This window comes from Nocardia sp. NPDC006982 (assembly GCF_042869435.1).
Classification (GTDB): Bacteria; Actinomycetota; Actinomycetes; order Mycobacteriales; family Mycobacteriaceae; genus Nocardia.
The window spans coordinates 1,777,196-1,891,357 of record NZ_JBIAFV010000001.1; the positions used below are offsets into that span (position 1 = coordinate 1,777,196).

A 114,162-nucleotide genomic window follows, 5' to 3' on the forward strand; every position below is an offset into this window, starting at 1 on the left:
CGCCGGGTCGGCCGCCCCGCCGATATCGCCGCCGCCTGCTCGTTCCTGATCTCCGAGGACGCCGGCTACATCACCGGACAGATCCTCGGCGTCAACGGCGGCCGTAATACCTGAACCCGTCCGTGCCCCGGCACGGACTGTGCAGCCCAGAAGAAGTAGGACCGAAAGGAAGAGCCGTGGGACGTGTGCAGGGCAAGGTCGCCTTCGTCACCGGAGCCGCGCGAGGCCAGGGCCGCAGTCATGCGGTGAAGCTTGCGGAGGAGGGTGCCGACATCATCGCGGTGGATATCTGCCGTGATATCGCGACCATCCAATACTCGCTATCGCGACCGGAGGATCTGGAGGAGACGACCCGTCTCGTCGAGAAGACCGGACGGCGCATCATCGCCGAACAGGCCGACGTGCGCGACCGAGCGCAACTCGCCGCGGTCATCGAGCGCGGCATAGCCGAATTCGGCCACCTCGACATCGTGGTGGCGCAGGCCGGCATCGCCGGCATGAAGGGCGAGCCGCAGTGGCAAGCCTGGACCGATGTCATCGATACCAACCTGATCGGGGTCATCAATGCCGTCCAGGCGGCGCTGCCGCATCTCGGCGCCGGCGCATCGATCATCGCGACCGGTTCGACCGCGGCGCTGATGGATCTGGCGAAGGTCGATCAGCCGGGCAAGGATCCGGGCGGTGTCGCCTATATGGTCGCCAAACGCCTTCTGTCGCAATACATCCACGAGATCGCCACCCACTTGGCCGCCAGCAGTATTCGGGCCAATGTCGTACATCCGACCAATTGCAACACCCCCATGCTGCAGAGCGAACCGATGTACCGCTCGTTCCGCCCGGATCTCGAACATCCCACCCGCACGGACGCCGAACCCGCCTTCTTCGTGCAGCAGGCCATGCCGGTCCCGTATATCGAGCCGGAGGAGATCAGCAACGCGGTGTTGTTCCTGGCCTCCGACGAGTCCCGTTTCATCACCGGTACCCAGCTGCGGGTCGATGCAGGCGGCTATCTGAAGTGGTACGACTACCGCGTCTGAAGGGAAGAAATACCGTGAAGGTTCGAGTCGATGACGAACGCTGCCAGGGGCACACGCTGTGCGCGATGATCGCCCCGAAAGTGTTCGAACTCAGTGAAATCGACGGGCATTCGTCACCGGTCGGCGAAGACGTTCCAGCCGATCAGCAGGACAACGTGCGCGAGGCCGTCCGGTCCTGCCCTGAGCGGGCGATCTCCAGCACCGAATAGAGGAACCGCCGATGACCGATATCGCATCCGATGCCGAGCGCAGACAGCCGATATTTCATTTCGATCGACACACACCGCAATATCGCGGACAGTTCGTCGACATCACCCAGCAGATGCAGAGCGAGTGCCCGGTCGCCTGGACCGAAACCTACGGCGGGCACTGGGTGGCCGCGGGTAACCGCGAAGTGTTCGAGCTGGCCCGCTGCCCACACATCTCCAACGACAACGACCCAAATGGTGAACGTCGTGGCTACAAGGGGATTTCCATTCCGACGCCGGAACGCGGCCAGGGCATTCGCGCGGGCATCCTGGAAATGGACCCGCCCGAACAGCGGGAACTGCGCTCGGCGCTGAATCCGTACCTGTCCCCCGCGGCGGTGCAGCGCTGGATTCCGTTCGTCGACGAAATCGTGCGCGCCAGCATCGACGAGCAGATCGAAAGCGGCAGTATCGATTTCGTCGACGAGTTGGCCAATATCGTGCCCGCGGTGCTCACCCTCGCGATGCTGGGCATCCCACTGGACAAGTGGACCATCTACAACGAACCGGCGCACGCCTCGGTGTACACCCCACCGGATTCGCCGGACACCCCGCGCATCGCCGAAATGCACCGCACCATGGGCCTTGACCTGCTGACGAACTATCTGGAGGTCAAACAGAATCCGCGGCCGGGCATGCTGCACGCCGTCGCGGAGTCCACCCTGAACGGCGAGCCGATCTCCGATATGGACGCGCTCGGCATGCTCAGCCTCATTATCGGCGGCGGCTTCGACACCACCACCGCGCTCACCGCACACGCACTGGAATGGCTGTCGGAGAATCCGGATCAGCGCGAATTGCTCAGCCGCGAACGCGATCTCATCCTGGATTCCGCGACCGAGGAGTTCCTGCGCTACTTCACCCCCGCACCGGGTGACGGCCGCACCTTCGCCCAGGATTGCGAGGTCGCGGGCAAGCAGTTCGCCGAGGGTGAGCGGCTGTGGCTGTCGTGGGCGATGGCCAACCGGGATCCCGAGGTGTTCGACAACCCCAATGAGATCGATATGGAACGCCGGGGCAACCGGCACTACAGTTTCGGTCTCGGCGTGCACCGCTGCATCGGCTCCAATATGGCGCGCATGGTGTTCAAGCGAATGCTGCTCGCGGTGTTCGACCGGATGCCGGACTATCGCTGCGCTCCCGAGGACGCCGTACATTACGAGACCATCGGCGTCATCCAGGGCATGCGGCATCTGCCTGCCACCTTCACCCCCGGTCCCCGGCTGGGCGCCGGACTCGATGAAACCCTGGCGAAACTGCAGCGCGTCTGCGATGAGCAGCGGCTGGCCGAACCGGTCACCGTGCGCAAGGGCGACGCCCAGATCTGACGAAAGAGCGAGGAGGCGAGATGGGCGAAGCATCGGGACGTCCACTGCCATTGCTCACCCTCGAGAACGAGTTCTTCTGGACCTCGGGGAGCGATGGCACGCTGCGCATACAGGAATGTGAATCCTGTGCGGCACTGATCCATCCACCGCAGCCGGTGTGCCGGTACTGCCGTGGACACGAGATGGGAGTGCGTGCCGTCTCGGGCTTCGCCACACTCGCCGGCTTCACCGTCAACCATCGTTTCGGTGTGCCGGGACTGCCCGCGCCCTATGTCGTGGCGCAGGTCGCGCTCGAGGAGGATCCGCGAGTTCGGCTGACCACCAATGTGATCGACTGCGATCCGGATGCCCTGGTCCTCGGCATGCGGGTCGAGGTGGTCTTCCAACAGGACGACGACGTGTGGCTGCCGCTGTTCCGGCCCGTCGAAACACAGCCGGAACCGGTCCCGCTGCCCGTGGACGATATTGCGCCACAGGAGTTCTGGCGGCACGTGCGGCCCATGGTGCGGTCGGAGAAATTCGAGGACCGGGTCGCGCTCACCGGTATCGGTATGTCGCCGATCGGGCGGCGGCTGCAGGTTCCGCCGCTGCGGCTGACCATCCAGGCCTGCGAACGCGCGGTCGCCGACGCCGGATTGACGCTCGACGATATCGACGGCCTGTCGACCTATCCCGGCGGCGGCAATATGGGCGGATTCAGCGAGGGCGGTGTCACTGCCCTGGAATCCGCCCTCGGTATCCGGCCGACCTGGTACAACGGCGGCATCGAGACCTTCGGCCCCGGTGGGGCGGTTATCGCGGCCATGCTCGCGGTCGCGGGTGGGCTGGCCAGGCATGTGTTGTGTTTCCGCACCCTGTGGGAAGCAACCTTCAATGATCTGATGCGCACGGGAAAGATCAAGCCATCGGGTGGGCGCACAGCCGGCTGGATGGCCCCCTTCGGCGCCACCTCGGCGGCACATACCTTGGCGCAGAACGCACAACGGCACTTCCATCGCTATGGCACCACTCGCGAAACCCTCGGCTGGATCGCACTGAATCAGCGCGCGAATGCCGAACTGGAGCCGACCGCGATCTATCGAGATCCGATGACCATGCAGGACTATCTCGAGGCGCGCACGATCACCACGCCGTTCGGGCTCTACGACTGCGATGTGCCTTGTGACGGTGCGATCGCGGTCATCGTCTCGAGCGTGGACGCGGCGCGTGATCTGGCCAAACCACCGGTTCTGGTGGAGGCGGTCGGCACCCAGATCATCGAGCGCATCGAATGGGATCAGAGCACCCTCACCCACGAACCACAGGTCCTCGGCCCGGCCGCGCACCTGTGGACTCGAACCACGTTGCGCCCCACCGACGTCGACATCGCCGAGCTGTACGACGGCTTCACCTTCAACTGCCTGTCCTGGCTGGAGGCCCTCGGTTTCTGCGGTATCGGCGAGGCCAAGGACTTCCTCGACGGCGGTAAGAACATCGCCCGCGACGGCTTGCTGCCGCTCAATACCCACGGTGGCCAGCTCTCGCACGGCCGCACCCACGGCATGGGCCTGCTGCACGAGGCGATCTTGCAGCTGCGCGGTGAAGCCGGTGCGCGCCAGGTCCCCGATGCCCGCATCGGTGTGGTGTCCAGCGGCGGGCTCACCCCCGGTGGGGCGATGCTGCTGCGGAGTGATTCATGACGATTACCGAATCCGATTTCTCGCTACTGACCGGAGACGAACCGATTCCAGTCGTCACCGAAGTCGACGGCATTCCGATGTCGGGGCTGTTGGCCGAGGCGCAGACACCACGGGCTGTGCTACTCGCCCTGCACGGCGGAGCCACCACCTCAGCGTATTTCGACTGCCCGGACCATCCGCGATTGTCACTGCTGCGGCTGGCCGCCGCGGCCGGATACACCGTGCTGGCCCTGGACCGGCCCGGATACGGCAGCTCGCGCACGCATGCCGACGAACTCGCCGACCCACAGCGCCGTGTGGATCTGATGTATGCGGCCGCCGAGCAGCATCTCGGGTCGCGACCGCGCGGCGCGGGCACCTTCTTGCTCGCCCATTCCGCGGGCAGTGAATTGGCGTTGCGGATGGCGGCCGACGAGCGCGGCCGCGAATTGCTCGGCCTCGAATTGGCCGGGACCGGGCTGGAACATCAGCAGGAGGCCTACGACATCCTGTGGGGAGCGGATCCGCACGGGAAACGGCGCATGCGTCGCGACGGCGTGCCGGGCGGGGTCACCGAACTGCTGTGGTATCCGGCCCGGTTGTATCCGCCCGAGTTGGTCGGCGGTGCGCGGATCGGGTCCTATGGCCCACGCTACGAAGGGAATTCGGTCGAGGACTGGCCGACGGTCACCTTCCCCACACTTGCCGCCGATGTGCGGATTCCGGTGCGGTTCACCGTCGGCGACCACGAACGGGTGTGGCGCAACGATCCGGAGGCACTCGCCGAAGTCGCCGCCCGGTTCACCGCCGCGCCCAGGGTCGTGCTCAATATCCAGCCCAACAGCGGCCACAACCTCAGCGTGGGACATACCGCCGCCGCCTACCATCTCGGTCTGCTGGCCTTCGCCGAAGAAGCCGCCGTCGCCCGGAGTCTCGGCGAATTCTTCGGCCCGGCAATACAATTCAACGGCGCAACCCAGGAGGTCAACTGATGGACGTCGTCGACGTTGCCATCGCACTCGTGCGACTCGTCGTGGGGGCTACCATGATCGCCCACGGGGTCAATCACTGGGTGGGCGGTGGCAAGATCGCGGGCACCGCGCGCTGGTTCAGCGGCCTCGGACTGCGCGGCGGCATTCTGCACGCTTGGCTGAGCGTCGTCACCGAAATCGGTGCGGGGGTGTTGTTGGTCGTCGGGCTGCTCACTCCACTGGCGTGTGCGGCGGTCATCTCGGTGATGGCGGTCGCGGGTCTGCTCGCCCACCGCACCAACGGATTCTTCGTATTCAAAGAGGGTTATGAGTATGTGCTCGTGCTCGCGGTCGTTTCGCTGGCGCTGGGGCTGCTCGGTCCCGGGTGGCTGTCCATCGATCACGCCGCCGATATCGAGATAACGGGTTGGGCCGGTGGCGGCATCGCCCTCGGGGTCGGCCTGGTCGCCACCGCGGGCCTGCTCGCCGTGTTCTGGCGGCCCGAAGCGAAAGGCGAAGTGTGATGCGGGTCGGATTCATCGGACTCGGCAGCCAAGGTGGGCCGATGGCGCGCCGGATCGTCGATTCCGGATATGAGACGACGCTGTGGGCGCGGCGGCCCGCCTCGCTGGAGCCGTATGCCGATACAGCGGCGAAGGTCGCCGCATCGCCCGCGGAACTCGCCGCCGCGAGCGATCTCGTCTGTCTCTGTGTGGTCGGCGACGCCGATGTCCGCGAGGTCGTGACCGGGGCCGACGGCGTACTGGCCGGCATGGCCGCGGGCACGATCCTCGCCGTGCACAGCACGGTGCATCCGGACACCTGCCGCGATCTCGCCGACATCGCTGTGGCACAGGGGGTTTCGATCGTCGACGCACCGGTCAGCGGTGGCGGCGCGGCGGCCGCCGACGGCCGGTTGCTGGTGATGGTCGGCGGCTCGACCGATATCGTCGAACGCGCTCGCCCGGTATTCGAGACCTACGCCGAGCCCGTCGTCCATCTGGGCCCGCTCGGCGCCGGACAGACCGCCAAGCTCCTCAACAACCTGCTGTTCACCGCGAATCTCGCCACGGCGGCAAGCACTCTCGCACTCGGTACGTCGATCGGTATCGATCCGGCCCGCCTCGGCGAGGTGATCTCGCACGGCACCGCCGACAGCTTCGCGCTCGGCCGTGTCGTCTCCGCGGGCGGCACGCTGGACCGGATCGCCGCGCACGCCGGGCCGCTGCTGCGCAAGGATGTCGGCCTGATCGCGGAACTGGCCGCCGCCGCGAGCGCCGAACCCGGCATCGTGCTCGACGCCGCCGATGCGACCCTCGCGATGATCGATCACCCGCGCTGATGCGCGTCGGATTCCTCGGCGCCGGGCGAATGGGGCGTCCCATGGTGGAGCGGCTGGTCCGGGCCGGGCACGAGGTGTGCGCGCTCGGCCGGTCGCAGGAAGCACGGCGGGCCCTCACCGAGATCGGCGCGCAGGCGGTATCGGCCCCCGCGGCCGTCGGGACCAATGCCGATCTGGTCATAGTGTGCGTCTTCACCGATGAACAGGTTCGAGCGGTATGTCTCGGCACACCATTGCTGGCCGCCATGCCGTCCGGTTCGACTCTCGTCCTGCACACGACCGGCGGTCCGCACACGACGGCGGCCATTGCCGCCGAAGCCGTTGCCTCACATGGCATCCAGGTGCTCGATGCGCCCGTGAGCGGCGGCCCGCCCGATATCGCCGCCGGGCGCCTCACCCTCTTCGTCGGCGGCCCGGCTGAAACCGTAGACCGAGTCCGGCCCGTGCTGGCCGCCTATGGCGACCCGATTCTGCACGTCGGTCCGCTCGGCGCGGGCCAACGCGTCAAGTTGGTCAACAATGCCGTATTCGCCGCACAGCTCGGAATACTCACCGCGGCAGTGGATCTCGGGAAACAGCTGGGCCTTGCCGAGACCACCCTGTTGGCCGCGCTGCCCCACGGCAGCGCGGCAAGTCGCGCGCTGACCGCTGTCGCGGGCCGGGGGTCGGTGGCCGAATTCAGCGCATCGGTCGGCGAATTCGTCGGCAAGGATGTCGCGGCGGTCCGGTCGATCGCCGCCGAACTCGGCACCGATCTCGGCCTGCTCGACGACGCGATCGACAATCGGCACTGACATATAACAAGGCGGCGCCCCGAACCTGCTGCCAGTGCAGGTTCGGGGCGCGGTTCCCACCGCGCCACGCTGCGCGGATGAGCAATCAGACCCGGGCAGGGACTTCCGCTTCGGTCTGCTCGGCCGGCCGGGCGGCAATCGCACGCCGGACCGGAATGGCCATCGCAACCAATGCCGCGAGAACCGATACGCCACAGCCGATCAAGAACGCGACGCGGAAACCGTCCTCGGTAGGGATGCTGTGACCGCCGACCGTGATGGTCAGCTGTGCCAGCACCGCGCCGACCACGGCCGCGGAGATCGAAGTGCCGATCGAGCGCATGAGGGTGTTGAAGCCATTGGCGGCAGCGGTTTCCGACTGCGGTACCGCGCCCATGATCAGCGCGGGCATGGCGCCGTAAGCGAAACCGACACCCGAGCTGCAGATGATGTTCACGATCAGCAGGCCCCAGGTGCTGCCCATCAGGACCTGCGCGGCGCCGTAGCCGATGGCCATGACGACGGCACCGACGACAAGGGTGAACTTCGGACCGCGCATTGCCGACAGCTTCGCGCCGACCGGGGAGATGAGCATCATCATGATGCCGGCGGGGGCCATCCACAGACCCATCGCCATCATCGACTGGCCGAGACCGTAACCGAGTGAACGCGGCAGCTGCATCAACTGCGGGACGCTCAGCTGCAACGCGTACATGCCGACGCCGATGGCGACCGTCGCGAGATTGGTGACGAGCACCTGCGGCCGGGCGGTGACCCGCAGGTCGACCAGCGGCTCGACGGTCCGCAGCTCCCACCAACCCCACACCAGCAGCACCACTACGGCCGCGACGAACAGGCCGAGAATGCTGCCGCTCGTCCAACCCCACGTCGCGCCCTTGGACACCGCGAGCAGCAGCGACACCAGGCCGGCGCCGAGCAGTACCGCACCGAGTCCGTCGAAACGACCCGAAGGTCCTTCGGCAATACCCTCCGGGACGATCAGCGTGATCAGCGCGGTGGCGACCGCGACCAGCGCCGCCGCCGCCCAGAACAGCACCCGCCAGTTGCTGTACTCGGTGACCGCCGCCGCCAACGGCAGCCCGAGCGCGCCACCGATACCGAGCGAGGAGCTGATCAGCGCGATGGTCGAGCCGAGTCGCTCGGGCGGCAGCACATCGCGCAGCAGCGCGACGGCCAGCGGGATGGTGCCGAAGCCGAGACCCTGCAGGCCACGGCCGATGATCATCGGCAGCAATGAACCCGCCATGGCACAGACCACCGAGCCGATGATGAGCGGCACGGTCGAGGCGATCACCATCCGACGCTTGCCGAACATATCGCCGAGGCGTCCGGCGACCGGGGTGGCGACCGCACCCACGAGCAGAGTGACCGTGACGACCCAGGATGTATTGGCCGCCGAGGAATTCAGAATTTGCGGCAACTCGCCGAGCAATGGCACTACGAGCGTCTGCATCAGCGACGCGACGATGCCGGTATAGGCCAGCACCGCCAGGATGGCGCCTGGCCGGACAGCGGAATCAGGCTTGTCCACCTAAATCTCCCTCGGACTCACAACAATCAGCGTGTATCGTACACTACATGTGTATCATGCATTCCACGTGAACAATACACGCACTATGTGTGATGCACATCTCTGAGGAAGGAAGGCATGGACAAGCGCATACAACTGATCGAGTTCGAGACCTTGCTACTCGGCCACTACCGACTGAGCCCGCAGCATCGGCGCACCGACGACCCGCTCGAGCGCAGCTCGTATCTGCTACTGAGCCGACTGCGGATCCAGGGCCCGATGTCGCTGCGACAGCTCAGCGACGCACTGGGATTGGATGTATCGACGCTGCATCGGCAGACCGCCACACTGCTGCGCACCGGACTCGTCGAACGCATTCCCGATCCGGAGGGCGGTATCGCGCGCAAGTTCCGCGTCACCGCTGCGGGTGGTCAGCGCCTCGATCAGGAGCGCGCTGTCATCATCGAGGTCCTGGCAGCGGTGACGCAGGATTGGACCGCCGAGGAGCGCGCCGAATTCGCCCGCTATCTGGAGCGATTCAACAGCGATATCGAGCGGCTGTACGGACGGACCTGGCCGCGCCCGGAGCCGACGCCCGCCCGGTAGGCCACTCAGCTGACCAGTGTGTCGTGGCCTTCCCAATATTGGGCGCGAAGCCGGCGTTTGTAGAGCTTGCCACTGGGATCACGGGGCAATTCGGTGACGAAGTCGACCGTGCGCGGGCATTTGTAGGCGGCTAGTTCCGCGCGGCAGCAGGCGATCAGCTCGGCCGCGAGCTCGGCACCGGCGGCGGCCGGATCGACCAGTTGGACAACGGCTTTCACCGCCTCACCCATTTCCTCGTCCGGCACACCGAGCACGGCGACGTCGGCGACCGCGGCATGTGCCGCGAGGACATTCTCGGCCTCCTGCGGGTAGATATTCACCCCGCCGGAGATGATCATGTGGGCTTGCCGATCGGTCAGATACAGATAGCCGTCGGCATCGAGATATCCCATATCGCCGAGTGTGCGCCACCCCTTCTCGTGGGTCACCGAAGCGGTCTTCGCAGCATCGTGGTGGTATTCGAACGGCCGCCCCCCACCGAAGTACACCACTCCGACCTGGCCGAGCGGCAACTCCTCGCCATCCGCGCCGACAATGTGACACTCCTGCGCCGGTCTGCCCACCGAACCCGGATGCGCCAGCCACTCCTCGGCACTGATGTAGGTGTTCCCGACATCCTCGGTCCCGGAGTAGTACTCGCTGACGATCGGTCCCCACCAATGCAGCATCTGCCGTTTCACCGGCACCGGGCACGGCGCCGCCGAGTGGACCACATTCACCAGACTCGAGATGTCATACCGTTCGCGTTCGGCCTTCGGCAATCGCAGCAGGCGCACGAACATGGTCGGCACCAGCTGCGCGTGCGTGACCCGATGACGCTCGATCAGCTCGAGGCATTGCCGAGGGTCGAAGCGTTCCATCACGATCACGGTCGCGCCGATTCGATGCCACGACATCGAGAACACCAGCGGCGCACCGTGATACAGCGGTGCGGGCGACAAGTAGACCGCATCCGCACTGGCGCCGCTCACCAGCAGACCCCGCGCGATCTGCACCGGCGCCGAATCCGGATCGCCGAGCGGAGCGGCGGGCAGCGGTTTGCGAACCCCCTTGGGCTGCCCGGTCGTTCCCGACGAGTACAGCATCTCCCGGCCCTCGCATTCGTCGGAGCCGAGCGGATGCGGTGATGTCGCCGTCAGCACATCCTCGTACTGCTCGAAACCGACCAGCTCCCCCACCGCCACGATCCGGACCGGGAGGGCGGAGAGGTCGAGCTCGGCCACCACCTCGGCCATGGACTCGCTGGTCACCAGCGCGGTGGCGCCGCAGTCGTCCAGGATGTATTGCACCTCACCGGCTTTCAGGTGCCGGTTGATCGCGGTGTAGTACAGACCGCAGCGCTGCGCCGCCCACGCGATCTCGAGAAACGGGCGATTGTTCTCCATGAGAATCGCGATGTGGTCGCCGACCGCGAGCCCGCGCGAGCGCATGGCCCTGGCGAACCGGATCGACCGCTGCTCCAATTGGGCATAGGTCACCACCTCACCACTGGACGCCAGCACGATCGCCGGGCGATCCGGCGCCCGATCGGCGTGCCAGCCGGGCGTCATCGGCGCCGCGGTGGTCCGCACAACGTCGTCGCCCGCCACTGGATCACCGTGTCCGGCAATGTGATTCGCGGCCATCGGTCAACTCGCGGTGATGGCATGCTCCGGGCAGGCCGACACCGCCACCAGGACGGCACCGGCGAAATCGGCCGGAACCTCGGGAGTCCGCACTTCGGCGTAGCCGTCGTCGTTGAGGGCGAAAACCTCCGGGCACAACGCCACGCACACTCCGTGTCCGCGACAGTGGTCGGAATCGACCGAGACCTTCATCGGGCACCACCTTCCGCGATATCGAATTCCAGATGCAGCGCGGTCAGGCCGCGCAGGACGAAGGTCGGCACATACTCGTACTCGCGTGCGTCGGCGGCGCCGTGCACCGTTTCGTCGATGCGGATATCGGTCGTGCGGTCCAGCAGCCGCTCGATCGCCACCCGGGCCTCGGCCCGGGCCAGCGGCGAACCCGGACAGGTGTGGATGCCACGGCCGAAGGCGATGTGGGTGCGGGCATTCGAGCGCTCGGGATCGAAGGTCGTCGGGTCGTCGAAGTGGCGCGGATCCCGGTTGGCGCCACTGTTCACCACCATCAGGGTGGTACCGGCAGGCAGGTCGACCCCGCCGACGCTGACCGGCACCTTCGACAAACGGAAGTCGCCCTTGACCGGGCTCTCCATGCGCAGCACCTCCTCGATGAAATTCGGTATGCGCGAACGGTCCTCGCGCAGCCACCGCTGCAGGTCGGGTTGTTCGGCGAGCAGTTTCAGCGCGGAGCTGAGCAGCCGAACGGTCGTCTCCTGACCGGCCGAAAACAGGTTCGCGGCCACCCGGACGACATCGAGCACCGTGGGTTCGGAACCGTCCGGGAACATCGTGGTCGCCATGCTGCCGAGCACGTCGCCGCGCGGTTCGCGGCGCCGGTCCTCGATGTAGTCGGCGAACCTGCCGTAGAGGAATTCGATCGGGTTGTGGTGCATGGATTCACCTTCGGTACTGCCGAGGGTGGAGCCCTCCCGGTGCGGGTCGCGCTGCAATGCCTGCAGGAATTCCTCCTGGTCGGCCGGGGGCACACCGAGCAGGTCGGCGATGACGTACAGCGTGAACGGTCCGGCGAAGTCGCGGATGAAGTCGCCGCGACCGGGTGCGAGGTAGCTGTCGAGCATCCGGTCCGCCAGCGTCCACATCGCGTCCTCGTTCTCCTTGAGACGCTTCGGGGTGATCAGCCGCATCAGCAGCCCGCGATGCTGGGTGTGCACCGGCGGGTCCAGGGTGGGCAGCTGGTCGCTGAACGGCAGTTTGTCGCGGTGCTCGGCGATCAGCGCATCGATATCGCCCTCCAGCGGCACCGGGAAACCGGGGAACGGACCGGTCACCGAGGTGCAGGAGGAGAAGTGCTCGGTGTCGTTCAGCACCTCGAGCGCCTCGTCGTAGCCGGTCACCATGTACACGCCGTGGTGGTTCTCGCGCGCCACCGGGCACTGCGCGCGCATGGCGTCGAAGTACGGATATGGATCCGCTATGAGCTCCCGCCCGAGAAAGAAATCCATCTCCTCGAAGTCGTTCACCACTGATGGCTCCCTTCGGCACCGCGCGCTCGCCACGGATCTACCGACCGGCGCGCGAGAATGATACTCTCAATAACTGTTGAATCCGATTCTCACATCGGTATGGGAGACCGTCAAATAGGAGACGGCGGCGCGCGGTTCCCGACCAGCGCGTCTCAGCCCGGTGAGCAGGTGCTCAGCGGTTGATTCGGAGGACCGAAAATCATGAGTGTCGAGCCGACCGGCGATCAGCGGTTGTTCCAGACGACGACGCGCGAGTTCCTCGACCGGACCGTCCCGATCGAGACGGTGCGCGAACTAGCCGATGCCGCATCGGGTTTCGATGACCTGTGGTGGCGGCGCGGAGCGGAGCTGGGCTGGACGGCGATGCTGGTGCCCGAAAGCCTCGGGGGCGGCTCGATCTCCGGCCAGCCGGTGACCGAACTCGCGCTGGTGGCCGCGGAGTTCGGTCGCACCTGCGCGCCCGGCCCGTTGATCCCCACCAGCGCGGTGCTGGCCGGACTGGCAGCCGCGGGTGATCGATTCGCCGATGTGATCGCCGAGATCGTCAGTGGGGACGTCATCGCCGCGTGGGCGCTCTACGAGCCGGGCCGCGGTCTGGATCTCACCGCCCCGGACACCCGGGCCGAACCCGACGGCACCGGCTACCGGCTAACCGGACTCAAGGACCGCGTCGAAGCCGGTGACCGCGCCGACCTGTTCCTGGTCACCGCACATGGCCCGGACGGCCCGATCCAGCTCCTGGTGCGCGCCGATACCCCGGGCGTGACGGTAACCCCGACCTGGACGCTCGACCTCGTTCGCCGTACCGCCAGGGTCGAGTTCGCGAATGTCTTCGTGGGCGCCGAGGCCCTGGTCCAGCAGGGCGAAACCGCCACCGCGGCAACGCAATCGCAACTGCATATCGCAGCGGCACTCAGCGCCGCGGAATCGGTCGGCGCCGCCCAGCGTGCGTTCGACGCCACCGTGACCTGGATGTTCGACCGCTACACCTTCGGCCGCCCGCTGGCCTCCTATCAGGCCCTCAAACACCGCATGGCCGATAACAAGACCTGGCTGGAGGCCTGCCGCGCGACCGCCTACGCCGCGGCCGCGGCCATCGACGAAAACCCGTCCACGGCGGCCGAATTCGTCAGCGTCGCCAAGGCCTATGTCGGCACGAAGGCCCCGGTGATCGTTCAGGACTGCGTCCAGATCCACGGCGGTATCGGCGTCACCTGGGAACACGACCTGCATCTGTTTCTGCGGCGCGTCACCTACGGTCGGGCCCTGTACGGCACCCCGGAGGAACATCACCGCCGCATTACCGATCTACTCGTCCGGAGCGCCGCATGACAACCGATCTCGAACCCGTCGACAGCTTCCGCGACCGCGCCCGGCGCTGGCTGAAGGAAAACCTCCCGCCCACCGCGCAGACCTACACCGGCGCGGACCACGACGAAGTGTGGGATCGCGCGCGCGAACTGCAGCGCATCCTCGCCGACGGCGGGTTCGCCGGTATCTGCTTCCCGAAAGCCTATGGCGGCCAAGGGCTCACGCCCGCCCACCAGCAGGCCTTCACCGAGGAGTCGCTCGGCTACGAGATGCCGCTGGTACTGAATGTGCCGACCCTGGCGATCTGCGCGGCCACCCTGCTCGAGCTGGGCACCGAGGAGCAGAAGCGCACGCATCTGACGGCGGTGCTGCGCGGCGAGGAGATCCTGGCCCAGTTCCTGTCCGAGCCGCGCGGTGGCTCGGATCTGGCCGGCCTGACCACCCGCGCCGACCGCGACGGTGCGGAGTGGATTCTCAACGGCTCCAAGATCTGGAGTTCGGGCGCCTATGCCGCCGACTACGGACTGTGCCTGGCCCGCACCGACTGGGACGTGCCGAAGCACAACGGGCTCACCCTTTTCCTCGTCCCGGTCGCCGCGCCGGGCGTGACCATTCAGCGGATCAAACAGGTCACCGGATCAACCGAGTTCTGCCAGGAGTTCTTCGACGATGTCCGGCTACCCGCCGACGCCGTGATCGGCGAGGTCGGCGGCGGTTGGGCGGCGGCCTCGCGGCTGCTGAATCACGAACGGGCCGCTATGGGCGGCACCTCGCCCTACACCAGCGGCCAGCGCCCGCATCTCGGCGCGGAGGCCACCACGCTGGTCGACCTGGCGCGCGCGACCGGCGGACTCGACGATCCGCGGGTGCGCGAGGATATCGGGGCGGCCAGGGCCATGATCGTGGTCCGCAACCAGCTCATCGCGCACGTCTCGCACGCCATCGGGACCGGCGAACTGCCGCCCGCGGCCGGATCCATCGTGCGCCTGTTCAGTGCCGAAAATGCCTTGCTGCAAACCGATTCCGCGGTCACGATCGCGGGCGCGGCGGCGGTGACCGGCGATCCGGACGGTCCGGGCGTCGGTCAACTCGGCATCGACTATCTGTTCCGCAACGCCTGGAGCCTCGCCGGCGGCAGCACCGAAATGGCCCGCAACATCATCAGCGAACGCGTACTCGGCATGCCCCGCGAACACGCCGCCGACCGCGACGTGCCGTTCAACAAGGTCGAGCGAGGTCGTTGAATGACAGGTTGGTTCGAACAGCGCAGCGGCCTCGACGGCACCGTGGCCGTGATCACCGGCGGCGCAGGCGGTCTCGGGCAGGCGATCGTGCACGATCTGGTCGCCAACGGTGTCCGGCCCGCGGTCCTCGACCTCGATGCCGAAGCAGCCGAGGCCCTGCGACACACGATGACCGACCGCGACGCCCTGGTGCAGGTCGGTGACGCCCGCGATCCCGATGCGCTGGCGGCACTGTTCGCCGCCGTCGACGAGCGCTGGGGTCGACTCGACACCCTCGTCAATGTCGTCGGCGGCACCTTCCGCGCACCGTTCACCGACACCACACCGAAGGGCTGGGACGCGCTGCTGCGCACCAATCTGATGCACGTATTCCACGCCTGCGCACTGGCGGCGCCGCGGATGCGGGCCGGTGGACGCGGCGGCAGCATCGTCAATATCACCACCATCGAAGCGCACCGTGCCGCACCGGGTTTCGCCGTCTACGCCGCCGCGAAGGCGGCCGTCGAACAGTTCGGCCGCACCCTCGCCGTCGAACTCGCACCGGACCGGATCCGGGTCAACAATGTGGCCCCGGACTTCGTGCCGACCCCCAACCTCGCCAGGTTCTCGCACGGTGACGGCGCCATGTCCGATCCGGCCGGTGCCCGGGTCGCCATCCCCCTCGGCCGCCCGGGGCAGGTCACCGATGTCTCGAACTGCGTGGTCTTCCTCGCCTCGGCCCTTTCGGCCTACCTCACCGGTACCACCCTGCACCCCGACGGCGGCACCTCGGCATCGGCGGGCTGGTTCAATTGGCCGGATACCGGTTGGGCCAATTACGCTCCGCTGCGCTATCTCCAGAGTTGATCGGGGTGATCGCGCGCAGGCAGAACGCGGTCGTGCGATCGATATCGGCCGCGGTCGGCTCGACCCGGCGCCAGAGGAAATCGGTCAGACTGCCGACGGTCGCGTGCGCGACGAGCCCCGCATCGAATGCCGGGTCCTGGCTGCCCAATTCGGTGAACGCGCCGTGCAGCAGTGTGGCGAGCCGATCGCTCGGCGTCGGCGACCCGCCATCGAGATCCGGTGCCGACCCGCCCGCGTTCCACAGCACCGCCCTGGTCAATGTCGCCGTGGCCTCGGCCGCCTGGGACAGCACCGCCTCGACCCACCGGCGCACCTGGTCCTCCGATGTCTCCGCCGTGCTCATTCGGCGGGCGGCAAAACGCACCAGGCGCTCGGCTCCATCCTCGATGAGCGCGGAGATGAGTGCGTCCTTCGACGGAAAGTGCCGGTAGAAGGCGTCATTGGATAGACCGGCGGCCGCGACGATATCGGCGACACGCGGTCGCGACGCGGTTCCGCTGGCGCGGATGACGGCCAGCGCGGCATCCAGCAGGCGGCGCACCTCGTCGGCGTAGGTCGCCTCCCGTTTGGCGAGAGCCCGCGCTGCAATGCGGCCCACCACGTCAACCTCTGGACCTGCAAGACTATTCTCGCTCACAAGAAGAGTATTCTCAGAATTAGGAGTCGGCGCAAATGCCCGAGCGTGTCCTAACCCTGCACGGTGCGACGAACTTCCGCGATCTCGGTGGCTATCCGACCGTCGACGGCGGATACACCCGCTGGGGCATGGTCTATCGCTCCGACGCTCCGCACCGGCTCAGCATCGACGACCTCGCCATCATCGAACGCCTGGGGCTGCTCGTCGCCTACGACCTGCGCACCGACGAGGAACGCGACCGCTCCCCCTCGGCCCTGCCCGCCACCGTGCGCCGCATATCGCTCACCATCGGCGGCACCGCCGCCCACACCCGGGCCAATGCCGAGATGATCCGGACCCGGCCCGCCGACATTCCCGACGACTTCCTCGCCGAAATGTATCGCCGGATGGCCGATTTCGACGCCGGGATATTCGGGCGGATCCTCACCGAGCTAGCCGATGCGGACGGTACACCGGCGCTGATCCATTGCACCGCGGGCAAGGACCGCACCGGCGTCGCCGCCGCATTACTGCTGGCGGCACTCGGGGTCGACGAGACGACGATTCTCGACGACTACGAACTCAGCGCCATTCACTTCACCGACCGGCGCCTGCCTCGCCTACTCGCCCGCCTTCCCGAGGATGTCGACCCCGCACGCTACCGCGCGGTGTTCGGCGCGCCGCGGCTGGCGATGGCCACCCTGCTCACCTCGCTTCGGGAACAACACGGGAGTGTCGAGGGCTACCTGTGTACCAGGGCCGGGCTATCGCCCTCGACTCTCACCGCGCTGCGCGACCGGCTGGTCCAGTCAGCCGTTTCGTGACTGCGCCTGGTACCCGGCAACGAAGTCGGTGGCCTGCTTGTGCAGATGCCGCAACAGGATCTCCTGGTCGTTGAGCGGAAACTCGGTGATCGCCCGTGATTCGAGCATGGTCTGGGTGGCCTCGAGGGTGTTGCAGTCCTGCAGGCCGAATTCCTTGAAGGTGAGCGCGGCCAGTTCCTGACGCAACCGGTCGGCGGCGTTGCGGGCGGGGGCGAAATAGCAGGTGCCCTCGAAGATGTGCTTGTTGTAGGCGGTCGGCCAGTAGTGATACGTCAAGTACCAGCCCGGCGCCCACACGACGATCATGAAATTCGGGAAGAAGACGTAGGAGTCCAGGCCCCATGCCCGGTGCCGGGCGGGGTTCAGGCCGGGCGGCAGATTGTCCAGCGCGGGGATGTCCGGGCGATCCCAGGCGCCGAAATTGCCGCTGCGCAATACCCTTTCGATCGGCTTGACCATATTCAGGTCCTTCGGCGGGGCCATGCCTCCCCAGGAGGACACCATGCCGTGCGGCCCATCCAGCTCGTAGTGCAGCGCCTCGAAGCCGAAGTTCGACAGCTTCGACGACTCACCGGACACGTACTGCTTCGCGTGCAGGATGGGCGCGTGGTAGAACTCGGCGAAGGCGTCGATGTAGAGCTTCCAATTGCTGCCGACCTCGGCCCGGTACTTGTACACCTCGGTCATCTCCCCGAACGGGTAGCCCGCCAGGCCCTCGGCGAACTTGCCGAGATAGTCGGTCAGCGGCGCGGCATCCTCATCGAGATTGATGAATATGAAGCCTTCCCACACTTCGCAACGCACCGACTTCAGGCCGAATCGATCCTTGTCGAAGTCGAAGAACTCCTGCTCCTGCTGCACGAAAGTGGCCTCGCCTTCGAGGCTGTAGCGCCATGCGTGGTACTTGCAGGTGAACTGTCGGCAGGTACCGGCGGTCTCCTGGCCCGGATAGTCGTCCCAGACCAGCTTGTTGCCGCGATGGCGGCAGACATTGTGGAAAGCACGGATTTGCTGATCGTTGTCCTTGACGATGATCAGCGACGTGTTCGCCACCGCGAGCTCTTTGGTGAAGTAGCTGCCCTTGCGTGGAAGCTGTTCCACCCGACCGACATTCAGCCAAGTACGCGCGAAGATCGCTTTACGCTCGAGCTCATAGTGCTCCGGCGAGATCGAATCCTCGAACGACACCAGGCCGGTGCCCAGCTCTGGATAGCGCTCCGTCCACGACCCCTCCGCGGGCTTCGCGAAATGCGGCATCTGTAGCTCCCGTCATATCGGATACCACGGCCAACGGGCCGCCGACACCAGGAAATGCTAGTCGTTCGTAAAGTAGATTACTGGCCGTTCGTAAAGTAAATGCCTTGCCGATCGTCAAGTACAGTCTTAGCCATCACGATGAGCTCAGCGGAAGGAACGCCATGACTAGGGCAGATGTTGTCGCGCGTGAAGCCGACAGTCGGCAGCGCCTGATCGACGTCGCGGTAACACTTTTCATCCGGCACAGCTTTGCCGGGACCTCGCTGCAGATGATCGCCGATGAGCTCGGCTTCACCAAGGCCGCGATCTATTACCACTTCCGCACCCGGGAACAATTACTCCTCGCGGTGCTGCAACCACTGCTGCAACAACTCCGGTCGGTGATCGAGACCGCCGAACAGCAGCGCACCCCGCGCGCCCGCGCGGAGTCGATGCTGATCGGTTACGCCGAACTCGCCGCCGCGAGCCGATCGATCGCCGCCGTCGTTACCACCGATCCCAGCGTCATTCGGGTGGTGCGTCAGCAACCGGACTGGCGCGAGGTTATCGATCGGCCTGTCGCACTACTGGCCGAGCTCACCCCGGGACCCGATGGTGTCATCGCGGCCACCGCGGTGCTGACGGGTCTAGCCGGTGCTGCGTCCGGCGCGCCGAGCGATGTCGATCAGGAGACGCTGAACCGCCAGCTACTCGACATCGGCCGCCGCATACTCGGACTGCGCAGACCGCGAGTCACCTGACGCCGCACCATATTTCGGGCCACCGGCGGGCCACCGGAGTCCGCTTGTCGGCTATCGAACCTGCTCGGCCACTGCGGTCGGCGCCTCGAAACCGCCGATCTCCTGTTCGAGCAGTTCGGCCAGCCGCAGCGGGGTGCGGTCCTCGAACATCGGACCGATGAGCTGCACTCCCACCGGCAGGCCCTCGGGGGACCTGCCCGCCGGTATGGCGGTGGACGGGAGACCGGGCATGGTGGCCAGACCGGCCCAGACGAGCTGGTCAGCGCCCGGGTAGGCCACGCCGTCGATGTCGATCCGCCGCTCTCCCAGATTGGGGTTGTGATCGTGCGGGAACGCGGGAGTCGGCGTGACCGGACAGACCACGGCATCGAACTCGGCGAAGAGTTGCCGCCAGCCTTGGCGATGGCGCTCACGAAGGATGTTGGCCTCGATCCAGTCGCGGTGGCTGAACACCGCGCCGCGCAACCGCGCCGCGTGGAGACTCTGGTCGTCCGCGTTCAGTCCGGCGGCGTGGGTCCGAATCTGCTCGTACCGCTCCACGGGATACATTGCGGCGAGGTTCGCCAGCAGCAACTGGGTGTAGAGCGTCGCGGCCTCGGTCAGATCGGGCAGCAACGTACTTTGCCGTTCGACTCGGGCGCCGCCGCCGACGAGCGCGTCGGCGACTCGGTTCACCGCGGCCCGCACAGCGGAGCTGGTCGCAATGAGCGGATGATCGTCGATGACCAGGACACGGAATTCGGAGAGCCGCTCGTGGCGCGCGGCCGGAAGAGCCAGGTCGTATGCGACGCCGAGCGTCAGCGGGTCCGGTCCGGCCATCACGTCCAGCAGCAGCGTGAGGTCGCGGGCGGTGCGCGCCATCGGCCCGACGACGGCGAGGTCGCGCTCGGACGGCAGTGCCGGCGCGGGCGGCGGGACATGACCGCGGCTCGCCACCAACCCGTATGACGTCTTATGCGCGTAGACGCCACAGAAATGCGCCGGGGTGCGCAGCGAACCACCGATATCGGAGCCGATGGACAGCGCGCCGAACCCACACGCGAGGGCCGCCGCCGATCCGCCGGAGGATCCGCCCGGCGTGCGGCCGAGATCCCACGGGTTGTTGGTGGTGCCGTAGATCTCGTTGAAGCTCTGCAGATCTCCCAGCATGAACGGCACATTGGTCTTGCCGAGCACCACCGCGCCGGCGGCCTTCAGTCGCGCCACCGCTACCGCGTCCTCGGCAGGCACATAGTTCCGCTGCTGCGGTATGCCCCAGGTCGTGGGCAGCCCGGCCATGTTGTAGGACTCTTTGACCGTCACCGGAATACCGAGCAGCGACCGGCCCTCGCCGCGGGCGCGCGCCTGGTCGGCACTGCGCGCGGCGGCCCGCGCACGGTCGAAGTCCGGCACACAGATCGCGTTGATCGCCTTGTCGTCGCGCTCGATACGGGCGATCGCCTCGTCGGTCAGTTCCACCGAGGTCACCTCACCGGCACGCAACGCAGCTGCGAGCTCTTCGGCCGACCGCAAACTCCACTCCATCAGACCGACCCTACCGGCCGGTGTTCGCCGTGCATGCCAGGCTGCCGTCTTGGTCGTCAAATCTCTTGTGCTGCAACGGATCTGAGCTTCTGTTCGTGAGTCGCCTGGATCCGGAATTATTCCCCGGAGTCGCTCGCTCGACCAGCGGGTGCGGTTCCCGCATCGGGTGGAAGTCGATTGTTGCCGGGAGCGGAGATCGGCTCCGGGCGATTTCCGAACAAATAGTCTCGGAATGCCCGAAGATACTCGTCCAGTTCCCGTTGATCGCAAAACCAAGATTTGGTCGGGTCGAACCATTCGCTCGGCGTCGGGCGCCGCGCGATCATGTAGTCGAGAGCTTCGCACATCATGTCCCCATAGACCGGATTCGTGGCGACGTTTTCACGCTCTACCGGGGCAAAACGCCACATCAGGTCACCCAAGTCTGCGTAGTGCAGGTATACGAGCGGCCACAGCAGACGATTGATGTGCGGGATTTCGTCCTACCATCTGGTCTTCGCGCGCAAAGTCTCACTGGCCCTCGGGTGGGGGCGTGAATTTGCGACAGGCGCCGGGTCGGAGGAGGGGTTGAACGCTCGGTCGACGCCGCGGGGGCGCCACGTCGGCCCGGTTCGAAGGTTCATGGGTGGGTACCACACGCCTCGCCAAACCGGGACTCCGAGAGTGGGAGGGTTCACCGGGAGTTTCTCGGCCAGTGAGACGTCGACCGTCATGCGGCGCACCGGGGGCAACTCCGTGTCGTCGGGGAGCAGATCCGCCACCATCGCCAAGCAGTCCTGCTCATCGAATCCGGTCACACCGACGCCCTGGCCCAGCTCAACCCTGAAATCTGGTTCGTGCTCCAGATCGAATTCGATCCAGAACCGCCGCACCGTGGGCATACGCGCCCTCCTCCCATGGACACCGGCCCCACGATACCAACGTCCGATCACGGTCTACCGCTCGATAATCGGCATGAGCAAGCGTTCCAGCGAGATCGCCTGCCGCTCGATGGTTATGGGATTTGCACGGACGTTTCCACGCGGGCGCGGCGGGCCGACCCGAAGCTACAGCGAGTTCGACTGTCACCCAAGTGCGTTGGCCGGTTCATAAGGTTGTGTTCAGCATTCTCCAGGTCGAGTCCGCGATATTACTTCCGGCACAACGGAATCGGCGAATGGGATTTCATCGTGACAGGTGACTTCGGATACCAGGATCGAGCGGATCGAGACATCGACGGATATACGTACTCCCGTCCAACGGAGGATTCGACTCTGGAACGGGCACCCGGTCGCCCGGACCAGGTGGTGTCGGCGAGGGGTACATCCGACGGCCGACTGTCGAGGGATGGTTCGCCACTGCAGGACGGTGCGGCGCCGGCTGCCCTGGCCTCTGTGCCGACGGAGCGGGTGGTTGCCACCGTGTGCGCGGTGGTCGTGGTGCTGGGTTCGCTCATCGCCGGGTTCCTCAGCGGGGACGACCAACACGATCTGGATCGGCGGTTGCAGTATCAGGAGTGCATCACCCAGGAGCAGGCGCGCATCGCCCGCGAGGGCAGCCTCCTCCAACCCGAAGACCTCTGCAATATCTACCCAGGCCGCTAGCCGAGATCGGCATGAGCGGGATGTCCTGAGCCGCAGCGCATCTAGGTCGGTGATCGCCCGCCCAGCGGCATTGTGACGCGGTCGTTCGAACGTGCCCGGTCGCCGGTTTCGGATCGTGGGCTGCGCGGCATTTCGGGGTTGCCGGTCATGATGATTCGGGCGAAGCAAGAGCGGTTGTCATGGCCGGATCGGGGTTGCCGGACGCTCCAGCGGATCCACGCCGGTGAGGGCGGCACTGGCGGCCCAGAGTCCGGCGGCGGTGTCGAGGTCGGTCATGTGCGCGTGGGGTGTTTCCCGGCGTGGTTGTCCGCGGAGACCGAAAACTCTTGGCCCCCACAGTTGCCCGCTGGTGATCTCGGTGTCCAGGACAGCTCGGACGATACTTTCGGCCCCCTCGTGTTTGCCGTGCAGCACCACGCCTGCGGGCAGCGCGCGCAGGCGCTGGGCAGTGGTGCGCCCGTACAACGGCGGCCGCGACGGGGTCAGCGCGTCCAGGGCGCCGCCGGGATGGACGACGATGCTGGCGGTATCGGCGCCACGTGCCTGCAGGCGGCGATCCAGTTCGAAACCGAACAGCATCTGGGCCAGTTTCGATCGCCCGTAGCTGCGCTTGGGCCGATAGTCGCGCTCTGACTGCAGATCGGCAAGATCCAGCCGTTCGGACCGCGCTGCGAAGCTGCCCACGGTGACCACCCGGCTGTTCGCAGCGGCCGTCAACATCGGCGACAGGTGAGCGACCAGTGCGAAGTGCCCGAGATGGTTTGTCGCGAACATCAATTCGTGCCCCCGAGCGTTCACGCGGCGTTCGGGGCCCGACAGCAGCACCCCGGCATTGAGTACTACCGCGTCCAGGCAATCGACGCCGAGTGCGTCGACTGTCGCAGGCAGCGAGGACAGATCCGCCAGGTCCAAGCGCACCGGCCGCAGTCGAGCGCCCGGAACCTGTGCTCGGATCGCGTGTATCGCGCGGTCGGCCTTGTCGGTGTCACGACAGCCAGCACCACTGTGGCACCGTTGGCCGCGAGTAGTTCTGCGACGAAATACCCGATGCCCGCGCTGGCACCGGTAACCAGAACTGTCTTCCCCTCGGCCCGATTGCCGCCACGCCACGTCATACCGGCAACCCTGACACCGCCCTCTTGCACCGCCCTCACATCCCACTGGCATGCAGGCGCACACCAATCGCAACACCCACTCGGTCCGCCGGAAGCGGACGACGAATATCCGGAATTCGGCAGTGTGGTGCGCACCTTTCATGCCGAAGCCCGCGTTGCTGACCACCAATCCGATATCGAGAACCTCACCCACAATCATCGAAGAGGCCGCACGAGCACATGATCGGTCGCGGATGGGACGGCTCATCGTCCCTGCCAACGCGGGGAACGCTTTTCGGCGAATGCGCGTGGCCCCTCCTGCGCATCTTCGCTGCGGTAGCAGTGTTCGGCCGCGTGCCGTGCGGCGTGTAGGGCGGCCGTACGACCCATCTCGGTGGCGAGCATTACCGTTTCCCGGGCCGCCCGCACCGACAGCGGAGCACCCGCGAGAACTTCGGTGGCCAACTCGAGCGCGGTCGCCAGCAATTCCTCCGGTTCGGCGAGGCGATTGACCAGGCCGATCTCGTGGGCGCGTTGGGCGGTGATCGGTTTGCCGGTGAGCAGGATTTCCATCATGACCCGCTGCGGGATCATATGAATCAGCGGTGCCGCCCACGGCGCGCTCCGACCCACCTTGACCTCGGTGATCGCGAAGCGTGCGGTGGTGCTCGCGACACACAGATCGCAGGCCTGGGCGATCATCCAACCGCCCGCGTAGGCAACGCCGTTGACCGCCGCGATGGTGGGTTTGGAGAGCTCGACGGTGTCGTACGGGAGCGCGAACATATCGCGCGGCGGCACCCGCATACCGGTTTCCACCATCTCCTTCAGATCGCCGCCCGCACAGAAGGCCTTCTCACCGGCGCCGGTGAGAATCGCGATGCGCAGGAACGGATCTCGCTCGAACCGGTCCCAGGCCGCGGCCAGTCCCGCGCGCACGTCGGCGGCCAGGCAGTTACGTGTCTCCGGTCGGTTCAGCGTGATCACGGCAATGCCATCGTCGCGGGCGTCGAACAGGACGGCGTCGCTCATCAGAATCCCCTCTCGGCGATGGTGTGGGCGGCACGCGCCAGGTCTTCCCGAAAGTCGGGATGGGCGATGGCGATCAGGCGACGAGCGCGCTCGGCCAGGGTCCGGCCGCGCAGTTCGGCCGCGCCGAACTCCGTGACGATCACATCCACATCGCTGCGAGCGGTGGTGACCGGGCCCGACAGGCCGACCGTGATCCGGCTGATGGTGCCGCCTTTGGCCGTGGCGGGCAGCACGATGATGGAATGCCCACCCGGCGAGCGTGCCCCGGCGCGCACGAAGTCCACCTGACCACCGGTACCACCGAGGTAGTCCGAACCACTCTGCTCCGCGTTCACCTGGCCGGTGAGGTCGACCTCCAGCGCCGAATTGATCGTCACCAACTTGTCCAGTCGGGCAAGCACGTCCGGATTATGGGTATACGAGGTGGGGCACATGCGGATGCAGAGGTTGCGGTGGGCGAATTCGTACAGTCGCTCGGTGCCGATCAGGGCGCCGGTGATCGAGACACCCCGGTCGATGCGCTTGCGCGCATTGGTGACGACTCCGGCCTCGACCAGATCGACCAGTCCGTCACCGATCATGCCCGAATGCACACCGAGATCGCGACGGTCGTGCAGCAGGTGCAGGATGGCGTCCGGCACCGCTCCGATTCCGGTCTGTACGACCGAGCCATCCTCGATGAACGCGGCAGCGCGTTCGGCAATGGCCGTGTCGGTCGCGCCGATCCGCGCGGGCGGCACCCGCACCGGTGGCCGCGAAACCGTTACGGCGTAGTCGATTTCAGCTGAGGACAGCAGTTCGCCGTGGGTCCATGGCACCTGCTCGTTGACCTCCGCGACCACGACCCGGGCCCGGGCCACGGCCGCGCGCACATAATCGCTGATCAGGCCGAAGCTGTGGTTGCCGCGCGCATCCGCAGGACCGACCTGAACAAAGGCCACGTCGCAGCCGATGATCCCGTCCTCGATGAGCGCGGCGACCTGGCTGACATGGCATGGGATCACGCTGAGCCGGTGCGCGTCGGCTAGTGCGCGCAGCGCACCGATCGCACCCATGCTCGACAGCGAAAAGCTTTGCGTCGCTTGATCGGTGAACAGACCGGAGAAGCTGGTCGCGATGAAGGCCGACAGCCCGCCGATATCGCCGCCGCCCGCGATCAGCGCCTCGATCAGCGTGGTCGGCTCGCCGCAGGCCTGACCGATGACGATGCGATCACCGGGGCGCAGGAACTCGCGCACATCCAGGTCGGTGTCGGAGATGATCTTCATGCGCGTGCCTCCCCCACCACGCCGAGCTCGCCGACGATCTCGGCGGTGTGCTCACCGAGCCGGGGCGCCGGACCCGCGACCCGACCGGGTGTCCGCGAGAACCAGGTCGGGGGGCCGGGGAAACGCACTGTGCCATAAGGAGATTCGACTGTTTCGAAGAAGTTCGCCGCCTGCAGGTGCGGATTGTCGAACAGTTCGTCGAGGGTGCGCACGGGTGCGGCGGGAATGTCGAGGGACCGCAGCAATTCCAGCCAATCCCGCGTCGACCGTTCCAGGAAGGTCTCACCCAGTAGCGCATAGACGGTATCGATCCGGCGGGCCCGCTGTTCGAGAGTGGCGAATTCCGCACTCGCCCACGGTGGTTGCACGGCTTCGATGAAGGCGGACCACTGCTTGTCGTTGTACACTAGCGCGGAGATATAGCCGTCCCGGGTGCGATACGGCTTCCGATTCGGCGCCACCGCTCGGGGATACACCGCGGCACCCAAGGGCGGATCGAACAGTGCGCCGTTGGCGTGCTCGACCAAGAGGAACGCCGCCATGGTCTCGAACATGGCGACCTCCACCTCTTGCCCCGTACCGGTCCGTTCGCGGTGGAAGAGCGCCATGGTTGTGGCGTACAGCGCCGTCAGGCCGGCCACCTTGTCGGCCATGATGGTGCCGACATAGCCGGGCGCACCGGTCAATTGCTCCTGCACATACGGCAGGCCGCATTCAGCCTGGATGGTGTCGTCGTAGGCGGTGAGATTCGCATCCGGTCCGCGGCGGCCGTAACCGTAGCAGTTGGTGTAGACGATCGACGGATTCAGCGCGGCGACAGCTTCGTAGTCGAAGCCGAGGTCGGCGATCGCCTTGGCGCGCATCGAATGGATGAAAACATCTGCGGTGCGGATCAATTCACGCAGTGCGTTCTTTCCGTCCGCGGAGCGCAAGTCCAGCACCGCACTGCGCTTACCGCGGTTCACGTTGACGAACACCCCGCCCATACCCGATTCGGGTCCGACCGAGATGTAGCGAGTGTTGTCCCCGGCCGGGGGTTCGACCTTGATCACGTCCGCCCCCATATCGGCCATGATCTGAGTGCAGTAGGGCCCCATCACCATTGCCGTGAGATCCACGACCCGCACCCCGGACAACGGACCCGAACGTTGCATCTGCCTCAGCCTCCACGATTCGGCGCGGTCCCCAGAGCACCGCCGACGTCGACAGACTATAAGATTAATCCTTGCAAGGATAGCAACGATGCTGATATCAAGAGGGCGTGGAAAGTAGCATCGCGCGGGTCCTCGACACCGCGCTTGCCACCCGTCCGGACGCCCCCGCGATCGAGGCGGCCTCGGGTATCTGGTCGTATGCGGAACTCGACGACCAGGCGCGACGGGCGGCAGGCGCACTGTGGTCTCTTGGCGTGCGCCCCGGCGATCGGGTGGCCGCCTGCCTGCCCAACGATCTGACGATCGTCGCGGCTTTCCATGGCGCACAACGGATCGGTGCGGTGTGGGCAGGCATCGGTGAGGTACTGTCCGAGAGCGAACAACAGGATCTCTACGAACTTTGCGAACCGACGGTCGTACTCGCGGGCCCGCGCTGCCGGTTGATTGCGCCGGAGTGCGTCGACACCCGACGCTGGGCACAGCTCATCGCTCGCGCCGAGGCGGCTCCAGCGATCGACCCCGATATCGACACACCAGCCGCGATCGCTTTCACCAGTGGTACGTCCGGGCGACCGAAGGCCGTCGTGCACAGCCAGCGCAATCTGCTGCTGCCCGGCGCCGCGCTGGTCGGGACCCGCGGCTGGGGATCCGACCTGCGCAAGGGCGACAGCTTCCCGCTTACGATCCTCAACCTGATGGTGTTGTCCACCCTGCTCACCGCACAAGCCGGTGGTTGCGCGGTGATCATGGATCGCCGCGATGTCGACGGGGTGGCGGAGTGGATCGCCACGCGCCGGGTGACGGTCTGGAACGGTGCTCCCGCACAGCTTTTCGATCTGGCCGGGCGTCCGGAGTTGGACCTGAGCTCGCTACGGGAGGTGTGGAGCGGCGGCAGCGACACTCCGGACCAGTTGCGGGTTGCCTTCGCCGCCGCGCACGGCGTCGTGCCGCGAGCCACCTATGGCCTCACCGAGGCGCCGACGGTGGTGTCGATCGACCCGGCCGATGGCGATTGGCGGCCGGGCTCGAGCGGCCAGGTGCTGCCGCAATACGACGTCGCGGCCTACGACGAGGGCCGACGCTTACCCGCGGGCGAACTCGGCGAACTGGGATTGTGTGCAACCTCGGCCGGGCCGTGGGCGCATCGGTGGCGACCGTTGCTCGGGTACTGGGAATCCGGCGGTCTCCGATCATTCGAATCCGGCCCGATCGCCACCGGTGATATCGGGACCGTCGACGACGAGGGGTGGCTGACGGTGCTGGATCGTAAGAAGTTGGTGATCATCCGAGGCGGGGCCAATGTCTACCCGCTGGAAGTGGAGCGAGTCATCGGGACCCATCCGAATGTCGACAAGGTCGCGGTGTGCCCGATACCCGACGACAGACTCGGGCAGCGCGTAGCCGCATTGGTCGAATCAGCCAGTGATGCAGTCGATTTCGGTGCTCTCGCCGACCTGTGCCGAACGGCGCTCGCCGGTTACAAAGTGCCGGAGATCTGGTGTCGGGTCGATACCCTGCCGACCAATGCCATGGGCAAGGTCGACCGCACCCGCCTCGTCGAACTCGTCGAGCGGCACCAGAGAACCTGGGAGACCAGGTGACCGGCATGTTCGATCTCGACGGCCGGGTCGCGATCGTCACCGGCGCCTCGTCCGGCCTCGGCGCGGCGGCGGCGCAAGCGCTGGCATCGTTGGGTGCGCGGGTAGCAGTCGTCGCCCGCAGGCACGACCGGCTGGCCGAACTCGCGAAGCGCACCGACGGCATCGCCGTCGCGGGCGATCTGTCCGATCTCGAGCGCATCGGCGGCGTGGTGTCGTCCGTGGTCGAGCAATTGGGCCCACCGGAGATCCTGGTCAATGCCGCCGGAAACCGGTTCACCACCGAGCGCGCCGAATCCGAGGCGCTCGATGATGTGCGCGACACCGTGGATCTCAATCTACTTGCCCCATTTGTGCTGGCGCAGCAGGTATTTCCACATATGCGCGCCGTCGGCCGCGGCGCGATCGTCAACGTCTCGTCGATCAGCGGCCGCGTCGGCGTCCCCGGCATCCCGCAGGCGTCCTACGCGGCGGCCAAGGCGGGCCTGTCGGGCCTGACCGCCGAACTGGCGGTGCAGTGGGCCCAGTATTCGATCCGGGTGAACACCGTCGCGCCCGGCTTTTTCCGCAGCGAGATCACCGACTCGCTCTACGACAGCGAGCGCGGCGCCGAATATCTGCGCCGCAACACCCCACTACCCCAGCAAGCGACCGCCGACGACATCGTCGGCGCCATCGTCTGGCTCGTCGGCGATGCCGCGAGCTACGTCACCGGTCAGACCATCGTCGTCGACGGCGGCTGGACCGCGAGATGACGGACTCCAGAAAGGACTTCCGCCAATGTTTTCCGCACTGCTGATCGAGAAAGGTGAAGCCGGGCAATCGGTTTCATCCAGCAACCTGGACGAAGGTCGCCTGCCCGACGGAAACGTCACCGTCGAGGTGGCTTACTCCACGCTCAATTACAAGGACGCCCTGGCCATTACCGGCACATCGCCGGTGGTCCGCAAGTTCCCGATGGTGCCCGGCATCGATTTCGCGGGTGTCGTCACGGCGAGCACTGACCGTGCGTGGGCGGTCGGCGACAACGTCGTGCTCAACGGCTGGGGTGTCGGCGAAACCCATTGGGGTGGTTTGGCGCAGCGCGCCCGAGTCGACGGGGATTGGCTGGTGCCGCTGCCCGCCGAATTCACCGCCCGGCAAGCGATGGCCATCGGCACGGCCGGCTATACCGCGAGCCTGTGCGTGGACGGGCTATGGGACCACGGCGTGCGGCCGGACCAGGGTGAAATCCTGGTGACCGGCGCGACGGGCGGTGTCGGCAGTGTCGCGATCGCCCTGTTGGCCAAGGTGGGCTTCACCGTGGCCGCCGCGACGGGCAAGACCGCAGAGGTCGACTATCTACAGCAACTCGGTGCCGCGACCGTGGTGGACCGGGCCGAACTCGCCGACGGCGGCAAGCCGCTGCAGAAGGAACGCTGGGCGGGTGTCGTCGATGCCGTCGGCAGTCACACCCTGGCCAATGCCTGCGCCCAGACCCGATATGGCGGCGCGGTCGCCGCGTGCGGTCTCGCCGGGGGCATGGACTTTCCGTCGACGGTCGCACCCTTCATTCTGCGCGGGGTGACTTTGTTGGGCATCGACAGCGTGCAGGCGACCAGACAGCGACGTCTAGCGGCCTGGAGCCGTCTGTCGCGCGATCTGGATCCGGCCGCGCTGGAGGCCATCACCCGCGAGATCGCGCTGGGGGATGCGATCGATGCCGCGGGTCAGCTCATCGCAGGCACGGTGCGGGGCCGCATCGTCGTCGATGTCAATCGGTAATCCGTCACCCTCAGGAGAAGCAGTGAGCCCCAAGGCAACCCCCGAACCCGATGTCATCGAACTCGATCTGTCCGACGTGGAACCCCGCGTCGGACAACCGATCGGCGGCGGACAACTGTGGGAGCCGTGCAGCGCCTCCGACATTCGCCGCTGGGTGATGGCGATGGACTATCCCAATCCGCTGCACTGGGACCACGAATTCGCCGGGGAGTCCCGCTACGGCGGCATCATCGCGCCGCAATCCATCGCGGTCGCCCTGGATTACGGACACGGCTGCGCACCCGCGTGCGTCGGACGCATTCCGGGCAGCCACCTGATCTTCGGCGGCGAGGAATGGTGGTTCTACGGCGCCGCGGTACGGCCCGGGGATAAGTTGTTCCAGGACAGGCGTTTTCACGACTACAAGGTGGTCCAGACGAAATTCGCCGGGCCGACCATGTTCCAGCGCGGCGATACCACCCATCGCAACCAGCACGGCACCCTGGTCGCGCGCGAACGGTCCACCTCCATCCGGTATCTCGCCGCCGAGGCGAACAAGCGCGGCATGTACGAGAACCAGGTCGGCGAGGTGAAGCGCTGGACCGAACTGGAATCGAACGAAATCGCCGTCCTGCGCCATGAATGGTTGATGTCGAACCGCCTCGGTATTTCACCGCATTTCGACGAGGTCGAGGTGGGCGATAGGCTGCCGCGGCGGGTGCTCGGACCGCACAGCATCGCCAGCTTCACCACCGAATACCGGGCCTTCCTGTTCAATATCTGGGGTACGTTCGGCTGGGTGACGCCCGAGGGCGTCGAGGATCCGTGGGTCTACCAGGATCCGGGCTGGACCGAGGGTTTCGCCTTCGACGAGGAGGGCGCCAAGATCGATCCGCGCAAGCGCGACGGCCTGTATGTCGGTCCCTCGCGCGGCCACATCGACGGTGACAAGGCGGGTGCGGTCGGCATGGCACGCGCCTACGGTTACGGCGCGACCATGGGCGCCTGGTGCACTGACTACCTGGCCTACTGGGCGGGCAACGACGGTCTGGTGCGCCACATCAAATCGGATTTCCGCGGACCGGCGTTCGAAGGCGATGTGACCTACTTCGACGCCGAGGTCATCGACAAGGAGGCCATGTCCACGTGGGGCGTGCCGCTGGTCCAGATCAAGCTGCGGCTGACCAATCAGGACGGCGGGGTGCTGGTGGACAGCACCGCCGAGGTCGAACTGCCGTTGTGAAAGCAGCCCGAGATGAGCGAGCGACCGATGGCCACAGCTGAACCCGCACAACCTGTTTCGATTGCCTCCGGGCCGCCGTTGGACGAGGAGCCCGGCATCGGCGCACGCACGCTGCCCGGCTTTCTGCGCGAGGTGACGCGGCTGTACGGCGATCGCGAGGCGGTGGTTGGGTGCACCGTTCGGTGGAGTTACGGCGAATTGTGGGAGCGTGCGGTCGAGGTGGCACGCGCCCTGCGTGCCGCCGGGGTCGGGCACGGCGGACGGGTCGGTGTGCTGATGACCAACCGTCCCGAGTGGATCGCGGCGGTGTTCGGCACCTCCCTCGCCGGGGGCGTGGCGGTCACGCTCAGTACCTTTTCCACGCCCGCCGAACTGGAGTATCTGCTCGACGAGTCCGGCATATCGGTGCTGCTGTTCGAACGCGACGTGGCGGCAAGGGATTTCGCCGCCATCCTGACCGAGTTGGAACCACGGATCGGCACGGCAGCGCCCGGTTGCTTGCACTCGGTCCGCTTTCCCTTCCTACGCCGTCTAGTCGTAGTCGGAGAACCGGTGCTGGACAACGCAATCGAGACCTGGGACGAGTTCTTGGCGCTCGGCCGCACCGAACCGGCCGATGTGATCGATGCGATCGCGACTTCGGTGCGGCCGAGCGATACCGCCGTACTGTTCTTCTCGTCCGGTTCGACCAGCCGCCCCAAGGGCATTCTGAGCGCGCATCGCGGTGTCACGATCCAGATGTGGCGCTTCCGCCGCATGTACGGATTCATCCCAGCCGACGAGGTCCGCTGCTGGACCGCCAACGGATTCTTCTGGTCCGGCAATTTCGCCCTGGCGCTGGGCGCGACGCTGGCCAGTGGCGGCGCGATCGTATTGCAGCCGACCTTCGACGCCGCCGAGGCGCTGGAACTCATGCACGCCGAACGGGTCAACTTCCCCTTCGCCTGGCCGCACCAGTGGGCCCAACTGGAGGCCGCGCCCAACTGGGGCAGCGTGGACTTGACCAGCATGCGGTTCGTCGACCGCCGCAGTCCATTCGCCCGACACCCCACGGTGTCGAGTCGCTGGGACGAGCCGAATCACGCCTACGGAAACACCGAAACATTCACCATCACAACCGCTTTCCCGGCGGACACACCTGACGAAATACACGCGGGCAGCAACGGTGTACCGCTGCCCGGCGTTACGATCAAGATCACCGACCCGGTCGCCGGGACCGTCGTACCCCGAGGCGAACCCGGCGAGATCTGCGTCAAGGGCCCCACGCTCATGCTGGGCTACATCGGAACGCCCCTGGACGAAACGCTCGACGCGGAGGGCTTCTTCCACACCGGCGACGGCGGCCACCTCGACGACACCGACCGACTGTTCTGGGAAGGCAGGCTCACCGACATCATCAAAACCGGCGGCGCCAACGTCTCACCGCTCGAGGTCGACGAGATACTCGCCGCCTACCCCGGAGTCAAAGTCGCCCGAACGGTCGGCGTACCACACGAAACCCTCGGTGAACTCGTGGTCGCATGCATCGTGCCGCACACCGGAACCCCCCTCGACGCCGAGGAAATCCGCACCTTCACCAAAGCTCGCCTGGCCAGCTACAAAGTCCCGCGCGCCGTACTTTTCTTCGACGAAGCCGACCTCACCCTCACCGGCAGCGCCAAAATCAAATCCAGCGACCTCCGCGCGCTTGCGGCCGAGCGGCTGGAGCAGTAGTCGACCGCTTCAGTCCAACCCGAGATCGAGCTGATTCCAACTGATGGTCACATCGAGTGGGTCGGCGACGTCGACCGCTACCGCATCGCCGCGGGCTCGCAATGACATATTCTCCCGGACGTAGGTGCCATCGGTCGTGAGCCGTAGCATCTCGATCGAAGTCACGGGGCCGTCGTCCTGCACCATGCGCACGATCCAGTAGTGCGGGATGCCCAGCCGCGCATACTCCGCCCGCTTCTCGACCAGATCGGCCGTCACGGTGTTCGGGCTATGTCAACCCGATCGTCCCGAGCCCACCCGCGCTCGCGACGGCAGCGGCCAAACGTCCGCCAGCAACACCGGCCATGCCCGCCTGCGCGACGGGAACAGCCAACCGCAGCCTATCCGCGCATCCACAACCCCGACCCTGATCGCCTGGGCCGCATCCCTACCGGCCAACACTTCTCGCGAGTCCGAGGCGGTCCCTCGCGGATCAGCGGTAGCGGGTGGCCAGGTGGCGGCGGTGGGTGGCCGGGGAGCCGAATAGGGAGCGGTTGAGGGTTGCTCGTTTCAGGTAGCGGTGGATTCCGCTTTCCCAGGTGTAGCCGAAGCCGCCGTGCAATTGCATTGCCTTGCCTGCGATTTCGACTGCGGCGGTGCAGGTGTAGGACTTGGCCATTGCGGCGGCCACGGAGGCTTCCGGGGACTCGGTCACCAGCTGCCGTATCGCGGTGGTGACCAGTTGCCGGGCGACGGTAGTTTCTACGAGCATGTCGGCGCAGGCGTGCTTTACGGCCTGGAATGAACCGATCGGGCGGCCGAATTGGGTGCGGGTGCTCGTGTAGGCGACCATGGCGGCCAACATGGCCTCGCTGAGGCCGAGGCTGTCGCAGGCGATTGCCACGGCCGCCCGATCGTGCAGCCGCCGGATCGCGGCGGACGGGTCGCCTTCGAAGCGCCACACAGCGTCGTCCGGGACCGCGATCGCATCGGCGGTCACGGTGCCGAAAATCCGGGTCTCGTCGAGTACCGGCTGGGCTGAGCAGACGGCTGTGTCCGCCGCGTGGGCGACGATGGCCGGGATACCGTCGGGATCGGCGGCGAGCAGTAGCAATCGATCGGCTACGACCGCGTCGGGAACGAATTCCGCACGGCCGCAAACCTTCAGCTGTCCTGCCGGTCCCTCGAGCCGGAACGGTGGCGTGGCATCGCAGTCGTCGGCGTTGGCAGCGAATGCCACGGTGGCCATGGCCGCACCGGCCGCGATAACAGAGAACAGCTCGTCCCTGGCCGGTGTGGGGGCGACTAACCCGCAGACTCCGGCGGCCGAGGCAGCACTCGGATAGCCGCTGGAGGCCACCGCCCGACCGAACTCCTCCAGCACGATCGCCACCTCGGCGAAAGTCGCTCCGGCACCGTCGAACTCCTCCGGCACCTCCAACCCCAGCCAGCCCTGGGCGGCCGACACTCGAGGTTCGATGCGCTCCCCCGGCGGGACTGTCGCGAGCAGGTCGCGGGTAACCGCTCGCAGTTCGGCGTGGATTTCGGTGAAATCCGATTCGGTGCACACTGTTCCGGCCTTCATGTCGCTGCCGGTTCGCGGGGCAGGCCGAGGCCGCGTTCGCCGATGATGGTGCGCTGGATCTCGCTCGTCCCGCCGGGAATCGTCCATTCCCATGAGCCGATGAAATCCAGTACCCATGCCCCGGACTCCCAACCGCCCGACATCGGTTTGCACAGCACCGTATGGGCGGCCACTCCCCCGATCTCCGCGCCGAAATCCGTTACCCGTTGGAGTAATTCGCTGTAGAACAGCTTCACGATCGAGGCGTCGGCCGGGCCGACGGTTCCGGCATCGTGGCGTTGCACCAGGTCGCGGCACAGTCCGCGCAGACCGGCGATCTCGGTTTCGAACCCGGCCAGGCGATCGGCCACCACTGGATCATCGATCGGACGCCTTCCCGTCGCGTCCGGCCGGGTGCACGCCTGCAGAAGCCACCGGAATCCGGCGTTGCCGAGCCGTTCGGCCAACTCGAGCATGGTCAATCCGCGCTCGGCGCCGAGGGTCTGCTGCGCCACCTGCCAGCCCGCGTGCTCCGCGCCGACCCGTTGGGTGCCGGGAATGCGCACCTCGTCGAGAAAGATCTCGCAGAAGTGCGATTCGCCGGTGGCCTGCCGGATGGGCCGCACATCTATGCCGGGTGTGCGCATATCCAGGAGAAAGTACGAAATGCCCTGGCGTTTGGGCGCTTTCGGATTGGTCCTGGCCAGCAGCAGGCACCAGTCGGCGTATTGGGCTCCGCTCGCCCATACCTTCTGCCCAGTGACGAGATAGCCGTCGCCGTCGCGGCGCGCCGTGGTGGCGAGCGCGGCCAGATCCGATCCGGCCGCGGGCTCGGAGAAACCCTGCACCCAGATCTCACCGTCGAGAATCGCGGGTAGATGTTCGCGGCGTTGCGCCTCGCTGCCCGCGGACAGCAGCGTCGCCGCCGCATGGTGGATGGCGACGAATGCCAAGACCAGCCGTGGCGCATCGTGTGCGGCGAGTTCCTGATAGAGCACTACCTGCTCGGCGACCGGCATCCCGCCGCCCCACGCCTTCGGCCAATGCGGCACCGCGAAGCCGCCGCCACGCAGTTCCTGGAACCACCACTGCTGAAATGCCACGAATTCCGCTGCTGTACAACCAGTTTGCGTCTGGCGCCAATCGGCGGGGATGTGCGCTCGACACCAGTCCCGCACCTCGGCCCGGAACTCGGCCGGATCGCGACCTGCCGCAGTCATCGGGCGACCGACCTCTCGGCGTCGGCCATGCACGGTCGTCCCGGCATGCTGAAAGGTCTACGCCGAACCGCCCAGGTCATCGCCGCGCCGCTTTCTGCCGCATGGCCGATAGCCGGTCACGATGCTCGGCGGACCGCATAGTCACCGCCTCGGCGGCGAAACCCGCCTGCAGCGGACCGCCGAGTGCCTGCGAAAGGTACATGTTCACAACACGTTTGGTGCTGCGCAAGGCCTCCACCGGCTGGGCGGCCAACCGTTCGGCGAGCAGCCGGGCTTCGGCGAGCAGTTGCTCCGGCGGAACGACACGGGTGGCTAGGCCGAGTTGGACCGCGGTAGCCGCATCGATGCGATTGCCGGTGAACAGGTATTCCCTGGAACGCAGGATCGGGGTGAGCAACGGCCAGAATGCGGCGCCGCCGTCGCCTGCGACCAGGCCCACCGCGACGTGCGGATCGGCCAGATGCGCCCGCTCCGATATGAGCACGACATCGCACAGGACGGCCACGCTCGCCCCCAGTCCCACCGCCGCGCCGTTGACGGCGGCGATCACCGGCAGCGGAAACCGCAGCAACTCCTCGACGATCTGCGCACCCTCTCGGATACTTTCGTCCCGCGCGGCCGGATCGTCGAGAAATGAAGTGATCCAATCCAAATCGCCACCGGCAGTGAAGGCGCGGCCCGCGCCGGTCAGGATCACCACCCGAGCCTCCTGATCCGCCGCCAACTGCCGCCAGACATTGGCCAGCGCCCAGTGCAGCGCGGCGTCGACCGCGTTCAAATCGTCGGGCCGGTTCAGGACAACCGTGCGGATCGGCCCATCGCATTCGACCGTCAGCGCGGCCGGTAGGTCGTACTGCACGTCGCTCACACACCCGTCGGGTCGGAATACAGCCCGGCTAGACCGGCACGATCGATGCTGCGGGTCAGCAGATCCTCGGTGGCCGAGCGTCCCAGCGGCAGTCGGCGGATCGGTCTGCTGTAACGCGATAACCACGACAGCGCCGACTCGTCGCAGAAGCCGAGTGCGCCGTGCAGCTGGTGCGCGACGCGGAAGACGATATCGGCGGCCTCCAATGCGGCCAGCCGCAGCGCCAGCGCATCGCCGACCGCGGCATCGCTGCCGGTATCGATGCTCCACAATGCGTACCGGGCCAGCATCTCCACGCCCCGGCGCTCGACCTCCGCATCGGTCAACTGGAACTGCACCGCCTGGAACTGCGCGAGCGGACGGCCGAACTGCTCGCGCGTCATGATATGCGTGCGCGCGAGATCCATTGCGCGGTCAAGCATTCCGAGGAGCGTCCAGCACGGCAGCACCAGCCCCAAAGCCATATGCGTCGTACCGGCCTGACCGGAGTCGCCCCAGCGTGAACGCCCCTTGCTGTCGATCGGGTGCACATCCAACTGTGCGACGAACATCGATTCTCGCGGCGAAGATTCCGCCTGTCGCACCGACGCACGCCCGAGTGCACCGTCCAGTGTTACTGCCCCCCAACGCAAGTCGAGATCCGCCACCGGACCGGCCGGTTCCCCACCGGACACCACGACCAGTCCGTCGACACCCAGTCCGACCGGCCGCGCCAACCGCTCGGCCACCGGATACGGCAGCGCCCAGTAGCCCGCACTACGGCACAACGCGGCAGCGGCTTCCAACTCGGCGGCATCGCGCGACGGCTCGAGCTCCCATGCACCGAGTTCGGCGAGCACCGACGCGATCAGCGTCCGCCGCACCCCGGGCTCCGCCTCGCTCCGCCGCACCAACTCGTCGCCCCCGGCAGCCTGCAGCGCCCGCCGCATCTGCCTACCGAATTCCTGTGCCTCCGAACATAGTTCGATATTCACGCCGCCTCCCCCACCCTGCCGAACACCCGCACCGCCAACTCGTCGCCCCCGACCACATGCAGCACCGGTCTACCGAACTCCCGCGCCTCCGAACATTGCTCGATTTTCATGCCGCCTCCCCCGCCCTGCCGGACGCCCGCAGTAGCGACCGGGCCAGCAGAATCCGCTGCATTTCGATACTTCCCGAGGCGACCGTCGCGGCGTTGGCGTACCGCCAGTGATCCTCCACGGCACGTCGGAACCGTTGTTGCGCTTGATCATCCGTGGCGGCGAAGGCGGCGATCTCGGAAAGCACCGCCGCGCTGTCCTGGTCCAGCCGTGTCACCGCGATGCGATAGGCCGCGGCGTCGCCGGGTGTGACCTGCCCGGCGCTCTGCAGCGAAAGGACCTGGTAGGCGAGTAGGCGGGCCCGCCGGCAGTGTGTGAGCAGGCGCGCCCAGCTGCCGCGCAGCTCGCGGGGCAACTCGTCCCAGCGCTCACCCAGTACCGCGGGTGCGGCCTGCAGCAAACGTTCGCAGCGGGCATACCGGGCGATGCCGACCCGCTCGAAGGCCAGCACCTCCTGCACCACCGGCCAACCGTTGCCGACCTGACCGAGCACGTCGGCCTCGGTGGCCCGGACGCCGTCGAAGAAGACCTCGTTGAGGTGATGCGGTCCGAGCATGGACCGGATGGGGCGGACCTCGATGCCCGGATCCGACATCGGCAGCAGGAATACGGTCAGCCCCTGCTGCTTGCGTTCCCCTTTGGAAGTCCGCGCGAGCAGAAAGCACCACTGCGCCATGGTGGCGTAGGAGGTCCAGATCTTCTGGCCGGAGATGCGCCAGCCGTCGCCGTCGCGGCGGGCCACCGTGCGCAGCGATGCGAGATCGGAACCGGCATCGGGTTCGCTGAAGCCCTGACACCAGATCACCTCGCCGCGCGCGATCGGCGGCAGGTGCTTGCGCTGCTGTTCCGGGGTTCCGTGTCGCATGATGGTCGGGCCCACCCAGTTGACGCCCATATATTGCGCACCGCGCGGCTCGTGATGCGCCCACATCTCTTCCCGGACCACGGTCTGTTCCCAAACCGAGGCGCCGCGACCGCCGAATTCTTCCGGCCAGGCCAGACACAGCAGGCCGCGATCGGCGAGGATGCGGGAAAACCGCTGGGCGACAGCCAGATCCGCGGGATCGTCGGTGAAAGCGCCGAGAAAATCCGCGGAGACCTCGGCGGCTACCAGCCGGCGTAGCTCACTGCGTAGCTCGGCGGCGGCCTCACCCATCGTGAAGTCCATAGGGCGGACATTACGTCAATCCTCATAAGGATAGCAATATTTGAATGGTCACGAGCCTATGCGTAAACTCCCTGCATGGATGAAAGGCGGCTTGCGATGGACGAGAGGCGGTCTGCGTGACCAACGCCCGGCGCGGCCGGATTCCGCAACGCCGCATCGCGGAGAGCGTCGCCGCGGAGTTGCGCGCGCGCATCCTGTCCGGCGACGACGACTACCGGCTCCCCACCCAGGATCAGCTGGTGCAGGATTTCGGTGTCAGCTACCCCTCGATCCGAGAGGCGCTGCGAATCCTGGAGACCGAGGGTCTGGTCACCGTCCGTCGCGGCAATGTCGGCGGCGCCGAGGTGCACCGCCCGGACCAATCGTCGGCGGCATATCACCTCGGTCTCGCACTCCAGGGCGCCCGGGTCACGCTGGGCGATCTCGCCGCGGGCCTGCGGACGCTGGAGCCCATGTGCGCCGCCGAATGCGCCCGCCGCGAAGACCGCGGCGAGGTGGTCGTGCCCGCACTCGAGGCCAATATCGAGGCATCGGCGGCATTGATCGGCGAAGGCCTGCCCTTCACCCATACCGCGCGCGACTTCCACGATCTCATCGTCTCGTTCACCCCGAACGCGACGATCCGCTACGTGGTCAGCAGCCTCGTCGCACTGTGGTCGTCGCAGGAGGAGGCCTGGGCCGAGGTACTCACCAAACGCGGTGAATACCCCTCCGAGGCCGAGTCCGAGGAATCCGTTCGCACCCACCGCCGCCTCCTGAAGGAAATCGCGGCTGGACGGGCCGAGGCGGCGGAGCGGCTCTATCGGGCCCACCTCACCGCGACCCAAGCATTGGTACTGGAGCGTTTCGACAACGGCATCGTCAACGCCACCTCCGACATGGCGCGCCAGGCGATTCAGGCCAGTCGAGGGCCACGGATCTAGTACCCCGTCCAGATGGGTTGCCGCACGATCAGGTCCGGTTCGCTCGCCGAGCGCAGTCGAAACGCGGCACGACACGCCTCGCGGCACCGCCATATGACTGCGCTCGTCGGACCCCGGTTGCCTCGGAAGGCAACTGGGCGCGGCACCAGCGTCCGGACTCACATCGCGGGAAAGGCGATGGATTTGAGCTCGGTGTACTGGTCGAATCCGGCGGTGCCGTTCTGGCGGCCCACACCGCTTGCCTTGTATCCGCCGAACGGGGTGTCCGCGCCGCAGCCCGCGGTGCCGTTGATGCCGATGAAGCCCGCGCGCAATCGTGCGGCGACGGCCATTGCGTGCTCCACGGACTCCGACATCACGTTGCCCGCAAGGCCGTACGGGCTGTCGTTGGCTATGCGAACCGCATCGTCCTCGTTGTCGTAGGGGATGACGACCAGCACCGGACCGAAGATCTCCTCCTGGGCGATGGTCATCGAGTTGTCCACATCGACGAAAAGCGTTGGCTCGATAAAGAATCCCCTGTCGAAGCCTTTTGGTTGCTCGGCGCCGCCGACGAGCAACGTGGCGCCTTCGTCGATACCGGTCCGGATATAGCCGCGAATGCGGCTGCGTTGCTTATCGGAGATGACCGGACCGCACAGCGTGGCGGGATCCTGCGGGTCGCCCGGAGCAACCCCTCATACATCGCCTTCAGAATCGCGACACCCTCGTCATACCTCGACCGCGGCAACAACAGTCGCGTGGGATTGGCGCAACCCTGGCCGGCGTGCATACACGGCGCAATACCCATCATGCAGCCCAAGGCCAGGTCGGCATCCTCCAGCACGATGGTCGCCGATTTGCCGCCGAGCTCGAGGAACAGACGCTTCATCGTCGCCGCGCCCTTCGCCATGATTCGTTTACCGACGGCGGTGGAACCGGTGAAGGAGATCATGTCGACCTTTCCGGACAGCGTCAGTTCCTCGCCGACCAGATGATCCGATGCGGTGACGACATTCACGACACCCGGTGGTATGTCGGTCTTTTCGGCGATCAACCGGCCGAGCCGGGTAGCATTGAACGGGGTGTCCGGTGCGGGCTTCAGCACGACGGTGTTGCCGGTCGCCAATGCTTGACCGACCTTGTGGATGGTGACCTCGAAGGGGAAGTTCCACGGCACGATCGCGCCGACTACGCCCACCGGCTCACGCCAGACCTGCCTGGTCGTGTGCACGCCCGTGACCGACACCAGCGCATCGCCGAGGGAGGTTCGCCACGGATAACTGTCGATCAGCTCGGCCGGATACCTGAGCGCATCCGCCAGTGGCGCGTCCAGTTGCGGACCCATCGTGATCGCCCGCGGGCAGCCGGCCTCGAGTATGAGTTCCTCGCGCAATTCCTCCCGCTCGGACTCCAACGCGACCTGCAACTGCAGCAGACAGCGTTGCCGAAAGACATGATCGGTGGACCAGGCCGTTTCGTCGAAGGCTCGGCGGGCGGCATCGATAGCCACCAGCATATCGAGTTCCGATGCGTCGGCGACGGCACCGAGCACCTCCTCGGTGGCGGGGTTGATGTTGTCGAACGTCCCGGCCCCGCCGTCGACGAGCTCCCCGTCGATCAACATCCTCGATTCGAAGCGAGCCCGGGATGGCAGCCGGCGGGGTGGGTAAGCACAGTGTCAGGCATTTCTCTCACTCTCGTGCGAAGGGAGGTCGGCAGGTAGCGGGTGGCTCGCGGCACCGGATCGTGGAATCCCCAGCATCAGACGGGTCAGGTGGTGCAAGGCCGCGGCGGGCAGAATACGACTGGCGATCAACAGCATTCGCGCATCCGGGCCCACTGCGCGGCGCACGAACGGTGCGGTACCGCCGAGCGCTCGGGCGAGTCCGGCAGCGAACTGTTCCGGCGAGCGGGCCGCGTACTTCATCGCCGCCCGCCCGCGCCGGTCCATGGTGCGGTGATGGCGGGCGTACGGCCCGTCGAGATCACGGCAATCGGTGGTCCCCGCATCGGTGATGATGTCGGTGTCGTAGGTCCCCGAGACCAGGACCGTGACCCCGACGCCGAACGGCGCGACCTCGATGGCCATCGATTCACCCCACCGCTCGAGTGCGCCCTTGACCGCGGAATACGCTGCCGTAGCAGGCATTCCCCGCACACCGGCCTGGCTGGAAACCAACACGATGCGCCCACGGCCCGCCGTCCGCATCGCAGGCAGGAGCGCCTTGGTGAGCGCAACCGGACCGAACAGGTTGGTCGCGAACATCCGCTCCCACAGGTTCACCGGTGTCTCCTCGACCATTCCGGCCGCCGAGACACCGGCGTTGTGCACCACCGCGTGGGGAGCACCGACCGCACGGACGATGGCAGCCGCGGCCTCCTCGATCGACGACGGGTCGGTCAGGTCGAGCCGGACGCCAATCAAGCGCGGATCACCCTGTTGCGCACCGGTTTTCGCGCGCAGCTGATCGAGCCCGGTATCGACGGAACGCATGGCCGCGACAACTCGCCACCCCCGCCGGTAGAGATACGCCGCGGAGGCGAGTCCCAGACCTCTCGAAGCCCCGGTGATGACAACGCTGCGCGATTCGTTCGGCATAGATCCTCCGTGTCGTTCGGCGCAAATTGAACCTAATATTTGTTCAGACGCTAACGGCAGGTGGATCGGTCGGTCAATCACTATCGGTCCCACACCACTTCGAGGTGCGGCGGGGATCGGAAGAACGTGCCCGCGACGTACGGCGTCAGGGCCTCGGGGTCCAGGCGCAGCCCCGGCAACCGGTCCAGCAACGCTTCGAAGATCGCGATGCTCTCGAGCCGGGCGAGATGCATGCCGAGGCAGACGTGCGCGCCATGACCGAAACCGATGTGCGGCTTGCGTTCCCGGAAAATGTCGAAGCGCTCGGGATCGACCCACCTGCGCTCGTCGCGGTTGGCGCTGCCGAGGTTGACCGCCATCAACGAACCCGCCGGAATCGCTACACCGTGGAACTCGATATCGCATGTCGTCTCGCGCATGAAGTTCAGCAGCGGCGTTTCCCAGCGGATGCCCTCCTCGATCGCCTGGGGCAGCAAGTCGCGGTCGACCTGGACCGCGGCCAGTTGATCCGGGTGCGTCAGCAGTGCGAGCGCCAAGCTGGCGGTGGATCGCGAGGTGGTTTCCGCACCCGCGGGCAAGAGGTTTCGCAGGAAGCCGTAGATCTGCTCATCGGACATCTTGACGCCGTCGATATCAGCCTGCGCCAGCACGGTGATCAAGTCGTCGCGGGGCGCGCGCCGACGCTCGGCGAGGATACCGACGAAGTACTCACGCAATTGGGCTGAGGCCCGCAGCGCGGTGTCCATATCCGAGTGGAATCCCAGTAACTCGATGGCCAACCGGTGAAACTCCGGAATATCGGATTCGGGCAATCCGATGAGCGCCGCGATGACCCGCACCGGAATCGGCATGAACACCTGCTCCACCAGATCGGCCCGCCCGATATCGCGAAACCTGTCGACGGTGCGCTGCACCAGTGGGCGGACCAACTCGCCCTCCCAGCGCCGCATCGACGAACGGGCGAAAGCGAATTCGTGCAGCTTGCGATAGATCTGATGCTCGGGCTCCTGCATCTCAAGGATCGTCGGCCCCTGCAGCGGACGCACGATCGCCTCGTAGCACCGTGTGCTGAAGGTCTTGTTGTCGGTGAATACCGATTTCATCGCGTCGAACGTGTATGCCGAAAAGATCTGCTGACCGTCTGCCGGATTGTCGAATATGGACATCTCCGGCCACCCCGGATGTACCGCCGCCCGCGCCCGCAAGTCGGCCAGCATCGGATACGGCGACGCATCGCCGTCGGCGCCCATGCCCGCATCGAATCTGGCCTGCGCGTCCTTGACGCCCTGTGTCAGTTCATCGGCCATGTGACGACTCCTCGACGTACCTAACTTTTGTTCGGATCGTAACCCTTCGCACAGCCGCCCGAAGGCCGTTGACCAAATATCTGTTCAGAGCTACAGTCCGAACGAACGGTAGACAAGGAGCGCGGTATGGGCATGAACGACTTCGTACTCGTCTCGGTCGACGACCATCTCGTCGAACCGCCGGACATGTTCGACAACCACATCCCCGCCAAGTACAAAAACGATGTGCCCAAGCTCATCCAGCGAGCGGACGGCACCGATGCGTGGGTATTCGAGGGACAGGAAGCCACCAATGTCGGCCTGAACGCGGTCGCGGGCCGACCCCCGGACGAGTACGGCGCCGAGCCGACCAAACTGAGCGAGATCCGCGACGGCTGCTACAACATCCACGAGCGCATCCGCGATATGAACGCCAATGGCGTTGCCGCGGCGCTGAATTTCCCGTCCTATCCGCAATTCTGCGGGCAGTACTTCGCCCGCGCCAAGGACAAGGATCTGGGCCTGGCCGTACTGCGGGCCTACAACGACTGGCACATCGACGAGTGGTGCGGCGCCTACCCGGGACGAATGATCCCGCAGGCGCTGCCCCCGATCTGGGACCCGGAACTCATGGCCGAGGAGGTACGGCGGGTGGCGAAGAAGGGCTGCCACGCCGTCACCTTCTCCGAGAACCCGACCAAACTGAATTATCCCTCACTGCACGACCCACACTGGGATCCGTTCTGGCAGGCGTGCAGCGACGAGAACACCGTGGTGAATCTGCATATCGGCTCCTCGTCGAGCGTGGTCATCACCTCGATCGACGCACCGGTCGACGTGATGATGACCTTGCAGCCCATGAGCATCGTGCAAGCCGCCGCCGACCTCGTCTGGTCGCCGATGCTGCGCAAGTTCCCGGATCTGACCTTCGCACTGTCCGAGGGCGGGATCGGCTGGGTGCCGTACTTTCTCGAACGCGTCGATCGGGTGTACAAGATGCACCGCGCGTGGACGCACCAGAACTTCGGTGACCGGCTGCCCAGTGAGGTCTTCCTCGAACGCATCGCACTGTGCTTCATCGACGATGGCTTCGGCGTCGAGAACCGGCACAAACTCGATCTCGACATGGTCGCCTGGGAATGCGATTATCCGCATTCGGACTCCACCTGGCCACTGGCTCCGGAGACGCTCGCCCACTACCTCGACGGCGTGCCCGACGCCGAAATCGACAAGATCACCCACGCGAATGCGTTGCGGCTGTATTCCTTCGACATGTTCAAACATCTGCCCGAGCAGGACGCCACGGTCGGCGCACTGCGGGCGCAGGCCACCGACGTCGACCTGGGATTCCGTTCATCCGAACGCCTCAAGAAGACCGGTACCGACACCGTGACGGTCCTGGACCTGGCCCGGCAACTGCCGACGCCGTCGGCTTGAGACCCTCTGCTACCTTTGAACAAACATTGGGTAGCCCATATTGTCAGGGGTCCCTTAACGGCGGCGAGGTGTCGGGGAGGTGTTGTGGGGCGTGGCCAGGGCAAGCCGGCGCAGCGCGATGTGCAGCCGCGCGCCATCGCCGCCGATATCGGCCACGCCTACGACGACGGCACCCGACGCACCGAGATCCTGCAGACCGCCGCATCCCTGATCGCAACCTCGGGGCTGCGCACGTCGCTGCAGGAGATCGCCGACGCGTGCGGCATCCTCCCGGGCAGTCTGTACCACCATTTCGAATCCAAGGAAGCCATCCTCGTCGAACTGCTGCGCCGCTATCACGCGGACCTCGACCAGGTCGCGCAGCGGGCACAGGACCGGTTGAACCATCCGGACTCGCGCCCGCCTTTCGACCGAATCGTCGAGCTCGGTTCGGCGATCGCGCAGTGCGCGGTCGCCCATCGTGCCGCACTGCAGATGTCGTTCTACGAGGGGCCGAGCTCGAAACCCGAACTCGTCGAATTGACCAGGCAGCGACCGACGGCCGTACTCGAGGCAATGCTGCAAACCCTGCGCGCCGCGAGGTGGAGCGGGTACTTGCGGGCCGATGTCGATCTGCCGATATTGGCCGATCGGATCTGTCAGACGATGCTGCAGGTCGGTTTGGACGTCATCCGGCACAAGGGAACGCCGGACAAGCTGGCCACCTTGCTGTGCCGAATTCTATTGGAGGGCTTGGCCACACGGCAGCACACCGATGCGGAGCTCGACCGTTCCGCCGCCTTCCTCGCCGCCGACGAAGTCGTCCGGAGCTGGTCCGAGGAGAGCGAGCCCGATGACAAGGCGGCTCGCGTCCGCGCGGTCGCGCGGGCCGAATTCGGTCGACGCGGATATGAGAATACGACCGTCCGCGATATCGCCTCGGCCGCGGGACTCGGCACCGGAACCGTGTACTGGCTGATCGGCTCGAAGGAGGAGCTGCTCGCCTCGATTATGCAGTCCTTCGGCGAGAAGATCGGCCTCGGCTGGACGAATGTGCTGCGGTCGGATGCCTCGGCGGTCGAGAAGCTGGATGCGCTGAGCTGGATCAATACCAACGCGCTGGATCGTTTCGGTGACGAGTTCCGCATCCAACTGGCGTGGATGCGGCAGTCGCCGCCCGACACCCCGAATCCGGGCTGGCTCTTCACGAAGCGGCTGCGGCAGATGAAGACATTGCTCGCCGAAGCGATTCGATCGAATGAGATCGAGATCGACAGTCCGTCGAACGAGATGCTCGCCCGCTGCGTGATCGCCGTGGGCTGGATCCCGGAGAACATCCTGCGGGATATCGGGACTCACGCGTCCCAGACTCACGTCCGCGACACCGTGTTGCGCGGCGTCATCGACCGAGCGGGTTGATTCGTAAGAACCGGCAGCGCGGCACGCTGGCCGGTCTGCTCTGAACAAATTTTAGGTTAGAAGTCTCCGTGACGGGGCAGGGCAAGCCGCGATGACCGCGACCGCGATGCGTGTCGTGAACACCATCCCGTTCGTGGTGGATGCGCGAGCCGGATTGCTCAGTTCCCTCGATATGCCGACCACACTGCCACGGTACATTCGAGTAAGCGCGAGAACATCATTCTCAAATCTCGGAATGCCTACTGGCGAAATTCGACCAGTCAAGTATTGCTATCCTTATGAGGATTGAAGTAGCGTGAGCCCACGAAAAGTGGCCTGCGTCACGACCGCCGACCCCGGCCCGGCGTGCAGCACCACATCGTGGACATCGACCTTCTCTTCGCATGGGAGGCCCCGCCTTGACTCGAGGGGCGCGCTATACCAGCACCGCACCAGTAACTCTCGCCGCAGGCTGGAGTCTGGAACGACTCACACCGCCGAGCCGGCTGTTCGGCGCCAACGGATTACGCACCGGTCCCGACGGCCGCATCTACGTCGCCCAGGTGACCGGCAGCACGATCAGCGCACTGGACGTCAGTACCGGACAGGTGGAAACCATCAGCGCAAAGGGGGGCGACATCATCGCACCCGATGACGTCGCCTTCGACGACGCGGGCAATCTCTACGCCACCGAGGTGATGGACGGCCGGGTCAGTGCGCGTGGCACGGACGGCCGCAGTCGGCTACTGCGCGACGATCTGCCCAGCGCCAACGGCATTACCGTGCATCAGGGGCGACTGTTCGTGAACGAATGCCGCGTCGGCGGGCGGCTGATGGAACTGCCGCTCGACGGCAGTGCACCGCGCGTCCTGGTGGAGAACATCGCGATGCCCAATGCCATGGAGGTCGGACCCGACGGCCTCCTGTACTACCCGGTGATGGGGACCAACGACATCTGGCGCATCGATCCCGAAGGTGGCGAACCCGAACGCGTCGTGGGCGACCTCGGCGTCCCCGACTCGGTGAAATTCGATGCCGAAGGATTCATCGTCTCCACTCAGGTGGCCAGCGGCGAGGTGCTGCGCGTTAATCCGCGCAACGGCGAACGCCAGGTGCTGGCCGCCCTGACGCCGGGACTGGACAACTGCACCTTCGTCGACGGTCGGCTGTTCGTCTCGCACTTCACCGGTGCGATCACCGAAATCCTCGGCGGCGGCGAAACCCGGGAAACCCTTCCGGGCGGCCTGAATTGGCCGCTGGATCTGACCGTCGGACCCGACGGAATCCTGTACGTCGCCGACGGCACCTATTTCTACGCGCTGCCGCCCGGCGGCGAACCGCAAACGGTCGGGATGCTCTTCACACCGGGCTACCCGGGCTTCCTCCGCGGCGTAATCGCCGTCGGCCCAGGCGAATTCATCGTCACCACCGCGAACGGCGAGGTAGGCCGCTACCTTACCGGTGCATCCGAAACCGAGGTGCTGGCCGAGGGATTCGACCAACTCTACGGCGTGGCAGTGGCACCGGGCGGGGCCGTCGTGACCGCCGAACTCGGCCGGGGGCGGGTGCTGTCGATCCGGTCCGGCACGGTCGAGGTGCTGGCCACTGGGCTGAACGAGCCGCTCGGAGTCGCCTTCGGCGCGGACGGCACCTGTCTGGTCTCCGAATCCGGTGCGGGACGGATCATTTCGATCACGGGCGCGGGAACCGACACGGTTGTCGACGGCTTGGACAAACCGCAAGGCATCCTCGTCCGCGACGGAGAGCTGTTCGTGGTCGACGCCGGAGCCAAAACACTGATCAGTGTCGATCTGGCCACCAACGCTCGCCGGATCATCGCCCGTGACCTGCCGGTCGGCGCACCGGCCGGGGTAACGCCCAAACCGCTGCACGGTTTGCCACCATTCTCCGGACCGCAGGGGCCCTTCGCCGGGATCGCCGCCGGTCCGGACGGCGCGCTATACCTTTCCGCCGATGCCGAGGGCAGTGTCATGGCGCTGCGCCGGACCGAATGAGCCGGTTATGACCAACGCGCACAACGACTTCTTCGGCCTCGGCGGACGCATTGTCATCGTCTCCGGCGCAGGCGGCGGCGGTATCGGCACCGCGGTGACACGCATGGTCGCGCGGGCCGGGGCCACCGTGCTCGCGGTGAGCCGATCCGCGGAAAATCTCGGCAAGCACATCGAACCGCTCGCCGCCGAGGGACTTTCGGTCCTGCCGCTGGCGGCCGACGCGTCCACCGACGTCGGTGTCGCCACGGTGCTGGAGCGGGCGCGCCGGCTCGACGGCGAACTGTACGGGCTGGTCAATGTGGCAGGCGGCGCCGCGCCGTCGACCTGGATGCCCTCGACCCGGGTGACCCGCGCCGACTGGCGTGCCCTGTTCACCCAGAACCTCGAAACGATGTTCTTCATGAGCCAGGCGGTCGCGGCGGAGCTGAAGTCGCGGGGCCGTCCGGGATCGATCGTCTCGATCTCATCGATCAGCGGTATGAATACCGCGCCGTTCCATATCGCTTACGGCACAGCCAAAGCCGCGCTGGTGGCGGCCACCCGGACCATGGCCGTAGAACTTGCGCTCGATGATATCCGCGTCAATGCCGTCGCCCCCGGTGTGACGGAAACGCCCGCCTCGGGCGCCTATGTCGGCGATGATGTCGAGCGCGACCGACGGGCCATCGCCATGGGCCGCCGCGGCCGGCCACACGAGCAGGCGGGGACGATTCTGTTCCTGCTGTCGGAGCTGTCGAGCTACATCACCGGGCAGACCCTGCTCGTGGACGGCGGGCTGAATCTCAAATGGCCCCACCTGGGCGCCGACAATACCTCCCTATTTCTCGAGGACGAGTCGTTCCGCGCGGCAATCACCCACTGACATCAGGAGAATGCCATGACCGAAACCGTCGAGAATGCACAAGCACCGGCCGAGCCGTTGTCGACGCCGATGACGATCGGCGTGGAGGCGTATCTGTCCGAGCAGTACGCCCGCGCCGAGCGGGACAGGCTGTGGGCCAAGGTATGGCAACAGGTCTGTCGCGTGGAAGAGATTCCACGGGTCGGCGACTTTCTCACCTACGACATCCTCGACGACTCGTTCATCATCCTGCGCACCGCGCCGGACACCATTCGCGCCTACTACAACGTCTGCGCGCACCGGGGCCGCCGACTGATCGACACCCCACGCGGCGCACACGACGCCCGCGGCAGCCGCAAACAGTTCGTCTGCGGTTTCCACGGGTGGCGCTACAACCTGGAGGGCCAGAATACCTTTGCACCCGAACGCGCGGACTGGACCTGCGGGCTGACCGAGCGCAACGACGGACTGCAGCGGGTCTCGATCGACACCTGGGGCGGCTGGGTCTGGATCAATATGGATCCGGAATGCGAACCGCTGCGGGAATATCTGGAACCCGCCGCCGGTCTACTCGACCCCTTCCACCTGGAGAATATGCGCTACCGGTGGCGGCGGTGGCTGACCTTCGACTGCAATTGGAAGGTCGCCTTCGAGGCGTTCATGGAGACCTACCACGTGCCCTACACCCACCCGGAGTTCATGAATTTCGGCAACTTCCTCGGCTGGGGACGGGCCCAGGGCAAGCACAGCAATATCGGCTACGACGCGCCGAAGGGTATGGAGGAGAACCAGGGCAAGCTGCGGCTCGGCAGCGGCCCCGACGCCCGCCTGTCCACCGCCCAGCTGCAGAACTTCACGTGGGACAACGCCAATACCAACACCACCGAATCGATGGTCGCGGTCGCCAATCGGCTGGCCGATGAGCTGCCCGAGGGCACGTCCCCCACCGAGGTGTTGCGGTATTGGCTGGACACGTGCCGGCGCGAGGATGCCGAGCGCGGCGTGATCTGGCCGACCGTCGACCCCGAGACCGTCGCGAAGAGCGGCACCGCATGGCAGATCTTCCCCAATTTCCAGATCGGCCATGCGCTGAACAACATGCTGTGCTACCGATTTCGGCCCTACGGCTACAACCCCGACAAATGCATTTTCGAGGCCGCCGTATTCGAACTGTTCCCGGCGGGCGAGGAGCCGGAAACGGAGTGGATCTACACACCGGTCGGCGATAAGGACTGGCGGACGGTGCTGCCGCAGGACTTCGACAATATGGCCGCGGTCCAGCAGGGCATGAAATCGCGCGGATTCTCCGGCCCCAAACCCAACCCGTATCGCGAACGCACCATCGTCAACCTGCACCACAACTTGGCCAGGTACATGGGTACCGGCGAGCCGCGCGAACTGCGCTGACTGACAAAGGAATTGGCATGCGAGACTGCGAACCCACGCAGACCCCCGAGGTCGATAAGGCGGCCCTCAGAGCGAAGTACCTGGTCGAGCGGGACAAACGCCTGCGCACCGACGGCGGTAACCAGTATCTGCAGGCCGAGAACGAATTCGCGGAGTTCTACGAGGGTGATCCGCACCTGCCGGTTGTGCCGCGGGAGCCGATCACCGATGACATCGAGGTGTTGGTCATCGGTGGCGGTTTCTCGGGTCTCATTACCGCACACCGCTTACTGCAGGCCGGTGTCACCGACTTCCACATCATCGAATTGGGCGGCGATTTCGGCGGCGTCTGGTACTGGAACCGCTACCCGGGCATCCAGGTCGACTCGGACTCCTATTGCTATCTCCCGCTGCTCGAGGAAACCTGCTTCATGCCGAAGGAGAAGTTCTCCCACGGTGACGAATGTTTCGAACACGCCCAGCGCATCGGGAAGCATTTCGGCCTCTACGAGAAGGCGATCTTCCATACTCTGATCCGCTCGCTGGAATGGGATGAGCAGCTCCAGCGCTGGCGCATCGCCACCAACCGTGGCGATCAGATCCGCGCCCGCTTCGTCGTCATGTGCCAGGGTCCGTACAACCGGCCGAAGCTGCCGGGCATCCCCGGGATCACCGATTTCAAGGGGCACACCTTCCACACCGCACGCTGGGACTACGAGTACACCGGCGGCGATCTGCACGGTGGGCTGGACAAGATCGCCGACAAGAAAATCGCGATCATCGGCACGGGCGCGAGTGGCGTCCAAGCGATCCCGCACCTGGCGCGCGGCGCCCGGCACCTCACTGTTTTCCAGCGGACGCCTTCCTACATTTTCGAGCGCGACAACCACCCCACCGATCCCGAGTGGGTGCGGACACTGCAACCGGGCTGGCGGGCCGAGCGGCAGCGCAACTTCCATAACGCGGCCTTCGCCTTCTACTCCCCCGGCGAACCGGACCTCATCTGTGACGGTTGGACCGAGGTCGCCCGCAACCTGGCCGCCAAGCTGAATCGCGGCAATCGCTGGGCGGAGCTGACGCCCGAGAAGTTCATGGAGTGGAAGGAAGACGAGGACTACCGGGCGATGGAACGGCTCCGGCGGCGCGTCGAGGAGATCGTCGAGGATCCGCAGACGGCGGAAAAGCTGAAGCCGTACTACCGCAATATGTGCAAGCGGCCGGTCTTCAACGACGATTACCTGCCGACCTTCAATCGTGCGAACGTCACGCTGGTCGATGTGTCGGAGACCAAAGGTGTCGAACGCATCACCGAAAAGGGCGTTGTCGCGGGCGGTTTCGAGTACGAGGTCGACTGCATCATCTTCGCGAGCGGCTTCGAGATCACCACCGCCCTGGACCGCCAACTCGATATCGAGCCGTTCGCGGGCCGTGCAGGCAGGTCGCTCTACCACCACTGGGGCAAGGGTTTCCGCACACTGCACGGCGTTATGGCGCACGGGTTCCCCAACCACTTCGCCACCGGTTTCATCCAGGGCGGCGTGACGGCGGCGACGACTCTGATGTTCGAGCAGCAGGCCGATCACATCGCCTACATCATCAAAGAGGCGCAGAACCGTGGCGCGGCCACCGTGGAGCCGACCGAGGAAGCCGAGGCGGAGTGGGTCCGGACAATCCGGGCGAACGCCTTCGACAACAGCACCTTCGTCATGGAATGCACGCCCGGCTACTACAACGGCGAGGGCGAGCCGAACGGGCGGTCGTTCCTCGGTGACCCCTTCTGGGGTGGCTTCTACGTACTCGAGGAGTTGCTGCAGGCCTGGCGCGATGCGGGCGACCTGCAGGGCTTGACGCTGAGCAAGTGACGGACATCGACCTATCGGGAGAGGAAACTCATTGTCCGAACTCAGATTCGACGATCGTGTCGCCGTAATCACCGGCGCGGGACGCGGTTTGGGGCGCGCATACGCCGAACTGCTTGCCGCCCATGGCGCGAAGGTCGTCGTCAACGACGTCGGCGGCACGATGCGCGGCGACGACGTCGAGGGTGATGTCGCGGCCGAGGCGGTGCGGGCGATCACCGAGGCCGGTGGCACGGCGGTCGCGTCCACCGAATCGGTCACCACGCCCGCGGGCGGTCAGGCGATCATCGATACCGCGTTGGACGCCTACGGCCGCATCGACATACTCATCCACAATGCGGGCAACGTGCGCTACGGCTCATTGACCGAGTTGAGCTACGAGGATTTCGACGCCGTCGTGGACGTGCACCTGCGCGGCGCCTTTCACATGGTGCGGGCGGCATTCCCCTGGATGAGCCAGGCGGGCTACGGACGAGTGGTCCTGACGTCGTCGATCGGCGGCATGTACGGCAACCTGGCGGTCGCCAACTACGCGGTGGCCAAGGCCGGTGTGATCGGACTGTCCAATGTGGTCGCATTGGAGGGGGCCGAGGTCGGCGTCAAATCGAATGTCATCGTTCCGGCCGCACTGACCCGGCTGGCCGAAGGTCTCGATACCTCCGCCTACCCGGATATGCGCCCCGAGCTGGTGGCACCGACCGTGGGGTGGCTGGCCCACGAATCCTGTTCGGTCAGTGGGGAATTGCTGGTATCGATCGCGGGCCGGGTAGCGCGTGCCTATATCGCCGAGACGCAGGGCGTCTATCAGCCGTCCTGGACCGTCGACGAGGTCGCCGCACGCATCGATGAGATCCGCGACACCAAGAACTCGTGGGTGCTGCCGCCGGTGCCGTCCGCCTTCGGCGAACACATCGGCCGCAGCTTCGCGATGGCTACGGAATGGAAGTGAGCATGAGGGTCAAGGTTTACGAACGCATCCTGGACCTGTTCGAGGCCGAAGGAATCAATACCCTGTTCGGCATCCCGGACCCCAACTTCGTGCACCTGTTCCAGCGCGCCGAAGAGCGCGGCTGGCAGGTCGTGGCACCGCATCACGAAGAGTCCGCCGGTTTCATGGCCGAGGCGGTCTCGCGGATGACCGGCAAAGCGGCGGTGTGCATCGGCACGCTCGGCCCCGGCGTCGCCAATCTGGCGGGCGCCATGATGTGCGCCAAAGTGGAGAATTCGCCGATCATCTTCCTCGGCGGACAGCGCGCCCGCATTACCGAGCAGCGGGTGCGTCGCGGGCGGATCCAGTTCGTGAAGCAGTCCGGGCTGTTCGAACCGTCGGTGAAGTATGCGGCGAGCATCGAATACGCGGATCAGACCGATGAAATCATCCGGGAGGGCCTGCGCAAGGCACTCAGCGGGACGCCGGGGCCGGTCTATATCGAGTATCCGTCGCACGTCATCCTCGAAGAGCTCGACGTCGCACCGGCATTACCGCCGGAGAGGTATCGCCTCGTCGGCCAGACCGCGGGACCGGACAAGATCGCCGCGGCCGTCGAGTTGATCCGCGCGGCGCGGCAGCCGGTCCTGCTCGTCGGGCACGGTGTGCACACCGCCCGCGCCGGTGCGTCGGTCAAGGCACTCGCGGACCTCATGGCGGCGCCGGTCATCCAGACCTCCGGCGGCACGTCCTATATCGAGGGACTCGAGGACCGCACCTTCCCCTACGGCTTCTCCCCCTCGGCGGTCGAGGCGGTGGTGCAATCGGATCTGGCCCTGGCCATCGGCACCGAACTCGGTGAGCCGGTGCATTACGGCCGAGGCAGGCACTGGGTCGCGGGTGAGGCCGAGCGCAAGTGGATCCTCGTCGAACAGGACCCCACCGCGATCGGCGTGAACCGGCCCATCGATGTGCCGCTGGTCGGTGACCTGCGCGCGATCGTCCCGCAATTGGTTGCGGCACTGCAGGATTCACCACGCACGGCGTCGCCCGAACTGGCGGGCTGGATCGAGCGGGATGCGGCCCGGCTGGCCGAACTCGCCGAGACCGCCCCCTCCGGTGCCTCCCCCGTCCATCCCGCACGCCTGATCGTCGAGGCGACCAAGGCGTTCCCGCCGGAGGGCATCATGGTCCGAGACGGCGGCGCCACCACGATATTCGGCTGGACCTACTCCCAGGCCAAGCCGCACGACGTGATCTGGAACCAGAACTTCGGGCATCTGGGTACCGGCCTGCCCTATGCGGTCGGCGCATCGGTGGCCGAAGGCCGCAAGCGCCCGGTCATGCTCATCACCGGAGATTCGTCGTTCCAATTCCAGATCGCCGAGTTGGAGACGGCGGCGCGGCTGAATCTGCCGCTGGTAGTCGTGGTCGGGGTCGACTATGCCTGGGGTCTCGAAGTCGGCGTCTACAAGCGCACTTTCGGCCAGGGATCACTGGAGACGGGTGTGCATTGGAGCAAGAACACCCGCTTGGACAAGGTCGCCGAGGGCTTCGGCTGCTACGGCGAATACGTCGAGCGCGATGAAGATATCGCCCCGGCGATCAAACGGGCCTATGCCAGCGGCAAACCGGGCGTCATCCATGTCGCGGTGGACCCGAAGGCGAATTCGGAGGAGATGCCGAGTTATGACGAGTTCCGCACCTGGTACGCGGAGGGGATGCAGTGATGGGTAGGTATTCGAAGTTCTATATCGGCGGGCAGTGGGTCGAGGCGGTCCAAGAGCGGACATTCGATGTTGTCAACCCCGCGACCGAAAAGGTCTGCGGCACAGTCGCATTCGGATCGGCGGCCGACGTCGACCGTGCGGTCGCGGCGGCCCGTGTGGCATTTCCGGCCTGGTCGGAAACCACCGTGGCCGAACGGCTGGATGTGCTGCGCGCCATCGCGGACGCGTACCAGAAGCGCCGTGACGATCTGGGCACCGCGCTGACCGAGGAGATGGGCGCGCCGGCCGGGTTGGCGAATGGTTTCCAACTGGACCTTGCGGCCGGGCATCTCGCCAAGGCGATCGAGGTGCTGGAAACCTTCGCCTTCACCGTGCAGCGCGGGCAAACCCTGATCGTCAAGGAGCCGATCGGGGTCTGCGGCCTGATCACACCGTGGAACTGGCCGTTGAATCAGATTGCGGTGAAGGTATTTCCGGCCCTGGCAACCGGCTGTACCGCGGTGCTCAAGCCCTCGGAGCAGGCTCCGCTCACCGGTCAGATATTCGCCGAAATCCTCGATGCCGCAGGAGTTCCCGCCGGAGTGTTCAATCTGGTGCAGGGCGATGGCCCGAACGTCGGCGTGCCGCTGTCGGCACATCCGGATGTCGACCTGATCTCCTTCACCGGTTCCACCCGCGCGGGCATCGATATCGCCCGCAATGCCGCGCCGACGGTCAAGCGAGTGACTCAGGAACTCGGCGGCAAGAGCCCCAACATCATCCTCGACGACGCCGACTTCGCCGACAATGTCGGCAGGGGTGTATCCGGTGTGATGCTCAATTCCGGCCAAACCTGCAGTGCCACAACGCGTATGCTGGTCCCGCACAGCCGCATGGCGGAGGCCGTCGAGGCAGCACGCGCCGCGGCCGCGCAAGTGACGGTGGGTGATCCGAACGGTGACGCCACGATCGGACCGGTGGTGTCCGGATCACAATTCGCCAAGATCCAGGCGCTGATCCAGCAGGGCATCGACGAGGGCGCAACGCTGGTGATCGGCGGCACCGGCCGCCCCGACGGGCTGGACAAGGGCTACTACGTCAAACCCACGGTATTCGCGAATGTCACCAACGACATGACCATCGCCCGCGAGGAGATCTTCGGGCCGGTGTTATCGATTCTCGGCTACGACGACATCGACGATGCCGTGGCGATAGCCAATGACACCGACTACGGACTGGCAGGCAATGTGGCGGGTGCGGATCTCGACCGGGCCCGCGCCGTCGCCCGCCGCATCCGCGCCGGTTGGGTATCGATCAACGATGCCTTCGACTTCGCCTGCCCCTTCGGTGGTTATCGCAAGAGCGGCAACGGTCGCGAATGGGGCGAATTCGGTTTCGACGAATATCTGGAAATCAAGGGCATCCTCGGATACGCGGACCGGTAGCAGCAGCGATGAATCGCCGCGAAATGAGTTCTCGTACAGGTATTCCCGCCCGTACAGCCATCGTCACTGGCGGCGCTTCCGGTATCGGCAGCGCGATCGCCCGCCGCCTGGCAGACGATGGTGCGCTGGTGGCGATCTTCGATCTCGACGGCGCCGAGGCCGCGGCCGCCGCGATCGAGACGACCGGTGGCCGGGCGATCGGTCGGTCTGTCGATGTGGCCGACCGCGCCGCCATCGATGCCGGTGTCGCCGAGGTCCGCGCCCGGCTGGGCAAGCCCACCATCCTGGTGAACAGCGCGGGGGTCACCATCGCCGGACCGTTCCTCGATATCACCGCCGAGATCTGGAACCGGGTGCTCGCGGTCAACCTCACCGGAACGTTCGACTGCTGCCAGGCGGTACTGCCGGACATGATCGACGAAGGCTGGGGGCGCATCGTCAATATCTCGTCGTCGAGCATGCACTCGGGTGTTCCCGGTATGGCGGCCTACGTATCGTCGAAGGCGGGCGTGGTCGGTCTGACCAAAGTACTGGCACTCGAATACGGCCGAAAAGGCATTACTGTCAACACGATTCCGCCCGGCTTCATCGAAACGCCCATGATGCGCGAGAGTCTGCGCCGAGGGGTGTTCGACCTGGACAAGCAAGTGGCCGCGACCCCGGTGGGCCGGATCGGCCAGCCCGAGGATATCGCCGCAACCTGCGCGTTCCTGGTGAGTGCCGAGGCCGGATACATCACCGGTCAGGTCATCGGCGTCAACGGTGGCCGCAATACCTGACCGACTCGAAAGGATTCGACGACTATGGCACGCATAGCACCGCTGCCCCGCGCGGAATGGTCGGAGGATATGACGGCGTTCATCGCCCGATTCCGCAATTCGGTCATCGGCGAGGAACCGGACGACAGTCACCAGAGCGGTACCAATCTGCTCGGCACATTGGCGGGCTATCCGGCCTTGACGAAGCCGTTCCTCAGCTTCAACCGGCACCTGCTTGCGGAGAACACGTTGTCGGCAAGGCAACGGGAGTTGGTCATCCTGCGCGTCGCGCATCTACGGCACTGTGCCTACGAATGGGCGCAGCACGCGATCCTCGCCGAACGGGCCGGTATTGCTGCCGAAGAGATCGCCCGCGTAGCGCAGGGAGGTCTTCGGGACTGGTCGCAGGGCGAGCGGGCGCTACTGGGCGCGACCGACGAATTGCTCGCCGACGGCACGATCGGCGAGGACACCTGGCACGTTCTCGTCGGCCAGTTCGACGACAAGCAGCTGATGGACCTGGTCTTCACGGTCGGCACCTACGCTTTGGTGGCCATGGCTTTGCGCTCGTTCGGCGTCGAGCCCGAAACCGAACTCCTCCCGCACCTCCCGAACGGCCACTGAATGCGAGCCATATGCTGAGCGACGAATTCGATACGCAGGTAGATACTGCCGCACCCGCGTGGAATCAGGCGGAACTACAACGCCTGATGGATGTGCAGACGTGCGGCGCGGGCCGATATCTGGCCCCGGCTCACGGTCCGACGGCCCGCGATGTGGTCGAAGCCGGACAAATGCTCGGCGACGCGGTGGTGGCCGCGGCCAAACATGCACCGCACCAACGCGTTACCTCGGCATCGATGATCTTCTCACGCGCTGCCGCACATACGGCCCCGCTCGATATCGAGGTCGATGCACTGCGATCCGGGCGCACCTTCACCACCGCGCAGGTCACCATCCGCCAGCACGAGTCGCCGCGCTGCGCCGGGGTCGTGCTGCTCGACGCCGGTGCGCCCGACCTGATTCGCTCGGCGGCCCCGATGCCGCAGGTCGATCCGCCGGATCGGCTGCGCCCACTCTCGATTCCGGGCACCGAGGTGGACGGCCGCGATATGCGGGTGGTAGACGACGCCTATGACCCGGATCCGAATCGGGTCGGCCCGCCGGAGTTGTTCGTCTGGACGCGATTTCGCGACGCACCGGAGCACGACTACCTGCACGCCGCGCTGCTGACCCAGTCCAGCACCCACTGGACGGTGGCCGCCGCGCTGCGCCCGCACGCGGGTTTCGGTGAGGCGATGGCGCACCGGTCGATCTCCACCGGAATCACGATGGCCACCATCACCTTCCACGACGAGCTCGACGTGACGCAGTGGCTGCTGTACGCCACCCGCGTCACCTACGCCGGGCGCGGCCACGCCCAGAGCGAGGGCCAGGTGTATACCGAAGAGGGGGCCGTGGTCGCCTCCTACAGCGTGCACGCGATGGTGCGTGGCCTCGAACCCCGCGCCACGAACTCCGACACACTGCTCTGACCCACAGGAGACCTCTTGGAGCCATCGGGCTATCTGGACCGGCCGGACTATCGCGTCGATATCCGACGCATCCGCAATCTGGTCCGAGTCACTTCCGGCGATCGGATTTTCGGCGAGTCGACCGCGAGTCTGCTTGTCGCGGAACAGGATCACGGCATCGTGTTCTATCTGCCCGCATCCGATGTGCGCTTCGACCTGCTCGTCCCCCACGAGCAGACCTCACGCTGTCCGTTCAAGGGCACCGCGCGGTACTGGCGCCCGGCCGATGGTCCGGATCCGATCGCCTGGGAATACGCCGAGCCCTATGCGGAGGTCGCGATATTGAGCGGCCACATCGGTTTCTATCAGGATCGGGTCCGCGTCGAGGTCGGCGTGGCGACCCCGGCGGTCAGCCGGTGATTCCCGGGCCGCGCGTCAGATGTGGTAGTCGTACCACCTGAGGTAACCACCGGCATCCACCCGCATCTGCATACCGGTCACGTAGCGTGATTCGTCCGATGCGAGGAATACCACCATCTCGCTGATGTCCTCCGGCTCCACATAGGGCACCGGCATCACCTGCTGCACCGGGAAGGCCACCTCGGCATCCGCGCGCGTGGGATTGTCCAGATCCGGACGGAACGCGCGATACATGGGCTCGCTGTGCAGCATCGGCGTATTGCAGTTGGTGGGGTGAATGACATTGGCACGGATCTTGCGTGGGCCGAACTGTGCCGCGAACTCGTGCATGTATTGGGACAGCAGGCGTTTGGACAGCGAGTAGGCGATACCGCCCGGATCGCTGCCGGGGACGTCCAGTTTCTTGGTTTCCATCAAGCCCGCGGTGGAGCCGGTCGCGATCACCGACGCGCCCTCCCGCAGATGCGGCAGTGCCGCCTGAACGGCGTTGATGGTGCCCATCAGATTGGTGGCGATCACGTCGCACCACGCCTGATCCTGCGGTTCACCCCGCATCCCGGCGATACCCGCCTGGGCGACCACGATGTCGAGCTTGCCGAATTCGGCGATACCGCGCTGGACTGCTCGACGCATCTGTTCGGGGTCCCGCACATCGGCCTGGATCGTCAGGATGCGCGCGCCCGCCTTCTGCACCAGCCGGGCGGTTTCGTCCAGATCTTCCGGTCGCGCCAAGGCGTATCGGATCGTCTCGATATCGCGACATAGATCGACCGCGACGATATCGGCGCCCTCCTCTGCCAGTCGCACCGCGTGACTTCGCCCTTGGCCGCGGGCCGCACCCGTGACGAATGCGACCTTGCCTGCAACACGCCCCATCTCGATTTCCCTTCGTACAGTTTCGATTTCGACCCCCGTCTGACTCATCAGCTTACGGAACGAATATTCGGTTCACAAACAAAAGAGCGTCCGCGATCAATTACCGAGATAGGCATCGACGAGTTCGACGAGTCCGGCCGTCACGGCGGGATCATCGCTGAGCGGACCGGCAATCGCCGCCAGTGCCGCGTCTCGCGGATCCAGTCCATCTGCGATGAGTCGGCCCGCCGTGACCAACACCCGGGTCGAGGCGACCTCGCGCAGGCCGACGCCCTCTGCGCGGCGGACGGCGTGACCTATCTGCACAAGTCGCGCGGCCGTCTGCGGATCGACACCCGCTTCGGCGGCGACGATCTTCTCCTCCACCTCTATCGGCGGAAAGCCGAGCTCGATAGCGACCATGCGCTGGCGCGTCGAATCCTTCAGATCCTTCAACACACTCTGGTATCCGGGGTTGTAGGACACTACGAGACAGAAACCCTCGGCGGCATCGAGCGTGACACCGAGCCGATCGATAGGGAGCTGTCGACGATGGTCGGCCAGCGGATGGAGCACAACCGTCGTGTCCTGTCTGGCTTCAACGATCTCGTCGAGGTAGCAGATCGCGCCCTCGCGTACGGCGCGCGTCAAAGGTCCGTCCACCCAACGGGTTTCACCACCGTGCAGCAGATAGCGGCCGACCAGATCGGCGGTGGTCAGGTCGTCGTGGCAGGCGACGGTGATCAGCGGCCGCCCGACGTCGTGTGCCATCGCCTCGACGAATCTCGTTTTCCCACAACCGGTCGGGCCCTTCAACATGACCGATAAACCCTGCCGGAATGCCGCTCGGAAGACCTGTTCCTCGGTACCGACCGGCAGATAGTAGGGACGTAGCGAAACTGTCATGGGGGTCTCCTCGAGATCGTCTGCTGTCGAAGGTCTGCCGCACGAATCGCGTCGCGGAGTAGTGGACCGATCACCGGCACCAGATCGTCCGGCCGTGGCACGGTCGCATGTGCTGCGGTTCCGAAGACCCGGCGAAGTGCGGCGAGCTCCGCATCGGCACCGATGCTCAGGCACAGACAACCTGTGCCGTGCGCGCGGGCCTCTGCCAAGGCACGCCGCGCGTCGGCCTCCGCGTACGGGCCTTCGTAACCGTGGTCGTAGGCGAATCCGTCGGAGAGCACGACCAATATGCGGCGAGTCGTCCCACCGGAGGTCTCCAACAGCGCTGTGCCATGCCGGATTACCGCACCGAGGCGGGTATACGCCCCCGGCACCAGCGCGCCGAGACGGCGCAGCGCGGGCAGATCGAGGCGATCGTCGAAACTCTTCACGCGCACCAGGCGGACGGCGGATCGTCCCTGGGAATAGAAGCCGTACAGTGCGACTCGATTGCCCAGACCGTCGAGCGCGGTGGTGAGCGATGCCGCCACGGCTCGTTGGAGTTCATGCACCGACGCCCCGCCGGCGCTCGGCATGGCCGTCGAACCCGAGATATCGAGCAGGACCAGGACCGCGAGATCATGTCCGCGCCGGACACTTTCGATATAGACCGCACCGTCGGGCGTCGTACCGGCCATGGCATCGACCCGCTCCTCGACGGCCGCGTCCACATCCAGATCGTCACCTTGCGGCCGTCGACGGCGGCGCTCCAGGCTCAGGCCCAGGCGGGCCAGCGGTCGATACAGTCCGGGACCGGTGACGAGGACCGGTGTGCCGAGATCGCGCGGATCCAACTCGGTCACGGTGCACCAGTCGCGCCGGTAGCGTCCGCGGCCCAGATCCCATTCCGGGTACGCGATACCGCGATGCCGGATCACCGGTAGCGCAGCACGCAGCGCGGCGGTACCGGTCGCCGGTCCGGCGCCGCGCAGACGCGCCGCGGCGACCCGCATGACTCGCGGCCGGTCCCCACCGGTGGCGCCGCCCTGCGATGTGCGACCGAATCCGATCACGCGCTCGAACAGCCTCGATAGTGCCCCTCGACCACCGACCAGGTCGATGCTCAACGATGGGGCTGCCGAATCGTCTTCGGTTTCGGATTCGGTCTTCCGGCGCGCGGTTTCATCGTCGACCGGGCGTTGTCCCAGAACCGCCGCACCCGAAGACTTTTCCGCCGCCATTATTAAGCTTTCCGAGTGGATGGCTCCGAAACTCGGAGGCGGATCGGGCAGTGGGTCGGCTTCACGAGCAAGGGCCAGCGATGCGGCCGCCGAACCGACGCGCCCGGCCAGATCGGCATCGATGATCGACTGCACCAGCCACGGCAGCGCGAACCTGTTGGCCGCCAAGGCCCGATGGCCCTCGATCGCCAGGTATCGCCGGGCGAGCGCGGGCCGACGGGCCAGTGGCCGAACGACTTCGGGCGCGAGGCTAGCGGCGGAGAGCAACGATGCCTGCACGGCGAGAGCCTTGATCTGCTCCCGGATCGTCGCGGCCGGATCGAGGTGGACGCGGGTACCGTCGGTCCAGGCCAGTTCGCCGACCTGCGCCGAGACCACCTCGAGTGGCCGACCGGCGATACCTGAAGCCAGCAATCCGAATCGATCCGGCTGTCCCTCTCGACCAGGGCCGACCGCAGTCATCCGATCCCCACGGCTAGTCCCGCCGCCGACTCGAATTCGGCAGGCCGAGCTCGCCGCTGACCTCAGCCATTGTTCGCTCCGCAGCGGCCGCCATCCGCGGGCGGGGTCACGGCGGGGCGTCCGGATTGCGCGCTCTCCCACCCCGACCAGATCCCGGCGGAATACAGGCCGGGCTGTCCGGCCTTCTCGTAGAAGCCTTGCGGGTCATACACTTTCGCCTCCGGGAACGGCCATGGACAGGCCACCGATGTGGCGACTCGCGTATCGCGAATGAGCGTGAACCCGGCGCCGTAGCAGAAGTAGGCGACGTTCACGATCACGAACATCACCATGAACGCACCCAGCACGGGCCTGCCGCGGAACAGTCGCACGCGCAGCGCCAATTTCTCGGCGACGGTACGACCGGTGTCGTCCCGATAGAGCAGCACGCCCGCCGGGATCATCACGACCGTGACGAGCGCCGACTCCCAGATCAGCGGAAACTGGTACGACTCACCGGTGAATACCGAACCGAACGGAATGACCTGCGAATAGATGTACAGCTGGGTCCGGACCAGAAAGCATTCCAGCAGTGCGTCGAAGACGAACCCGATAGCGAGAATCAAAGCGGCCAAGCAGATCAGCGGATGCCGCCAGATGAACGAGCCGGGCGCCCGGCGGGCCTGCATTCGCCGCAGCAGCCAGATGGCCGGGAAGAACGGTCCGAGATAGAAAGCCGCGTAACCGATCACGATGAACGGCTCGACCGTCGGCGACAGCGAGACCAGCGGCCAATGCACCGGCCAGTGCCACAGCTGCGGATTGTAGACGGCGTACGGGGCCCAATTCATGATCGGGTCCTGCCACACGATCGCCGTTGTCACCAGCACCATCAACAGCACCGGGTGGCGCGGATGGCGACGCCACATGACCACCACCACCGTGATCAGCGCGACCATCATGACGACGGTCCCGATCTCGTGCAGCGTGATCCAGTGGTCCCAGCCGAACAGCGGCGGCATCGGACGGGGCGCACCGCTCACGTCGGGGTTCGCGATGCGCGGATCGCCGGCGCCGCGCCTGGCGTTGGCGGCGATCAACCCGATCACGACGGCGACCACCGCCACCACCGCGACCGGCAGCCACCTGCGCGCCTGCCCCCCTGCGACCGGATCCGTTGTGCCGAGCGATGTTTCGCTCACTTCCGATTTCGACGATGTCATGGTTTCAGTCCTCACCGAATCGCGCGACGAGATGCGAATTCTGTCCATCCGGATCCAATTTGCGGGCGACGAGATAACCGGCGCCCATCCAGCCCCGCCGAGTCCACTTCCCGAAGGAGAGCCGGGTTCCGGGTGCACCCGCGGCCGCGGGCAGCATCTTCACCCGTTCCATGGCCTCCTTCACCCCGCGTGGCGACAGCGGATGAGCATCGGCGAACGCGTGCAGCAGCACGGTCGCTATATCCCGGTTCATCACCGGCACGCAATACTGCGGACGGCGTCCGTAGGCGGTCTCGTATTCGTCCAGGAACCGCTGGCCGACCGCATTTCCCTCGTCGTACTGGTCCACACCGGTCCAGCCGAGGAACGCCCGCCACAGGAGCGGATTGATCCAGGCATTCTGGAATGCGGTGCCCATGAAACGGGGCGGGTCCCAGTCGAGCGCGTGCAGCGCGGGCGTGACCATGGCCACGCCGAATCCGAAGCCGCAGTGCACAATTGCGCTCGCCTTGGCTTCCTGCAGTGTGCGCACCGCGACGCTGATGTCCTGGGCCGTCTGCGGGATCTGTGCCTCGGCCACGATCCGGATGCCCTGTTCCCGGCACGCGCGGCGAAAGTTCTTGACGTAGCTCTCGCCGACCAGTGACTGTTCGACGAGTGCGCCGACGTCGGCGTGTCCGCCCTTGGCCAGCAGATGCGCCCAGAACACCGGTTCATCGGTCATCGAGCCCTGTGGCAGCGCGAATGTCCACTCGCCGAGCCAATCGTCGGTCCCGGACACATTGATCGCCGGAACATGGAATCGCCGTTCGATCTCTTCGCGGGTTGGGACCGCATTGTCGGTGATGTGCGGTCCGAAGACCGCCAGGCAGCCCTCGTCGACGAGTTCGCCGTAGGCGTCGATCACCGCCTTCACCGTGCCCTTCGGCAGCCCCTCCACCTCGCGGAACACGATCTCGACGGCGCGGTCGATGATGCCCTGCCTGCGGCCCTGTTCGAAGACCAGATCGAATGGGCGGGTCAGATCCGCTCGCATCTCGGGCGGATAGCCCTCCGGGAGGCGGAAGTCGAACAGATAACCAAGTTTGATCGGCTCGGCAGTGCTTTCGTAGGCCACGTCACTCTCCGTCCGCGCGGCCATTCTCAGGCCGAACCTAAAATTCGTTCAGAATGTTACGTAGCGGTACCGATGCCGTCAACGCATCGATCGGGCCTGCCTGACGCCAATTCCCAAGCGTTACACCTGACCTGGCCGAACGGGCGCGATAGGCATCGGTGGCCGTTGACGCGACCATTCGACTCACTTACGCTGACCCGGAACGAATATTCGGTCAGATGTGAGGAGAAGCCGTGGACACCCCTGTTCGGACCACGACCGACAATGCGAATGCCGACCAGGATCGCCGCGCCGGCGACGACAGCGACTTCGAAGTGTTCGACGATGCCGTCGCGGGCGATGTCCGCGACCCGTACCCGGAGCTGGCCCGCGCCAGGCAAACCAATCCGGTGCAGCGCTTGGACACATCGAACATGCCGCACGCCGACGATCAGGCGGTGTTCTTCGTCTACGGCTACGACGACATACTCGAGGTGCTGCGCGACGGGGCGAGGTTCTCCTCCGGCCACATCATCGACATGCTGCTCGGCGACATCATGGGCAAGCACATCATGCTCGGAATGGACGATCCCGAACATCGCCGCTACCGCGGACTGGTATCGACCGCGTTCCGGCAGAAAGCGTTGGCGCGCTGGGAAACCGAACTCGTCGCCCCCATCGCCGACGAACTCATCGGTGGCTTCGCCGACCGCGGACGAGCCGAGCTGGTCAAGGAATTCACCTTCCCGTTCCCCACGCAGGTGATCGCGGGCATGCTCGGGCTGCCGCGCGCGGATTACAAGCAGTTCCAGCGCTGGTCCATCGCCATTCTCAGCTTCCACACCCAGCGCGAGCGGGCGGTGGCGGCCTCACAGGAGGTCAAGGAATACCTCGCCATAATTCTCGATGAACGGCGCCGGTCCCCGCGGGAGGATTTGATCAGCGATCTGGCCCGCGCCGAGCTGGACGGTGAGCGCCTGACCGACGAGGAGATCTTCTCGTTCCTGCGACTGCTGTTGCCCGCCGGTGTCGAGACGACCTACCGCTCCACCGGGAACATGCTGATGACACTGCTGTCGCGTCCGGCCGAACTCGAAGCGATCCGCGCCAATCGCGCGCTCGTGCCACGGGCGATCGAAGAGGTGCTGCGGTATGAGACCCCACTGCTGAACATCACTCGATTGGCCACCCAGGACACCGTGCTCTCAGGTGTTCCCATCCCGGCCGGCTCGACGGTCATGCTCATGCTCGCCGCGGCCAATCGGGACGAGAACCGCTGGCCGGACCCGGACCGCCTCGATATCGTCCGCGCCTCGCGGCCGCATATGTCGTTCGGTCAGGGCGCACATCTGTGCCTCGGAATTCACTTGGCGCGCACGGAAATGCGCGTGGCGCTCAACCGGTTGCTCGATCGCCTGCCCGATCTGCGCCTGGATCCGGCCGGCGACGACCCCCATATCCGCGGTCAGGTATTCCGCTCGCCCACCGCACTGCCAGTGCTGTTCGGGTAGGTCCGCGTGGACTTCTCCCTGCCCGCGCACGTCGAGGAATTTCGAGACGAGCTGCGCACCTGGTTGGCCGAACATTTGACCGATGACATCGTGGCGGCGAGCAAGCACATCGCCGACGATCCGGCCGCGTTCGAGGTCGTGCGCGACTGGAATCGCACCATGGCCGACGCCGGGTGGGGTGCGGTGTCCTGGCCGGAAGAGTACGGCGGTCGTGGGGCGGGCCCGCTGGAGCAGCTCGTCTATGTGGAAGAAACGGTGCGTGCTCGGGCTCCACTGCCCGTCAATATCATCGGCCTGAACAATATCGGCCCGGCGATCATGCACTACGGGACGCCGGAGCAAAAACGAATGCTGCTGCCGCGCATGGTCCGCGCGGACGACATCTGGTGCCAGGGCATGTCCGAACCCGACTCCGGCTCGGACCTCGCATCGCTGCGCACCCGCGCACTGCGGGTGGGCGAAGAGTTCGTGGTCACCGGTCAGAAGATCTGGACCTCGCTGGCCCAGCGCGCACACTGGTGCCAGCTGTTCGTCCGCACCGATCCCGCAGCACCCAAACACCAAGGCATTTCGTGCCTCATCGTGAATATGAGACGGCCCGGAATCCAAGTGCGGCCGCTGAAGACGCTCACCGGCGAGGCCGAATTCGCCGAGATATTCCTCGACGAGGTACGGGTGCCGCGCGCCGCGCTACTCGGTCCGGTGCACCAGGGCTGGCCGGTGGCCACCACCACGCTCGGCCACGAGCGGGCCAACGCCGCCCGGCTGTATTCGGAACTGGAGGTCCGCCTCGACGATCTCGTCGCCGACCTCGACAAGACCAGTGTCGACGGCCGCGCCCCCCTGGACGAACCGACCACCTTGCATCGGCTCGGGGAGGTCGCGGTACGGATCGCATTTCTCGAAGACCTTTGCCGCCGAGCGGTTTCGGCGGCGATGGCAGGCAACGACGCCATCGGTTCGGCCAGCCTCGCCAAGACCGTATGGGGCGAGCTGGGCCAAGATCTGGCCACGCTCGGTTTCGATGTGCTCGGTCCGCATGCCGCCGACGGCAAGTGGGCGAAAATGCGATTGGCCGCACGCGCGCTGACGATCGCGGGTGGCACCACCCAGATCAACAGAAACATCACCGCAACTCGCGGACTGGGGCTGCCGCACCGATGAACCTCGAATTCACCGAAGAGCAAGTGGCACTACGCGATCTGGTTCGTCGCTTCCTTTCCGAAAAGGCGTCGATCACCGAACATGTGCGCACGATGCTCGACCATCCCACCGGCACCACGCAGCCGCTCTGGCAAGGCCTGGCCGACCTCGGCGTAACCGGCCTGCTCGTCCCGCAGGATTACGGCGGCGCAGGCGCCGCCATGGTGGAAGCCGGAATCGTGCTCGAAGAAATGGGTCGCGCACTGGATCCGGGGCCGTGGCAATCCACCGCGGTCGCCGCGGCACGAACCCTGGCCCGGCTCGACGCGACCGAGCACGCCGCCGATGTGCTGGCAGGCATCGCCGACGGATCGGTGACGGCCACGGTCTGTCTGCCGCACGCACACGACGTCGTCGCGACTGCGCTCGGCACCGACTCGTCGGTGACCGCCACCTTCACCGCGGTACCCGACGCGGCGGCCGCGAACGTACTGCTGGTACCAGTCCCGACGGCAACGCACATATCGCTGTTCGCCGTCGAAATACCTTCGGCCGGAGTGGAAATCACGCCGCAACCCACCGTGGACCGGACCCGCAAGCAATTTCGGGTGACTCTGGTGAACACGCCCGCTCGACACCTCGGCAGCGCGCCGACGCCGGGCCTCGCGGCGGTGATCGACGACATTCTCATCGCATCGGCCGCCGACGCTCTCGGTGCGGCACAACGCATTCTGGAACTGAGCCTCGACCATGCCAGGACCCGTCAGCAATTCGGCCGCCCGATCGGCGCATTTCAAGCCGTTCAACACCTGTGCGTCGATATGTTCGAAACCGTCGAATTGGCTCGCGGCGGCGTGCTGCACGCGCTGTGGGCCGCCGATTTCGCATCGGACGAGCACCGGCACCTGGCGGCAATCCGGACCAAGGCCTTCGCGGGCCGGCTCGCGACCGTCGGCGAAACCGCGATCCAGATCTTCGGCGGCATCGGCTTCACCTGGGAACACGATGCCCATCTCTATCTGGGGCGGCTGCTGAGCTGGAGCGCGTTCCTCGGCGGACCCGACCGGTACCTGCGTGAGATCGGCGCGCACGTCGCTCGGGGGCGTCAACGCACCGCTACACCGCGCAGCACGGTATCGCGTGCGTGAATGAGCGCGGCGCGCTTGCCGATACGGCGGACGATGTTCTCGGGCATCCAGGTCAATTCGAGGACGCAGCGCGCGGTCAGCTCGGCCGCCGGGTTGACGAGGCGGATCTCTTCCTGTTCGGCACCGGTACCGAGCAGGGTCCGCAGCTGCCGAAGCACGGCAGGGAACGACATTCCGGGATTGCTCACCTCGGGCGGCGATTGACGTAGCCAGGTCAGTTGGATCTTGAACTCGTCGTTGAACCGGTCCACGACATTGATGTGCAGCCAGGCCAGCGCGTCGAGTTTCTGGACGGCGGTCGAATCGGAGCCGAGCGCGGCCTCCCAGCCCGCGAGGGTCTTCTTGGAAAACGAGCTCATGATCGAGGCGAGCAGTTCCTCTTTGGAGCCGACCGCCCGATAGACGGTCCCGATGCTCATGCCCGCGGCCGCGGCGATATCTCGGATCGTGGTGACTTCGTAGCCGCGGCGGCCGAATTCCGTACGCGCGACCTGGCGGATCAAAGCCACCTTGCTATCCGCATCGGTCTCGTCCGTCTCGTTCCACAGCCGCATGACTCGATCGACCGCGACCAAAGCATCCGACTTATCCAATTCGCCGTTTTCCGGCGACGCCGTGGCCACGCCGTACAGCAGGATCTCGCAGAACAGGTCGGCCACCCGGTCGACCGCCGTGTAGCGGTGGAACAAATACAGACCCACGTGCAGAAACGTCTGGCACATTCGATCGGCGAGCGTCACCAGATCGATACCCGGACGAATGAATCCGTTCGACCGCCCGGCGCGCAGCGTCTCCAGCACGGCGAATTCGATCGCCGTCGCACCACGGCTGGTCAATCGCACCAGCTCGAGTCCGGCGCCGGCCGACGGCTCATAGAAGGTGAACTGCAAGGCGGCACTGTTTCGGGCGGCACATTGTGCGATCGCCTTACCCAATTCGACGATATTGTCCGGGGTGAATCGGGAACCTTTCAGGTCCGCGAGGGCCGTCTCCGCCACGCGATCGATTTCGGCGTGATAGCGCTGAACCAACTCGACGACGATGGCTTCTTTCGAACCGAAATGGTGATAGAGACTCTGCGGTTTGATACCGCACGCATCCGCTATTTCCTGCAGCGAGGTGCGCAAGCCGGAGGATGCGAACAGGCGAGCGGCGGTCTCGAGAATTTCATCCTTTCGGCGGCCATCCGTCGACAACGCACCGACGCTCGTTTTCACCCCGTGCCCGACTCTCACTTGTCCGAGCCTACCGGACGATGATTCGGCCTCCTACTCCTGATCGGCTATGTCATCGGATGCCGTAATGGCAAGTGTCGGACAGGAAGCCACCGCCGCGCGGATGTCCGGCCAGGCCTTGTCGTCGGGTGCCGGATCGATGACTCTGGACAGGTCGTCGTCACCGACTTCGAACACGTTCGGCGCGATGGCCGCGCACAGCGCGTGCCCTTCGCATTTCTGCGGATCGACAGATATTTTCATACATCTCTCCATGCTCAGACGTACAAGCCGCCATTGACGCCGATGAGTTGTCCGGTTATGAAACCGGCCTGGTCGGAACACAGGAATTCACATGCGGCGGCCACATCCTCGGCGGTTCCGGTGCGGCGTACCGGCGTCACCGCGGCAATGGCCTCCAAACCGGGGAACCAGCCCGCCTTCGTCGCCTGGTGTGCCATGGGCGTGTCGATAATGGACGGCGGAATCGAGTTCACCGTAATGCCTTTCGGCGCCAACTCGGCGGACAATGCCTTAGTCAAGGCGATCACGCCACCTTTGGAGGCAATATAGTGAGCCATATTGGCGGCGCCGGATTGGGCGCTGGACGACGATATCGTGACAATCCGGCCCCAGCCTGCCGCGATCATATCCGGGACGACGGATTGAATGCAGGCGAAAGTGCCAGTGAGATTTACCGCGATGATCCTCTCCCACTGTGTTCTCGTGATGTCGGTAACCGGGGCGTGCTCCTGCACGCCTGCGCTGGTGACCATTATCTGCACGGGACCGAATTCTTTGCGGACGCTTCCGATCGCCTCGGCGACCGAATTTTCATCGGCGACGTCCACCGCGTAGGTCAATACCTCGATACCGACAAACCGCAATTCCGCGGCGACCTCACCGAGCGCCTCGACATCGCGGTCGAACAAAGCCATGCGGTGCGATCCTCGGGCCAATTGCCGGGCTACTGCCGCCCCGATCCCGGACCCGGCTCCGGTCACAATGGCAACTCGCTTCGCGGTGTCCTGTGTCATCACTGCTCCTCACCGATGCGAAATGCGATCAACCGATCGGGGTGAATTCCACATGCAATGCGCTGAGGCCGCGCAATATGTACGTCGGCTCATAGGTGTAGCGCCGGGCGTCGGCCGGACCGTGCTCGGATTCGGAAATCCTGATATCGCGCCAGCGCTGCAGGATCCGCTCGAAGCTGATGCGCGTCTCCATGCGGGCGAGCGGGCCGCCGGGACAGGTGTGGATGCCGCGTGCGAATGCGATGTGCTCGCGCGCGTTCGCACGGTCGTAGCGGAACTCGTGCGGATCCTCGAACCGGCTCGGTTCCCGGTTGGCGGCACCGGGCGCCACCATGACCATGGTGCCCGCCGGCAGGTCGACGCCGCCGAGTTTCGTTGTCGTGCGGGCCAATCGGAAATCGCACTTGACCGGGGCCTCCATCCGCAGGCACTCCTCGACGAAACCCGGAATGACCGAACTGTCCTCCCGCAATATCTGTTGCAGGTCCGGCCGTTCGGCGAGTATGCGCAGACCGGATGTCATCAGCTTGGCGGTGGTCTCCTGACCGGCGGCGAACAGGAAGGCGGCCAAATGGACGAGTTCGTCGACGGCAGGCAGTGCGCCGTCCGGGAATTTCGCAGAGGCCAAAGCAGTCAGCACGTCACCACTCGGGTTACGGCGGCGCTCCTCGATGTAGGACGTGAACCGGTCGGCGAGAAATTCGAGCGGATTGCCTACCAAGGCTTCGCTTTGGACGGCACCCGGCGGTGTCTGCGAAGCGAGTGCCCGGCGAAAGTCCGGATAGTCGCGTTCGGGTACACCGAGCAGATTCGCGATCACCAGCATGGCGAGCGGCTGTGCGTATTCGCGCAGGAATTCGAGTTCGGAGCGGGTGTCGAACTCATCGAGCAGCTGATCGGCCTGCCGCCACATGAATTCCTCGTTCTCCTTCAGCCGCCGCGGCGTGAACAGGGTTTTCAACAGGTCGCGTTGCGCAGTGTGCTCGGGCTGATCGAAGGTCACCATGTGCTCGTGCATGGGGAATTTCGCCCGATGCTGTTCGATCAGCGGCCCGATATCGTCACCGGCCGGCTCGAATGGCAGCGGCGGGAAGGGACCCGTCGGCGCGACGCAGCTCGAGAACACCTGATGGTTGCGGTACACCTCCACCGCCTCGTCGTAGCCGGTCACCGCGACGACGCCGTGGTGCGGCTCGCGAAAGACCGGACATTGCGCGCGCAACGCGTCGAAGTAGGGGTGCGGATCGACAACGGTCGACATGTCGGTGAAGAAATCGACTTCGTCGGACATGCTCACGGCAGGCTCCTAACGAGAAAAGCACCGCACGGCCCACCAGCCATAACGGGAGGACATCCCCGCCGGTCTACACCATGCTAACCAAGTGCTCAGCATTTGTTGCTGAGCACATGCTTAGCATGCGCGGCCGAGGCCGGTCAAGGCATGCGCATGCGCGCTGCCGTCAGCGGTCAGGTGGCGGGGGTTACTTCGGGTTCGACGGGCAGCGGGCCGAACCGGTCCAGTTGCCGTTCGACGAACTCCGTCATCGCCGCGTGAGCGCTCGTCATCCCGAACCCGTTCTCCAGGACCATGGTTCGAGACACACTCGCCATCACGAACGCCACCACGGCGGCGGGCCACTCGGCGGAATCGACCCCGTAGCGTTCGAGCAACTTCTCCATCGCCGCGACCTCGGCCTCCCGGAAGCGGCTCGAATAGTCGGCAAGCGCGGTTCGAACCACCTTTCGATGGTTGGCCAGCGCGACGAACTCCGTCGTCAGCGCACCACTGGCCGCCGCCTCCAGATTGAACTGCCACAGCGCGCGCAACGGATCCGGCGACTGCAGTGCGGCCGCCTGGCGCTTCAACCCCTCTTCGGCGCGGCGCTGGAAAACCGCGAGGAACAGGTCGTCCATCGTGCGGAAGTAGTAGTAGACGAGCTGATACTTCAGTCCGGCCTTGCGCGCGACGCTACGCGAACTCACTGCGGCATAGCCTTCTTCGAGCATCAACTGCTCGGCCGCGTCCAGCAGCACGGCGCGATTCTTCGCATCGGGCGTACCGATCCTCCTCGGCGATGCCATCACAACAACCTCCATAACCTCGTCATCGACCTAGCCCGCAACTGTTGACCGCGCCTGGCCCCACATGCTAACCATATGCTCAGCATTACGCGCTGAGCACATGCTTAGCGCGAACCCGGCCGGCGGTGGTCACCGTACGCACGGCAAGCCCCGAATCGAGGTAGACGATGAGCGAAGCCGATGTGACGGAGTTCTTCGCCGCCGTCGCGGACGAGCGGCGGCGAATCGCGGATCTGCTCGACGAGTTGGATGACGCGCAGTTGGCGACACCGAGCCTCTGCGCGGGCTGGGATATCAAGATGGTGGCCGCACACCTGGTCAGTGTGCTCGCCGACGGTTTCTGGACGTTCCAATGGCGGACAGTGCGCCACCGGAGTCTGGCTGCCGGGATCGATGAGCTGGCGCGGCGTCGCGCTCGGCAACCGGCCGCGGAGATCGCCGACACACTGCGTCGCTGTGCCGATCGCCCCATCAGCCCGCCACTGTTCGGGCCACTCGACCCGCTGGCCGACATCGTTGTGCACAGCGGCGATATCAGGATCCCGCTCGGCCTGCCCTTCACTCCGGACCTGCGGCGGGCGAGTCTTGCGCTCGACTTCCTGACCGGCCCCTGGCGGATCGGCTTCGTGCCATTGGGCCGACTGCGCGGAATTCGCCTGTGCGCCACCGATATCGATCGGACGTGGGGGCGCGCAGCCGAGGTTCGTGGGTCGGCGGCAGCGTTGCTGATGAGTGTCGGCGGCCGCATCGCACTCATGCACGAGTTGGACGGGCCCGGCCTGCCAATGCTGCGCCGCCGATTGTCCGGCTAGTCGGGTTCGGCTTCCTGCGTGGCGCTCGGTGCGGCGGTGGGCGTGGTTCGGCCGACACGGCGACCGGGGGCCCATAGGCCGATGGCGAGGGCGGCAACCAAGGTCAGTGCGCCGAGGATCGCCGCTGCTTGGCGGACGCCGTGGACGAATGCCGCCTTGGCCGCGTCGGCGAGCGGTTGCGCTTGCGGGCCGAGATGCTCGACCACGGCCAGTGCGCCGACCAGTGAGCCGGAGACCGGATCGCGGAGCTGTTGCGGGAGCATCGGCAGGATCGTCGCGATCTGGTGGCTGTAGCCCGCGGCGAGAATGCTTCCGGCCAAGGCTATTCCGATCGCGGCACCGACCTCGCGCGATACATCGTTCACGGCCGCCGCGATGCCGTGCTGGTCGGCAGGTACACCCGCCATGATCGCAGTCGTGGCGGGTGCCGCCGACAGGCTGATGCCGAGGCTGACGATCAGCAGCGGCCAGACGACATCGAAATAGGTGCTGCCGACCGACAATCGGGCGACCGCCAGCAGCCCGACGCCCAGCAGTGCGAGACCGCACAGAGTCTGCAGCCGCAATCCGAATCGCTCGGCGAGCCACGGCGAGATCGGCGAGATGGTCACGAACGGAATCGTCATCGGCGCCATGGCCAGCGCCGAGATCAGCGGAGGGTAGCCGAGGATCAACTGCAGGAACTGCACGATAAGCATGAACATGCCGAACGAAACCAGGAACTGAATCGCGACGGAGGCGGTCCCGGTGCCGAATCGACGATCGGCGAACAACCGGACGTCGAGCAGCGGATGCGTCACCCGCAATTCGATCAGCGCGAATGCTGCGAGCAATACGATGCCACCGATGGCGGCACCGATCACCAACGGATGCGACCAGCCGAGTTGCGGCGTCTCGGTCGCCGCCGCGACGACCATGCCGACGCCGATTGCCGAGGCCAGCGTTCCCCACGGGTCGAAACCGGGTCGTGCCGATGCGATCGATTCGGGGATGACGCATCCGCTGACGGCAAGCAGCGCGCTGCACACGCTCATCGCCGCCATGATCGAAAGCCAGGACCAGAACTGCAACAGCAGACCGGAGACGAGGATCCCGCCCACTGCGCCGATGCCCACAGAACCGGCCCACATGCCGACGGCGACGCCGCGCCTGTCCTCCGGCAATCCGGCGGTGAGCAGCGACAGCGTCGACGGCATCACCAGCGCGGCGCCGACACCGGCGGCCGAACGAGCCGCGATCAGCCATATCGGACCGTCCAGCAGCAGCGGCACGGCGGAGAAGACCGCGAACACACCCAGACCGATGAGCAGCATCCTGCGGCGTCCGTACCGGTCCCCCAACGCGCCGCCGGGCAGCACCAGACAGGCCAGCGCGAGGGTGTAGCCGTCCACGATCCAGGTCAGCTGCTGCTGGGTCGCGCCGGTGGCCGCGGTGATCTCGGGCAACGCCGTGTAGAGCGCTGCCATCGACGCGACGACCAGCGCCACCGCGGCGCAGGACAGCATCAGCGCCCACCGCTGCATGACGGACAACCGTGTCGCGGTGGAGTCCATGTCCTGCCTTACTTGAGCATCATGCCGCCATCGACCGGTAATGCCACCCCGGTGATGTAGCGGGCCTCGTCGGACGCCAGGAACAGCACGGCGTTGCTGATATCTTCCGCCTCCACCCAGGCGATCGGCAGCACGTGGAACATCTGCGCGACCGGGATGAAGTCGTCGACGGTCGGATTCTCCAGATCCGGTCGGAACATGCGGAAGGTGGGCTCGTTGAGCAGCATCGGTGTCGCCACGTTCGTGGGGCAGATCGCGTTGACGCGAATGTTCTTGTCCCCCACCTCCATTGCCAGTGAGCGCATGATGCCGATGACACCGTGCTTGGCGGTGGCGTAGTGGCCGATATTCGGGACGGCGCGCAGGCCGCCGATCGAGCTGGTGAGCACGATCGACCCGCCGCGACCGCCCGCGACGATGTGCGGAACCGAGACCCGAGTGGTCATCCAGACACCGGTCATATTGACGTCGATCATGTCGCGCCAGGTCTGTTCGCTCATCTGGTCCATAGGGGCGCCATCGCTGGCCAATCCGGCATTGGCCACCACGATGTCGAGGCGACCGAGTTGTGCGACACCGTCGTCGACCACGGCCTGCATGGTCTCCAGATCGCGCACATCGGCCTCAACGGCAATGATGCGCCGACCCGTAGCCTCGACCAGCGCGACCGTTTCGGCCAGGTCATCCGGTGTCGACATCGGAATGGTGACACCATCGAGCTGTTTACAAACATCGACGGCGATGATGTCGGCGCCCTCCTGTGCCAGTTTCACGGCATGGCTGCGCCCCTGACCGCGCGCTGCACCCGTGATGAAGGCGACCTTGCCCTCTACTCGTCCGGTCATCGGTATCACTCCCTGGGTTCATGGCCGCCGGCCCGGTGCCGACGGCGCAGCAAAAGCAGAACTGTCAGCAGCACGGCGGCACCAGCGACCGCGCCGTAGCGCGCCGCCGCGCCCATGCCGCTGGCGGCGAGCAGATCGATCGGTGCGGCGGACACGCGCGGCTCGGTGACCACGCCCGATTCGGCGCTGTGCTCGACTTGCTCATCAGCCGAAGCGGATTCGGGTTCGCTGGGGGCTCCGGTCGTGATCTCGGCCGCGAGGTTGGTGGCGAACATTCCGATGAGCGTGCCCGCGACCTCGGCGAGCGCGCCCCGGCCGAATTGGGCCGGTTTGCCCGTGACGGCGAGGTCGGTGTCGACGAAAACCTCTGTCACGCCAGCGGATTCGACGAGTCGGCAGGTGATCGTCGCCTTCGCGGTGCCGTTGCCGCGCGCCTCTCGCCCGCCGCCCTCGAGCACCGCGATCCCGGCCGCCTCGTCCTGCGAGACGATCTTGATGGTGCCGGTATAGGACAGGGTGACCGGACCGAGTTTGACCTTGATCTTGCCGAGGTAGTCGTCGCCGTCGCGCCCGGTGATGGCGGCTCCTGGAACGCAGGGGGCGATCCGCTCGAGGTCGAGCAGCACCCGCCAGGCTTGTGCGGCGGGGGCGGGAATGCTGAAGGTGTTCTCGAACTTCATGCGGACTCCTTCGCAATCGATTCCGCCGCCGCACGAACGGCTTTCACAATTCCCTGATATCCAGTGCAGCGACATACATTGCCGGACAGTTCTTCTCGGATCTCGTCATCGGATGGGTCCGGACTTTCCTGTAGAAACGCGGTCACGCTGGTTATGAAACCCGGTGTGCAGAAACCACATTGGAGCCCGTGACAGTCACGGAACGCGGCTTGCACCGGGGATAACCGGCCGTCCGGCGATGCGATCCCCTCCACGGTCGTCACCTCCGCACCGTCGGCCTGCACGGCCAGGACCAGGCAGCCGCGTACCGCCTGCCCGTCCAGCAATACCGTGCACGCACCGCACACCCCGTGCTCGCAGCCCAGGTGGGTCCCGGTCAGCCCGCAAATTTCGCGCAGATAGTCGGCCAGCGTCAGCCGGGGCGGCACCCGATGGCGCCGGGCCCGCCCGTTGACCCGCACCTCGATATCGATGTCAGTCATTACTCGCCTCCTCAACAGCGCGGCGCCAAGCGCGCGCCACCATGACCGCCCCGACCCGTTTGCGATAGTCGGCCGTGCCGTGCAGATCGGACGGCACCGCGTCCAACCGTTCCGTCGCCGCATGACCGACCGCGCCGGGGGCGAGCTCGGCGATGTCTTTGCCGATCAGTTCCGCCTCGAGGGCAGCGGACCTGCTCGGGGTAGGCCCGAGTCCGAACAGACCGATACCGCACCGGTCCACGCGGGAGTCGGCGTCCAGACCGACGGCTACGACTGCGCCCGCCAACGCGAAATCACCACTGCGACGGGCGAATTCCTCGATCGCGAAACCACAGCGGCCATGCCACGCCGGAAAGACGATCCCGGTCAGCAGTTCGTCGGCGGCAAGTTCGGTGCTCCACATGCCGGTGAAGAAATCCGACGCGGACAGGGTCCGACGCCCGCGCGGCGACTGCGCCTCGATACGCGCGTCGAGCACCAGCGCCACCACCGGATATTCGGCCGCCGCGTCGGCGTGGGCGATCGATCCGCCGATCGTGCCGCGGTTGCGGATCTGAGGATGACCGATCAGCGGGGTGGCCCGGGCCAGCAGCGGCACCGCCCGGTTGATCTCCGCGGACCGGCCGACCGCGGTGTGGGTGGTCCCGGCCCCGACCCACACCGAGTCGGCGCGCGGCTCGATACCGCGCAGCTGATCGATGCGGCGCACGTCGACCAGATGCTCGGGTACCGCCAACCGCAATGCCAGCATCGGCACCAGACTCTGCCCACCGGCGATGAGCTTCGCATCGTCACCGAGTTCGGCGAGCAGCTCGACGGCCGCCATGGTGGAGATCGGCGCGTGATATTCGAACGGCGCGGGTTTCATGCCGGCACCGTCCCGGTTAGATCGGCGCGCGCCCGGTCCACCAGTGCCACGATCGCAGCGGGCGAGAGCGGCAGGTGGCCGACCTCAACGCCGAACGGTGCGAGGGCATCGACCACGGCATTGATCACCGCGGGCGCGGACCCGATGGCGCCGCCCTCGCCGACCCCCTTGAAACCGCCGGGGCCGGGGCTCGGTGTCTCGACATGTCCGACCTCGATGACCGGCACCTCGGTCGCGGTGGGCAGCAGGTAGTCCATGAAGGTTGTGCTGATCGGATTCCCGCTTTCGTCGTAGGCGAGGTGCTCGTACAGCGCGCCGCCGATACCCTGGACGGTGCCGCCGAAAATCTGGCCCTCCACCACATCCGGGTTGATCATCGGCCCGCAGTCCTCGCTGACGATGTAGCGCAGCAAGGTCACCGCACCCGTTTCTATGTCGACCTCGCAGGTGCACACGTGGGTCGCGTTGGCCCAGATCATCATGTGCGGCGTCCGATATCGGCCGCTGGCCTCCAAACCAGCGGGCACTCCCGGCGGCAGGTGGTATCCGTTGAAGTAGGCGATATCCGCTATCTCGGCCAGCGTCATCGCCGCGTCGGGCACGCCACGGACCTGCGCCCGTCCACGCGTCAACTCCACATCCTCGACGGGCACGCCCAGCTTGTGCGCGGCGATCGCCACCATCCGCTCACGCAGTACGGCGGCCGTCTCCGCGATCGCACCGGCCAGCATGGAACCCGACCGGCTGCCGCCGGTGCCGCCGCCGAACGGTGTCAGCGCGGTATCACCCTGAATCGTGTGCACATCGGCGATGTCCACACCGAGCGCATCGGCGGTCAGCTGGACCACGGTGGTCTCCAGACTGTTTCCCGACGATCCGCCCGACACATACACATTGACCTTCCCGGAGGGTTCGATCCGAATGGTCGCGCCTTCGGTGCTGTGCAGCGGCGTGCCGCCGGTGGTCGGTTCGAGATAGGTACAGGTACCGACTCCGAGATAGCGTCCGTCGGCCCGGGCGCTTCGCTGCTCGTCACGGAAGGCGTCGTAGTCGAGCATCGCCAGTGCCTGCTCGAACGTCTCATACGGCGACACATCGGAATACGGCATGCCATTGGGGTTGAACGTCGGAAACTCGTCCTGTCGCAACATATTTCGTCGTCTCAATGCCACCGGGTCCATCCCCATCCGGCGCGCCGCGGTATCCAGCAGCACCTCGCGAGCCACCGACTCGAACTGCCAGGGACCGCGATAGGCGACGCGTCCCACGGTGTTCGAATACATAAGCCGCACATCGAATGTCGCGGCAGGTACCCGGTACGGTCCCGGGAACAGCATCCCGACCGGGATGGCGGCCGTCAGCGGCGACGGGGTGGGATAGGCGCCGACATTCTGTACGTAGTCGATGGCCGCGGCGAGGATGGTGCCGTCCGTATCGAAGGCCATGCGGGCGTCACCGTGTTCATGCCGTGCCATGCCGCCCGCCATCAGGTTTTCCTGCCGGTCCTCGATCCATTTCAGCGCCACCGGCAGCTTGCGGGCGGCCAGCACGATGCAGACGTCCTCGCGCAACGGCGCGGCCTTCAGCCCGAAGCCGCCGCCGGTATCGCGCATGATGACCCGCACCGAATGTTCGGCGATGCCGAGCAGTCGTGCGCAGAAGCCGCGGATCTCGTGCGGCACCTGGGTGGATGCCCAGACCGTCAGCTCCCCGCTGGGCGCCCACCATTCCGCGATCAAGCCCCGCGTCTCCATCGGCACCGGCGCGTACGCCTGCTGAAAGATCTGCTGCCGCACCACATATGCGGCCGAATCGAAGATCGGGTCGAGCTCTGCGGCGGGACGCCCGCTCAGCGCGCCGGCCAGGTTGCCCGGGCACTGCGCATGCACGAGTTCGGTGGTTTCGTGTGCCGTGCGATAGTCGACGACCGGCTCGAGCGGTTCGTAGTCGACGACCACCAACTCGACCGCGTCCTCGGCCACATATCGATCGATGGCGACCACCAGGGCGACCGGATCACCGACGAAACGCACCTCGCCCTCGGCCAGCGGTGGCCGCGGCACCGGCGGCAGCCCGGGGGCGTCCAGCGAGTACGAGAACTGATGCACTTCCGGATTCAGGTCGGCTGCCGTGAACACGGCATACACTCCGTCGAGCGCCGCGGCCTCCGCGGTATGGATGCCGACGATGCGACCACGCGGGATCGGACTTCGCACGAAGCAGGCGTGCAACATGCCCGGCCGATGCACATCGTCGACGAAACTGCCCGCACCGGTCACCAACCGGAGGTCTTCGACCCTGGGCACCCGGGTGCCGACGAATCCGGTCGGCGGCGCTTCCGTCACCTGACGAATCCCGATATCTGTCATCAGGTGGGCCTCCCATTCACTGTGCGCAGCGTTTCCGCCACCACCGGGTAAATGGTGTCCGGAAACGCACTGCCGGAAGAAATATGCACTAGCGCGATGAAAATCTGCGAGCAGGGGAAAAGGGCATTGGAATCCGTTCGAATCAACGCGATCCGGCACTCCTCGGTGCCACTCATCGCTGCTGAAGAATTTTCTAGCACCGCAACGATTACGGTGTCAAGAGTGTAATATGTCTTTACTGAGAATTATGATCTCAAGTTGAGCACTTATCATTCTTCCATCTGCACCGCCGTCGCGCAATGTCGTCGAGAGGGTCGATCATGCGGGAACTGACCGCGTCATTACTGCGCTGGCATGCGGCCGATACGCAATACGCGATCGCGACCGTCGTCGGGGTGACCGGAAGCGCACCCCAACCGGTCGGCGCCGCGCTCGCCGTCGACGCCGCCGGGACCGTCCTCGGCAGCATCTCGGGCGGCTGCGTCGAGGCCGCCGCATACGACCTGTGCCGCCAAGTCCTGCGATTTGGCACGCCGATGCGGGCGAGCTTCGGCTACGACAACTCCGATGCCTTCGCCATCGGCCTGACCTGCGGCGGCACCATGGACGTTTTCGTCCATCGGGTGCGCCCGGTCGACTACCGGATCATCGAAGCGGCATTGCGGCGGCCGGGCCCGGCGGCGCTGGTCCGCGATCTGGACACCGGGGCCATGACCACGGTCGATCCGAGCCACTTCGTGGGCGCGCCATTGGACGACGCCGTCGTCGCCGAGGTCCGCGCCATGTTGGACACCGGCGCAACCGGCGTACGCACGATCGGCTGCGACGCAGGGGAATCGACGGTTTTCGTCGAGTCCTTCGTACCACCACCGCGGATGATCGTCTGCGGGGCAACCGATTTCGCCGCGGCGGTATGCCGGGTAGGCAGCCTGCTCGGCTATCGGGTCACGCTGTGCGATGCGCGTGCGGTCTTCGCGACCCGAGATCGTTTTCCGGATGCTGACGAGGTCGTCGTCGACTGGCCGCACCGATACCTCGCGGACACCCCGATCGACACCAGAACGGTGGTGTGCGTCCTGACCCACGACCCGAAATTCGATATCCCACTGCTGGAGATCGCACTGCGACTGCCCATCGCCTACGTGGGCGCCATGGGATCGCGCCGAGCCGACGCCGAGCGCCGAAACCGGTTGCGCGCGGTCGGGCTCACCGATGCCGAGCTGGCTTGCCTGCACTCCCCTATCGGCCTGGATCTGGGTGGCCGGACCACGGCCGAGGTCGCCGTCGCCATCGGAGCCGAAATCGTCGCGGTCCGTCGCGGCGGATCGAGCCGACCGCTGCACGCCACAGATCGGCCGATCCATCCCGCCGAAAGCGTCCCATCGATCCAGTAACACGGTTACCATGGTAATCGTGTTACAGTTCTCGCGTGAGTCGGACAGCAGCACGGATTCCGTCGAAGAAGATCATCAAAACCGTGCTCGCACTGCTACAGACGGATGGCTACGACGCCGTTCAGCTGCGCGAGGTAGCGCGGCGCGCCCATGTATCGCTCGCGACGGTGTACAAGCTGTTCCCCACCCGAGACGCGTTGATCATCGCCGCGGTCCACGAGTGGATGGCGACCAACACCTACCCCGACATCGCACCGCCCACCCCCGAGGAATCGATCGCCGACGGTGTGATTCGCGTGCTGCGGCACGTGTTCGAGCCGTGGGAGCGCAATCCAACGATGCTCGAAGCGTTCCACCGGGCCCACTCGGCCCCGGGTGGTGCGCGCCTGAGCGTCGACGGGTTCGCCGCCGTCCTACCGGTAGCCGGACAGATCCTCGACGGCGCCGATCCCGAGTACCTCGAGGACATCGGACTGATACTGACCAACGTGATCTATGCCCTGATCGCACGGGTCGCCGACAAGACCCTCGGCGTCGACGAGATCCTGCCGATACTCGAGCGCGCCGTGCGGCGCCTCACCGCGGACAACACGGACCAGGACCGGGCCGTTCGCGAGCGGCGCAGTGCCACCGACCAGCGGCAGCCATTGGTACTGAATCCCTCGGTCACCGCACCTTTCGTACGGGAACGACCCCTGGACACCGACGCGTCGACACAGGACGACGCCGCACATCGACCGAACGCGGGCTAGCAGGTCCCGAGCACAGCCACACGGTCCGCCGGGGCGCTGCGACACCTCGGCCGGGCGACCGCGGGGGGTGGTATTTCTGATCGGAAATCCGATCGTTCAACAGAAATAGAATTACCGTGGACGGGTGACCGAAATTTTCGGTTCCCGAATTCGACGCACCCTCCGATTATCATGCGGTGAAGGTGCATTCCGGCGCGCCGAAAAAAAGAATCGGCAGCCGAGGAAAATATTTACTCAAACCTATTGACCGAACCTGTGACCACGCGCACAATCATCGGCGTAGCAAAATCGGATCGGAAACTCGGATTCGATTTCGAGCAGCTTTCTCCGCATGCGCTGCCACCATAATCCCACGAAAGTGATTCGCGATCGATGTTGATCCCGCACACTCCCACGCCCGCCGAACCCGGGCTACCTCCCAATGCGGAGGCAAATGGAATTGTGACAATTCACTTGGACGGTGCCACGACGTCACAACCCGGCCGAGCCGGCGATACGGTGCTCGAAACCGCGCGCCGGGCCGGGCTGACACCCCCGTTTTCCTGCGAGGCAGGCAACTGCGGAACATGTATGGCCACCCTCGTCGACGGGCGGGTCGAGATGTTGGTGAACGACGCGCTGACCGACGACGACGTCGCGGCCGGCTACATCCTCACCTGCCAGGCCGTTCCCCAGACCACCTCGATCACCGTGCAGTATCCGTGATCTCCCGACCAAGGAGCCGACGATGACCGATTTCGACACCATCGACTACTTCACCGATCCGGCACTCGTGCCCGATCCCTATCCGTATTTCGATCACCTGCGCGCGAAGTGCCCGGTGACGCGGGAGCCGCACTACAACGTCCTCGCGGTGACCGGATACGAGGAGGCCGTCGAGGTAATGCGCGACGCCGAGAGGTTCTCCTCGTGCATCGCGGTCGGCGGCCCGTTCCCACCGCTGCCGTTCCAGCCCGAGGGCGATGACATCAATGCGCAGATCGCGCAGCACCGCACGGAGCTGCCCATGTACGAGCACATGGTCACGATGGATCCCCCGCAGCACAGCTATGCCCGATCGGTGCTGAATCGGCTGCTGACACCGGCCCGGCTGAAGGAGAACGAGGAATTCATGTGGCGGCTGGCCGACCGCCAGCTCGATGAATTCTTGGCCGAGGGCCGCTCCGAATTCGTCGCCGAGTACGCAAAACCGTTCTCGCTCTTGGTGATCGCCGATCTGCTCGGCGTTCCGGAGCAGGACCACCAGGAGTTCCGGGTCGTGCTCGGCGCCGACCGCCCCGGCTCCCAGGTGGGTGCGCTGAACAAGACATCGCTCGCCGTCAATCCACTGGAGTGGCTCGACGAAAAGTTCAGCGCCTACATCAGCGATCGGCGCCGCGAGCCGCGCGACGATGTGCTGACCTCACTGGCGCTGGCGAAATATCCGGATGGGTCGACTCCCGAGATCATCGATGTGGTCCGTTCGGCGACCTTCGTATTCGCCGCGGGGCAGGAGACAACCGCCAAACTGCTCGCCGCCGCCGTGCGCGTACTCGGTGACGACCCGGAGTTGCAGCAGACGCTGCGTGCGGATCGCAGCCTCATCCCGGTATTCATCGAGGAGACGCTGCGCATGCATGCCCCGGTCAAGAGCGGCTTCCGGCTCGCCCGCCGGAACACCGAGGTCGGCGGGGTCGACGTACCGGCCGGCTCCACGCTGATGGTTTGCCCGGGCGCGGCGAACCGCGACCCGAGCCGGTTCGAGAACCCGCACGAGTTCCGCATGGATCGCCCGAACTTCCGCGAGCACATGGCCTTCGGCCGCGGTGTGCACTCCTGCCCCGGCGGTCCGCTGGCGCGAGTGGAGGGGCGGGTATCGATCGAACGCATCCTGGATCGGATGCTGGACATCACGATCGATGCCGACGAGCACGGTCCCGCGGACGATCGCCAATACCGCTACGAGCCCACCTACATTCTGCGCGGACTCACCGATCTACATATCCGATTCACGCCACGAGACGCATCCGCGCCGCGAGAGTGAGTTGGATTTCGTGTCGATCATGTTCGAACCCGACGGCCGAGGCCCCTCCTCGGTTCGCCTGCTGGTGACCGGTGTCTGCTGCATCGTCGTCATAGCGGCGGCCGCCACCGTGATGGTCGCGAATTCCCGTGGGGCACTTCGCAAGACCGTGACGGTGACCGCCGTCATGGCCAATGTGGGCGATGGGCTGCCCGCCAAGTCGGATGTGAAATTTCAAGGGATTCGGGTCGGGTTCGTGACGGCGGTGACACCGGCCGCCGAAACCGGCATGAACGATGTCCGAATCGAGCTGAATCCGCACTTCGCGCAGGCGATTCCGGGCACAGTGACCGCGCGGGTGGTACCGAGCAACGTATTCGCGGTGCCCTCGGTACAACTCGTCTACAACGGTGCGGCGGCGCCGCTGAGTTCAGGTGCCCGGATCAGCCAGGATCACAGCCTGGCTACCGTACGCCTGCAGACCTCGCTCGATCAGCTGCGGCGAATCATCGCCGCGGTCGGTCGGGAGGACACCGACAACGCGGTCGGCATGTTGGCGACCCTCGCCGAAGCCACCGAGGGTCGCGGCGCAGGCATCGAGAATGCGGCGGCACGGCTGCGCGATATCGTCGTCGAACTGGACAAGGTCGTCTCCGTGGACGCGGCACCGTCCACGCTCGACTCACTCTCGGCCGCGATGCGTGAACTCCAGTCGGCGGCACCGGATCTGCTCGACGCCATGCACCAGGCGATAGTGCCGCTGCAGACGCTCGCACAGCAGCGCGCGAAACTCACCGCGCTGCTGTCCGGGGGCCTGTACACGCTCGGCACCGTCGGCACCGCGCTCGAGAACAACACCGACAAGATCATCGACATCACCACGCACATATCACCGGCCCTCGGCGCATTCGGTGACGGTGCGAGCAAGTTTCCGCAGATCAGTACTTCGCTCACGCGAATGACCGGCCGATTCGACGAGTTGTGGAATCCGGAGAAGCAACGGATCAACGCGCGCGTCATCCTGCAGCTGACTCCCAACCGGCAGTACACATCGGCGGACTGCCCGCGATACGGCGAGCTGGCCGGTCCCAACTGCTCGACCGCTCCGGCGGCGCCCGCCCCGGCCGAGGGCCTGCCGCCCGGCTTCGATCCGCGCCGCTTCCAACCACCGAACTCCCTGCTGGGCAGCGATATCGGGCCGGTCGGCAGCGCCGCTGAACAGGAGCAGATCGCGGGCATCCTCGGCGGCGAACCCAACGCCGCCGCGGCCATCCTGTTCGGTCCGCTGGCCCGCGGCGCCACCGTCGCGATCACACCGGACCCGAACGGAGGCACCCGATGAACTACCGCGGCTCACTGCTCGTGCTGATCGCCTTCCTGATCAGTTCGGCGCTACTCACCTGGTCGGTCGCCGTCACCCTCGAGCGTGGCATCAGCGGCCGGACCACCAGGTACTCCGCACTGTTCACCAACGTCTCCGGCCTGCGCGTCGGCGATGACGTCCGGATGGCCGGGGTGCGGGTCGGGCGGGTCGAATCGGTCGAGTTGGCGGGCACGCTCGCGCGGGTCGGTTTCCGCATCCACAGCGATCAGGTGCTCACCGGGAACACCACCGTATCGGTGACCTATCAGAACCTGATCGGTCAGCGCTATCTCGGTGTGGCCATGGGCAACCACGGCGACCCTGCGGTGCTGAAACCCGACGCCGAAATACCCGTCGACCATACCGAGCCTTCGTTCGATATCTCCAAGCTGCTCAACGGTTTCGAACCGCTGTTCGGCACGCTGGACCGGACCGCGGTCGACAACATCACCGGCGCCCTGATCAAGGCGTTGCAGGGCGACAACGGCTCGGTCACCACGCTGATCGCGGAGACGACCCGGCTGGCGGAATCATTCGCCGGGCCGGACGAGGTGCTCGGCCAGGTCATCTCGAACCTCGCCACCATCGTGGGCAACCTCGCGCAGCAGAGCGGAAATCTGACCACGGTGATCGACCAGACGCGGGCCGTTTTCGAAGGCCTGCAACAGAATCGGCAGGCATTGTTCGATTCGCTGGACCAGATCGCGGCGGTGGTCGGCCGGGCCTCGCAGATCGTGGCCGCCGACCAGCCCACCCTCGCTGAATTCCTGAATCGGGAACCCGGATTCTCGCAGCACTTCCTGGACAACAAGGCGAAGTTCGAGTATCTCGGCTTCAACCTGCCATTCGTCCTGAAAGGGCTGGCCCGCCTATCGCAGGAAGGCGGATTTATCGACGCCTACATCTGCGATGTGACCCTGTCGATCGTGCCGGGCCTGACACCGCTGATTCCGCAAATAGTCGACGCGGTGACCCCCGGCGGGGTGGCCCAACACACCTCCAAGTGTAGGTGACCACATGCGCACACCGTGGAATCACAACGGCCGCACGCTAATCGGGCGTCGGCAACTCGAAGACCTCAGCAGGCCATGGCTTGGGTTCACCGCGATTGCCCTGTTGGTCGTCGCGGTCGTCGCCGCACTGGTCGTCAATTCGTTCGATATCGGTGAGCGACGCCTGGAGGCGGACTTCGCCCAGGCAGCGCAGCTCGGTGCCGGTGATCAGGTGACCGTGGCGGGTGTGCCGGTCGGCCATGTGGTCGGACTGCGTTTGGCGGGCGACCACGTGACGGTCACGCTGAGCATCGGCGACAATGTGGCGCTCGGTCCCGCCACGACCGCGGCGATCAAACTCACCACCTTGTTGGGCAATCGGTATGTGGAACTGGCACCAGCCGGTTCCGGGGCCCTACCGAATGGCCGAATTCCCTTGGCGCAGACCAGTGTTCCCTACGATCTGCAGTCGGCCCTCGCCGACGCTACGACAACCTTCGATCAGGTCGATGCCGACAAGGTCGGGCAGGCGCTCACCGAACTGTCCACCCAACTGCACGGATTACCGCAGCTGATTCCGTCGGTGCTGCAGAACATCACGACGTTGTCCGGCGTGATCGCCGAACGTCGCGGGCAGATCGGCACACTGCTGACCAGCACCAGCCAACTCACCACGGTCATCGAGAACCAGCGAGCCGGTCTCGGTGTACTGGTCGGCCAGGGCCGCGACCTGCTGCGGGAGGTCGCGGCCAAGCGGCAGGCCATCGCGGCCCTCATCGCGGCCACCAGCAATCTGGTGCGGACGCTGCAGCCGATCGCCGTGGACGACCAGCCCGAAATTCAGTCCCTGCTCGACAATCTCGGCCAACTGGTGCAGATGCTCAGTCGGCACGACGACCTGCTGCGCAACATATTGCAGATCCTTCCGGTCCCCTGGCGCAGCTGGGTGGACGCGACCGGCTCCGGCCCCGAACTGGAGGCCAACGCTACCTCGGGAGCGTTCCTCGACTCCTTCATGTGCGCGCTGGTCGGCCGCGCGAAGGTCCAGCTGCCCCCCTATTCGGAGGACTGTCGATGAGATCGCTACCCCGTCCCATCAAGCTGGTTCTCATGCTCGCGGCCACCGCGCTGATCGTCGGGACGGCCAGCGCTCCGCTGTCTATGCTGAACCGCCAAACTATCACCGTGACAGCGCATTTCGACAGCGCCGCCGGTGTCTTCGTCGGAAATCCGGTGGACGTACTCGGCATGCGGATCGGCAAGGTGGCGAGCGTCGCGCAACGCGGATCATATGTCGAAGTGACGATGAGTGTGGATGCCGCGACGCGGATTCCGGCGGATGTCACGGCGGTGACCGTCTCGGACTCGGTGCTCACCGACCGGCACATCGAACTCACTCCGGTCTATCGCGGCGGGCCGACACTGTCGGACGGGGCGACGCTGGGTACCGACCGGACGAAGACCCCGGTCGAGTTCGACAGTCTGCTCGCGATGGCGGACAAGCTGTCCACGACATTGCAGGGCGACGGACAGGGGCACGGTCCGATCGCCGACGCGGTCGATGTTGGCGCGGCGGTGGCGACCGGCAACGGCGACCAGATCAAGGCCGCGCTGGATCAACTGTCCCGAGCACTGCGCATGGGCGACGATCACGGCGCCGCCACCAAGAACGCGATAACGACCCTGGTGCACAACCTGGACTCGCTCACCGCCGCGGCCGCGAGCAACGACCAGGCGATTCGCGAGTTCGGCGCCGGGGTCCGTCAGCTGAGCGACCTGCTCGCCGAACAAAACCTCGGGACCGGCGACACCGGTGCGAAACTGAACGAAATCCTTACCCGGACAACCGATCTCATCCAGCGCAATCGCGGCACGCTGGCGAATACGGCAAGTGGAGCGAACGTCATCTTCCAGAGTCTGTCGGATTACAACCGCAACGTCGCGGAATTCATGGACCTGTTCCCGCTGGTCGTCGACAACGCCTATGCCGTGGTCGATCAGAATGTGGGCGCCGGTCGGGTGCACGTGAATGTGGACAAGGTCGCACTGGATGGACAGATGGTGAAGCAGGTGTGCAACCTGCTCGACCTGAAACAGCTCGGCTGCAACACCGGGAAGATGTCGGATATGGGGCCGGACTTCGGCATAGTGGCCATGCTGGCCGGAATTGCGGGATTGCCGAAATGACTACCAGGAAAGCAACATTCACCACTGCCGCTGTCGTGCTCTTGGCCGCGGCACCGGCGGGCGGGTGTTCGGTGGGGTTGGACCGGATGCCGCTGCCCGCCCCATCGGTCGGATCACACAGCTTCGCGCTGACGGCCACCTTCGCCAACGCGCTCAATCTCCCGACCGAGGCCAAGGTGAAGGTCGACGGCGCCGATGTCGGGGAGGTCGAGTCCATGACGACACGCGATTATGCCGCCGTCGTCACCCTGCGGATCCGATCCGAGGTCGTGCTACCGGCGGGCACGACCGCCGAATTGCGCTCGGCCACCCCGCTCGGCGATGTGTTCGTCGCCCTCGACCCACCACCGAATCCGGCTCCCGGCACCGGTTTGCTGCACGACGGGGACAGCATTGCGCAATCATCTACCTCGGCCGCGGCCACCATCGAGGAAGTGCTCACGCGGGCGGCATTGCTGGTCAACGGCGGCGTGATCCGCGATCTGACGAAGGTGATCAACGGTCTCGGCGCCGAATTCGGCGGGCGGGGCGACCGCATGGGCGAGCTGATCGCCCAGACGACCGCACTGGTCCGGACGCTCTCGGCACGATCGGACCAGATCCGGGCGGTGGTGCGCGACACCGCCGCACTGACCGCCACCGTGGCCGCGCAACAGTCGGTGGTGAACGACGTAGTCGCCGCCGCGGGCCCGGCCCTGGATGTCGTGGCCGCCAGCACGCAGAACATCGTGGATATCGCCGCCCAGTTGAATCGCATTGCCGGCCAGCTCATGAAGTTTCCGTCGATCAACGGCACCGGAGGGCGCAGCCTGGTAACCGACCTCAACAATCTCGCCGCCGGACTCAATACCGCCGCGATCGACCCCAACGCCAACCTCGATGAGTTGAATTTCGGTTTGGCCATTGTCGGTGGCAAGGTAGCCAACTCCACGGCCGCCAGCGCGGACGCCGATATCTATCAGATAGCGCTCGGCGCGGTGCCGGACCCGAACTTCCCGGGCAGTCCAGAGGCCCGAGTGCCCGACCAGACCGACTGGGCCAACTTCGCCGGTTCGTTGGCGTACACATTGAGCCGGTTGTACGGCCGAGTGATCGGACCGGGACGATGAAGCGCGCGGAACCGAATCGGGCCTTCGAGGTGGGCTTGGAGTCGGCGGCGAGCGCGGTCATCGCGGTCATCGACCGGTTGGTCCGTCATCGGCTCGTCGTCTCCGTGATCGCCCTGGTGGCCACGCTGATCGTGGGCGCGACATATATCGTCTTCGGATCGCTCGAACTGAACCCGCTCGCCTCGACCTATGAGATCCGGGTCCACCTGGCCCAATCCGGTGGTCTGCTGCCCGACCGGGATGTCACGGTGCGCGGTGTCCGCGTCGGCCGGGTGTCTTCGGTCGATTTTCAAGACGGTCAGGTGCTCGCGGTCGCATCGATCGAGGCAGGAACCAGGATCCCGACCGACAGCACGGTCCGGGTGGCCGGACTCTCACCGGCCGGTGAGCAGTACCTGGATTTCGTCCCCGCCACCTCCAGCGGCCCGTATCTCACCGGCGGCGCGGTCATCGGCGCCGACCGGACCACGGTGCCGGTACAGTTGGCCCAGTTGCTCGGCGACCTCAGCGGCACCATCGCACAACTCGATCCCGACAAGCTCCAGGCGATCGTGCACGAGTTGGGTGCGAGCTCGGCGGCGCCGGAGAAGCTGGCGGCGATCATCGATGGCGGTGCCTTCATGATCACCACACTCGGTGCGGTACTCCCCCAGACTGTCAGCCTGCTGCGCAATAGCGAGGTCGTGCTCGGCACCGCACGCGACCTCGGACCCGGCCTTGCGATTACCGCGGCCGATCTCAAACGCACGCTCGCCGGGGTGAATTCGATGACGGGCGGGTTCGAATCCTTGCTCGACACCGCGCCGGAAATGCTGCGGACCATGGACCAGATCATCGCCGACAACTCCCCGACCATGGTCCAACTGCTCGGGAATCTCGCGACCGTGGCCCAGATGTCGTACGTACACGTGCCGGCGATAAACAATCTGTTCTTCCCTACGTATCGGGCCGGGTCCGCGGCGGACGCGTTGGGCACCGCATTCCACGACGGCGCGGTGTGGGCGATCGCCAACATCTACCCGCGAAAGCAGTGCGACTACAACCTTCCTCGCCTACCCGTCACCGTCGCGAACCTTCCCGAACCCTACCTGTACGCCTACTGCACCGACCCGGATCCGACGCTCCTGCCGCGCGGTTCGCGCAATGCGCCGCGGCCCCCCGGCGACGACACCGCACACCCACCGGCCGGAGTCGATCCGCTGGCGACCGCCGATCCGACACCGCAGGGCCCGCTGTCGATCCCGACACCTTATGGCGGCGCACCCGTTCCGGCATATGTACCGCCGAAGTAGCAAATAACAACGAAGGCCAGGAGTTTCGATGAAGCAACCAGTGCTGGCGAAGGAAACCGCTACCGAGACCACCGATTCGGAGGCGATGGCCGAGGACTCGGCCGTGGACGAGGAGGCCGCATCGCCTTCCTGGCGGCGTCGCTGGGTACCTCGCGCCGCGGTCGGCGCCATCGCCGTCGTCGCGGTATCGGCATCGGTGCTCGCGGGCATTCTCGGCTGGAAATTGCACGACCGCGACGAGGTCGATACCGCGGCCCGGCAGGCCGCGACCACCGCGCAGAACTACGCGATCACGCTGACCAGCATCGATTCCCAGCACATCGATCAGAATTTCGCCGCCGTCCTCAGCGGTGCGACCGGTGAATTCAAGGACACCTACTCCCAGTCCAGTAACCAACTCAAGACGCTGCTGGTCCAGAACAACGCGGTGAGCAAGGGAAAGGTGGTGGGCTTCAGTATCAAGTCGGCGACGAAGGATCGGGTCGAGGTAATGCTGTTCGTCGATCAGGAGGTCACCAACTCGGTGAGCCCCGATCCACGGATCGATCGCAGCCGCATGATCATGACCATGGAACGGGTCGGCGACAGCTGGCTGGCCGGCAAAGTGGAGTTGGTGTGATGTGACCGATCAATCCTCCGCACCGTCGGTCACGCGGATAAAGAACTGGGGACGCGGCTATCTGCACCGTCATCCGGTCGCATCGCTCGATACGGTCGGTGCCCAGTTCGTCCTGGGTGTGCGAGCCGTGCAGTATCTCGTAATCGACCTAACGACAGGCCGTTTCGCATTCAAGGAGTTCGTGCGGCAGTCCGCTTTCATGATCAAAACCGCCTACCTGCCGACCATCGCGGTCGCATTGCCCATCAGCGCGACACTCTCGATCCAGTTCGGGTTGATAGCCGGTCAGGTGGGGGCGACCTCGCTGGCCGGTGCGGCCAGTGGTCTCGCGGTCATCCGCCAGGCGGCGCCGGTGGTCACGGCGATGCTGCTTGCGGCGGCCGTCGGCTCGGCGATCTGCGCCGATCTCGGCGCCCGCACCATCCGAGAAGAGATCGATGCACTCGAGGTGATGGGTGTTTCGGTGCTGCGCAAACTGGTGGTGCCGCGGGTGGCCGCCGGGGTGCTGGTCGCGGTCGGGCTGACCGGGCTCAGCGCCTTCGTCGGATTCCTCGCCGGATATATGTTCAATGTCTATGTCCAGGGCGGTACGCCCGGTAGTTTCATCGCCACCTTCTCCTCGTTCGCGCGCATCGGCGATATGTATCTGGCGGTGGTCAAGGCCGTGGTGTTCGGACTCATCGTGACCGTCGTCGCGTGCCAGAAGGGATTGAGCACCAAGGGCGGTCCCGGCGGGGTCGCGAATTCGGTCAATGCCACCGTGGTGGCCTCGATCGTGCTGCTCATGGTGGTGAACGTGGGCTTCACCCAGATGTACACCATGCTCTTTCCGCGGCAGGCGCTCTGAGATGGCCGCGCCGTACTATCCGCTGCACTTCAGGCAGGTGCTCCGCGTTGCCGACGCACCATTACGTGGAGCCATGCGCCTCGGGCATATGGCCATATTCTTCCTGCGTGCGCTCGCCTCCATTCCGGTCGTCCTGCGCCACTACCGCAAGGAACTACTGCGCCTGATCTCCGACATCACCTGGGGCAATGGATCTCTCATCGTCGGCGGCGGTACGGCGGGCATCATTGTCGTGCTCGGCGCGAGCGGCGGTGCACTGGTGGGGATCGAGGGCTACAGCGCACTGAAATTGCTCGGCATCGGCCCGGCGACAGGTCTGGTCTCGGCGACCGCGTCCACGCGCGAACTGGCTCCGATCATGGCTTCCATCGCCTTCGCATCCCAGGCGGGCTGCAGATTCACCGCCCAACTCGGCGCCATGCGCATCGCCGAGGAGATCGACGCGATGGAGACACTCGCGATCCGGTCCATCCCCTACCTGGTGACCACCCGGCTCATGGCCTCGGTGGCCGCGATCGTTCCGCTCTATCTCGTCTGTCTGGCAATGAATTTCGTCGCGGTCGAGGTGGCCATCGGCGTCGCGGGCAGCCAATCACCCGGCACCTACGACCACTACTTCCGCATGGTGCTCAGTGCGACCGATGTTGCGTATTCGCTGGCCAAGGCCGTCGTCTTTGTCGTGATCACGACAACCATCCAGTGCTACTTCGGCTATTACTCCGCGGGCGGTCCGGTGGGCGTCGGCATTGCCGCCGGTCGTGCGATGCGCGCCAGCATCACCGTCATGATCTGTGTCAATCTGCTGATGACGCTGGCCCTTTGGGGATTCGATTCGGGAGCGCGAATCAGCGGCTGACCGCACCGCCCGACTACTGCCCGCAGCCATGGGCGGATCGCCGGCGTCGGCCGACACTTCGGCTCAACTATTGAACGCCACACAGTCGTGAGAATAGAATTCTCCTAGAATGCGAAGGAGAGTTTCATGCCCAAATGGGATCTGCCCTACCCGCTGTTCGATGCCGACAACCACCTCTACGAGACGAAGGAGGCGCTGACCACCTACCTTCCCAAGCACTATCGAAACGCGGTCAAGTACGTCGAGGTCGACGGTCGCACCAAAATCGCGATCCGCGGCCAGATCAGCGAGTACATCCCCAACCCGACCTTCGATGTGGTCGCGCCTCCCGGGGCGATGGAGGAGTACTTCAAGAACGGCAATCCCGATGGCAAGAGCATGCGCGAGATCTTCGGCAAGCCGATCCGCTCGACGCCCGCCTTCCGCGAACCGGCGCCCCGCCTGGAACTGATGAACGAGCTCCAGATCGACCGCGCCCTGATGTTCCCGACCCTGGCCAGTCTGGTCGAGGAACGCATGAAGGACGATCCGGAGCTGATCCACGCGGTCGTGCACTCGCTCAACCAGTGGCTGCACGAGACCTGGTCGTTCAACTACTCCGACCGCATCTTCACCGTGCCGGTGATCAGCCTGCCCATCGTGGAGAAGGCGATCGAGGAACTGGAGTGGGTCGTCGAGCGCGGCGCCCGGGCGATCCTGGTCCGGCCGGCACCGGTGCCCGGCCTGCACGGACCGCGCTCGTTCGCTCTGCCGGAATTCGATCCGTTCTGGAAGCGCGTGGTCGAACTGGACGTGCTGGTGACGATGCACTCCTCCGACAGCGGATATTCCCGCTTCGCCTCCGAATGGGACGGCCGCCAGCAGGAGATGCTGCCGTTCGTGACCAACACCTTCAAGATGATCAACGAGTGGCAGCCGATCCGCGACGCGATGGCGTCCTGGGTCTGCCACGGTGCACTCTTCCGGTTCCCGGAGCTGAAGATCGCGGTCATCGAGAACGGCGCCGAATGGCTGCCCGGACTGCTGGAAACCCTCGCCAAGGTATACAAGAAGGCCCCGCAGGGCTTCCCTGGCGATCCGGTCGAGGCGGTCAAGAAGATCCACGTCAGCCCGTTCTGGGAGGAGGATCTGGTCGCCCTGTCGGATCTCATCGGCGCCGACCATGTGCTGTTCGGATCGGATTATCCGCATCCGGAGGGACTGGCGGAACCCGCCCGCTACGTCAACGAGATCAAGGATCTCCCCCTGGACGACCAGGCGAAGATCATGGGCGGCAACCTCGCCCGGCTGCTGAACGTGTAGTTGTCCCGTTGCCCGCGTTGCTGTTTGCGGCGCGGGCACCAGGGACTAACCGGCTGTCCGCACCGCTGCCATTGCGCCGCCGTCCACGAGCAGGTCGATACCGTTGAGAAAGCTCGCCTGGTCCGACAGCGCGAATGCGACGGCGGCGGCGACTTCGTCCGCGGAACCCCTGCGCCGCAACGGTGTTCGCTGCACCAGCGCCGCCATGCCCGGATGGTTGTCGGCTTCCTGGCGCCCCTGCGGAGTGTCGATGATGCCGGGTGAGACCGAGCAGATGCGCGCGCCGACCGGGCCGAGGCGCACCGCCTCATGCGCCACGAAGCGGTGTACGCCGCGTTTCGCCCAGCTGTAGGCGAGACCGGGATCTTCGACGGCGGGGCCGAGCGCATCGTGGATGCGCTCGAGAAACTTCTCATCGAGCGGATCGTCCACAACCGCGAGGCCGGCCGGGTCCGGCGCGACAGGATCGAGCAGCGGAGCCATCGAAGCGAAACACACCATGGCCGTGCCGGTTACGGCCAGCGGGCGCAGGGCCTGCGCGAGCAGCGCGGTCCCGATCAGATCGACGGTGAAGATCCGGCGCCAGTCACCCATCGTCGGAGAGATACCTGCGGCGTGGGCGACAGCCCGCAGTGCGCCGTGCCGATCCACCCGCTCGGCGAGCCGCGCCAGCCCTTCGGCGTCGGTGACGTCGAGCTCCACCGCTTCGACTGCGGCACCGCCATTTTCGGCCAACTGGTCCCGCGCGGCAGCCGCGGCGGCCGCGTCCCGATCTACCACGAGCAGTATGTCGACCATCTCGGCCATTCGTTGTGCGCAGGCATAGCCCATACCGCGACCCGCGCCCGTCGCGATACCCACTGTTGTCACGTGTCGCTCCGATCGGTCGTGGGCGCGGCCCAGCACTGGGCCAGGCTCGATTCCGCGGCCCGGTCGACCAGTTCCACCCGAAAGCCGTTGGCCCCGCGCAGGAATGCGAAGAACAGCTGCCCGTCGGCGCCGGGCCGGGTGGCCTCGGTGACGTAGCCGTGCCGCACCAGCTCCGCGGCATCGGCGGCCATATCGTCGGACCAGTACCCGACGTGGTGGAGTCCGGCCGCCCCCGCGGGTTCCCACAGTGTGCCCGCGACACTGCGTACGATCTCGAGGCGCGGCACGGTCGTGGAGTATCGGCATTTCAACTCCAGGACAGCCGTCCTGGTGTCGGGCAGGTCCACCGACACCGGCCCGCCGACCTCCGGCCCCCACTCGTATCCGAGTACGGACGACAGCGTCGCCACGGTGGCCTCGAAGTCCGCCGCGACGATCCCGATATGGAACTGATCCTCGGCCCTCACGACAGGACCTCCATTCGGCTCGAAATTCCTGGAAGAATTGCATTCCGCATCACGAGAAGAATATTCTCATCATGCGAGAGGAGATGCAATGGCATGGGATTTCGAGACTGATCCGGAGTATCAGAAGAAGCTGGACTGGGCCGACGAGTTCGTGCGCGCGGAAGTCGAACCACTCGATCTGGTCTGGGAGCACGAGCAGTTCGTGCCACTCGACGGGACACGGCGCAAGGCGATCCAGCCCATGAAGGAGGAGGTGCGGCGTCAGGGCCTGTGGGCCACACATCTTGGTCCGGACCTCGGCGGCCAGGGTTATGGACAGCTGAAACTGGCCCTGCTGAACGAGATTCTGGGCCGCTCGTCCTGGGCGCCGATCGTCTTCGGCTGTCAGGCGCCCGATACCGGCAACGCCGAGATCATCGCCCACTACGGGACGGCCGACCAGAAGCAGCGCTACCTGCAGCCGCTGCTGGACGGTGAGCTGTTCTCCAGCTATTCGATGACCGAACCGCAGGCCGGCGCCGATCCGGCCCAATTCCAGACCAGGGCGGTGCGCGACGGCGACGACTGGATCATCAACGGCTGGAAGTACTTCTCCTCCAACGCCCGAACCGCCTCATTCCTGATCGTCATGGCGGTGACGAATACCGACGTCAGCCCTTACAAGGGCATGTCGATGTTCCTCGTGCCGACCGACACCCCGGGCATCAATATCGTGCGCAACGTCGGCCTGTACGGCGAGCCGATGAACGACGGCAGCCACGCACTGATCCATTACGAAAACGTGCGCGCGCCGGCCGAATCCCTGCTCGGCGGCGAGGGCCAGGCCTTCGTCATCGCGCAGACCCGCCTCGGCGGCGGCCGCATCCACCATGCGATGCGCACCATCGGGCTCGCGCAGAAGGCCATCGACATGATGTGCGAGCGGGCCCTGTCTCGTACCACCGCGGGCAGCAGGTTGGCCGATAAGCAGTTCGTACAGGGCTACATCGCCGACTCCTACGCCCAGCTGGCCCAGTTCCGGCTGTTCGTACTGCACACCGCCTGGAAGATCGACAAGTACAACGACTATAAGAAGGTCCGCAAAGACATCGCCACGGCCAAGATCGTCATGCCGACCGTGCTGCACGATATCGCCTGGCGCGCAATGCAAGTGCACGGAGCCCTGGGCACCACCAACGAGATGCCGTTCTTCCGGATGATCCACGGAGCCGGTGTCATGGGGCTGGCCGACGGGCCGACCGAGGTGCACAAGACCACCGTGGCCAAGCAGGTGCTGCGCGACTACGAGCCCACAGACGGCATGTGGCCCACCGAATGGATTCCCGGAAAGCAGGAAGCCGCCCGGGCGAAGTTCGCCGAATATCTCGAGCACGAAGTAGGGAACCAGTGAGCATCGATACCACCCGGCTCGCCGATTGGATGGACGGCCAGGGCCTGCCCGGTAAGGGCGAACCCCTCGAAACCCGCTTCCTGTCCGGCGGCACCCAGAACGAGATCTATCAGATCCGCCGTGGCGAACACGTCAGCGTTCTGCGCATACCACCTGCCGGGGCGCCCGCCGAACGGGATGCGGGCATTCTGCGCGAGTGGCGGATCATCGAGGCCCTCGAAGGCACCGATGTCCCGCATACCGCCGCCGTCGGAGTCTGCACCGACTCCGACGTGCTCGGCCGCACCTTCTACCTGATGGGCTTCGTCGACGGCTGGTCGCCGATGGACCATCGCGGCGTATGGCCGGAGCCGTTCGACTCCGACCTGCAGGCGCGGGCCGGACTCGGCTACCAGCTGGCCGAGGGAATCGCATTGCTGTCCAAGGTGGATTGGCAGGCGAAGGGCCTGCGGGATCTGGGCCGCCCGGACGGCTACCACGAGCGACAGGTGTCGCGGTGGCTGAGCTTCTACGACAAGATCGATGGCGCGCGCACGCTCGACGGCATGGACGTGGCCACCGAATGGCTGCGCACCCACCGCCCGCTGGACTACATCCCCGGCCTGATGCACGGCGACTACCAGTTCGCCAATGTGATGTTCCAACACGGCGGACCGGCGCGGCTCGCGGCGCTGGTGGACTGGGAGATGGGGACGGTCGGCGACCCGAAGCTCGATCTGGGCTGGATGCTGCAGGGTTGGCCGGAAGACACCAGCGACCCGTCCGTTGCCACCAAGGGCTACGCCAATATGCAGTACATGCCTTCGCGTGACCAGATGCTCGCGCACTACGCGCAGGTATCCGGACGCCAAGTCGACGATATCGACTACTACCTGATCCTGGCCAAATGGAAGCTCGCCATCGTGCTCGAGCGCGGTTTCCAACGCGCCAAGGGTGACGTCAAGCTGGCGGCGTTCGGACCGATCGTGGTCGACACCATGCGCGCCGCCGCCGAATTGGCCGAGAGTACGGAGTACAAGTAATGAGCGACGCGGAGTTCGTACTCGACCGGCACGGCCCGGTCATGGTCGTCCGGCTCAACCGTCCGGATGCGCGAAATGCGTTGACCGGCACCATGATGCGCGGAATCGGCGCGGCGATAATCGCGGCCGAGGCCGATCCGCTGGTGCGGGCCGTCGTGCTCACCGGCACCGGTGATCGCGCCTTCTGCTCGGGAATGGATCTGCGCGCCTTCGCCAGTGGCGAAGACTTCGGCAAGGGCGCGGAGGCCGAGGCCTACGGGCGGCTGGCCAAGGGGCAGGTGAGTGTCCCGGTGATCGGCGCGGCCAATGGCAGCGCCGTCGGCGGCGGCCTCGAACTACTGCTGGGCTGCGATCTGATCGTGGCGTCCGCAGCGGCGAAATTCGGCTTCCCCGAGGTCAAGCGGGGACTCTTCGCCGGTGGCGGCGGCACCTTCATCGGCACCCGGATCCCGCTCGGCATCGCACTCGAACTGCTACTGACCGGTGATCTCGTCGACGCGGGGCGCGCCGAGCGGATCGGTCTGGTGAACGCGGTGGCCGAACCGGATGCCGTGTTCTCGACCGCGCTGGCATTGGCCGAGCGGATCGCCGCCAACGCACCACTCGGGCTGGCCGCTTCGAAAGAGCTGGCCCGCCTTGCGGTTTCGGATGCGGCCGCGGCCACCGACCGACTCGGCAAGTGGCAGGCATTGGTATTCGGCAGCGAAGACGCCAGGGAGGGCGCCCGCGCCTTCGCCGAGAAGCGCCCGCCGAACTGGCGAGGCCGGTGAGATGCGCGCGGTGATCTGCCCGGCCTACGGGCCGCCGGAGGTCGTGCGCATCGAAGACCGTGCGGCGCCCGCACTCGAATCGGGACAGGTTCGAGTGCGCGTCGGCGCCGCCGCGGTCAATTTCCCGGACGTCCTGGTGATCGCGGGCGAATATCAGATCAAGGTGCCGACACCGTTCGTGCCCGGCAGCGAATTCGCCGGTGCGATCACCGAAACCGCCGACGACGTCACCGAATTCGCCATCGGCGACCGGGTCACCGGCACCGGGATCGCCGGGGCGTTCGCGGAAGAGGTCACCGTGCCCGCCGCGGGACTCGGCCGCATCCCCGACGGAGTCGACGACCACTGTGCGGCCGCGTTCGGCGTCGCATATCGGACGGCGTATCACACACTGCGTTCGATGGCACGGGTGCAGCCCGGGTACCGGCTGCTCGTACTCGGGGCCGGTGGCGGAGTCGGACTTGCGGCGGTGCAACTCGGGGTGCATTTGGGCGCAGAGGTCACCGCCGTTGCATCCTCCGCTGAAAAGCTCAGTGCCGCAGCAGCTTACGGTGCCACCGGACTGATCGACCACACCAGCGGCGACCTGCGCGCGGCGCTGAAGCAAGCACTGCCCGAGGGCGCCCATGCCGCCGTCGACCCGGTCGGTGGGCGACTATCCGAGCCCGCACTGCGGTCGCTGCGCCGCAGCGGGCGGTTCGTCACCGTCGGCTTCGCCTCCGGCGAGATTCCGCGCATCCCGCTGAATCTCGTGCTGGTCAAGGGAATACAGGTGCTCGGCTTCCAATTCCAGGATCTGGATCCCGGCGAATTCCGCCGCAACGAGGACGAATTGCGGGAGCTGCTGACCACCGGCCGGGTACTTCCGCATATCAGCGCGGTGTATCCGCTTACCGAGGCTGCCACCGCACTACGGCGCGTCGCCGATGGGCAGGTCATCGGCAAAATCCTGCTCGATATGAAAGCGTAGTCCGACGCAGCGGAACCTGTTGACCACCAACTGGAGTCACGCTGACGACGTGATCGAGACGTAGTGGTGCCGCGGCGCATCCGACCACGACCGGATCGCTGTAGGCAAGATCTGCGTCGAAACCGCCGTACCCGTGGGCGACGCGCCCCTATGCGATCAACTCGTCGATGGTGTCGGCCTCGACGGCGCGTACGAACCAGGTCGTCATCTGGTCGAGGTCTGTGCAAGTAGTAATACAGGCACGCACATCCTCGGGTACCGCCATCTCACGCAGTTCCAGGATCCGCAAGATGGATGCGGCCCAAACTTTCGCCTCAGCTTTAGCGCGGCATTCAGCACGGATTGCCTGCCACCACTCAGAACGAAGGAACCACGTGGGCACCGTCATCAACAACCCCTGTGCGGTCAGTCCCTCCTACGCGAAGAGGTCATCGATGGAGTCAGCCCCGAGGGCGCGATCAAACCAGGCGGCCAGTTGGTCGTGATCTGTGCATGAACCGATTCGGGCACGCACATCGTCGGGTACCGCAATCCCACGCAGTTCCAACAGCCGCAAGATGGATTTGGCCCCACCCCGGGCCTCACCTTCAGCGCGAACTTCCTGCCAGTATTCGGACCGGAGGAACCACGTGGGCACCGTCATCAACAACCCCTGTGCGGTCAGTGCGCCCTACGCGAAGAGGTCATCGATGGAGTCGGCCTTGACGGCCAGGGCGAACCAGACATCCAGTTGGTCGGCGTCCATGCAGGTAAGGATTCTGGTGCGTACGTCGTCGGGTACCGCAATCTCGCGGAGTTCCAAGAGCCGAACGATGTATTCGGCACGGGTCACCGCACGGGTCTCCTCCCAGAACTCGGAACGGAAGAACGAAGTATCCACGGTCATCAACTGCCTCCAGGTCTGTCCGGCCGGGCCTTTGCCCAACCCGAGTGCGGTGAGTTCGGCGAAGATCACGCGGTCAGGCTTATCGATGCTCCGCAGCGCGGTGGCCAGCGTGTTCATTATGTCACCGATTACGGAATCGTCGGCGGCGTGTGTGATAGCCGAGAGCGTCGACAGCGGAATGTCTTTGACGGCGGCGTCCAGGTTGGTCACCACGGGAACATTGTCCGGGCCGAATACCAGTGGGTGAACGATGAGGCTGGTCCATTGCGGCGGGCCGATGGTAAGTGGCCCACGGGCCCAAGCGGCCGTGGAAGTGTCCTGGCAGACAACCAGCAGCACAGGGTGGAGCCGGTATTTAGCGTGCAGGTGCGCCAAGTAGTACGCCCAGGAGCTTGGTTTCTTCTTGTCCTCGTGTCCCTGGGCTTCGACGAGCAGCAGGAAGGCTTTCAGCAGTCTCTATCCGCAACAGGGTATCGACACGGCGCTCCAATGGGTCGATCTCGGTGAGATCGGTCGGCAGCAGCGCGACATCAATCGGATCCGAAAACGGCAGCCCCAGATCACGGATCGTGCGGGCGAATACGCCCGGATCCTGCCGGAAGAGGTGGTGCATAGCCTCATGCTGGGAGCTGACCATGCGCGCGAACATACTCGAAGAAATCGCAAATATGTTCGATCCAGCGAAATCGGTCCAGAATCGCCGGAATAGCTTGGGACACACCCGATGTCGTCCCGTGTGGCGCCCTCGGCGATTCCACGGGACGCCACCGCACAGCTACCGGACAGATCCACACATCTCAGAAACTCACCCCACCGGCAGCAGATCAGCCGCCAGGTGATCATGGGTTTCACTGCAGCGGAACATCTCCACATCCTCGAGCAGGTCGACCGGTTGTCCCAACGCCGTAAGTGCCCGTGCCTTGAAGGCTCGCGCGGCCACGCTCAGCCGGTGCTGCACTCCCTCGGTCCGGCAATCGAGTTCACTCGGACAGGCAGCGCCCCACACCGTCACTTCGAACGACCGATCCTCGATATTCTTCAGCACCCCCTGGCGGACTCGCGGATCGGATTCGAAAAGCTCTGCGGCGATTGCCATTCCGTTCGGCCACACGCCCGCATCCGATAGCGATGCCATCGAGGTCTCCAGATCCAGCACGGTTGCCCCGAGGATCCGCAGCGGTCGGATATCGGCGACATCGCCCACGCAGACGGTCACCTCCCACCCAGCCATCGCCCGGTCGAATAGCCAACCTCCCGAGTACCGCACCACATCGGCGATATCGGGGGCGATGACCGCCAGCCGATATCTCAGAGGGTGCTTGCGGGCATGAGCTCGCGCTCGAGCGAGCGGACGTACTCCGTGAATACCCGGTTCAGTGGTATCGAGGGGTCGAGCAGCCATGAGGTTTCCATCCCGTTGAGAAATGCGACTATCTCCACAGCCTTGACGGCAGGGTCCAGATCGGTGCGGTATCGGCCGGCGCGCTGACCGCGTCGGATGCCGCCGGCAATGGTGGCGACGGCGGCTCGGTACCGACCGAGCAGGCGATCGTGCAGGGGCGCGTCCGGGTCGAGATTCTCGACGAGCAGCACGGTGAACATGCCGACCAGATCCGGCGAGCGCCGGAATCGGTCGACGACGTTTTCGAGTTGCTCGATCAGATCGCGACGGCGGTCGGAATGGAGTTCGTCGTCGGTGTCGCGAGCCTCGAGTACCGCATGCAGCAACTGCTCCTTGGACTCGAAATGATGCAGCACCCCGGCCGTACTGACCCCGGCCTCCCGCGCGATCTGCGCCAGCGTCGTATTACGCCAGCCGTTGCGCGTGAGCAGTCGCTGTGCGACGGCGAGAATCTGCAGCTTGCGGTACTCACCTTTGGCGAGCAACGTCTCATATGGACGTGGGGTACCGGCTTCGGGATCGGGCACCGAACTCCTTCGTTCGATCAACCTACTTAAGACACAGTAGGTTGGTTCCGAGGCTGTGACAAGGGTCTCAGGTGGCCCAATTTTTGCGCTGGATCACAGACCGAGAGATTTGGCTATGATCATTTTCATCACCTCACTGGTACCGGCATAGATGCGGGCGACACGCGCATCGGCGTAGAGCCGGGCGATCGGATATTCCGTCATGTAGCCGTAGCCGCCGAACAGTTGCAGGCAGCGATCGACCACCCGCGCCTGCACCTCGGTGCAGAACAGCTTGACCCGGGCGGCATCGGCACCCGAGAGCTGCCCCTCGACCAATTCCAGCACCGCGCGATCCACCATCGTCTGGGCCGCCTCCACCTCCGTCGACAGCGCGGCCAGCTCGAATTTCGTGTTCTGGTAGGCCGCTACCGGCTGGCCGAAAACCTTGCGCTGCTGCACATATTCGATGGTGGCGGTGATCGCGGACCTGGCCTGCGCCACCGATCCGACGGCGACCGTTATCCGCTCCTGAGCGAGGTTGTGGCCGAGATAGGCGAACGCCTGCCCCTCGGCGCCGAGCCGGTTCGTCACCGGGACGCGCACATTGTCGAATGCCAACTCCACCGTGTCCTGCACCTTGCAGCCCAGCTTGTCCAGGACCCGGCCCTTGGTGAATCCGGTTCGGCCGCTTTCCACCACGATCAGGCTCAGGCCCGCGCGCCGGTTGTCCGGATCCGACGAGGTGCGTGCCACCACGATCACCAGATCCGCGAGCAGACCACCGGTGATGAAGGTCTTGGCGCCGTTGAGTATGTACTCCTCGCCGTCGCGGACCGCGGTGGTGCGCACACCGGCCAGATCGGAGCCGGTGCCCGGCTCGGTCATGGCGATCGCGGTCAGCAGTTTGCCGTCGGCCAGACCCGGAAACCAGCGCTCGCGTTGTTCGGCGTCGGCGTATTCCAAGAAGTAGGGCAGGATCACGTCGATCTGGGTGCGGACGGTACTGAGCGTGACGAGCGCGCGGTAGGCCTCCTCCTGCAGCACGGCATTGAACCGGTAGTCCCGCATGCCGCCGCCCCCGTATTCCTCGGGGATGGCGGTGCCGAGCAAGCCGAGTTCGCCCATCCGCTCGAAGATTTCGCGCGGCATCTGCCCGGCCCGCTCCCAGTCCGGGTAGTGCGGCACCACCTCCTTATCGATGAATTCGCGGGCCAGCTGCCGGAATGCCTCGTGGTCTTGGGTGAAAATGTCTCGGCGCACGGTCGGCTCCTTCAGTGCACGAGTTCGACGACGGTGGCGTTGGCGGTGCCGCCGCCCTCGCACATGGTCTGCAGGCCATAGCGAATTCCGTTGTCGCGCATGTGGTGGATCATCCGGGTCATCAGTACGGCGCCGGAACCGCCGAGCGGATGGCCGAGGGCGATCGCGCCGCCCAGCGGATTGAGCAGGTCCGGGTCGGTACCGGTTTCGGCCAGCCACGCCAGCGGGATCGGGGCGAATGCCTCGTTCACCTCGAAGACACCGACTTCGGACAGATCGATACCGGCCTTGCGCAATACCTTCTCGGTGGCCGGAATCGGACCGGTCAGCATGAGTACCGGATCGGCACCGGTGACCGCACCGGCCCGATACCGCACCAGCGACGTCAGGCCCAACTCGCGCGCCTTTTCCGCAGTCGTCACCAATAGCGCCGCGGCGCCGTCGGAGATCTGCGACGAGTTTCCGGCATGGATAACGCCATCGGCCTGGAAGGCGGGTTTGAGCCCGGCCAGTTTCTCGACCGTGCTGCCGGGCCGGATGCCCTCGTCGGCGATCACCGTCCCGGAATCGGTTGCGACGGCGACGATCTGCTCCTCGAACGCGCCGCGGTCCTGAGCGGCGGCGGCCCGTTCGTGCGACAGCACCGAGAACTCGTCGAGCCGGGTGCGCTCGAAACCCCATTTCTGTGCGATCAATTCGGCGGAAATGCCTTGGTTGAACGAGAAATCGTCATAGCGGGCAGAAGCTTTCGGGCCGTAGGGCATGCCGTCGGCGCGCGCGGCACCCAGCGGCACCCGGCTCATCACCTCGACGCCGCCCGCGACCACGACCTCCTGCGCACCCGACGCCACTGCTTGCGCGGCGAAATCCAGTGCCTGCTGGCTGGATCCGCAGGCCCGGTTCACCGTGGTGCCCGGAATGGTTTCCGGCCAGCCCGCGGCGAGCACCGCGTAGCGCCCGATATTGCTGGACTGGTCGCCGACCTGGGAGACACAGCCCCAGATGACGTCGTCGATGACCGCCGGGTCGATGCCGGTGCGGCCCGCCAGCGCATTGAGCACGATCGCCGACAGATCGGCGGGATGCGTACCCGACAGTCCGCCATTGCGTTTGCCGATCGCGGTCCGCACCGCTCCGGCAATGACTACCTCACGAATCTGCTGTACTCCCGTTTTCGGACCGGCCCGCGCCGCGGACCGGTGGTCTGTGCACGGTCCAGCGACCGTCGAACTGCGGTTCTCGTTTCTCGGCGAAGGCCGCGAATGCCTCCGGGGCGTCCGAGGTGGCGAAATTGAGGCCCTGCGCGGCGGCCTCCCCGGCGAGCGCTTCGCGCAGGGTGTGATCGGCACCCGTGTTGAGCAGTGCCTTGGTTTGTGCCAGCGCCACCGGCGGGCCCGCCGCCAGCCGCGCAGCGAGATCGGTGACGTAGGAGTCGATTTCGTCCGCGGGAACCACCCAGGTCACCAGATTCAGTTCCCGCGCCTGTTCGGCGTCGATCATTTCGCCCAGCAATGCCAACCGCTTGGCCTGTTGCAGCCCGACCAGTTTCGGTAGCAGCCACGAGCCGCCCAGATCCAGCGAAAGGCCGCGGCGGGCGAAGATCTGCGAGAAGCGGGATTCGGGCGTGGCGACCACCAGATCGCAGCCGAGCGCCAGATTCCATCCGGCGCCGACGGCAACGCCGCTCACCTTCGCGACCGTCGGCATCGGCAGCTCATGCAGCAGCAACGCCACATCGGTCAATGCCCGCATGCGATAGACCGGATGCCCGTTGTCGGGCACCGAAATGTCGGCGCCGGAACAAAAAGCGCCACCGGCCCCCGTGAGCACCAGCGCTCGCACGGTGCGATCGGCCGCGGCGGCCCGCAGCGCATCCGCCAGCGCCTGCCACAGTTCGGCATCGATCGCGTTCTTGCGATCAGGCCGATTCAGGGTCAAGGTTCGTACACCGTCACGATCCTCGGTCAGCAGCGGCCTCAGCATGCCCGCTCCGCGGGTTGCCGATATGCCGGACCGATTGCACCTGCCTCGCGGAGTTCGGCGATATCCTCACCGCCGCAGCCGATTTCGGCCAGTACGGCGTCGGTGTGCTCGCCGAGACCGGGAACCGCGCCCATGGGCGGATCGAAACCGTCGACAATGGCCGGTGGCAGCAGCGACGGGATCGGGCCGGACGGGGTGTCGATGCTTCGCCACCGATCGCGGGCCGACAGCTGCGGGTGCGCGATGACCTCGCTGGGCAGGTTGTAGCGCGAGTTGCCGATCCCTGCCGCGTCGGCGAGCTCCTGAATCCGCGCGAGATCGTGTCGGGCGCACCAGGATCCGATGGCCTCGTCAAGAATGTCGCGCCGCTTACAGCGGTCCGGATTGGTGCGCAGGCCCTGGTCGTCGGCCAGGTCGGGGCGGTCGATGATGTCGCGGGCCAGCCGCTGCCACTCCCGATCGTTGGTGGTGCCGATCACCACGGTCTGTCCGTCCGCGGTGCGGTAGGCGCCGTAGGGCGCGACCGCCGCCGAGCTCATGCCCAGCGGTTGCATATCGATTCCGGAGTGCCTGGCGTAGGTGAGGTGATAGCCCATCACATCGGCCATGGTGTCGAACAGGCTGACCGCGATCGTCGCGCCGGCATCCGATCCCCGGCGCTGTCGTCCGCACAGCGATGCCAGAATCGACAGCGCCGCATACTGTCCCGTGATGACATCGGCCATCGGCGGGCCCGGTTTCGCCGGGGCACCCGGATATCCGGTCACCGCGCACACCCCCGATTCGGCCTGCACCAGCAGGTCGTAGGCGCGCTTGTGCGACAGCGGCCCACCCGAACCGAATCCGTCGATCGATACCGCGATCAGATCCGGGTGCCGCTCGGCCAGGTCCGCCGGTGCGAGACCGAGCCGATCGGTCGCACCGGGCGCCAGATTCGATACCAGTACCTCGGCCCGATCCAGCAAGCGATGCAGAATCGCCACGCCCGCAGGCGTTTTCAGGTCGAGGGTCACCGATTCCTTGCCGCGGTTGACCCAGACGAAATGCGCCGCCTGCCCCTCGACCACATCGTCGTAATAACGGGCGAAGTCGCCGCCATCCGGATTTTCGATCTTGATCACGCGGGCGCCGAAATCGGCGAGTGTACGGGTGCACATCGGCGCCGACACCGCCTGTTCCAGGGCGACGACGGTGATACCCGCCAATGGTCCCTGCGCCGTATCCGGCATCACATCACCATGCCGCCGTCCACCGGCAGCACCTGCCCGGTGACGAACGAAGCGGCATCGGAGGCGAGGAAGACGAAGGCGCCGGCCACCTCCGCCGGATCGGCCCAGCGCCGCAACGGAATTCGATTCAGCATCTGCGCCGCGAACTTGTCTCCGGTGCGAATGGTCTCGGTCATCGGCGTGGCCGCCAGCGGCGCCAGCGCGTTCACCAGGATGTTCTTGCGCGCCAATTCGCGAGCCAGGGATTTGGTGATGCCGACGATGGCCGCCTTGGCCGCGGAGTAGTTGACCTGCCCCAGCGTGCCGACCAGCCCGGCCGACGAGGTGACGTTGATGATGCGCCCGGTGCCGTCGGTCGGCAGGTATGGCAAGGCCGCCTGCGAGCAGTTGAAGGTGCCCAGCGTGTGGATCTCGAACAGGCGCCGCATCGAGTCGACATCGGTATCGGCGAACATGTGCGGATCGGTGACCCCGGCATTGTTCACCACGATATGCAGTGTGCCGCCGGCCAATTCGGCCGCCTTGGCCGCGGCGGCGTCGGCGGCCGCCCGGTCGGACACGTCGAGGGCGAAACTCGCCGCGCTACCACCGTTTCCGATGATCTTCTCGGCGACGGCCGCGGCGGCGTCCGCGTCGACGTCGGTGACCAGCACCGCCGCGCCCTGCGCGGCCAGGGCCTGCGCCACCGCGGAGCCGATGCCGCCCGCCGCTCCGGTGACCATTGCGGCCCGCCCGGTCAGCTCGAAAAGTCCGTTCTTGGCTGCCATTCGGTAATTTCCTGTCTCTGCTAATAGCTTCTGGGTAGGCCCAGCGTGTGGGAGCCCAGGTAGTTCAGAATCATTTCCTGGCTGATCGGGGCGATCCGCATGACGCGGGACTCCCGGAAATAGCGGGATACGTTGTATTCCTCGGCGTAGCCCATGCCGCCGTGGGTCTGCAGCGCCCGGTCGGCGGCGGTGAATCCCGCGTCGGCGCACAGATATTTGGCGGTATTCGCCTCGCGTCCACACGATTTTCCGTTGTCGTAGAGCCAGGTCGCCTTGCGCAGCACCAATTCCGCGGCATCCAGGTGAGCCAGTGAATCGGCCAGTGGGAATTGGATGCCCTGGTTCATGCCGATCGGCCTGCCGAATACCACGCGCTCCCTGGCGTATTTCGTGGCGCGGTCGAGTGCGACGCGTCCCAGCCCGAGTGCCTCGGCGGCGATCAGCATGCGCTCGGGATTCAGGCCGTCGAGCAGATAGCTGAATCCCTTGCCCTCCTCCCCCACTCGATCCTCGACCGGAATGCGCAGCCCGTCGATGAACACCTCGTTGGAGGTGACGGCATTGCGGCCCATCTTCGTGATCGGCCGGATATCGACGTGCGCGCGATCGAGGTCGGTGAGGAACAGCGTCATGCCGTCGGTCTTCTTGGTGACCTCGTCGTAGCGCTGGGTGCGGGTCAGCAGCAGGATCTTCTCCGACTCCATCGCCTTGGAAATCCATACCTTGCGTCCGTCGACGACATAGTGGTCGCCATCGCGGCGCGCGAAGGTGGTGATGTGGGTGGTGTCCAGGCCCGCACCGGGTTCGGTGACGCCGAAGCACACGTGCAGATCACCGGTGGCGATGCGCGGCAGCGTCCGCTGTTTCAATTCCGCGGACCCGTGCACGATCACCGGATGCATCCCGAAGATCGACATATGAATCGAGCTCGCGGCATTCATGCCGCCGCCCGATCGTGACACCTCCTCGGCCAGCAGTGTGGCCTCGGTGATGCCCAACCCGTGCCCGCCGTATTCCTCCGGGATCGTGATGCCCAGCCAGCCACCCTCGGCGATCGCGTTGTAGAACTCCGTCGGGAATTCGTGCGCCTGATCCTTTCCCATCCAGTACTGGTCGTCGAACTTGCGGCACAGTTCGGCGACCGTGCTGCGGATCAGTTGCTGATCCTCGGTGAGTTCGAAACTCATGCCTCCGACGTTCGTGTCGTCGCGCACGGGGCAACCCCTTTCAGTCGGAGGCAGGCAGCGCTTTGGCGGCCTTCAAGGTCATCGCGGCCCCATCGCAGGTCAGCTCGCCGGTACCGGAACTGGTGCACAGCAACTCGACGGTTTCCGCCGCGTCGACATAGCGCTTGCCGATCAACGTGACCGCCTCCGCCCCAGCCGATTTCGCGGGCGGGGCGGTGGCCGCGGGCACCATGGGCGCGCCACCGCACGCGATTTCCGGCCGAGCGTCGGCGGGCGCCCGGACCACCACCACCCGCGTGCCGCATACGGTGCTGGCGAACTGTTCACCGGGACGAATCGGCGCCGTCATGGTGAATCTCCTTTCCACTCGGGCTGACCTCTCCAGTCATTACGCTCTCGCTATCAGAAAACTATATTCTCATTCTAGGAGAATCAACATCTGATCGGAAGATGAGCATGACTGAGCAGCGACGAGCACGGGCGATCGCGATGACCGCCGCCGAACGAGACGCCTTCCTGCAGAGCCAGCCGATCTGCCGGGTCGCCACCCTCGGCCCCGGCGGACACCCGCATACCAGCCCACTGTGGTTCGCCTGGGACGGCACCGCCCTGTGGCTCAACTCGCTGGTGCGCAGCCAGCGGTGGACCGATATCACCCGCGATCCACGGATCAGCGCGATCGTCGACGACGGCGGGACCGACTTCCTGCAACTGCGCGGCGTCGAACTGCGCGGACGCGTCGAAGTGGTCGGCGAAACGCCGCGCACCGGCACACCGGTCGAGGAGCTCGCCGAACCGGAGCGGCTGTTCGCCGGCAAGTACATGGGCGGGCAGCCGTTTCGGTACGACGGTCGCCACGGCTGGCTGCGGCTGACGCCGGAACACGTCGTCAGCTGGGATTTCGCCCGGTTACAACGCCGACGTTGACTATCGCATCCGTCCATGGAAATCTAGTCTTCAGTTTTGGAGAATGTAATTCTCATGAGAGGAGGACAGGAATGCGTCTGCCGCCGTTGCCCGCGGACCAATGGGACGACCGGACCCGCGACGCCTTCAAAGGGCTACTGCCGCGCGCGATCCGCAACGCGGAAGGGGCAGGCCCAGCCATGGGACCGCTGGCCCGGCACCCGGACCTGACCGAGGCCTACCTCGGATTCAGCGTCTACCTGCTGTTCCGGTCCACACTGCCGCCCCGGGTGCGCGAGTTGACGATCCTGCGGGTCGCCCACCGGCGCGGCTGTGCCTACGAGTGGGCCCATCATCTGCGGTTCGGCCAGGATGCCGGACTGACCCTCGACGAGATCGAGGCCGTCACCCGCGGCGAGGCCGCCGACGACTTCGACCGCCTCGTCCTCACCGCCGTCGACGAACTCGACGACAAATCCGAACTGTCCGACCAGACCTGGGCGGCACTTGCCGAACGACTCGATGAAAAGCAGCGCATGGACCTGGTTTTCACGGTCGGCGGCTACATCCTGCTGGCCATCGCGCTCAACACCTTCGGCGTACAGCCCGACCCTGAAAGGTAAATCCCTTGCCACACTTCACCAAACCGACGGCGGGCAGCTGGACGGAGAACTATCCCGAGCTCGGCACCGAGATGGTCGACTTCACCGACTCGACCGATCCCCAGTTCTACAAGGACGAGCAGGAAGCCATCTTCAAGAAGAGCTGGCTCAATGTCGGCCGGGTGGAGCGGTTGCCCCGTGTCGGCAGCTATTTCACCAGGGAGCTGGCCTGCGTCAACGCCTCGATGATCATCGTCAAGGACCACGATCAGCAGGTGCGGGCCTACTACAACATCTGCAGGCACCGCGGCAACAAACTGGTCTGGGACGACTTCCCGGGCGAGGAGACCGCCGGTAGCTGCAGGCAGTTCACCTGCAAGTACCACGCCTGGCGCTACAGCCTCGAGGGCGAGGCCACCTTCGTCCAGCAGGAGAAGGAATTCTTCGACCTCGACAAGAGCAAGTTCGGGCTCAAGGCCGTGCGCTGCGAGGTGTGGCAAGGCTTCATCTTCATCAACCTCGACGACAACGCGCAGCCGCTGGAGGAGTACCTCGGCGCATGGGCGAAAGGCCTGGAGGGCTACCCCTTCCACGAGATGACCGAGGTCTACAGCTACAAGGCCGAGATCGGCAGCAACTGGAAGCTGTTCATCGATGCCTTCGCCGAGTTCTACCACGCGCCGGTGCTGCATATGAAGCAGGCGGTCAAGGACGAGGCCGACAAGCTGCTCAATGTCGGCTTCGAGGCACTGCACTACGAGTGCTGGACCCCGCATTCGATGGTGTCCTCGTGGGGCGGTATGGCCCCGCCCAAGGACATCAATATGGTCAAGCCGATCGAGCGCGAATTGCGCAGCGGCCTGTTCGGTCCGTGGGACCGGCCCGATATCGAGGGCCTGGATCCGCTTCCGTCCGGTGTCAACCCCGCAGGCCACAAGGCCTGGGGCATCGACGAATTCGAGGTCTTCCCCAACTTCGGCATCCTCATCTGGGCGCCGGGTTGGTACCTGACCTACCACTACTGGCCGACCGCGGTGAACAAGCACATCTTCGAGGCGAATCTGTACTTCGTGCCGTCGAAGAGCGCGCGTGAACGTCTCGGCAAGGAACTGGCGGCGGTCACTTTCAAGGAATACGCGCTGCAGGACGCCAACACCCTCGAGGCGACCCAGACCATGCTCGAGACCGGTGTGATCACCGAATTCCCGCTCAACGACCAGGAAGTGCTGCTGCGCCACCTGCACCTCACCGTTCAGAAGATCGTCAAGGAGTACCGCGATGCCCGAAACAACTGAGAAGGCGCTGCCCGCCGAATTCGCCGACCTGGAGCGGTTTTCGGACTGGATCCTGGCCACCGAGCCCGAGCGTTACGCCAAGCGGCTCGCCTCCCCGATGGAGGAGATGCAGGACCTGTACGACACCGTTTTCCCGCGCCTGCAGGCGGCGCTGGACTACTGCGACAAGTTCGAGTTGTCCGAGCTGCCCGATGACGCCCGGCACCTGTTCCACCTGCTGCAGTCGCTGGTGATGGTGTCGTTCCCGATCGAGGTGTGGAAGCAGCCGCGGGTGCCCGACTCCGGCGCCGCTTACCTCGACGTGGTCAAGGAGCCGGTGGTCTAACCCATGCTGACACTGAAGGCGGCCGGTCTACTCGATATCGACACCGGCGAGATAATCCGACCCGGCATCGTTCGCGTCGACGGCGATCGGATCGTCGGCGTCGGCGCGACCGCGGACGACGCCGACGAGGTCATCGATCTCGGTGATGTGGTGCTGCTGCCCGGCCTGATGGATATGGAGGTCAACCTCCTGATGGGCGGGCGCGGCGAGACCGGCCTGGCCTCCAGTGTGAAAGACGATCCGGCACTGCGCATGCTGCGTGCGGTGGGCAATGCCCGCCGCACGCTGCGAGCCGGTTTCACCACCGTGCGCAACCTCGGATTGTTCGTGAAGACCGGCGGCTACCTGCTGGATGTGGCGCTCGGCAAG

Annotated in this window: 112 protein-coding genes and 3 pseudogenes (2 of these 115 only partly in view); 63 read left to right on the forward strand and 52 right to left on the reverse strand. The window is 65.8% G+C overall.

Going from position 1 to position 114,162, the window contains the following annotated elements:
- From ACFYOW_RS08015 to ACFYOW_RS08055, 9 genes are all read left to right on the forward strand, one after another.
- Nucleotides 1-114: the 3' end of an SDR family NAD(P)-dependent oxidoreductase gene (locus ACFYOW_RS08015; RefSeq protein WP_387285614.1), read on the forward strand. Its footprint begins 594 nt before the window's first position; only the last 114 of its 708 coding nucleotides appear in the window; the start codon falls outside the window, past its left edge; its stop codon occupies nt 112-114.
- A 62-nt stretch (nt 115-176) separates the two neighbouring features.
- Nucleotides 177-1,037: a mycofactocin-coupled SDR family oxidoreductase gene (locus tag ACFYOW_RS08020; RefSeq protein ID WP_387285616.1), complete on the forward strand. Its 861-nt coding sequence runs from the start codon at nt 177-179 to the stop codon at nt 1,035-1,037.
- Between the two features lie 14 nt (nt 1,038-1,051).
- The gene (locus ACFYOW_RS08025; RefSeq protein WP_387285618.1) at nt 1,052-1,246 is read left to right on the forward strand and encodes a ferredoxin; all 195 of its coding nucleotides are present in this window, start codon (nt 1,052-1,054) and stop codon (nt 1,244-1,246) included.
- 11 nt (nt 1,247-1,257) lie between these two features.
- Nucleotides 1,258-2,613 (forward strand): cytochrome P450, encoded by a 1,356-nt coding sequence (locus tag ACFYOW_RS08030; RefSeq protein WP_387285620.1) that lies wholly within the window; start codon nt 1,258-1,260, stop codon nt 2,611-2,613.
- Between the two features lie 20 nt (nt 2,614-2,633).
- Entirely contained in the window at nt 2,634-4,292 is a 1,659-nt protein-coding gene (locus ACFYOW_RS08035; protein WP_387285622.1) for an OB-fold domain-containing protein, read from the forward strand.
- The gene (locus ACFYOW_RS08040) at nt 4,289-5,263 is read left to right on the forward strand and encodes an alpha/beta fold hydrolase (RefSeq protein WP_387285623.1); all 975 of its coding nucleotides are present in this window, start codon (nt 4,289-4,291) and stop codon (nt 5,261-5,263) included. The genes ACFYOW_RS08035 and ACFYOW_RS08040 overlap by 4 nt, the downstream gene beginning before the upstream one ends.
- Nucleotides 5,263-5,766 (forward strand): DoxX family protein, encoded by a 504-nt coding sequence (locus ACFYOW_RS08045; protein ID WP_387285625.1) that lies wholly within the window; start codon nt 5,263-5,265, stop codon nt 5,764-5,766. Before ACFYOW_RS08040 ends, ACFYOW_RS08045 begins: the two co-directional genes overlap by 1 nt.
- Nucleotides 5,766-6,584: an NAD(P)-dependent oxidoreductase gene (locus tag ACFYOW_RS08050; RefSeq protein WP_387285627.1), complete on the forward strand. Its 819-nt coding sequence runs from the start codon at nt 5,766-5,768 to the stop codon at nt 6,582-6,584. Before ACFYOW_RS08045 ends, ACFYOW_RS08050 begins: the two co-directional genes overlap by 1 nt.
- Nucleotides 6,584-7,378 carry an NAD(P)-dependent oxidoreductase gene (locus tag ACFYOW_RS08055; protein ID WP_387285629.1) on the forward strand — a complete coding sequence of 265 codons (795 nt, stop codon included), beginning with the start codon at nt 6,584-6,586 and terminating at the stop codon, nt 7,376-7,378. Before ACFYOW_RS08050 ends, ACFYOW_RS08055 begins: the two co-directional genes overlap by 1 nt.
- Before the next feature lie 85 nt (nt 7,379-7,463).
- Here ACFYOW_RS08055 and ACFYOW_RS08060 read toward each other — a convergent pair whose 3' ends face one another.
- Nucleotides 7,464-8,909, reverse strand: coding sequence for an MFS transporter (locus ACFYOW_RS08060; protein ID WP_387285631.1), 1,446 nt, complete (start codon nt 8,907-8,909; stop codon nt 7,464-7,466).
- A 117-nt stretch (nt 8,910-9,026) separates the two neighbouring features.
- Between ACFYOW_RS08060 and ACFYOW_RS08065 the strand changes: the two genes are divergently transcribed.
- Entirely contained in the window at nt 9,027-9,494 is a 468-nt protein-coding gene (locus tag ACFYOW_RS08065; RefSeq protein ID WP_387285633.1) for a MarR family winged helix-turn-helix transcriptional regulator, read from the forward strand.
- A 5-nt stretch (nt 9,495-9,499) separates the two neighbouring features.
- Here ACFYOW_RS08065 and ACFYOW_RS08070 read toward each other — a convergent pair whose 3' ends face one another.
- The 3 genes from ACFYOW_RS08070 to ACFYOW_RS08080 all read right to left on the reverse strand — a co-directional run bounded on the left by ACFYOW_RS08070 (nt 9,500) and on the right by ACFYOW_RS08080 (nt 12,603).
- Nucleotides 9,500-11,044, reverse strand: coding sequence for an AMP-binding protein (locus tag ACFYOW_RS08070; protein ID WP_387286069.1), 1,545 nt, complete (start codon nt 11,042-11,044; stop codon nt 9,500-9,502).
- A gap of 78 nt (nt 11,045-11,122) precedes the next feature.
- Nucleotides 11,123-11,311 carry a ferredoxin gene (locus ACFYOW_RS08075; protein ID WP_387285635.1) on the reverse strand — a complete coding sequence of 63 codons (189 nt, stop codon included), beginning with the start codon at nt 11,309-11,311 and terminating at the stop codon, nt 11,123-11,125.
- Nucleotides 11,308-12,603 carry a cytochrome P450 gene (locus ACFYOW_RS08080; RefSeq protein WP_387285637.1) on the reverse strand — a complete coding sequence of 432 codons (1,296 nt, stop codon included), beginning with the start codon at nt 12,601-12,603 and terminating at the stop codon, nt 11,308-11,310. The genes ACFYOW_RS08075 and ACFYOW_RS08080 overlap by 4 nt, the downstream gene beginning before the upstream one ends.
- Nucleotides 12,604-12,804: 201 nt before the next feature.
- On the opposite strand from ACFYOW_RS08080, the gene ACFYOW_RS08085 reads away from it, so the two are divergent.
- Genes ACFYOW_RS08085 through ACFYOW_RS08095 form a run of 3 tightly spaced genes read left to right on the forward strand, consistent with a single transcriptional unit; the run spans nt 12,805 to nt 16,004 of the window.
- Nucleotides 12,805-13,935 (forward strand): acyl-CoA dehydrogenase family protein, encoded by a 1,131-nt coding sequence (locus ACFYOW_RS08085; protein ID WP_387285639.1) that lies wholly within the window; start codon nt 12,805-12,807, stop codon nt 13,933-13,935.
- Nucleotides 13,932-15,158, forward strand: coding sequence for an acyl-CoA dehydrogenase family protein (locus ACFYOW_RS08090; protein WP_387285641.1), 1,227 nt, complete (start codon nt 13,932-13,934; stop codon nt 15,156-15,158). Before ACFYOW_RS08085 ends, ACFYOW_RS08090 begins: the two co-directional genes overlap by 4 nt.
- Nucleotides 15,159-16,004 (forward strand): SDR family NAD(P)-dependent oxidoreductase, encoded by an 846-nt coding sequence (locus ACFYOW_RS08095; RefSeq protein WP_387285643.1) that lies wholly within the window; start codon nt 15,159-15,161, stop codon nt 16,002-16,004.
- Here the strand turns inward: ACFYOW_RS08095 and ACFYOW_RS08100 are convergent.
- Entirely contained in the window at nt 15,946-16,602 is a 657-nt protein-coding gene (locus ACFYOW_RS08100) for a TetR/AcrR family transcriptional regulator (protein ID WP_387285645.1), read from the reverse strand. The two genes, ACFYOW_RS08095 and ACFYOW_RS08100, sit on opposite strands and share 59 nt — an antisense overlap.
- Before the next feature lie 74 nt (nt 16,603-16,676).
- On the opposite strand from ACFYOW_RS08100, the gene ACFYOW_RS08105 reads away from it, so the two are divergent.
- Complete coding sequence (locus tag ACFYOW_RS08105) at nt 16,677-17,444, forward strand: tyrosine-protein phosphatase (RefSeq protein ID WP_387285647.1); 768 nt, start codon at nt 16,677-16,679, stop codon at nt 17,442-17,444.
- Here ACFYOW_RS08105 and ACFYOW_RS08110 read toward each other — a convergent pair.
- A complete protein-coding gene (locus ACFYOW_RS08110) occupies nt 17,430-18,701 on the reverse strand; it encodes an aromatic ring-hydroxylating dioxygenase subunit alpha (RefSeq protein ID WP_387285649.1) in 1,272 nt (423 codons plus the stop codon). The two genes, ACFYOW_RS08105 and ACFYOW_RS08110, sit on opposite strands and share 15 nt — an antisense overlap.
- 161 nt (nt 18,702-18,862) lie before the next feature.
- Here ACFYOW_RS08110 and ACFYOW_RS08115 point away from each other — a divergent pair, with 161 nt between their 5' ends.
- A complete protein-coding gene (locus ACFYOW_RS08115; protein ID WP_387285651.1) occupies nt 18,863-19,441 on the forward strand; it encodes a TetR/AcrR family transcriptional regulator in 579 nt (192 codons plus the stop codon).
- Between the two features lie 51 nt (nt 19,442-19,492).
- Here ACFYOW_RS08115 and ACFYOW_RS08120 read toward each other — a convergent pair whose 3' ends face one another.
- The 3 genes from ACFYOW_RS08120 to ACFYOW_RS08130 form a co-directional block, all read right to left on the reverse strand.
- A complete protein-coding gene (locus ACFYOW_RS08120; protein WP_387285653.1) occupies nt 19,493-20,965 on the reverse strand; it encodes an amidase in 1,473 nt (490 codons plus the stop codon).
- A gap of 116 nt (nt 20,966-21,081) precedes the next feature.
- Nucleotides 21,082-21,387 (reverse strand): hypothetical protein, encoded by a 306-nt coding sequence (locus ACFYOW_RS08125; RefSeq protein WP_387285655.1) that lies wholly within the window; start codon nt 21,385-21,387, stop codon nt 21,082-21,084.
- Nucleotides 21,388-21,447: 60 nt separating this feature from the next.
- Entirely contained in the window at nt 21,448-21,846 is a 399-nt protein-coding gene (locus ACFYOW_RS08130) for a hypothetical protein (protein ID WP_387285656.1), read from the reverse strand.
- A 288-nt stretch (nt 21,847-22,134) separates the two neighbouring features.
- Here ACFYOW_RS08130 and ACFYOW_RS08135 point away from each other — a divergent pair, with 288 nt between their 5' ends.
- The gene (locus ACFYOW_RS08135; RefSeq protein ID WP_387285658.1) at nt 22,135-22,548 is read left to right on the forward strand and encodes a hypothetical protein; all 414 of its coding nucleotides are present in this window, start codon (nt 22,135-22,137) and stop codon (nt 22,546-22,548) included.
- 177 nt (nt 22,549-22,725) lie between these two features.
- On the opposite strand, the pseudogene ACFYOW_RS08140 reads toward ACFYOW_RS08135, so the two are convergent.
- From ACFYOW_RS08140 to ACFYOW_RS08155, 4 genes and pseudogenes are all read right to left on the reverse strand, one after another.
- Nucleotides 22,726-23,663: pseudogene (locus tag ACFYOW_RS08140) on the reverse strand (SDR family NAD(P)-dependent oxidoreductase).
- A 243-nt stretch (nt 23,664-23,906) separates the two neighbouring features.
- Nucleotides 23,907-24,674, reverse strand: a complete 768-nt coding sequence (locus ACFYOW_RS08145) for an enoyl-CoA hydratase-related protein (protein ID WP_387285660.1) — start codon at nt 24,672-24,674, stop codon at nt 23,907-23,909.
- Nucleotides 24,674-25,942 carry an acetyl-CoA hydrolase/transferase family protein gene (locus ACFYOW_RS08150; protein WP_387285662.1) on the reverse strand — a complete coding sequence of 423 codons (1,269 nt, stop codon included), beginning with the start codon at nt 25,940-25,942 and terminating at the stop codon, nt 24,674-24,676. Before ACFYOW_RS08150 ends, ACFYOW_RS08145 begins: the two co-directional genes overlap by 1 nt.
- Nucleotides 25,939-27,096, reverse strand: coding sequence for a CaiB/BaiF CoA transferase family protein (locus tag ACFYOW_RS08155; RefSeq protein ID WP_387285664.1), 1,158 nt, complete (start codon nt 27,094-27,096; stop codon nt 25,939-25,941). Before ACFYOW_RS08155 ends, ACFYOW_RS08150 begins: the two co-directional genes overlap by 4 nt.
- Nucleotides 27,097-27,203: 107 nt before the next feature.
- On the opposite strand from ACFYOW_RS08155, the gene ACFYOW_RS08160 reads away from it, so the two are divergent.
- Genes ACFYOW_RS08160 through ACFYOW_RS08180 form a run of 5 tightly spaced genes read left to right on the forward strand, consistent with a single transcriptional unit; the run spans nt 27,204 to nt 33,393 of the window.
- Complete coding sequence (locus tag ACFYOW_RS08160; RefSeq protein ID WP_387285665.1) at nt 27,204-28,697, forward strand: class I adenylate-forming enzyme family protein; 1,494 nt, start codon at nt 27,204-27,206, stop codon at nt 28,695-28,697.
- A gap of 5 nt (nt 28,698-28,702) precedes the next feature.
- Entirely contained in the window at nt 28,703-29,449 is a 747-nt protein-coding gene (locus ACFYOW_RS08165; protein WP_387286071.1) for an SDR family NAD(P)-dependent oxidoreductase, read from the forward strand.
- Between the two features lie 25 nt (nt 29,450-29,474).
- Nucleotides 29,475-30,458 carry an MDR family oxidoreductase gene (locus ACFYOW_RS08170; RefSeq protein WP_387285667.1) on the forward strand — a complete coding sequence of 328 codons (984 nt, stop codon included), beginning with the start codon at nt 29,475-29,477 and terminating at the stop codon, nt 30,456-30,458.
- A 22-nt stretch (nt 30,459-30,480) separates the two neighbouring features.
- Nucleotides 30,481-31,680, forward strand: a complete 1,200-nt coding sequence (locus ACFYOW_RS08175) for a MaoC family dehydratase N-terminal domain-containing protein (RefSeq protein ID WP_387285669.1) — start codon at nt 30,481-30,483, stop codon at nt 31,678-31,680.
- A gap of 12 nt (nt 31,681-31,692) precedes the next feature.
- Nucleotides 31,693-33,393 (forward strand): AMP-binding protein, encoded by a 1,701-nt coding sequence (locus ACFYOW_RS08180; RefSeq protein ID WP_387285670.1) that lies wholly within the window; start codon nt 31,693-31,695, stop codon nt 33,391-33,393.
- A 9-nt stretch (nt 33,394-33,402) separates the two neighbouring features.
- On the opposite strand, the gene ACFYOW_RS08185 is transcribed toward ACFYOW_RS08180, so the two are convergent.
- The 6 genes from ACFYOW_RS08185 to ACFYOW_RS08210 all read right to left on the reverse strand — a co-directional run bounded on the left by ACFYOW_RS08185 (nt 33,403) and on the right by ACFYOW_RS08210 (nt 39,274).
- A complete protein-coding gene (locus ACFYOW_RS08185) occupies nt 33,403-33,651 on the reverse strand; it encodes a hypothetical protein (RefSeq protein WP_387285672.1) in 249 nt (82 codons plus the stop codon).
- Between the two features lie 214 nt (nt 33,652-33,865).
- On the reverse strand, nt 33,866-34,957 hold the full coding sequence (locus ACFYOW_RS08190; protein WP_387285674.1) for an acyl-CoA dehydrogenase family protein: 1,092 nt from the start codon (nt 34,955-34,957) through the stop codon (nt 33,866-33,868).
- Nucleotides 34,954-36,156, reverse strand: coding sequence for an acyl-CoA dehydrogenase family protein (locus ACFYOW_RS08195; RefSeq protein WP_387285676.1), 1,203 nt, complete (start codon nt 36,154-36,156; stop codon nt 34,954-34,956). The genes ACFYOW_RS08190 and ACFYOW_RS08195 overlap by 4 nt, the downstream gene beginning before the upstream one ends.
- Before the next feature lie 76 nt (nt 36,157-36,232).
- A complete protein-coding gene (locus ACFYOW_RS08200; protein WP_387286073.1) occupies nt 36,233-37,015 on the reverse strand; it encodes an enoyl-CoA hydratase/isomerase family protein in 783 nt (260 codons plus the stop codon).
- 5 nt (nt 37,016-37,020) lie between these two features.
- The gene (locus tag ACFYOW_RS08205) at nt 37,021-37,998 is read right to left on the reverse strand and encodes an acyl-CoA dehydrogenase family protein (protein ID WP_387285678.1); all 978 of its coding nucleotides are present in this window, start codon (nt 37,996-37,998) and stop codon (nt 37,021-37,023) included.
- 106 nt (nt 37,999-38,104) lie between these two features.
- Nucleotides 38,105-39,274, reverse strand: a complete 1,170-nt coding sequence (locus ACFYOW_RS08210) for an acyl-CoA dehydrogenase family protein (RefSeq protein WP_387285680.1) — start codon at nt 39,272-39,274, stop codon at nt 38,105-38,107.
- Between the two features lie 116 nt (nt 39,275-39,390).
- On the opposite strand from ACFYOW_RS08210, the gene ACFYOW_RS08215 reads away from it, so the two are divergent.
- On the forward strand, nt 39,391-40,197 hold the full coding sequence (locus ACFYOW_RS08215) for a FadR/GntR family transcriptional regulator (RefSeq protein WP_387285682.1): 807 nt from the start codon (nt 39,391-39,393) through the stop codon (nt 40,195-40,197).
- Nucleotides 40,198-40,355: 158 nt separating this feature from the next.
- Here the strand turns inward: ACFYOW_RS08215 and ACFYOW_RS08220 are convergent.
- The 3 genes and pseudogenes from ACFYOW_RS08220 to ACFYOW_RS08230 form a co-directional block, all read right to left on the reverse strand.
- Nucleotides 40,356-41,803 (reverse strand): annotated as a pseudogene (locus ACFYOW_RS08220) (aldehyde dehydrogenase family protein).
- Between the two features lie 54 nt (nt 41,804-41,857).
- Entirely contained in the window at nt 41,858-42,778 is a 921-nt protein-coding gene (locus ACFYOW_RS08225) for an SDR family oxidoreductase (protein WP_387285683.1), read from the reverse strand.
- Between the two features lie 80 nt (nt 42,779-42,858).
- Nucleotides 42,859-44,085, reverse strand: a complete 1,227-nt coding sequence (locus tag ACFYOW_RS08230; RefSeq protein WP_387285685.1) for a cytochrome P450 — start codon at nt 44,083-44,085, stop codon at nt 42,859-42,861.
- 126 nt (nt 44,086-44,211) lie between these two features.
- Between ACFYOW_RS08230 and ACFYOW_RS08235 the strand changes: the two genes are divergently transcribed.
- From ACFYOW_RS08235 to ACFYOW_RS08300, 14 genes and pseudogenes are all read left to right on the forward strand, one after another.
- Complete coding sequence (locus ACFYOW_RS08235) at nt 44,212-45,501, forward strand: amidohydrolase family protein (protein ID WP_387285687.1); 1,290 nt, start codon at nt 44,212-44,214, stop codon at nt 45,499-45,501.
- A 120-nt stretch (nt 45,502-45,621) separates the two neighbouring features.
- A complete protein-coding gene (locus ACFYOW_RS08240) occupies nt 45,622-46,899 on the forward strand; it encodes a TetR/AcrR family transcriptional regulator (protein ID WP_387286075.1) in 1,278 nt (425 codons plus the stop codon).
- Nucleotides 46,900-46,972: 73 nt separating this feature from the next.
- Nucleotides 46,973-47,095 (forward strand): annotated as a pseudogene (locus ACFYOW_RS08245) (dihydrodipicolinate reductase); the annotation flags it as partial.
- Nucleotides 47,096-47,297: 202 nt separating this feature from the next.
- Complete coding sequence (locus ACFYOW_RS08250; RefSeq protein ID WP_387285689.1) at nt 47,298-48,893, forward strand: SMP-30/gluconolactonase/LRE family protein; 1,596 nt, start codon at nt 47,298-47,300, stop codon at nt 48,891-48,893.
- A gap of 7 nt (nt 48,894-48,900) precedes the next feature.
- Nucleotides 48,901-49,755: an SDR family NAD(P)-dependent oxidoreductase gene (locus ACFYOW_RS08255; RefSeq protein WP_387285691.1), complete on the forward strand. Its 855-nt coding sequence runs from the start codon at nt 48,901-48,903 to the stop codon at nt 49,753-49,755.
- 15 nt (nt 49,756-49,770) lie between these two features.
- Entirely contained in the window at nt 49,771-51,141 is a 1,371-nt protein-coding gene (locus ACFYOW_RS08260; RefSeq protein WP_387285693.1) for an SRPBCC family protein, read from the forward strand.
- A 17-nt stretch (nt 51,142-51,158) separates the two neighbouring features.
- Nucleotides 51,159-52,982: a flavin-containing monooxygenase gene (locus tag ACFYOW_RS08265; RefSeq protein ID WP_387285695.1), complete on the forward strand. Its 1,824-nt coding sequence runs from the start codon at nt 51,159-51,161 to the stop codon at nt 52,980-52,982.
- 31 nt (nt 52,983-53,013) lie between these two features.
- Nucleotides 53,014-53,928, forward strand: a complete 915-nt coding sequence (locus ACFYOW_RS08270) for an SDR family NAD(P)-dependent oxidoreductase (RefSeq protein ID WP_387285696.1) — start codon at nt 53,014-53,016, stop codon at nt 53,926-53,928.
- A gap of 2 nt (nt 53,929-53,930) precedes the next feature.
- A complete protein-coding gene (locus ACFYOW_RS08275) occupies nt 53,931-55,637 on the forward strand; it encodes a thiamine pyrophosphate-binding protein (RefSeq protein ID WP_387285698.1) in 1,707 nt (568 codons plus the stop codon).
- A complete protein-coding gene (locus ACFYOW_RS08280; RefSeq protein WP_387285700.1) occupies nt 55,637-57,061 on the forward strand; it encodes an aldehyde dehydrogenase family protein in 1,425 nt (474 codons plus the stop codon). The genes ACFYOW_RS08275 and ACFYOW_RS08280 overlap by 1 nt, the downstream gene beginning before the upstream one ends.
- Before the next feature lie 23 nt (nt 57,062-57,084).
- Nucleotides 57,085-57,840: an SDR family NAD(P)-dependent oxidoreductase gene (locus ACFYOW_RS08285; RefSeq protein ID WP_387285702.1), complete on the forward strand. Its 756-nt coding sequence runs from the start codon at nt 57,085-57,087 to the stop codon at nt 57,838-57,840.
- 24 nt (nt 57,841-57,864) lie between these two features.
- The gene (locus ACFYOW_RS08290; RefSeq protein ID WP_387285704.1) at nt 57,865-58,443 is read left to right on the forward strand and encodes a carboxymuconolactone decarboxylase family protein; all 579 of its coding nucleotides are present in this window, start codon (nt 57,865-57,867) and stop codon (nt 58,441-58,443) included.
- Between the two features lie 11 nt (nt 58,444-58,454).
- A complete protein-coding gene (locus ACFYOW_RS08295) occupies nt 58,455-59,354 on the forward strand; it encodes an acyl-CoA thioesterase (RefSeq protein ID WP_387285706.1) in 900 nt (299 codons plus the stop codon).
- A gap of 15 nt (nt 59,355-59,369) precedes the next feature.
- Nucleotides 59,370-59,753, forward strand: coding sequence for a DUF427 domain-containing protein (locus ACFYOW_RS08300; protein ID WP_387285708.1), 384 nt, complete (start codon nt 59,370-59,372; stop codon nt 59,751-59,753).
- A 15-nt stretch (nt 59,754-59,768) separates the two neighbouring features.
- On the opposite strand, the gene ACFYOW_RS08305 is transcribed toward ACFYOW_RS08300, so the two are convergent.
- The 5 genes from ACFYOW_RS08305 to ACFYOW_RS08325 all read right to left on the reverse strand — a co-directional run bounded on the left by ACFYOW_RS08305 (nt 59,769) and on the right by ACFYOW_RS08325 (nt 65,515).
- Nucleotides 59,769-60,629 (reverse strand): mycofactocin-coupled SDR family oxidoreductase, encoded by an 861-nt coding sequence (locus ACFYOW_RS08305; RefSeq protein ID WP_387285710.1) that lies wholly within the window; start codon nt 60,627-60,629, stop codon nt 59,769-59,771.
- A 96-nt stretch (nt 60,630-60,725) separates the two neighbouring features.
- Entirely contained in the window at nt 60,726-61,514 is a 789-nt protein-coding gene (locus tag ACFYOW_RS08310; protein ID WP_387285712.1) for a CbbQ/NirQ/NorQ/GpvN family protein, read from the reverse strand.
- Nucleotides 61,511-63,196, reverse strand: a complete 1,686-nt coding sequence (locus tag ACFYOW_RS08315; RefSeq protein WP_387285714.1) for a nitric oxide reductase activation protein NorD — start codon at nt 63,194-63,196, stop codon at nt 61,511-61,513. The genes ACFYOW_RS08310 and ACFYOW_RS08315 overlap by 4 nt, the downstream gene beginning before the upstream one ends.
- Before the next feature lie 62 nt (nt 63,197-63,258).
- A complete protein-coding gene (locus ACFYOW_RS08320) occupies nt 63,259-64,398 on the reverse strand; it encodes a spirocyclase AveC family protein (protein ID WP_387285716.1) in 1,140 nt (379 codons plus the stop codon).
- A gap of 4 nt (nt 64,399-64,402) precedes the next feature.
- Nucleotides 64,403-65,515 carry an ABC transporter substrate-binding protein gene (locus ACFYOW_RS08325; RefSeq protein WP_387285718.1) on the reverse strand — a complete coding sequence of 371 codons (1,113 nt, stop codon included), beginning with the start codon at nt 65,513-65,515 and terminating at the stop codon, nt 64,403-64,405.
- A gap of 314 nt (nt 65,516-65,829) precedes the next feature.
- Here ACFYOW_RS08325 and ACFYOW_RS08330 point away from each other — a divergent pair, with 314 nt between their 5' ends.
- The 3 genes from ACFYOW_RS08330 to ACFYOW_RS08340 are packed head-to-tail and all read left to right on the forward strand — an operon-like array spanning nt 65,830 to nt 69,296.
- Complete coding sequence (locus tag ACFYOW_RS08330; RefSeq protein ID WP_387286077.1) at nt 65,830-67,005, forward strand: cytochrome P450; 1,176 nt, start codon at nt 65,830-65,832, stop codon at nt 67,003-67,005.
- 6 nt (nt 67,006-67,011) lie between these two features.
- Nucleotides 67,012-68,169: an acyl-CoA dehydrogenase family protein gene (locus tag ACFYOW_RS08335; RefSeq protein ID WP_387285720.1), complete on the forward strand. Its 1,158-nt coding sequence runs from the start codon at nt 67,012-67,014 to the stop codon at nt 68,167-68,169.
- Nucleotides 68,166-69,296: an acyl-CoA dehydrogenase family protein gene (locus ACFYOW_RS08340; RefSeq protein WP_387285722.1), complete on the forward strand. Its 1,131-nt coding sequence runs from the start codon at nt 68,166-68,168 to the stop codon at nt 69,294-69,296. The genes ACFYOW_RS08335 and ACFYOW_RS08340 overlap by 4 nt, the downstream gene beginning before the upstream one ends.
- On the opposite strand, the gene ACFYOW_RS08345 is transcribed toward ACFYOW_RS08340, so the two are convergent.
- The 5 genes from ACFYOW_RS08345 to ACFYOW_RS08365 form a co-directional block, all read right to left on the reverse strand.
- On the reverse strand, nt 69,254-70,531 hold the full coding sequence (locus ACFYOW_RS08345; RefSeq protein ID WP_387285724.1) for a TetR/AcrR family transcriptional regulator: 1,278 nt from the start codon (nt 70,529-70,531) through the stop codon (nt 69,254-69,256). The two genes, ACFYOW_RS08340 and ACFYOW_RS08345, sit on opposite strands and share 43 nt — an antisense overlap.
- Nucleotides 70,532-70,564: 33 nt before the next feature.
- Nucleotides 70,565-70,774, reverse strand: a complete 210-nt coding sequence (locus ACFYOW_RS08350; protein WP_387285726.1) for a ferredoxin — start codon at nt 70,772-70,774, stop codon at nt 70,565-70,567.
- A gap of 14 nt (nt 70,775-70,788) precedes the next feature.
- Nucleotides 70,789-71,547, reverse strand: coding sequence for an SDR family NAD(P)-dependent oxidoreductase (locus ACFYOW_RS08355; protein ID WP_387285728.1), 759 nt, complete (start codon nt 71,545-71,547; stop codon nt 70,789-70,791).
- A gap of 28 nt (nt 71,548-71,575) precedes the next feature.
- Nucleotides 71,576-72,844 carry a cytochrome P450 gene (locus ACFYOW_RS08360; RefSeq protein WP_387285730.1) on the reverse strand — a complete coding sequence of 423 codons (1,269 nt, stop codon included), beginning with the start codon at nt 72,842-72,844 and terminating at the stop codon, nt 71,576-71,578.
- A gap of 170 nt (nt 72,845-73,014) precedes the next feature.
- Nucleotides 73,015-73,629, reverse strand: a complete 615-nt coding sequence (locus ACFYOW_RS08365) for a TetR/AcrR family transcriptional regulator (RefSeq protein WP_387285732.1) — start codon at nt 73,627-73,629, stop codon at nt 73,015-73,017.
- Between the two features lie 167 nt (nt 73,630-73,796).
- Here ACFYOW_RS08365 and ACFYOW_RS08370 point away from each other — a divergent pair, with 167 nt between their 5' ends.
- A complete protein-coding gene (locus ACFYOW_RS08370) occupies nt 73,797-74,441 on the forward strand; it encodes a maleylpyruvate isomerase family mycothiol-dependent enzyme (protein WP_387285734.1) in 645 nt (214 codons plus the stop codon).
- On the opposite strand, the gene ACFYOW_RS08375 is transcribed toward ACFYOW_RS08370, so the two are convergent.
- Genes ACFYOW_RS08375 through ACFYOW_RS08400 form a run of 6 tightly spaced genes read right to left on the reverse strand, consistent with a single transcriptional unit; the run spans nt 74,438 to nt 81,238 of the window.
- Complete coding sequence (locus tag ACFYOW_RS08375; RefSeq protein ID WP_387285736.1) at nt 74,438-75,994, reverse strand: MFS transporter; 1,557 nt, start codon at nt 75,992-75,994, stop codon at nt 74,438-74,440. The genes ACFYOW_RS08370 and ACFYOW_RS08375 overlap by 4 nt on opposite strands.
- An 8-nt stretch (nt 75,995-76,002) precedes the next feature.
- Entirely contained in the window at nt 76,003-76,839 is an 837-nt protein-coding gene (locus ACFYOW_RS08380; protein ID WP_387285738.1) for a mycofactocin-coupled SDR family oxidoreductase, read from the reverse strand.
- A gap of 5 nt (nt 76,840-76,844) precedes the next feature.
- Nucleotides 76,845-77,519: an SRPBCC family protein gene (locus ACFYOW_RS08385; protein ID WP_387285739.1), complete on the reverse strand. Its 675-nt coding sequence runs from the start codon at nt 77,517-77,519 to the stop codon at nt 76,845-76,847.
- Nucleotides 77,516-78,001, reverse strand: a complete 486-nt coding sequence (locus ACFYOW_RS08390) for a (2Fe-2S)-binding protein (protein WP_387285741.1) — start codon at nt 77,999-78,001, stop codon at nt 77,516-77,518. Before ACFYOW_RS08390 ends, ACFYOW_RS08385 begins: the two co-directional genes overlap by 4 nt.
- Nucleotides 77,994-78,869, reverse strand: coding sequence for an FAD binding domain-containing protein (locus tag ACFYOW_RS08395; RefSeq protein ID WP_387285743.1), 876 nt, complete (start codon nt 78,867-78,869; stop codon nt 77,994-77,996). The genes ACFYOW_RS08390 and ACFYOW_RS08395 overlap by 8 nt, the downstream gene beginning before the upstream one ends.
- The gene (locus ACFYOW_RS08400; protein ID WP_387285745.1) at nt 78,866-81,238 is read right to left on the reverse strand and encodes a xanthine dehydrogenase family protein molybdopterin-binding subunit; all 2,373 of its coding nucleotides are present in this window, start codon (nt 81,236-81,238) and stop codon (nt 78,866-78,868) included. The genes ACFYOW_RS08395 and ACFYOW_RS08400 overlap by 4 nt, the downstream gene beginning before the upstream one ends.
- Before the next feature lie 320 nt (nt 81,239-81,558).
- Here ACFYOW_RS08400 and ACFYOW_RS08405 point away from each other — a divergent pair, with 320 nt between their 5' ends.
- The 14 genes from ACFYOW_RS08405 to ACFYOW_RS08470 all read left to right on the forward strand — a co-directional run bounded on the left by ACFYOW_RS08405 (nt 81,559) and on the right by ACFYOW_RS08470 (nt 95,953).
- The gene (locus tag ACFYOW_RS08405) at nt 81,559-82,632 is read left to right on the forward strand and encodes an XdhC family protein (RefSeq protein WP_387285747.1); all 1,074 of its coding nucleotides are present in this window, start codon (nt 81,559-81,561) and stop codon (nt 82,630-82,632) included.
- A gap of 35 nt (nt 82,633-82,667) precedes the next feature.
- Complete coding sequence (locus ACFYOW_RS08410) at nt 82,668-83,384, forward strand: TetR family transcriptional regulator (protein ID WP_387285749.1); 717 nt, start codon at nt 82,668-82,670, stop codon at nt 83,382-83,384.
- Between the two features lie 372 nt (nt 83,385-83,756).
- Entirely contained in the window at nt 83,757-84,089 is a 333-nt protein-coding gene (locus ACFYOW_RS08415) for a 2Fe-2S iron-sulfur cluster-binding protein (RefSeq protein WP_387285751.1), read from the forward strand.
- Between the two features lie 22 nt (nt 84,090-84,111).
- Nucleotides 84,112-85,407 (forward strand): cytochrome P450, encoded by a 1,296-nt coding sequence (locus tag ACFYOW_RS08420; protein WP_387285753.1) that lies wholly within the window; start codon nt 84,112-84,114, stop codon nt 85,405-85,407.
- A gap of 19 nt (nt 85,408-85,426) precedes the next feature.
- Nucleotides 85,427-86,728, forward strand: a complete 1,302-nt coding sequence (locus ACFYOW_RS08425; RefSeq protein ID WP_387285755.1) for an MlaD family protein — start codon at nt 85,427-85,429, stop codon at nt 86,726-86,728.
- Nucleotides 86,725-87,762, forward strand: a complete 1,038-nt coding sequence (locus tag ACFYOW_RS08430; protein ID WP_387285757.1) for an MlaD family protein — start codon at nt 86,725-86,727, stop codon at nt 87,760-87,762. The genes ACFYOW_RS08425 and ACFYOW_RS08430 overlap by 4 nt, the downstream gene beginning before the upstream one ends.
- A gap of 4 nt (nt 87,763-87,766) precedes the next feature.
- On the forward strand, nt 87,767-88,819 hold the full coding sequence (locus ACFYOW_RS08435) for an MCE family protein (RefSeq protein WP_387285759.1): 1,053 nt from the start codon (nt 87,767-87,769) through the stop codon (nt 88,817-88,819).
- A complete protein-coding gene (locus tag ACFYOW_RS08440; protein ID WP_387285761.1) occupies nt 88,816-89,928 on the forward strand; it encodes an MCE family protein in 1,113 nt (370 codons plus the stop codon). The genes ACFYOW_RS08435 and ACFYOW_RS08440 overlap by 4 nt, the downstream gene beginning before the upstream one ends.
- Nucleotides 89,925-91,037 carry an MCE family protein gene (locus ACFYOW_RS08445; protein ID WP_387285763.1) on the forward strand — a complete coding sequence of 371 codons (1,113 nt, stop codon included), beginning with the start codon at nt 89,925-89,927 and terminating at the stop codon, nt 91,035-91,037. Before ACFYOW_RS08440 ends, ACFYOW_RS08445 begins: the two co-directional genes overlap by 4 nt.
- A complete protein-coding gene (locus ACFYOW_RS08450; RefSeq protein WP_387285765.1) occupies nt 91,034-92,329 on the forward strand; it encodes an MlaD family protein in 1,296 nt (431 codons plus the stop codon). Before ACFYOW_RS08445 ends, ACFYOW_RS08450 begins: the two co-directional genes overlap by 4 nt.
- A 28-nt stretch (nt 92,330-92,357) precedes the next feature.
- On the forward strand, nt 92,358-92,948 hold the full coding sequence (locus ACFYOW_RS08455) for a hypothetical protein (RefSeq protein ID WP_387285767.1): 591 nt from the start codon (nt 92,358-92,360) through the stop codon (nt 92,946-92,948).
- Nucleotide 92,949: 1 nt separating this feature from the next.
- Nucleotides 92,950-93,795: an MlaE family ABC transporter permease gene (locus ACFYOW_RS08460; protein ID WP_387285769.1), complete on the forward strand. Its 846-nt coding sequence runs from the start codon at nt 92,950-92,952 to the stop codon at nt 93,793-93,795.
- Between the two features lies 1 nt (nt 93,796).
- Nucleotides 93,797-94,651, forward strand: coding sequence for an ABC transporter permease (locus ACFYOW_RS08465; protein ID WP_387285771.1), 855 nt, complete (start codon nt 93,797-93,799; stop codon nt 94,649-94,651).
- 126 nt (nt 94,652-94,777) lie between these two features.
- Nucleotides 94,778-95,953, forward strand: a complete 1,176-nt coding sequence (locus tag ACFYOW_RS08470) for an amidohydrolase family protein (protein WP_387285773.1) — start codon at nt 94,778-94,780, stop codon at nt 95,951-95,953.
- 45 nt (nt 95,954-95,998) lie between these two features.
- On the opposite strand, the gene ACFYOW_RS08475 is transcribed toward ACFYOW_RS08470, so the two are convergent.
- Both ACFYOW_RS08475 and ACFYOW_RS08480 read right to left on the reverse strand, forming a co-directional pair.
- On the reverse strand, nt 95,999-96,823 hold the full coding sequence (locus ACFYOW_RS08475; RefSeq protein WP_387285774.1) for an SDR family oxidoreductase: 825 nt from the start codon (nt 96,821-96,823) through the stop codon (nt 95,999-96,001).
- Entirely contained in the window at nt 96,820-97,290 is a 471-nt protein-coding gene (locus tag ACFYOW_RS08480; protein WP_387285776.1) for a VOC family protein, read from the reverse strand. Before ACFYOW_RS08480 ends, ACFYOW_RS08475 begins: the two co-directional genes overlap by 4 nt.
- Nucleotides 97,291-97,378: 88 nt before the next feature.
- On the opposite strand from ACFYOW_RS08480, the gene ACFYOW_RS08485 reads away from it, so the two are divergent.
- Genes ACFYOW_RS08485 through ACFYOW_RS08500 form a run of 4 tightly spaced genes read left to right on the forward strand, consistent with a single transcriptional unit; the run spans nt 97,379 to nt 101,442 of the window.
- Entirely contained in the window at nt 97,379-98,680 is a 1,302-nt protein-coding gene (locus ACFYOW_RS08485) for an acyl-CoA dehydrogenase family protein (RefSeq protein WP_387285778.1), read from the forward strand.
- A 29-nt stretch (nt 98,681-98,709) separates the two neighbouring features.
- The gene (locus ACFYOW_RS08490; protein WP_387286079.1) at nt 98,710-99,702 is read left to right on the forward strand and encodes a phosphotransferase family protein; all 993 of its coding nucleotides are present in this window, start codon (nt 98,710-98,712) and stop codon (nt 99,700-99,702) included.
- Complete coding sequence (locus ACFYOW_RS08495) at nt 99,702-100,472, forward strand: enoyl-CoA hydratase-related protein (protein ID WP_387285779.1); 771 nt, start codon at nt 99,702-99,704, stop codon at nt 100,470-100,472. Before ACFYOW_RS08490 ends, ACFYOW_RS08495 begins: the two co-directional genes overlap by 1 nt.
- Nucleotide 100,473: 1 nt before the next feature.
- On the forward strand, nt 100,474-101,442 hold the full coding sequence (locus ACFYOW_RS08500) for an NADPH:quinone oxidoreductase family protein (RefSeq protein ID WP_387285781.1): 969 nt from the start codon (nt 100,474-100,476) through the stop codon (nt 101,440-101,442).
- Between the two features lie 148 nt (nt 101,443-101,590).
- Here ACFYOW_RS08500 and ACFYOW_RS08505 read toward each other — a convergent pair whose 3' ends face one another.
- The 12 genes from ACFYOW_RS08505 to ACFYOW_RS08560 all read right to left on the reverse strand — a co-directional run bounded on the left by ACFYOW_RS08505 (nt 101,591) and on the right by ACFYOW_RS08560 (nt 111,014).
- Nucleotides 101,591-101,830 carry a hypothetical protein gene (locus ACFYOW_RS08505; RefSeq protein WP_387285783.1) on the reverse strand — a complete coding sequence of 80 codons (240 nt, stop codon included), beginning with the start codon at nt 101,828-101,830 and terminating at the stop codon, nt 101,591-101,593.
- Between the two features lie 282 nt (nt 101,831-102,112).
- A complete protein-coding gene (locus ACFYOW_RS08510; protein ID WP_387285785.1) occupies nt 102,113-102,541 on the reverse strand; it encodes a hypothetical protein in 429 nt (142 codons plus the stop codon).
- Between the two features lie 142 nt (nt 102,542-102,683).
- Nucleotides 102,684-102,965, reverse strand: a complete 282-nt coding sequence (locus tag ACFYOW_RS08515; protein WP_387285787.1) for a hypothetical protein — start codon at nt 102,963-102,965, stop codon at nt 102,684-102,686.
- 168 nt (nt 102,966-103,133) lie between these two features.
- Nucleotides 103,134-103,559, reverse strand: coding sequence for a hypothetical protein (locus tag ACFYOW_RS08520; protein WP_387285789.1), 426 nt, complete (start codon nt 103,557-103,559; stop codon nt 103,134-103,136).
- Between the two features lie 77 nt (nt 103,560-103,636).
- Entirely contained in the window at nt 103,637-104,257 is a 621-nt protein-coding gene (locus tag ACFYOW_RS08525) for a TetR/AcrR family transcriptional regulator (protein WP_387285790.1), read from the reverse strand.
- Nucleotides 104,258-104,350: 93 nt separating this feature from the next.
- Nucleotides 104,351-105,499, reverse strand: a complete 1,149-nt coding sequence (locus ACFYOW_RS08530) for an acyl-CoA dehydrogenase family protein (protein WP_387285792.1) — start codon at nt 105,497-105,499, stop codon at nt 104,351-104,353.
- An 11-nt stretch (nt 105,500-105,510) separates the two neighbouring features.
- Nucleotides 105,511-106,656: a thiolase family protein gene (locus ACFYOW_RS08535; protein ID WP_387286081.1), complete on the reverse strand. Its 1,146-nt coding sequence runs from the start codon at nt 106,654-106,656 to the stop codon at nt 105,511-105,513.
- Entirely contained in the window at nt 106,649-107,482 is an 834-nt protein-coding gene (locus ACFYOW_RS08540) for an enoyl-CoA hydratase/isomerase family protein (RefSeq protein WP_387285794.1), read from the reverse strand. The genes ACFYOW_RS08535 and ACFYOW_RS08540 overlap by 8 nt, the downstream gene beginning before the upstream one ends.
- Entirely contained in the window at nt 107,476-108,711 is a 1,236-nt protein-coding gene (locus ACFYOW_RS08545) for a CaiB/BaiF CoA transferase family protein (protein ID WP_387285796.1), read from the reverse strand. The genes ACFYOW_RS08540 and ACFYOW_RS08545 overlap by 7 nt, the downstream gene beginning before the upstream one ends.
- Nucleotides 108,711-109,478, reverse strand: a complete 768-nt coding sequence (locus tag ACFYOW_RS08550) for an SDR family NAD(P)-dependent oxidoreductase (protein WP_387285798.1) — start codon at nt 109,476-109,478, stop codon at nt 108,711-108,713. Before ACFYOW_RS08550 ends, ACFYOW_RS08545 begins: the two co-directional genes overlap by 1 nt.
- A gap of 20 nt (nt 109,479-109,498) precedes the next feature.
- A complete protein-coding gene (locus ACFYOW_RS08555) occupies nt 109,499-110,665 on the reverse strand; it encodes an acyl-CoA dehydrogenase family protein (RefSeq protein WP_387285799.1) in 1,167 nt (388 codons plus the stop codon).
- Between the two features lie 40 nt (nt 110,666-110,705).
- Nucleotides 110,706-111,014 carry a hypothetical protein gene (locus ACFYOW_RS08560; RefSeq protein ID WP_387285801.1) on the reverse strand — a complete coding sequence of 103 codons (309 nt, stop codon included), beginning with the start codon at nt 111,012-111,014 and terminating at the stop codon, nt 110,706-110,708.
- Between the two features lie 107 nt (nt 111,015-111,121).
- Here ACFYOW_RS08560 and ACFYOW_RS08565 point away from each other — a divergent pair, with 107 nt between their 5' ends.
- From ACFYOW_RS08565 to ACFYOW_RS08585, 5 genes are all read left to right on the forward strand, one after another.
- Nucleotides 111,122-111,592, forward strand: a complete 471-nt coding sequence (locus tag ACFYOW_RS08565; RefSeq protein ID WP_387286083.1) for a pyridoxamine 5'-phosphate oxidase family protein — start codon at nt 111,122-111,124, stop codon at nt 111,590-111,592.
- Between the two features lie 71 nt (nt 111,593-111,663).
- Nucleotides 111,664-112,194 (forward strand): carboxymuconolactone decarboxylase family protein, encoded by a 531-nt coding sequence (locus ACFYOW_RS08570; RefSeq protein WP_387285803.1) that lies wholly within the window; start codon nt 111,664-111,666, stop codon nt 112,192-112,194.
- Between the two features lie 5 nt (nt 112,195-112,199).
- The gene (locus tag ACFYOW_RS08575; RefSeq protein ID WP_387285805.1) at nt 112,200-113,468 is read left to right on the forward strand and encodes an aromatic ring-hydroxylating dioxygenase subunit alpha; all 1,269 of its coding nucleotides are present in this window, start codon (nt 112,200-112,202) and stop codon (nt 113,466-113,468) included.
- On the forward strand, nt 113,452-113,793 hold the full coding sequence (locus ACFYOW_RS08580; RefSeq protein WP_387285807.1) for a hypothetical protein: 342 nt from the start codon (nt 113,452-113,454) through the stop codon (nt 113,791-113,793). Before ACFYOW_RS08575 ends, ACFYOW_RS08580 begins: the two co-directional genes overlap by 17 nt.
- 3 nt (nt 113,794-113,796) lie before the next feature.
- A protein-coding gene (locus ACFYOW_RS08585) for an amidohydrolase family protein (protein ID WP_387285809.1) crosses the window boundary here: on the forward strand, nt 113,797-114,162 show its start. It continues 852 nt past the right edge of the window; the window shows 366 of its 1,218 coding nt (coding positions 1-366); the start codon lies at nt 113,797-113,799; its stop codon lies beyond the right edge, outside the window.

Bases quoted from the DNA above. Each gene is read 5' to 3' on its own strand.
- ACFYOW_RS08395 (WP_387285743.1), bottom strand. From the start codon at position 78,869: ATGAAACCCGCGCCGTTCGAATATCACGCGCCGATCTCCACCATGGCG.
- ACFYOW_RS08515 (WP_387285787.1), bottom strand. From the start codon at position 102,965: ATGGTCAGCTCCCAGCATGAGGCTATGCACCACCTCTTCCGGCAGGAT.
- ACFYOW_RS08070 (WP_387286069.1), bottom strand. From the start codon at position 11,044: ATGACGCCCGGCTGGCACGCCGATCGGGCGCCGGATCGCCCGGCGATC.
- ACFYOW_RS08540 (WP_387285794.1), bottom strand. From the start codon at position 107,482: ATGCTGAGGCCGCTGCTGACCGAGGATCGTGACGGTGTACGAACCTTG.
- ACFYOW_RS08565 (WP_387286083.1), top strand. From the start codon at position 111,122: ATGACTGAGCAGCGACGAGCACGGGCGATCGCGATGACCGCCGCCGAA.
- ACFYOW_RS08560 (WP_387285801.1), bottom strand. From the start codon at position 111,014: ATGACGGCGCCGATTCGTCCCGGTGAACAGTTCGCCAGCACCGTATGC.
- ACFYOW_RS08415 (WP_387285751.1), top strand. From the start codon at position 83,757: ATGTTGATCCCGCACACTCCCACGCCCGCCGAACCCGGGCTACCTCCC.
- ACFYOW_RS08570 (WP_387285803.1), top strand. From the start codon at position 111,664: ATGCGTCTGCCGCCGTTGCCCGCGGACCAATGGGACGACCGGACCCGC.
- ACFYOW_RS08170 (WP_387285667.1), top strand. From the start codon at position 29,475: ATGTTTTCCGCACTGCTGATCGAGAAAGGTGAAGCCGGGCAATCGGTT.
- ACFYOW_RS08195 (WP_387285676.1), bottom strand. From the start codon at position 36,156: ATGACTGCGGCAGGTCGCGATCCGGCCGAGTTCCGGGCCGAGGTGCGG.
- ACFYOW_RS08370 (WP_387285734.1), top strand. From the start codon at position 73,797: ATGAGCGAAGCCGATGTGACGGAGTTCTTCGCCGCCGTCGCGGACGAG.
- ACFYOW_RS08430 (WP_387285757.1), top strand. From the start codon at position 86,725: ATGAACTACCGCGGCTCACTGCTCGTGCTGATCGCCTTCCTGATCAGT.
- ACFYOW_RS08285 (WP_387285702.1), top strand. From the start codon at position 57,085: ATGAGTTCTCGTACAGGTATTCCCGCCCGTACAGCCATCGTCACTGGC.
- ACFYOW_RS08225 (WP_387285683.1), bottom strand. From the start codon at position 42,778: ATGCCGAACGAATCGCGCAGCGTTGTCATCACCGGGGCTTCGAGAGGT.
- ACFYOW_RS08385 (WP_387285739.1), bottom strand. From the start codon at position 77,519: ATGAAGTTCGAGAACACCTTCAGCATTCCCGCCCCCGCCGCACAAGCC.
- ACFYOW_RS08290 (WP_387285704.1), top strand. From the start codon at position 57,865: ATGGCACGCATAGCACCGCTGCCCCGCGCGGAATGGTCGGAGGATATG.
- ACFYOW_RS08115 (WP_387285651.1), top strand. From the start codon at position 18,863: ATGACTAGGGCAGATGTTGTCGCGCGTGAAGCCGACAGTCGGCAGCGC.
- ACFYOW_RS08375 (WP_387285736.1), bottom strand. From the start codon at position 75,994: ATGGACTCCACCGCGACACGGTTGTCCGTCATGCAGCGGTGGGCGCTG.
- ACFYOW_RS08320 (WP_387285716.1), bottom strand. From the start codon at position 64,398: ATGACATCGTCGAAATCGGAAGTGAGCGAAACATCGCTCGGCACAACG.
- ACFYOW_RS08310 (WP_387285712.1), bottom strand. From the start codon at position 61,514: ATGACAGTTTCGCTACGTCCCTACTATCTGCCGGTCGGTACCGAGGAA.
- ACFYOW_RS08045 (WP_387285625.1), top strand. From the start codon at position 5,263: ATGGACGTCGTCGACGTTGCCATCGCACTCGTGCGACTCGTCGTGGGG.
- ACFYOW_RS08150 (WP_387285662.1), bottom strand. From the start codon at position 25,942: ATGAAGATCATCTCCGACACCGACCTGGATGTGCGCGAGTTCCTGCGC.
- ACFYOW_RS08450 (WP_387285765.1), top strand. From the start codon at position 91,034: ATGAAGCGCGCGGAACCGAATCGGGCCTTCGAGGTGGGCTTGGAGTCG.
- ACFYOW_RS08305 (WP_387285710.1), bottom strand. From the start codon at position 60,629: ATGGGGCGTGTTGCAGGCAAGGTCGCATTCGTCACGGGTGCGGCCCGC.
- ACFYOW_RS08255 (WP_387285691.1), top strand. From the start codon at position 48,901: ATGACCAACGCGCACAACGACTTCTTCGGCCTCGGCGGACGCATTGTC.
- ACFYOW_RS08190 (WP_387285674.1), bottom strand. From the start codon at position 34,957: ATGAAGGCCGGAACAGTGTGCACCGAATCGGATTTCACCGAAATCCAC.
- ACFYOW_RS08035 (WP_387285622.1), top strand. From the start codon at position 2,634: ATGGGCGAAGCATCGGGACGTCCACTGCCATTGCTCACCCTCGAGAAC.
- ACFYOW_RS08425 (WP_387285755.1), top strand. From the start codon at position 85,427: ATGTTCGAACCCGACGGCCGAGGCCCCTCCTCGGTTCGCCTGCTGGTG.
- ACFYOW_RS08040 (WP_387285623.1), top strand. From the start codon at position 4,289: ATGACGATTACCGAATCCGATTTCTCGCTACTGACCGGAGACGAACCG.
- ACFYOW_RS08440 (WP_387285761.1), top strand. From the start codon at position 88,816: ATGAGATCGCTACCCCGTCCCATCAAGCTGGTTCTCATGCTCGCGGCC.
- ACFYOW_RS08545 (WP_387285796.1), bottom strand. From the start codon at position 108,711: ATGCCGGATACGGCGCAGGGACCATTGGCGGGTATCACCGTCGTCGCC.
- ACFYOW_RS08130 (WP_387285656.1), bottom strand. From the start codon at position 21,846: ATGCCCACGGTGCGGCGGTTCTGGATCGAATTCGATCTGGAGCACGAA.
- ACFYOW_RS08210 (WP_387285680.1), bottom strand. From the start codon at position 39,274: ATGGACTTCACGATGGGTGAGGCCGCCGCCGAGCTACGCAGTGAGCTA.
- ACFYOW_RS08145 (WP_387285660.1), bottom strand. From the start codon at position 24,674: ATGAGCGACGCCGTCCTGTTCGACGCCCGCGACGATGGCATTGCCGTG.
- ACFYOW_RS08315 (WP_387285714.1), bottom strand. From the start codon at position 63,196: ATGACTGCGGTCGGCCCTGGTCGAGAGGGACAGCCGGATCGATTCGGA.
- ACFYOW_RS08420 (WP_387285753.1), top strand. From the start codon at position 84,112: ATGACCGATTTCGACACCATCGACTACTTCACCGATCCGGCACTCGTG.
- ACFYOW_RS08380 (WP_387285738.1), bottom strand. From the start codon at position 76,839: ATGACCGGACGAGTAGAGGGCAAGGTCGCCTTCATCACGGGTGCAGCG.
- ACFYOW_RS08465 (WP_387285771.1), top strand. From the start codon at position 93,797: ATGGCCGCGCCGTACTATCCGCTGCACTTCAGGCAGGTGCTCCGCGTT.
- ACFYOW_RS08095 (WP_387285643.1), top strand. From the start codon at position 15,159: ATGACAGGTTGGTTCGAACAGCGCAGCGGCCTCGACGGCACCGTGGCC.
- ACFYOW_RS08340 (WP_387285722.1), top strand. From the start codon at position 68,166: ATGAACCTCGAATTCACCGAAGAGCAAGTGGCACTACGCGATCTGGTT.
- ACFYOW_RS08470 (WP_387285773.1), top strand. From the start codon at position 94,778: ATGCCCAAATGGGATCTGCCCTACCCGCTGTTCGATGCCGACAACCAC.
- ACFYOW_RS08400 (WP_387285745.1), bottom strand. From the start codon at position 81,238: ATGACAGATATCGGGATTCGTCAGGTGACGGAAGCGCCGCCGACCGGA.
- ACFYOW_RS08500 (WP_387285781.1), top strand. From the start codon at position 100,474: ATGCGCGCGGTGATCTGCCCGGCCTACGGGCCGCCGGAGGTCGTGCGC.
- ACFYOW_RS08520 (WP_387285789.1), bottom strand. From the start codon at position 103,559: ATGGCTGGGTGGGAGGTGACCGTCTGCGTGGGCGATGTCGCCGATATC.
- ACFYOW_RS08110 (WP_387285649.1), bottom strand. From the start codon at position 18,701: ATGCCGCATTTCGCGAAGCCCGCGGAGGGGTCGTGGACGGAGCGCTAT.
- ACFYOW_RS08085 (WP_387285639.1), top strand. From the start codon at position 12,805: ATGAGTGTCGAGCCGACCGGCGATCAGCGGTTGTTCCAGACGACGACG.
- ACFYOW_RS08120 (WP_387285653.1), bottom strand. From the start codon at position 20,965: ATGGAGTGGAGTTTGCGGTCGGCCGAAGAGCTCGCAGCTGCGTTGCGT.
- ACFYOW_RS08275 (WP_387285698.1), top strand. From the start codon at position 53,931: ATGAGGGTCAAGGTTTACGAACGCATCCTGGACCTGTTCGAGGCCGAA.
- ACFYOW_RS08355 (WP_387285728.1), bottom strand. From the start codon at position 71,547: ATGACACAGGACACCGCGAAGCGAGTTGCCATTGTGACCGGAGCCGGG.
- ACFYOW_RS08030 (WP_387285620.1), top strand. From the start codon at position 1,258: ATGACCGATATCGCATCCGATGCCGAGCGCAGACAGCCGATATTTCAT.
- ACFYOW_RS08505 (WP_387285783.1), bottom strand. From the start codon at position 101,830: ATGACGGTGCCCACGTGGTTCCTTCGTTCTGAGTGGTGGCAGGCAATC.
- ACFYOW_RS08265 (WP_387285695.1), top strand. From the start codon at position 51,159: ATGCGAGACTGCGAACCCACGCAGACCCCCGAGGTCGATAAGGCGGCC.
- ACFYOW_RS08580 (WP_387285807.1), top strand. From the start codon at position 113,452: ATGCCCGAAACAACTGAGAAGGCGCTGCCCGCCGAATTCGCCGACCTG.
- ACFYOW_RS08155 (WP_387285664.1), bottom strand. From the start codon at position 27,096: ATGCAACGTTCGGGTCCGTTGTCCGGGGTGCGGGTCGTGGATCTCACG.
- ACFYOW_RS08490 (WP_387286079.1), top strand. From the start codon at position 98,710: ATGGACGGCCAGGGCCTGCCCGGTAAGGGCGAACCCCTCGAAACCCGC.
- ACFYOW_RS08445 (WP_387285763.1), top strand. From the start codon at position 89,925: ATGACTACCAGGAAAGCAACATTCACCACTGCCGCTGTCGTGCTCTTG.
- ACFYOW_RS08165 (WP_387286071.1), top strand. From the start codon at position 28,703: ATGTTCGATCTCGACGGCCGGGTCGCGATCGTCACCGGCGCCTCGTCC.
- ACFYOW_RS08180 (WP_387285670.1), top strand. From the start codon at position 31,693: ATGAGCGAGCGACCGATGGCCACAGCTGAACCCGCACAACCTGTTTCG.
- ACFYOW_RS08065 (WP_387285633.1), top strand. From the start codon at position 9,027: ATGGACAAGCGCATACAACTGATCGAGTTCGAGACCTTGCTACTCGGC.
- ACFYOW_RS08455 (WP_387285767.1), top strand. From the start codon at position 92,358: ATGAAGCAACCAGTGCTGGCGAAGGAAACCGCTACCGAGACCACCGAT.
- ACFYOW_RS08555 (WP_387285799.1), bottom strand. From the start codon at position 110,665: ATGAGTTTCGAACTCACCGAGGATCAGCAACTGATCCGCAGCACGGTC.
- ACFYOW_RS08090 (WP_387285641.1), top strand. From the start codon at position 13,932: ATGACAACCGATCTCGAACCCGTCGACAGCTTCCGCGACCGCGCCCGG.
- ACFYOW_RS08260 (WP_387285693.1), top strand. From the start codon at position 49,771: ATGACCGAAACCGTCGAGAATGCACAAGCACCGGCCGAGCCGTTGTCG.
- ACFYOW_RS08365 (WP_387285732.1), bottom strand. From the start codon at position 73,629: ATGGCATCGCCGAGGAGGATCGGTACGCCCGATGCGAAGAATCGCGCC.
- ACFYOW_RS08105 (WP_387285647.1), top strand. From the start codon at position 16,677: ATGCCCGAGCGTGTCCTAACCCTGCACGGTGCGACGAACTTCCGCGAT.
- ACFYOW_RS08495 (WP_387285779.1), top strand. From the start codon at position 99,702: ATGAGCGACGCGGAGTTCGTACTCGACCGGCACGGCCCGGTCATGGTC.
- ACFYOW_RS08350 (WP_387285726.1), bottom strand. From the start codon at position 70,774: ATGAAAATATCTGTCGATCCGCAGAAATGCGAAGGGCACGCGCTGTGC.
- ACFYOW_RS08390 (WP_387285741.1), bottom strand. From the start codon at position 78,001: ATGACTGACATCGATATCGAGGTGCGGGTCAACGGGCGGGCCCGGCGC.
- ACFYOW_RS08435 (WP_387285759.1), top strand. From the start codon at position 87,767: ATGCGCACACCGTGGAATCACAACGGCCGCACGCTAATCGGGCGTCGG.
- ACFYOW_RS08280 (WP_387285700.1), top strand. From the start codon at position 55,637: ATGGGTAGGTATTCGAAGTTCTATATCGGCGGGCAGTGGGTCGAGGCG.
- ACFYOW_RS08055 (WP_387285629.1), top strand. From the start codon at position 6,584: ATGCGCGTCGGATTCCTCGGCGCCGGGCGAATGGGGCGTCCCATGGTG.
- ACFYOW_RS08405 (WP_387285747.1), top strand. From the start codon at position 81,559: ATGCGGGAACTGACCGCGTCATTACTGCGCTGGCATGCGGCCGATACG.
- ACFYOW_RS08075 (WP_387285635.1), bottom strand. From the start codon at position 11,311: ATGAAGGTCTCGGTCGATTCCGACCACTGTCGCGGACACGGAGTGTGC.
- ACFYOW_RS08485 (WP_387285778.1), top strand. From the start codon at position 97,379: ATGGCATGGGATTTCGAGACTGATCCGGAGTATCAGAAGAAGCTGGAC.
- ACFYOW_RS08235 (WP_387285687.1), top strand. From the start codon at position 44,212: ATGGGCATGAACGACTTCGTACTCGTCTCGGTCGACGACCATCTCGTC.
- ACFYOW_RS08050 (WP_387285627.1), top strand. From the start codon at position 5,766: ATGCGGGTCGGATTCATCGGACTCGGCAGCCAAGGTGGGCCGATGGCG.
- ACFYOW_RS08295 (WP_387285706.1), top strand. From the start codon at position 58,455: ATGCTGAGCGACGAATTCGATACGCAGGTAGATACTGCCGCACCCGCG.
- ACFYOW_RS08550 (WP_387285798.1), bottom strand. From the start codon at position 109,478: ATGGCAGCCAAGAACGGACTTTTCGAGCTGACCGGGCGGGCCGCAATG.
- ACFYOW_RS08230 (WP_387285685.1), bottom strand. From the start codon at position 44,085: ATGGCCGATGAACTGACACAGGGCGTCAAGGACGCGCAGGCCAGATTC.